The sequence below is a fragment of the Bradyrhizobium sp. SZCCHNR1002 genome, from assembly GCF_032381435.1.
GTDB classification, from domain to species: domain Bacteria; phylum Pseudomonadota; class Alphaproteobacteria; order Rhizobiales; family Xanthobacteraceae; genus Bradyrhizobium; species Bradyrhizobium aeschynomenes.
Genome location: NZ_JAUHIS010000001.1, coordinates 1776008 through 1857500, shown reverse-complemented (window position 1 = coordinate 1857500; position 81493 = coordinate 1776008). Strand labels below are relative to the sequence as shown.

The 81493-nt window shown below is 65.7% G+C and carries 69 protein-coding genes and 1 pseudogene (3 of these 70 running past the window's edge); 46 read left to right on the top strand and 24 right to left on the bottom strand.

Annotation, left to right across the window (positions count from 1 at the left end):
• Positions 1–16 carry the 3' end of a DOPA 4,5-dioxygenase family protein gene (locus tag QX108_RS08250; protein WP_315779860.1) on the top strand. 401 nt of this gene lie to the left of the window's left edge, so 16 of the gene's 417 nt are visible here — the last part of the coding sequence; the start codon falls outside the window, past its left edge; it ends in the stop codon at positions 14–16.
• On the opposite strand, the gene QX108_RS08245 is transcribed toward QX108_RS08250, so the two are convergent.
• On the bottom strand, positions 1–218 hold the 5' portion of the coding sequence (locus QX108_RS08245; protein ID WP_315779862.1) for a hypothetical protein. 13 nt of this gene lie to the left of the window's left edge; the window shows 218 of its 231 coding nt (coding positions 1–218); its start codon is at positions 216–218; the stop codon falls past the left edge of the window. The genes QX108_RS08250 and QX108_RS08245 overlap by 29 nt on opposite strands.
• Positions 219–324: 106 nt before the next feature.
• On the bottom strand, positions 325–1620 hold the full coding sequence (locus QX108_RS08240; protein WP_315779864.1) for a polysaccharide biosynthesis/export family protein: 1296 nt from the start codon (positions 1618–1620) through the stop codon (positions 325–327).
• A 419-nt stretch (positions 1621–2039) separates the two neighbouring features.
• On the opposite strand from QX108_RS08240, the gene QX108_RS08235 reads away from it, so the two are divergent.
• A complete protein-coding gene (locus QX108_RS08235) occupies positions 2040–2318 on the top strand; it encodes a hypothetical protein (protein ID WP_409998483.1) in 279 nt (92 codons plus the stop codon).
• A 526-nt stretch (positions 2319–2844) separates the two neighbouring features.
• Positions 2845–3162: a hypothetical protein gene (locus tag QX108_RS08230; RefSeq protein WP_315779866.1), complete on the top strand. Its 318-nt coding sequence runs from the start codon at positions 2845–2847 to the stop codon at positions 3160–3162.
• On the opposite strand, the pseudogene QX108_RS33490 reads toward QX108_RS08230, so the two are convergent.
• A pseudogene (locus QX108_RS33490) lies at positions 3108–3388 on the bottom strand (hypothetical protein); the annotation flags it as partial. The gene QX108_RS08230 and the pseudogene QX108_RS33490 overlap by 55 nt on opposite strands.
• 910 nt (positions 3389–4298) lie before the next feature.
• Here QX108_RS33490 and QX108_RS08225 point away from each other — a divergent pair.
• On the top strand, positions 4299–4682 hold the full coding sequence (locus tag QX108_RS08225) for an H-NS histone family protein (RefSeq protein ID WP_315779868.1): 384 nt from the start codon (positions 4299–4301) through the stop codon (positions 4680–4682).
• A gap of 219 nt (positions 4683–4901) precedes the next feature.
• Here QX108_RS08225 and QX108_RS08220 read toward each other — a convergent pair whose 3' ends face one another.
• Positions 4902–6377, bottom strand: coding sequence for an undecaprenyl-phosphate glucose phosphotransferase (locus QX108_RS08220; RefSeq protein ID WP_315779870.1), 1476 nt, complete (start codon positions 6375–6377; stop codon positions 4902–4904).
• 483 nt (positions 6378–6860) lie between these two features.
• Between QX108_RS08220 and QX108_RS08215 the strand changes: the two genes are divergently transcribed.
• Complete coding sequence (locus QX108_RS08215) at positions 6861–7658, top strand: sugar phosphate nucleotidyltransferase (RefSeq protein ID WP_315720897.1); 798 nt, start codon at positions 6861–6863, stop codon at positions 7656–7658.
• Positions 7655–8308 (top strand): PIG-L deacetylase family protein, encoded by a 654-nt coding sequence (locus tag QX108_RS08210; protein WP_315779872.1) that lies wholly within the window; start codon positions 7655–7657, stop codon positions 8306–8308. Before QX108_RS08215 ends, QX108_RS08210 begins: the two co-directional genes overlap by 4 nt.
• Before the next feature lie 176 nt (positions 8309–8484).
• On the opposite strand, the gene QX108_RS08205 is transcribed toward QX108_RS08210, so the two are convergent.
• The gene (locus QX108_RS08205; RefSeq protein WP_315779874.1) at positions 8485–9585 is read right to left on the bottom strand and encodes a hypothetical protein; all 1101 of its coding nucleotides are present in this window, start codon (positions 9583–9585) and stop codon (positions 8485–8487) included.
• Between the two features lie 330 nt (positions 9586–9915).
• On the opposite strand from QX108_RS08205, the gene QX108_RS08200 reads away from it, so the two are divergent.
• The 11 genes from QX108_RS08200 (at position 9916) to asnB (ending at position 23655) form a co-directional block, all read left to right on the top strand.
• Entirely contained in the window at positions 9916–10953 is a 1038-nt protein-coding gene (locus tag QX108_RS08200) for an SDR family oxidoreductase (RefSeq protein ID WP_315726258.1), read from the top strand.
• Between the two features lie 60 nt (positions 10954–11013).
• Entirely contained in the window at positions 11014–12276 is a 1263-nt protein-coding gene (locus tag QX108_RS08195) for a class I SAM-dependent methyltransferase (protein WP_315779876.1), read from the top strand.
• Between the two features lie 10 nt (positions 12277–12286).
• Entirely contained in the window at positions 12287–12829 is a 543-nt protein-coding gene (locus QX108_RS08190) for a dTDP-4-dehydrorhamnose 3,5-epimerase (RefSeq protein ID WP_315779877.1), read from the top strand.
• A gap of 105 nt (positions 12830–12934) precedes the next feature.
• Positions 12935–13903 (top strand): phytanoyl-CoA dioxygenase family protein, encoded by a 969-nt coding sequence (locus tag QX108_RS08185; protein ID WP_315779878.1) that lies wholly within the window; start codon positions 12935–12937, stop codon positions 13901–13903.
• A 23-nt stretch (positions 13904–13926) separates the two neighbouring features.
• The gene (locus QX108_RS08180) at positions 13927–15282 is read left to right on the top strand and encodes a DUF4910 domain-containing protein (protein ID WP_315779879.1); all 1356 of its coding nucleotides are present in this window, start codon (positions 13927–13929) and stop codon (positions 15280–15282) included.
• The gene (locus QX108_RS08175; RefSeq protein WP_315779880.1) at positions 15279–16436 is read left to right on the top strand and encodes a glycosyltransferase; all 1158 of its coding nucleotides are present in this window, start codon (positions 15279–15281) and stop codon (positions 16434–16436) included. The genes QX108_RS08180 and QX108_RS08175 overlap by 4 nt, the downstream gene beginning before the upstream one ends.
• Positions 16437–16619: 183 nt before the next feature.
• A complete protein-coding gene (locus tag QX108_RS08170; protein WP_315779881.1) occupies positions 16620–18119 on the top strand; it encodes a lipopolysaccharide biosynthesis protein in 1500 nt (499 codons plus the stop codon).
• A 95-nt stretch (positions 18120–18214) separates the two neighbouring features.
• On the top strand, positions 18215–19546 hold the full coding sequence (locus QX108_RS08165; protein WP_315779882.1) for a glycosyltransferase family 4 protein: 1332 nt from the start codon (positions 18215–18217) through the stop codon (positions 19544–19546).
• Positions 19543–20583: a Gfo/Idh/MocA family oxidoreductase gene (locus QX108_RS08160; RefSeq protein ID WP_315720888.1), complete on the top strand. Its 1041-nt coding sequence runs from the start codon at positions 19543–19545 to the stop codon at positions 20581–20583. Before QX108_RS08165 ends, QX108_RS08160 begins: the two co-directional genes overlap by 4 nt.
• Complete coding sequence (locus QX108_RS08155) at positions 20580–21611, top strand: NAD(P)-dependent oxidoreductase (RefSeq protein WP_315779884.1); 1032 nt, start codon at positions 20580–20582, stop codon at positions 21609–21611. Before QX108_RS08160 ends, QX108_RS08155 begins: the two co-directional genes overlap by 4 nt.
• 103 nt (positions 21612–21714) lie before the next feature.
• Positions 21715–23655 carry an asparagine synthase (glutamine-hydrolyzing) gene (gene asnB, locus QX108_RS08150; protein WP_315779886.1) on the top strand — a complete coding sequence of 647 codons (1941 nt, stop codon included), beginning with the start codon at positions 21715–21717 and terminating at the stop codon, positions 23653–23655.
• 39 nt (positions 23656–23694) lie between these two features.
• Here asnB and QX108_RS08145 read toward each other — a convergent pair whose 3' ends face one another.
• From QX108_RS08145 to QX108_RS08135, 3 genes are all read right to left on the bottom strand, one after another.
• Positions 23695–24447, bottom strand: coding sequence for an SDR family NAD(P)-dependent oxidoreductase (locus QX108_RS08145; protein WP_315779888.1), 753 nt, complete (start codon positions 24445–24447; stop codon positions 23695–23697).
• A gap of 279 nt (positions 24448–24726) precedes the next feature.
• A complete protein-coding gene (locus tag QX108_RS08140) occupies positions 24727–26004 on the bottom strand; it encodes an acyltransferase (protein WP_315779890.1) in 1278 nt (425 codons plus the stop codon).
• A gap of 76 nt (positions 26005–26080) precedes the next feature.
• On the bottom strand, positions 26081–27031 hold the full coding sequence (locus tag QX108_RS08135; RefSeq protein ID WP_315720883.1) for a glycosyltransferase: 951 nt from the start codon (positions 27029–27031) through the stop codon (positions 26081–26083).
• A gap of 215 nt (positions 27032–27246) precedes the next feature.
• On the opposite strand from QX108_RS08135, the gene QX108_RS08130 reads away from it, so the two are divergent.
• Positions 27247–29235, top strand: coding sequence for a right-handed parallel beta-helix repeat-containing protein (locus QX108_RS08130; protein WP_315779892.1), 1989 nt, complete (start codon positions 27247–27249; stop codon positions 29233–29235).
• Positions 29236–29274: 39 nt separating this feature from the next.
• Here QX108_RS08130 and QX108_RS08125 read toward each other — a convergent pair whose 3' ends face one another.
• Positions 29275–30669: an O-antigen ligase family protein gene (locus tag QX108_RS08125; protein WP_315779894.1), complete on the bottom strand. Its 1395-nt coding sequence runs from the start codon at positions 30667–30669 to the stop codon at positions 29275–29277.
• 395 nt (positions 30670–31064) lie between these two features.
• Between QX108_RS08125 and QX108_RS08120 the strand changes: the two genes are divergently transcribed.
• Together QX108_RS08120 and QX108_RS08115 are read left to right on the top strand one after the other, a co-directional pair.
• Complete coding sequence (locus tag QX108_RS08120; protein ID WP_315779896.1) at positions 31065–32177, top strand: WecB/TagA/CpsF family glycosyltransferase; 1113 nt, start codon at positions 31065–31067, stop codon at positions 32175–32177.
• Between the two features lie 158 nt (positions 32178–32335).
• Entirely contained in the window at positions 32336–32596 is a 261-nt protein-coding gene (locus QX108_RS08115; protein WP_315726256.1) for a hypothetical protein, read from the top strand.
• A 9-nt stretch (positions 32597–32605) separates the two neighbouring features.
• Here the strand turns inward: QX108_RS08115 and QX108_RS08110 are convergent, their stop codons facing one another.
• Both QX108_RS08110 and QX108_RS08105 read right to left on the bottom strand, forming a co-directional pair.
• On the bottom strand, positions 32606–34966 hold the full coding sequence (locus QX108_RS08110; protein WP_315779898.1) for a polysaccharide biosynthesis tyrosine autokinase: 2361 nt from the start codon (positions 34964–34966) through the stop codon (positions 32606–32608).
• A 248-nt stretch (positions 34967–35214) separates the two neighbouring features.
• Positions 35215–36162 carry a helix-turn-helix domain-containing protein gene (locus tag QX108_RS08105; RefSeq protein WP_315779900.1) on the bottom strand — a complete coding sequence of 316 codons (948 nt, stop codon included), beginning with the start codon at positions 36160–36162 and terminating at the stop codon, positions 35215–35217.
• A gap of 162 nt (positions 36163–36324) precedes the next feature.
• Here QX108_RS08105 and QX108_RS08100 point away from each other — a divergent pair, with 162 nt between their 5' ends.
• The 5 genes from QX108_RS08100 to QX108_RS08080 all read left to right on the top strand — a co-directional run bounded on the left by QX108_RS08100 (position 36325) and on the right by QX108_RS08080 (position 42357).
• Complete coding sequence (locus tag QX108_RS08100) at positions 36325–37542, top strand: amino acid ABC transporter substrate-binding protein (protein ID WP_315779902.1); 1218 nt, start codon at positions 36325–36327, stop codon at positions 37540–37542.
• Positions 37543–37620: 78 nt separating this feature from the next.
• Positions 37621–38496, top strand: a complete 876-nt coding sequence (locus tag QX108_RS08095; RefSeq protein ID WP_172113329.1) for a branched-chain amino acid ABC transporter permease — start codon at positions 37621–37623, stop codon at positions 38494–38496.
• On the top strand, positions 38493–40166 hold the full coding sequence (locus tag QX108_RS08090; RefSeq protein ID WP_315720876.1) for a branched-chain amino acid ABC transporter ATP-binding protein/permease: 1674 nt from the start codon (positions 38493–38495) through the stop codon (positions 40164–40166). The genes QX108_RS08095 and QX108_RS08090 overlap by 4 nt, the downstream gene beginning before the upstream one ends.
• Complete coding sequence (locus QX108_RS08085) at positions 40159–40896, top strand: ABC transporter ATP-binding protein (RefSeq protein ID WP_315779905.1); 738 nt, start codon at positions 40159–40161, stop codon at positions 40894–40896. Before QX108_RS08090 ends, QX108_RS08085 begins: the two co-directional genes overlap by 8 nt.
• A 9-nt stretch (positions 40897–40905) precedes the next feature.
• Complete coding sequence (locus QX108_RS08080) at positions 40906–42357, top strand: aldehyde dehydrogenase (protein ID WP_315779907.1); 1452 nt, start codon at positions 40906–40908, stop codon at positions 42355–42357.
• 719 nt (positions 42358–43076) lie between these two features.
• On the opposite strand, the gene QX108_RS08075 is transcribed toward QX108_RS08080, so the two are convergent.
• Entirely contained in the window at positions 43077–43709 is a 633-nt protein-coding gene (locus QX108_RS08075; RefSeq protein WP_315779910.1) for an RraA family protein, read from the bottom strand.
• A 117-nt stretch (positions 43710–43826) separates the two neighbouring features.
• Between QX108_RS08075 and QX108_RS08070 the strand changes: the two genes are divergently transcribed.
• Together QX108_RS08070 and QX108_RS08065 are read left to right on the top strand one after the other, a co-directional pair.
• Positions 43827–44726, top strand: a complete 900-nt coding sequence (locus tag QX108_RS08070) for a LysR family transcriptional regulator (RefSeq protein WP_315779912.1) — start codon at positions 43827–43829, stop codon at positions 44724–44726.
• Positions 44727–44854: 128 nt separating this feature from the next.
• The gene (locus QX108_RS08065; RefSeq protein WP_315779914.1) at positions 44855–45763 is read left to right on the top strand and encodes an amino acid ABC transporter substrate-binding protein; all 909 of its coding nucleotides are present in this window, start codon (positions 44855–44857) and stop codon (positions 45761–45763) included.
• 44 nt (positions 45764–45807) lie between these two features.
• On the opposite strand, the gene QX108_RS08060 is transcribed toward QX108_RS08065, so the two are convergent.
• Genes QX108_RS08060 through QX108_RS08050 form a run of 3 tightly spaced genes read right to left on the bottom strand, consistent with a single transcriptional unit; the run spans position 45808 to position 48986 of the window.
• Entirely contained in the window at positions 45808–46833 is a 1026-nt protein-coding gene (locus QX108_RS08060) for a class II aldolase/adducin family protein (RefSeq protein WP_315779915.1), read from the bottom strand.
• Between the two features lie 12 nt (positions 46834–46845).
• Positions 46846–47715 carry a TIGR01459 family HAD-type hydrolase gene (locus tag QX108_RS08055; protein ID WP_315779917.1) on the bottom strand — a complete coding sequence of 290 codons (870 nt, stop codon included), beginning with the start codon at positions 47713–47715 and terminating at the stop codon, positions 46846–46848.
• A complete protein-coding gene (locus tag QX108_RS08050; protein ID WP_315779919.1) occupies positions 47712–48986 on the bottom strand; it encodes an FGGY-family carbohydrate kinase in 1275 nt (424 codons plus the stop codon). The genes QX108_RS08055 and QX108_RS08050 overlap by 4 nt, the downstream gene beginning before the upstream one ends.
• A 180-nt stretch (positions 48987–49166) precedes the next feature.
• Between QX108_RS08050 and QX108_RS08045 the strand changes: the two genes are divergently transcribed.
• From QX108_RS08045 to QX108_RS08000, 10 genes are all read left to right on the top strand, one after another.
• Positions 49167–50156 carry a sugar-binding transcriptional regulator gene (locus QX108_RS08045; protein ID WP_315726254.1) on the top strand — a complete coding sequence of 330 codons (990 nt, stop codon included), beginning with the start codon at positions 49167–49169 and terminating at the stop codon, positions 50154–50156.
• A 36-nt stretch (positions 50157–50192) separates the two neighbouring features.
• On the top strand, positions 50193–51632 hold the full coding sequence (locus QX108_RS08040) for an extracellular solute-binding protein (protein WP_315779920.1): 1440 nt from the start codon (positions 50193–50195) through the stop codon (positions 51630–51632).
• A 103-nt stretch (positions 51633–51735) separates the two neighbouring features.
• Complete coding sequence (locus QX108_RS08035; protein ID WP_315726252.1) at positions 51736–52662, top strand: sugar ABC transporter permease; 927 nt, start codon at positions 51736–51738, stop codon at positions 52660–52662.
• Between the two features lie 12 nt (positions 52663–52674).
• A complete protein-coding gene (locus QX108_RS08030) occupies positions 52675–53532 on the top strand; it encodes a carbohydrate ABC transporter permease (RefSeq protein WP_315720867.1) in 858 nt (285 codons plus the stop codon).
• A 6-nt stretch (positions 53533–53538) separates the two neighbouring features.
• Positions 53539–54642: an ABC transporter ATP-binding protein gene (locus QX108_RS08025; protein WP_315779923.1), complete on the top strand. Its 1104-nt coding sequence runs from the start codon at positions 53539–53541 to the stop codon at positions 54640–54642.
• 15 nt (positions 54643–54657) lie between these two features.
• Positions 54658–55767 carry an ABC transporter ATP-binding protein gene (locus tag QX108_RS08020; RefSeq protein WP_315780561.1) on the top strand — a complete coding sequence of 370 codons (1110 nt, stop codon included), beginning with the start codon at positions 54658–54660 and terminating at the stop codon, positions 55765–55767.
• 2 nt (positions 55768–55769) lie between these two features.
• On the top strand, positions 55770–57350 hold the full coding sequence (locus QX108_RS08015; RefSeq protein ID WP_315779925.1) for an FGGY-family carbohydrate kinase: 1581 nt from the start codon (positions 55770–55772) through the stop codon (positions 57348–57350).
• On the top strand, positions 57343–58383 hold the full coding sequence (locus QX108_RS08010) for a 2-hydroxyacid dehydrogenase (RefSeq protein WP_315779927.1): 1041 nt from the start codon (positions 57343–57345) through the stop codon (positions 58381–58383). The genes QX108_RS08015 and QX108_RS08010 overlap by 8 nt, the downstream gene beginning before the upstream one ends.
• Positions 58384–58398: 15 nt before the next feature.
• Entirely contained in the window at positions 58399–59160 is a 762-nt protein-coding gene (locus QX108_RS08005) for a class II aldolase/adducin family protein (RefSeq protein ID WP_315779929.1), read from the top strand.
• Positions 59157–60665, top strand: a complete 1509-nt coding sequence (locus QX108_RS08000; protein WP_172113344.1) for a glycerol-3-phosphate dehydrogenase — start codon at positions 59157–59159, stop codon at positions 60663–60665. Before QX108_RS08005 ends, QX108_RS08000 begins: the two co-directional genes overlap by 4 nt.
• Positions 60666–60710: 45 nt before the next feature.
• Here the strand turns inward: QX108_RS08000 and QX108_RS07995 are convergent, their stop codons facing one another.
• Complete coding sequence (locus tag QX108_RS07995; protein WP_315779931.1) at positions 60711–61598, bottom strand: GNAT family N-acetyltransferase; 888 nt, start codon at positions 61596–61598, stop codon at positions 60711–60713.
• A gap of 198 nt (positions 61599–61796) precedes the next feature.
• On the opposite strand from QX108_RS07995, the gene QX108_RS07990 reads away from it, so the two are divergent.
• Positions 61797–62720, top strand: coding sequence for a glyoxylate/hydroxypyruvate reductase A (locus QX108_RS07990; RefSeq protein ID WP_315779933.1), 924 nt, complete (start codon positions 61797–61799; stop codon positions 62718–62720).
• A 21-nt stretch (positions 62721–62741) separates the two neighbouring features.
• On the opposite strand, the gene QX108_RS07985 is transcribed toward QX108_RS07990, so the two are convergent.
• On the bottom strand, positions 62742–64016 hold the full coding sequence (locus QX108_RS07985; RefSeq protein WP_315779935.1) for an FAD-binding oxidoreductase: 1275 nt from the start codon (positions 64014–64016) through the stop codon (positions 62742–62744).
• Positions 64017–64030: 14 nt separating this feature from the next.
• Positions 64031–64699, bottom strand: coding sequence for a haloacid dehalogenase type II (locus QX108_RS07980; protein ID WP_315779937.1), 669 nt, complete (start codon positions 64697–64699; stop codon positions 64031–64033).
• Between the two features lie 167 nt (positions 64700–64866).
• Between QX108_RS07980 and QX108_RS07975 the strand changes: the two genes are divergently transcribed.
• From QX108_RS07975 to QX108_RS07945, 7 genes are all read left to right on the top strand, one after another.
• A complete protein-coding gene (locus QX108_RS07975) occupies positions 64867–65709 on the top strand; it encodes a GNAT family N-acetyltransferase (protein ID WP_315779939.1) in 843 nt (280 codons plus the stop codon).
• Positions 65710–65722: 13 nt separating this feature from the next.
• On the top strand, positions 65723–67099 hold the full coding sequence (locus QX108_RS07970) for an aspartate aminotransferase family protein (RefSeq protein WP_315779940.1): 1377 nt from the start codon (positions 65723–65725) through the stop codon (positions 67097–67099).
• 158 nt (positions 67100–67257) lie between these two features.
• Positions 67258–67977 carry an HAD-IA family hydrolase gene (locus QX108_RS07965; RefSeq protein WP_315779942.1) on the top strand — a complete coding sequence of 240 codons (720 nt, stop codon included), beginning with the start codon at positions 67258–67260 and terminating at the stop codon, positions 67975–67977.
• Between the two features lie 51 nt (positions 67978–68028).
• Entirely contained in the window at positions 68029–69636 is a 1608-nt protein-coding gene (locus QX108_RS07960) for an ABC transporter substrate-binding protein (protein WP_315779944.1), read from the top strand.
• Between the two features lie 85 nt (positions 69637–69721).
• Positions 69722–70672, top strand: a complete 951-nt coding sequence (locus QX108_RS07955; protein ID WP_315779946.1) for an ABC transporter permease — start codon at positions 69722–69724, stop codon at positions 70670–70672.
• Positions 70669–71523 (top strand): ABC transporter permease, encoded by an 855-nt coding sequence (locus QX108_RS07950; protein WP_315720853.1) that lies wholly within the window; start codon positions 70669–70671, stop codon positions 71521–71523. Before QX108_RS07955 ends, QX108_RS07950 begins: the two co-directional genes overlap by 4 nt.
• On the top strand, positions 71524–73179 hold the full coding sequence (locus QX108_RS07945) for an ABC transporter ATP-binding protein (protein ID WP_315779949.1): 1656 nt from the start codon (positions 71524–71526) through the stop codon (positions 73177–73179).
• Between the two features lie 14 nt (positions 73180–73193).
• On the opposite strand, the gene QX108_RS07940 is transcribed toward QX108_RS07945, so the two are convergent.
• Complete coding sequence (locus tag QX108_RS07940; protein WP_172134578.1) at positions 73194–73670, bottom strand: Lrp/AsnC family transcriptional regulator; 477 nt, start codon at positions 73668–73670, stop codon at positions 73194–73196.
• A 238-nt stretch (positions 73671–73908) separates the two neighbouring features.
• Between QX108_RS07940 and QX108_RS07935 the strand changes: the two genes are divergently transcribed.
• Positions 73909–75234, top strand: a complete 1326-nt coding sequence (locus QX108_RS07935) for an FAD-binding oxidoreductase (RefSeq protein ID WP_315779951.1) — start codon at positions 73909–73911, stop codon at positions 75232–75234.
• Positions 75235–76062: 828 nt separating this feature from the next.
• Here the strand turns inward: QX108_RS07935 and QX108_RS07930 are convergent.
• From QX108_RS07930 to QX108_RS07910, 5 genes are all read right to left on the bottom strand, one after another.
• Positions 76063–76677 (bottom strand): hypothetical protein, encoded by a 615-nt coding sequence (locus QX108_RS07930; RefSeq protein WP_315779953.1) that lies wholly within the window; start codon positions 76675–76677, stop codon positions 76063–76065.
• Between the two features lie 487 nt (positions 76678–77164).
• Entirely contained in the window at positions 77165–78145 is a 981-nt protein-coding gene (locus QX108_RS07925; protein WP_315779955.1) for an ABC transporter permease, read from the bottom strand.
• The gene (locus QX108_RS07920) at positions 78142–79122 is read right to left on the bottom strand and encodes an ABC transporter permease (protein WP_172113359.1); all 981 of its coding nucleotides are present in this window, start codon (positions 79120–79122) and stop codon (positions 78142–78144) included. Before QX108_RS07920 ends, QX108_RS07925 begins: the two co-directional genes overlap by 4 nt.
• Positions 79119–80660: a sugar ABC transporter ATP-binding protein gene (locus tag QX108_RS07915; protein WP_315779957.1), complete on the bottom strand. Its 1542-nt coding sequence runs from the start codon at positions 80658–80660 to the stop codon at positions 79119–79121. The genes QX108_RS07920 and QX108_RS07915 overlap by 4 nt, the downstream gene beginning before the upstream one ends.
• Positions 80661–80736: 76 nt before the next feature.
• Positions 80737–81493: the 3' portion of a sugar ABC transporter substrate-binding protein gene (locus tag QX108_RS07910; RefSeq protein WP_315779959.1), read on the bottom strand. It continues 383 nt past the right edge of the window; only the last 757 of its 1140 coding nucleotides appear in the window; its start codon lies beyond the right edge, outside the window — the gene reads right to left on this strand; it ends in the stop codon at positions 80737–80739.

Here is an 81493-nt window from a genome sequence, read left to right as displayed (position 1 = left end):
GAGCCTGCCGGCCTGAACCAACGGCTGCCTCGATCTTCGATCGCTGCGTCGCTCGCGCCGTCACGTGCATGAATCGAACTGGACGGCGCTGGGGTGAGATCGACGACGCCGAGAATCAGCTCGGCATTCTCGACGTCGATATTGCCGCCGAGCAGGAGCCGGGCTCGGCTGCCCAGGGGCGCGACCGCCTTCACCGTGGAGCGGCGCCATTTCGGCATTTGACGCCGATACCCACGCAGATCGGGGGGCGGCCGGCAGAAATTCTGGCGCGGGCAGGCGCTTCGGCGCGCAAACGAGCTCCGCAGGAAAGCCAGCCTGCGGCCGTCACCACCTGGTCTTGACGGCGGTGTTGACGTTGGTCACGGCCGTGGCGGTCCCGGACGTGGCGGCTGCCGTATTGTTGATCAGCGCCAGCAGCTTGTAGTAGTCGACGACCTTGGCATTGGCGACATACATCACGTCCTTGCTGCGCATCTGGAAGCCCGACGCCAGCAGCATGCCGGAGGGATCGCGCAGGTTGAGGTGATAGATGGTCGGAATGCGGTCGTAGACGAACCGGCTGGTATCGATGCCGAGCTTCTGCAGCAGCGGGCGCTCTTCATAGCGATACAGGAAGACCTCGGCCGGGTCCGACTGCTGATCGTTCAAGCCGCCGGCCTTGCCGATCGCCTGAGCCAGCGTCAGCGTCTCGGTGTCGAACGTGATCTCGGAATTGAAGCCGAAGACGTTCTGATTGAGCGCGCCGAGCGCCGTGAAGGTCGGGGATTCCCGCGTGATGTAGACGACGTCGTTCGGACGGATGAAGATGTTCTCGCGCGGATCCTGCACCACGCGGCTGAGCAGCACGCGCACGCGCTTGCCGTCGCGCTGCAGGGTCACATAGCTTTCGATCGCCTCGTGCTTCGGTCCGCCGGCGCGCGCAATCACCGCCAGCAGCCGTTCGCCCACGCTGTTCAGCGGCAACACGCCGGGCGTGTTGACGTCGCCGAGAACGCTGACCACGCTCGAATGCTGCTGGTTCAGGCTGACGACGACCTGCGGCTCGAGCGCGCGTTTCTGCAGGCGGAAGACGATCTCCTGCTCGATCTGAGGAAGCGTCCGGCCGGCGGCCGCGATCTCGCCGGCATAGGGAACGCGGATGTTGCCCTGCTGATCCACCGCCTGCGCCGGCAGATCCACGAAGTTGCCCGGACGGGCTCCGGCCGCGGTCGGCGGCGTGAACAATCCGCCTGGGGCCGCTTCGAAGATGGACACGTTCAGGACGTCCCCGACACCGGCGACCTGCACCGGCTTCGGCCGCTTGTCGGGAAATACGCCCTGGAAGGTCACCAGATTGGGCTGGGACAGGAAGGCGATCGTCTCCGAGCTGACGTCGACAAGGGCATAGGGAAGGGCGGTATTGGACCGGACGCTGGACGTGGCGTTGTCGTTCACCGCGTCGCTGGTCGGGCCGGTCCCGGGCAGCAAAGAGCAGGCCGGCAGCAGCGCCAGCATCGCTGCCATCGCGAGACCACGCGAGGCACGACCAAGGCGGCGTAGACCCATCGGGCTCGCTGCACCCTTGCCGACGACAGACCCTGCACCGCCGGTCGATCCAGGCGGCTTGATCAAGATCTTCAAACGCATTCCCGGATACGACAAAAATACGTCCCCACGCCATTCCCTCCCCCACGGAGGGACAACGCCATCCCACTAGTTCCCAACCTACCCGGCGGTCCCCCCTGGCGAAAGCGGACCACTGTTCGTCCCAGCCCGCTTTTGCCGTGACGTGCTAATTAGGTCACAGTCAGACCTCACCAAATTACCTCTTGCCGGGCCGACATCGCAACGGCTGTGCATAGGTGCCGCCGCGCGTCATCAGACCCGACGAAACGCCTGAAAATCTAAGCAGAAAGCAGTTGAGCAACGGTTATCCGAGTCGCGGCGGCGTTTCCCGAAGCCGCCGGCCCGCGTGCTCGTGCCGCCCGGACGATCGGTTGTCGCCGGCCGCCATCCAAGTCTATGCTGCTCGGCAGGTCATTGGTTCGAAGGAGCATGCCTTGTCGAACGCCATCAGGATCGCTGCTGCCGCGGTCGTCATTCTCATGACCGGCACGTCCGCCCCGGCGCTGGCGGGCCGGCTTTATCCGCTGACGGAGTGCGGCCCGGATCTCAGCCGGCTATGCCGGCTGCATGGCGCCTTCGAGGCCACTCCGTTTCACTACAATCTCGCGATCTATCCGGGATGCCTCCGGCGCGTGGCGGTGATGACGCCTCGGGGGCTCCGGTATCGACATGCCGTGGTCTGCGGAGCGCCGGAACGGCCGATGATCTGGTGAAGCAGCCGCTTGCATTGGTGACTAAGCCGAATCCCGGGCGTCGGTATCGCTCCTCGCGCCCGGGCGTCGGATCTGGCGACGGGCGGGCCTTTCGAAACGGCGGGCTCGAGGCGCCACGTCCTGACCGATCGCTTGTGCGCTCAGTCCGGCGTATTAAATCGAGTGGTTGCGTTATTTGGTTTATGCAATCTAAAATTAAATAATTTCTTCCGCGCCCTCGAATACCGTTGCGACACAAAAAATTGTAATGAGAACAAACTAAAGCTTCAATTATCATCGACCAAGGGTGGTTAATAAGTCCTTTCGGGGACGCGGTAAAAAATTACTCCCAACCGCGGCTTGCGCCGGAAGTATTTAATTATCTTGCCGTTCAGATGGTAAATTAACTTGTCGCGAGTGGTTAATTTAATTCCGGTCATCGGAGCCGTACGTCGCCGCGACGGCAGTTCGCGGGCGTTCGAGAAAAAATCCCTCAAATCTCGCCAACGAGTGGGGTCCGTCCTTGTGTGACGAGTTGAGTACCGCGTTGATCGAAGACGAGTTGGATATTGGCGGCGGCGCTTCGAGTGCCGTGCAGAAATCATTGAAGACGATACGGGCCGCCAGATCACGCCTGCAAGTGCTGTCGTCGGAACCGTCGACGCCAGCAGTCTTGATCTCGCAGATCGAGCTCTGCGACCTTCTCCTCGACGAACTCCAGTCCATCAGCTGCAGCGTCGAGAAGCGCGCCGAGCCATCCAGTACGCCCAGTCGTCGTGCCGTGACGAACCGGTATCGGCGTGGCACGGCTCACCTGGTTGCGCCGCAGCGCACCGTGCCCGGCCGGACCAAACAACGGAAATAGGACGGCAGACCTCGGCGCTTGCACGGCGTCTGTCGATGGCAGGCGCTGCCGCCGCGTCTCCGCCGGTCGAGAAGCTGCCGCGCCAGCGTCCGGTCCTCGACCAGGGCCGCCAAGCCGAGGACGATCTTCACCGGCAGCGGCGTGCGCGCCTCGGTGTCGAGCGTGGCTCCCAGAGCTGCTCCGGGTTCATCTCGCCGAGGTCCTTGTAGCGCTGTTGGGGGACGCCGCCGATCTGTCACTTCCTTGAAGAACTTCCCGCGCCGGCATCAGATGTTTGCCTTCCCGAGCAGTGCCATCGGGGTCCAGGTGGCGACCGCGTGCGCTCGGCGCTGATGGCGCAGCGGTGAAGCCGCGTGTGTGGAGGCCTGCCGGCTCGGCTCCGATCGCGAGCAACCGGAACGCGAGGCAGAACCCGCGGCAGAGGCGGGATGACGCTGCCGGCGAGAGAACGCGTCGCCGCGCGGAGACCGAGTAGTCTTCCAAACCGAAGATGCGACTAACGACAGCCAAGTCGTTTCCTGCAGGAAGTCTCTTGCTGGCGTCGCATCGGGCGTCGGGCTCCGCGGGCTGTGATTCGCGGGCCTGTGCCCTGAACATCTCGCGGTCCCGCCGGCGCGACCGTCCGTGCCGATGAACGCATTTCGGCAGCTCTGCGGCATATTCCAGATGTTGTGCGTAATTAAACCTGCTTCTGGCATTTTGTGCAGATGCATAAATATCTCGATCCGGGTTATTGGCTGCTTCGCCAGAATAGGTTGTGTAGGTTGTTGCGCACTTCGCGCGTGCGTCCTCACCGGACCCGCTCGGCTGCCGAAACGTGTCCGTTTTCGTCATTCAAAATCGCGTCATTCTGGCGCGCTTTTGCCATACGACATCGAAATTCCTTGCAGATCGCGGCTATTCGGCGTTTTTTGACTCGGTCGAGCAGGTCGTTGGCCGGCGCAGGGTGATTGAAAGACACATTTCCCCGAAATGGGGTTGCGGGTTGATTATTTGTTGAGTTACAACCAAATGCGTCGGCAAGTGGATATATCTCAAATATTCAGTTTTTCCGACAGCGGGCCTCTTGCGGATCGAAATACCGAATTATATGACATTAATCCGGCAGGATAGAGATCACAGATAAAGGTCGCTGCATGTCCACCAAGAAGATCGATTTCGAGGCGATGTCTTTCGATGACCTCTGGTCTCTCCACGAGCAGATCAGTCAGATCCTCGCCGTGAGGATCACGTCAGAGAAGCGCGAGCTCGAACGTCGCCTGGCGGTTCTCAACCGCAGTCGCGGCGCCATCGAGGGGGCTGGCAGCGAGGGCGCGCAGCCCTACAACGGCAACGGCAAGGCGCGACGTAAATATCCCCGGGTCCTGCCGAAATATCGCAATCCGCAGACGTCGGAGACGTGGTCCGGCCGCGGCAAGCAGCCGCGTTGGCTGGTCGCGGCGATCAAGACCGGACATCGGATCGAGGAATTCGCGATCAACGGCACCGGTGTCCCGAAGGGGCGCCGTCAGCGGGCTTGAACGGCGTCAGGTGCCAGGCCGGTCTGCTAAAAAGCTGTGCTGCGTTGCGAAGTCGCTTCTCGGACGTGCGGCTGTTTTGAACTCGCGGGATCCGCGAACCCGATTGGCCGATTCGCTAGCGCGCCTTGCGCAGACAGGCGGTCGAGCGCCGCGGCATGGTCCTGGTTCCGGCGGGCGAATTCACCGGATTGGTCCGCAGCTTCATTCTCCGCATCTGGCCTAATAGGCGTTGTTGCCGCGAATCAGTTCGATCGGCGTCCGGAGCAGGATGGCGATGTCCAGCGACAGGCTCCAATTGTCGATGTACCACAGGTCGAACTCGACGCGCTGTTCGATGGAGGCACGCGTCGGCGTCGGCCCTCGGCAACCGTGCACCTGCGCCCACCCGGTCAATCCCGGCTTGACCCGGCGGCGAAACGCGTAGTTGCGGACAAGCTTGTCGAACTCGTTGTCGTGGGCCAAGGCGTGCGGACGCGGGCCGACCAGGGACATGCTGCCGTTCAAGACGTTCAGAAGCTGCGGCAGCTCATCGATGCTGGTTCGTCGGAGCCACGCCCCGAGGCGCGTGAACCTGCTGTCGCCGATTTGCGCCTGCACGATGGAGGGGCCGTCCTCGAGCACGGACATCGTGCGAAATTTGTAGATCTGGAAGGATCGGCCGTTGAATCCGCAGCGCTGTTGCCGGAACAGCACCGGTCCCGGCGAGTCGAGCTTGATGGCGAGCGCGACCAGCAGCAGCAGCGGCGAAAGCAGCGTCAGCGCAGCTGCCGACAGCGCCAGGTCCATGAGCCGTTTCGTCGCGTGCTCGAGCGGGCTCATCAGGCCGCGCTGCAGCTCGATGCAGACGGCGCTGCCAAGCTCGTGGCGGGGACGCTTGAAGATCTCGGAGGCGGTGCCTACCGGCACGAAGCTCACCGGAAATGGCAGCACGCGCAATTCGGCGCCCAGGGTGCGCAGTTCGGACCATGGAGCGGGACCAGCGCCGACCACGATCTCCTCGATGTCGGAGCCGCGCACGAAATCGATCACGCCCGCAACAATCCGCCGTCGCTCATCGGAATCGGATCCCGGGGCGGGAAGCAGGAAGTGTCGCTTGACGCGAAAGCCGGTGTCCGTGAGCGCCTGGGTCAGGCCGGCATTGTCCTTGCCCGCCTCGTCGGTGATGAGAACGATGTTGCGGCCTGAGAACCGTTTCTCGGCGAGGCCCTTCGCCAGCAGATATTCGGTGATCCGGCGGTTGAGGATCAGCGCCATCAGCCCGAGCGTCGCGAACACGATGCTGGTGCCGCGCGAAAACTCGCTGCCGATCTTCAGCGCAAACAGCGCGCCGGCCAGCACGAGAAAGGCGGTGATCCAGGTCAGGCAGGCCGCGCGGATCTGGTGTCGCAGGATCAGCAGCTCGGCCGGGCGGTACATGCCGCGGACCTTCATCAGCGACACGAACAGCGCCGACACCAGGATCGCCAGGCCAACCGATTTGCTGACGTCGTTGGCGCCGACGGCGTCCTGCAGATGATAGAGAAAGCCGGACAGCACACTGGATGCGGTAATCGTCGCGATGTCCGCCGCGATCGCGAAAGGCTCCACCGCGGCGTAGTGGACGGGCCATTTGCGCCCCTGGACTTGCCGCTCCGCCATGATGGCGGCCGGCATGCCGTTCCGATCGAGAGTCTCGGGCTGATCCACGTAATGCATGGGATATCGGTGTTCGAAACTCGGTTAAAATAGCGGCTCGGCCGGCACTATATAATCTGGCATTTAATTTAAACAAATAAAATCGACGGCCGTTTTTGCGGACGCTGTCGAATGGTCCCGAAATACCGGGACTGGCATGGGAATGAACAATGCCGACGCGCCGTCCAGCGCTCCGGAGCTCCTGTTTTTGCTATGGGATGCCGCGTAACGGGCGATCGGCCGATGCGTGTGGCGGATTAATGTCGGCGAAGCGGATATTTCAATGCTGGCCGCCAAAAATATCGTTTAAAATAAAATACAACAGGATTATTAATTGCGGGCGGGGCGCTGCTTTGCGACAGGTTGAATTCCGCTGCCGGACGGAATCGTCGCAAGGGCGCTCCCCGACCGGAGGAGGCGGCGAGCCGTCGCCGAGGCTGGCCGGCGAGGTTGAAAGATAATGTTGCTCATTTCCGAGATTACGAATCCGAAGGACGTCGAGCCATGAAGGTCGTGTTGTTCTGTGGAGGACTTGGCACCCGGATCAGGGAATATTCCGAGAGCATCCCGAAGCCGATGATTCCGATCGGCCACCAGCCGATCCTCTGGCACGTGATGCAGTACTACAGCCAGTACGGGCATCGCGACTTCGTTCTCTGCCTCGGTTACAAGGCCAATGTGGTGAAGGATTATTTCCTGAACTACAATCAGGCCGCCACGACCGACTGCACCATCTCGCAATTCGGCAAGAAGGTCGAACTGCTGGGCGAGCGCCCGGCGGATTGGCGCGTCTCGCTCGTCGACACCGGCATCTGGCGCAACATCGGCCAGCGCCTGCGGGCCGTCCGGCACATGGTGCAGGATGAAGAGATCTTCCTCGCCAATTACAGCGACGGTCTGACCGATGCACCGCTGCCGGACATGATCGATCGCTTCAAGCGAAGCGGCATGATCGGCTGCTTTATCGCGATTCATCCGCCGATCAGCTTTCACCTCGCCGAGTTCGATGCCGGCGGCAAGGTCGGCCGCATGGCGGCGAGCAATGATTCCGACATCTGGATCAACGGCGGATACTTCATCTTCCGCAAGGAGATCTTCGATTACATCGAGGAAGGCGACGAGCTTGTCGTCCAGCCGTTCAAGCGGCTGATCGATCGCGGCCTGCTGATGGCCTATCGCTACGAAGGGTTCTGGCGGGCCATGGACACGCTCAGGGACCGTCAGGTGCTCGAGGAGATGATCGAGCGCGGCGACACGCCCTGGCATTTCGGCGGAAACCTTCCGGCCGTGGTGAACGGATGAGAGCCCTCAAGCTCGCCGGTCGCGGCGACCGGCTTTCGGTCCTCTGTCTCGGCGCGCATTCCGATGACATCGAGATCGGCGCGGGGGGCACGCTTCTGACCTGGCTCGACCAGGGGGTTCGCCTCGACGTCCACTGGTGCGTGCTGAGCGGCAATGGCGAGCGCAGCACCGAGGCGAAGGCATCGGCCGACGACTTTCTCGCCGAGGCGGCGGGGCGCAGCCTCGAGATCATGAATTTCCGCGACGGCTTCTTTCCGGAGCAGGGCGAGGAGATCAAGGCCTGGTTCGAGGCGCTGAAGGGCCGGATCGAACCGGACGTCATTCTCGCCCACCGCCGCGACGATGCGCATCAGGACCATCGCCAGGTCAATCGGCTCGTCTGGAACACGTTTCGCGATCATCTCGTCCTCGAATACGAGATCCCGAAGTGGGACGGCGATCTCGGTCGGCCGAACGTCTACATGCCGGTGCCGGAGATCGTCATGAAGCGCAAGGTCGCGCTGCTGATGTCGCATTTCGGCAGCCAGCGCTCCAAGCAATGGTTCGATCCGGAGACGTTCATGGGCCTGGCGCGGCTGCGCGGCATGGAATGCCGCGCGCCCGAGCGCTACGCCGAGGCCTTCGTCGCGCGCAAGCTGTCGCTGGGGTGAGCCGCAGCCGCTGCGCTTGGCGCGGACGCAAAGTCCGCGCGACTCTCAAGCGTCGGAGCACGGCACTGCGGTGATCTTGCCGCGCTGTCTGGTGCGTACACAGAGGCGGCAGGGTCCTGCGGAGCCGGCGGAAACCTCGCGATCCCTTCGATCGCGGCCGACGATGTGTCTGGCCGTCAGCCCGTCGCCCGTCTGGGAACGTCGACGGTCTCAGCCACCGGCGGACGCTCGATCGCGGTGGCCGGCACCTTCTCCAGCCAGACCTCGCGCCACCATGCAAAGATGCCGCGCGGGCAGAACAGGCGGTTCTCGCTATAGCGCGACTGGCAGTAGACGCCGTCCAGGATGACCGCTGGCGTCTTCATGCGCCGGATGAAGCCGGTCCGCTCGTCGATGAATTTCTCGACCCGGGTCCGGACCCGGAAGACCTTGCCGCAATATGGCACCATCTCGGCATCGAAGCCCATGCCGCGGTTGTTGGTCTGCTTGTCGATGGTCGCGAGGATCTCCTTGTGCGGCCGGACGCGGACGAGGTCGCCCGGCTGCAGCCCGAGATCGGCAATCGGGGCGTCCTTGTCGGTCAAGAGGTCGCCACGCCGCCGCGGAAACGGCACGCCGCCCCATAGCGACTGGACGCGGTCATAGACCCAGCGGGCCGGACGGCCGAGCCGCGGGCGTCGTGCCATCGTCGCGCCGACATAGGCAAAGTAGAGCAGGCCGCGGAGCATCTTGCCGACCGAGACGTTGCCGGACGCGATGTCCTCGGCATATTGCCTCGCGTCCCACCATTTGAGCGGTTGGGTGTAGCTCGGCAGCTCGGTGGCCTGACAGGAATATCTGGGGCCTTTTCCCGCGATCTGGTCGGGCGACTTGGTCGCGTCCCACACCGCGCGCGCCGTGCATCCGCCGGAAGGCTGGCGCGCGGCGGCGTGATCGCGATCGGCCGCGGTGGCTTGCGCCGGGTCGACCGGAGACAGCCAGGCCTCCTTCCAGAAGATCAGGCACGCTGCCTGGCAGCCGCCATAGGCCTCGCCGTCGCAGCGCAGGTCGAGATGCACCGCATGGGGCAGGCGTCTTCCGAGCCATTCGCCGGTGTTGTATCCGGTCACCGTATCGCAGGTCTTGTGGGCGCGCTTGTGAACCTGGAGACGCTGGCCGCACCATTTGAACATCTGCGGCATGAACGGCAGCCCTTCGAGGCGCCCATTCGCGTCGAGCGTGGCCAGGATCTCTTCCTTGCTGCGCACCACAACCCAGTCGCCGGCGGATAGCGTCATGCTCTGTCTCTCAAATCTTCAATGAAAGCGCTCGAATAAAGCTGCCCAGATTTGCGGTTCCGGTTTGTCCGATTCAAGGCATTTATTTAATTTGGCTGGATTAAAATTAAATGGGTGGTGGCCGGATCGGCATGCCGGTGCGGGGGGCTTCCGGCCGCCGAATGTCGTGGAAAAGTGCAGTCCTGCCCGTGTTCATCGTCTCGCTTGCTCCTCCCTCGGCCTCTGGACGAGGCGGCGATGGATTTACTGGACGGAAGTGCATTATATATTATAATGCATTTTGGATCATTTTAAATCGTGCTTTGGTTGGTGGCGTAAGAGGTGACGATGTTGAAGGTGCTCATCACTGGAAACATGGGCTATGTCGGGCCGGAGGTGGCAAAGCATCTGCGCGCGCAGCGGCCGGATGCGGTGCTGCACGGCTTCGACAACGCCTATTTCGCGCACTGCCTGACCGGCGCTCCGGTTCTGCCCGAGCGATATCTCGACGAGCAGTTCCATGGCGACGTTCGCGAGATGTCGCTGGACCTGCGCGGCTACGATGCCGTGATCCAGCTGGCGGCGATCTCGAACGACCCGATGGGCAATCGCTTCCAGGACGTGACGCTCGACATCAACCAGACGACCACCGTGTCGCTGGCCAGGGCGGCCGCTGCGGCGGGGGTGAAGAACTTCGTGTTCGCGTCGAGCTGCAGTGTCTATGGCATCGCTGACGGCCCGCCGCGCAAGGAGGGCGATCCGCTCAACCCCATCACCGCCTATGCCAAGTCGAAGATCGGCTCGGAGCAGGAGCTGGCTGCGATCGATACCGGCATGACCATCACCTGCCTGCGCTTCGCGACGGCGTGCGGCATGTCGGATCGGCTGCGGCTCGATCTGGTTCTCAATGATTTCGTCGCCTGCGCGCTCACGCGCCGGCAGATCAGCGTGCTCTCCGACGGCACGCCGTGGCGTCCCCTGATCGACGTCGCCGACATGGCGCGGGCGATCGACTGGGCCATCGACAGGCCGGCGGCGACCGGCGGCCGCTTCCTCACCGTCAACGCCGGCTCGGACGATCGCAACTACCAGGTCAAGGATCTCGCCGACGCGGTGGCCGCGAGGGTCCCGGGGACCGCGGTGTCCATCAATACCTCCGCGCCGGTGGACAGCCGCTCCTACAAGGTCGATTTCGGCCTGTACCGGGCGCTCGCGCCCGATCACCAGCCGCGCGTCACGCTGGATCAGTCGATCACCAACCTGGTCAATGGCCTGAAGCGGATGAACTTCAAGGATGCCGAGTTCCGCTCATCCGACCTGATCCGTCTCAAGGTCCTGCAGGACCACATGGAGACCGCCAGGATCAACGACAGGCTGCAATGGACCTGACGCCGCACGGCCCGTGCAGCAGGCCACCGCGTCGCCAGACAGGACAGTGACGGAGAAACCATGGAACTGAGCCTTCCCACGGCCGTAGGTGTCGCGCCCAAGTGCCGGCATTGCGGCGATGACCTCACGCTCAAGCTGATCGACCTCGGCGCCTCACCGGTCGCCAACGACTACGTCGACCCCGCCAACTACATGAGGGCCGAGCCGTTCTATCCGCTGGAGACGTTCGTCTGCCGCGAGTGCCGTCTGGCGCAGACGCGGGATCTCTTGGCGGCCTCCGAGATTTTTCGCGCGGACTATGCGTATTTCTCCTCGCACTCGACGTCGTGGCTGGAGCACGCGCGCGGCTATGTCGAGGCGATGACGGAGCGCTTCGCGCTCGGCCCGTCCTCGCGTCATGTCGAGATCGCATCGAACGACGGCTATCTGCTGCAGTATTCGCTGCAGAAGGGGATCAGCTGCCTGGGCGTCGAGCCTTGCGAGAGCGTCGCGCTGGCCGCGCGCGCCAAGGGCATCGAGACCCGTGTCGAATTCTTCGGCCGCGCCTATGCGAAGGTTCTTGCGGACGAGGGCTGGTCAGCCGACCTGCTCACCGCGAACAACGTTCTGGCGCACGTTCCGGACATCAACGACTTCGTCGGCGGGGTCAAGATCCTGCTGGCTCCGCAGGGCGTCGCGACCTTCGAGGTCCAGCACCTGCTGACGCTGATGCAGCGGCATCAGTTCGACACGATCTATCACGAGCATTTCTCGTATCTGTCCCTGATCGCCGGCTTGCGCATCTTCGCCCGGGCCGGCCTGCGGGTGTTCGATGTCGAGCTGCCGGAGACTCACGGCGGCTCGATCAGGTTCTTCGTCTGCCATGAGGGCGCGGCGCATGCAGAGAGCCCGAACGTGGCCGACGTGCTGGCGCGCGAGCGGGCCTATGGCCTGCACGAGGACGCGATCTACACGGCCTGGAACGAGCAGGTCAAGGAGACCAAGCGGGCGCTGCTCGAACTGCTGACGTCGCTGAAGCGCGACGGCAAGAAGATCGTCGCCTACGGCGCACCGGCCAAGGGCGTCACGCTGCTCAATTATTGCGGGGTCCGGACCGACTTCCTCGACTTCACCGTCGATCGCGCGCCCTCGAAGCAGGGACGCTACATGCCGGGTGTCCGCATTCCGATCCTGCCGCCGGAGGCGATTTTCGAAGCAAGGCCCGACTACGTGCTGATCCTGCCGTGGAACATCAAGAACGAGATCAAGGCGCAGATGGCCGAGATCCGAAATTGGGGCGGCCGCTTCATCGTGCCGGTGCCCAAGGCCAGCATCGAGGAGTAGGGCGGCAGCGATGAGGTTTGTCCAGCTGGGGCGATCGGATGCGCGGCTGATCGAGCTCACGGTTCGTGCCGATGAGCGTGGCAGCTTCACCCGAACCTGGTGCGCGGACACGTTCGCCCGGGAGGGCATCGCCTTCCAGCCGGTGCAGGGCAACAGTTCGGTGACGCGTCTGCGCGGCACCGTGCGTGGCATGCATTTCCAGCGCGCGCCGAAGGCCGACGCCAAGATCGTCCGGTGCTCGGCAGGCCTGATCCATGACGTCATCGTCGATGTCAGGCCGGAGTCTCCGACGCGAGGCGAGGTCCATGCCTGCGAGCTCGGGCCGTCGACGTCACGGATGCTCTATATCCCGGCCGGCTTTGCTCATGGTTTCCAGGCGCTGACGGACGACGTGACGGTCGAGTACCTGATGGGCATCGACTATGTCGAGGGGCTGTCGGACGGCTTTCGACACGACGATCCAATGATCGGCATCCGATGGCCGCAGCCGGTCACGGTGTTGTCGGCGAAGGATGCCGCATGGCCCTTGCTGGCCGAGCGGGGGCTTTGGTGATGCGGCTTCGCGATTGCTGCGGTCGGTCGGCGCACGGACGAATGAACGAGCGGCAGAAGCCGCCAGGTCGCCCAAGGTATGACGACGAGCCAGGAGGGCTACGGAATGACGAATATTTTCGTTGATGCCACGATGCCGGACGACCAGCGGCGCCAGAGCTTGTATGACGGCGCGCTGTTCCTGTATTCGCCGACGCCGTCCGTCCAGGCGCTGGTGGCGTTCGCAAGGCAGCTGATCGAGGAGGCCTTTCGTCCCTACGATCCGCGCACCGCCCAGTTCGAGCTGCCCGTCGAGCGCTACGTCGACATTCTCGCCAAGCTCAAGCCGTTCTTCATTCATCACCCCCGGTCGAAAGAGCTGGTGGGAGGAATTCTGCGCGAGCTCGGCTGCGACCCCGAGTTGACCTATTTCGACGTGCCGCGGCTGCGCTCGGCCACGAGCAACGATTATTTGACGACGGGCATCGCGTTCGCATTCCATCCGCACCGCGACACCTGGTACTCCGCGCCACCGTGCCAGCTGAATTGGTGGCTGCCGGTCTATGACATCACGCCCGATAACGGCCTCGCCTTCCATCCGCGTTATTTCGACGAGGCCATCAAGAACGGCTCGAGAAACTATGACTATTACGAGTGGAACCGGACGTCGCGTGCGTCGGCCGCGCAACACATCAAGACCGATACGCGCGTGCAGCCGAAGCCCGAGCAGGACATTGCCCTCGATCCACAGCTCCGCTTCGTGGCGCCGAGCGGCGGTGTCACGATATTCTCGGCGGCGCACCTCCATTCCTCTGTGCCGAACACGTCCGGGCTCACCCGGTTCAGCATCGATTTCCGCACGGTCCACGTCGCCGATGTCGGTGGCAGGCGCGGGGCCGTCAATCTCGACTCGGAGTCGACGGGCACCAATCTGCGCGACTTCCTGCGCGTCTCGGATCTCGCGCGGCTGCCGGAAGAGATAGTCGCGCCCTATGATCAGGGCTCCGTACCGCAGGACCATCTGATCTACCAGCCGACCATCGTGCCGCGGGCGACCGGCGATCTCGCCGCCGATGCGGCGCAGGAATCGGTCTGACGGCTGAAGGGGACGCGTGCGCAATGCTGGACAGGCTGAAATCACCGACGGGAGCGCGAACGCCGGCGATCGATCTCCACGATCTGGTGACGGAGCTGTTTCCGATCAATCGCAGCCTCACCGGCGCGGGTGTCAGGCAGACGCTCGCGGTCGTCGCCCGGCATGTCGATCTTGCCATCCACGAGGTCCCGAGCGGCACGCCGATCCTCGACTGGCACGTCCCGGCGGAGTGGAACATCCGCCGCGCGACGATCTCCGACATGGCGGGGCGTCGTGTGGTCGACTTCGCCGATCACAATCTCCATGTGATGGGATACAGCCGGCCGGTGCAGGCGGTGATCAGCCGGGCCGAACTGGCGAAGCACATTCATACGCTGCCGGAGCAGCCGGACCTCATTCCATACCGGACCGGCTACTATGCCGATGATTGGGGCTTCTGCCTGCCGGATCGTCTCTGGCGCAAGATGACGGACGACAGCTACCGCATCGACATCGATAGCGATCTCACCCAGGGTGCGCTGACCTATGGTGAGCTGTTCGTCCCGGGGTCGACGAGCCGGGAAGTGCTGATCACCTGCCACATCTGTCACCCGAGTCTGGCGAACGACAATCTGTCGGGCATCGCGGTGATGACCGCGCTCGCCATGCGGCAGGCCCGTCAGACGCGTCGGCTCAGCTATCGGTTTTTGTTCCTGCCGGCGACGATCGGTGCGCTGGCCTGGCTCGATCGGAATCAAAGCCAATTGGATCGGGTGGAGCACGGCCTCGTCCTGACATGTCTCGGGGATCCGAGCGGATTCCACTACAAGCAGAGCCGCAAGAGCGCGCCGATCGACCGCGCCGTCGCGCATGTCTTGAAGCACTCCGGTCATTCCCACGAAATCATGCCGTTCAGTCCCTATGGCTATGACGAGCGGCAGTTCTGCTCGCCGGGCTTCGATCTGCCGGTGGGCTGCCTGATGCGCGGGGTGCACGGCACGTTTCCGGAATATCACACCTCGGCAGACAATCTGGAGTTCGTGAGGCCTGAATGCCTCGACCAGTCCTACGCGGTGATCGAGGAGGTGCTCGATCTGCTCGATCGTGATTGCGTCTATGAACGCGTCGACGGGCGAGGCGAGCCTCAGCTTGGACGGCGCGGCCTCTACCGCGCAATCGCCGGACAGCGCGAGGCTGGCGGCGCAACGCAAATGGATCTGTTGTGGGTCCTCAACCTGGCCGACGGAAAGCACAGCCTGCTCGACATGGCGATCCGCGCCAATGTGCCGTTCGCCCGGATCGAGGCGGCGGCGCGGCTCGCACTGGATGCCAGTCTGATCAGGCTGGCGGCTTCCCTCGAAAACGTCGGCGACGGCACGGGACGCAGTGAGGCACCATGAATTCGCAGCCCGACGATCCTCGCGTTCTGGTCTTTTCGCTCCGAAACATTTTCGGACGCGCCCTCAATCGCGGCCCTCATGTCGAGCTCGAAGACATCATCTGCGAGGTCGATTCCGCCGAGCTGCTCGCGCCCATGCTCGACCCGTCGAGCCGGCGGGCGAGCTTCGCCACGCGGCTGGCGTATCATGCGCCCGTGCTGCTCAATCCCGGCCTGCCGCGCGTGCCGCCGAAGCAGCAATACGACGTTCTGTTCGCCATCTGCGGCTTTCCGCAGGATCTCATCATGTTCGATGCGATCGAGGATCTCAGAGCGGCCTGCAAGACCTCGGTATGTCTGCTGGACGAGCTCTGGATCAAGGAGATTGCCAAGCATCGCCACTTCCTCAAGGTGCTCGCCAAGTTCGACATCGTCATGCCGTTCCAGATCAACACGGTGAAGCCGCTCAGCGAGGAGATCGGGCAGGCTTGCGTGCATCTGCCGCTCGCCATCGACACGATGCGGTTCTGTCCCTATCCCGACCCGCCGGAGCGGGTCATCGACGTCTACAGCATGGGACGTCGCTCGCCGGTGATTCATCAGACGCTGCGCGCGATGGCGCAGGGTGGCGACTTCTTCTATCTGCACGATACGATCGGCGGCAGCCAGGCCATCGATCTCGGCGAGCACCGGACGCAGGTCGCGAACCTCGCCAAGAGGAGCAGGTATTTTCTCGTCAACCCCGGCAAGTTCGACGAACCGGGCGAAACGGGACGCCAGGTCGAGTTCGGATACCGGTATTTCGAAGGCGCTGCCGCGGGCGCGATCATGCTTGGCGAGCGTCCCGACAATGAGCTGTTCCCCAGATTGTTCGATTGGCCGGATGCCATGGTCCACGTGCCTCACACCTCCGGTGACATCGATCGGGTCATCCGGGAGTTGGACCGGGATCTCGACCGGCAGGAGACGATGCGGCGGACCGGCATGGCGCAGACCCTGCTGCGGCACGATTGGGTCTATCGGTGGGAAACGATCCTCGATGCCGTAGGCCTCCAACCGCTGCCGGCACTTGCGGTGCGCAAGGATCGTCTCAAGGCGCTCGCCGAGATGGCTTCAGGCCAAGGCCCGGCAAGACAGGCCAAATTAAATCGCGCGCCGATATTGGCGAGGTCGTGATTTTAAATCCTTTTCTCCGCCACAAAGTGAGTTCATCGCTCGTCTGCCCCGCACATGATCGGACGCAGGGGTTTTTCGCGACGTCTTTCCATTTTGAACGATGGGTTTTCATGCCCCCGACGAACTTGACTGGCTCGCAGCGAGACGTTCGACGGTCGGCATCGACCCAGGCAGGCGATTGACATGTCGGAAGCCCTCTCCGCCTATTTCGAAGAGCACAGGGAATCGAAGGATCTCGGACGCCGCGCGTTGCGCGGCGGGATCATTTCCATCGTCATCCAATATGGCAATGCTGCGCTCCAGATCGTGGCGGCCATCGTGCTGGCCCGGCTGCTCGCGCCGGAAGATTTCGGGCTCGTCGCCATCGTCACCGTTCTGACGAGCTTCGCTCCGCTCCTGATCGATTTCGGATTGCTCGACGCGACCGCGCAGAGAAGCAGGGTGACGCCGGCCCAGGTCAGCGGTCTGTTCTGGGTCAGCACCGGCATCGGGGTGGCGGTCGCGGTGATCGTCGCCGCGTCCAGTCCGCTGATCGCCTGGATCTACGGTGATGCGCGGCTGCAGCCGATCTCGCTGTGCGTGGCAATCACCTTCGTGCTGTCGGGACTAACCAATCAGCACATGGCGCTGCTACGGCGCACGATGCAGTTCGGTCGCATCGGTCGGATCCAACTGTTCGGCACGCTGGCCGGGACCATCGTCGCCATCGCCGCCGCCATCGCGGGCTACGGCTATTGGGCCTTGGTGCTCCGGCCGGTGACGAGCTCGGTTTGCGTGGTGATCGCGGCCTGGTCGGCATGCGCTTGGCGCCCAGGGGCTCCGGTGTTCGACGATGAGGTCAAGTCGATGGTCCGGTTCGGGCTCCACGTGGTCGGCTTTACCGTCGCCTACACGCTGTCGCGGGCGGCAGACCGGATCGCGCTCGGCCTGATGTACCGCCCCGATCAGGTCGGGTACTACCAGAATGCCATGAACCTGTACGACAACTCGATCTATGCGGCGCTCAATCAGACGCATGCCGTCGGCAGCTCGGCGCTCAGCAAGCTGCAGTCGAATCCGGCTGCCCTTCGACAGAAATACGAGGCGGCGCTGTCGATGCTGGCTTTCTTCCTGATGCCGGCGGCGGCGATCCTTTCCGTCACGGCCGAGGATCTGACCGTCGTTCTGCTCGGCCAGAAGTGGCAGGCGGCCGGCGGGCTGCTCAGCATCATCGCCTTGCGCGGCATTTCGCACGTGGTCGAGGGCTCGCAGGGCTGGCTGCATCTGTCGCTCGGAAGGGCGGATCGCTGGCAGACATGGGGGATCATTTCGCTGGTGGTGCAGGTCGCGGCCGTGCTCGCGGGCCTGCCTTTCGGCCCGGTCGGCGTCGCCTGGGCAGTGGTCATCGGATATTCGCTGATCGCCTTGCCATCGGTCATCTATGCGGGCCAGCCGATCGGCATCGGTGCGGCGCTCGTGGCCCGGGCTGCGGGTCCGCAGACGGTCGGCGCCGTTGCCGCGGCTGCGGCCGGCTGGTGGCTGCAATCCGAGCTCCTCACGGCCACTCCCGCTCTGCTGCGCATGATGCTCTCCGGGTGCTTCTGCGGCTGCCTCTACCTCGCAATCGTCGTCGGCGTGTTCCGGCACGGCGAGCCGCTGAGGATAGCTGGTACGATCATCCAGGATTTCATCAGGAAGCGGTGAGCCGGGGCCGGGCCGAAGCCGGAGCGGCGAGATTATTTCTCGCCCTTTATTAAATCGTCTATATAATATCGTTGTAATTCAATATTTAAACGGCCATGGACCACCGCACCTCGAGCCCTGACGTCATCGACCCCATGCCTGCGCCGCCGACCGGCGATGCATGGAGGTTGCGTGGGCGCGGGCCCGATCGGCGCCGTCTCAGCATCCTCTGCGTCTCGCACATGCCGGCAAGCCCGCCGCGCTTCGGGGCGCAGGCGCGCATGCATGGGCTGATGACGCAGCTCGCGCGCCGCCACGATCTCACGGCGGTGATGCTGGTCGACGATGCCTTCGACATCGACGAGTGCCGCCAGGCGATGCAGGCCTATTGCCGCGACGTGGTTCTCGTCCGCAATCCCTACGGTCGCGACGGTCTTGCCAAGCGGCTTCTGCAACTGCGATCGATGGTGTCGGCCCGGAGCTTCGACCGGCTGCGGGTCGCGCTGCCCGACTTGCAGCGGGTGCTGGACCGGGTGTTGCGTGCGACCCGCTTCGACGTCGTCAATCTCGAATTTCCCTATCTGGGTCATTGCGACCTGCGGCAGGCTCCGGCCGGAGAGCCTCCTCCGCGGCTGATCGTGGACTCGCATGAGATTGCGTATGATCTGGCCCGGCAGTTTGCGGAAACGGGTGCGAGCCTCGGCCGCCGTCTCTATGCCGGAGCGAACTGGCGCAAGCTGCGGCGCGAGGAGCTCGCCGCCTATGGCGGCGCCGACGGCGTCTATCTCTGCAGCACCGACGACGAGAAGCGTCTCCACGAGGACCTTCCGCGCACCCGCACGGCGGTGATCCCCAACGCCGCCGACATCGCGTTCTATCAGCCGCGCGGCACCGATCCAGCGCCGGACGGACGCACGCTGGTCTATTTCGGGCTGCTGTCGACGGTGCCGAACATCGATGCCGTCATGCACTTCGTCCAGGACATCTGGCCTGGTGTCGCCGAGCGGCATCCCGACGCGCGCTGCAAGATCATCGGCGGCCGGCCGCCGGCATCGCTGCTGGCGCTGGCCGGACCGCGCGTCGAACTGACCGGCTTCGTGCCCGACCTTCGGCCGCATCTGGCGGCTGCGGCGGCCGTGGTCGTGCCATTGCGGCTCGGCGGCGGCACGCGGCTGAAGATCGTGGAAGCGATGGCCATGGGCAAGGCGATCGTCTCGACCAGTCTCGGCGCAGAGGGAATCGACGCGAAGCCCGGCCGCGACATTCTCATCGAAGATGATCCGCGCGGCTTCGCCAGGGCCGTCAGCCGATTGCTCGCGGAGCCGGATCTGGCGGCGCGCATCGGTGGCGCCGCGCGCGATCTCGCCGTGGAAAAATATGCCTGGAGCGCGGCGGCTCGGGCGCTGGAGAGCTTCTACTACGACATCCTGGAGACCACTCCGTCATGAAGGCCGCGCTCATCGGAGCCGGGCAGATCGCCCGCCAGCATCTGGCCTGCCTCAATACGCTGCCCGGCGTTCAACTGGCTGCCATCTGCGACCTCTCGCCGGCCACCGCGGAAGCCGCGGCCGAACGCTACGCCATTCCATCCTGGTTCACCGATTACCGCGCGATGCTCGAGACCGTTCGACCCGACGTCGTGCACGTGACGACGCCACCGACCTCGCATTTTCGCCTGGCGATGGATGCGCTCGAGGCGGGTGCGCATGTGATCGTTGAGAAGCCGGCGACCTCGACCTTCGAGGAGCTGCAGACGTTGATCCTGCGCGCCAAGCAGACCGGCCGCCATGTCGTCGAGGACTACAACTACGTCTTCAACCGGGCCCCGCAGGAGATCCTGCGCCGCATCGAGAGCGGCGAGTTCGGCGCGGTCACCCATGTCGACGTGCTAATCTGTCTCGACATCCTCGGCCCCGGCGGCTTTGCCGATCCCAACTCGCCGCATCCGGCGCTTAAGCTCGCCGGCGGCGCGATCGCCGATTTCCTGCCGCACCTCGCTTCGCTGTCCCATGCGTTCGTCGGGCCGCACCGCAGCGCGCAGACGGTCTGGAGCAAGCGCAAGCCGTCGCCGCTACCGTTCGACGAGTTCCGCAGCGTGGTGGAGGCTGAGCGTGGCACGGCCACGCTCAGCTTCAGCGCCAGCGCCCAGCCGGACGCGTTCTGGCTGCGCGTCTATGGCGAACGGATGCAGGCGACGGCCAATCTGTTCGAGACGCGGCTCACCTTCGATGGACCGCGCAACGTGCCGAAGCCGCTGCGGCCGTTCTTCAGCGGCCTGGAGGAGGGCAGCGACATCCGGCGTGCGGCGCTATCGACATTGCTGCGCAAGTTCAAGGGACCCGGCGCCTATGAAGGGCTGTGGGAGTGCCTGGCGCGTACCTATCAGGCACTCGCGGCCCGAGCCGTCCTGCCGATCACGGTCGAGGACGTTCTCGCAGTCAATCGGATGGTCGAGGCCATGAAGCCGACGGAGCAGGGAATATGAAGGCTCTCGTCACGGGCGCCAATGGTTTTCTCGGACGGCATGTCGTCGATGCGCTGCTCGCCCGCGGCGTCGAGGTCCGGGCCATGGTGCGTCCGGCGACCCGGGTCGAAGCTCTCGGCTGGCCGGCGTCGGTCGACGTCGTCAGGGCCGACCTGCGCACCTCGCGCGATCTCGTGGATGCTTTCGAGAACGTCGATGTGCTGATTCATCTGGCGGCCGTGGTCTCCGGCGGCGAGGACGCGCAATTCGCCGGCACCGTCGGCGGCACCGAGCGGCTGCTCGACGCGATGGCCGGCAGCAACTGCCGCCGGCTCGTCCTGTGCAGCAGCTTCTCGGTCTACGACTACACGGCCGCACGCGGTGTCCTCGACGAGAGCTCGCCGCTGCAGCAGACGCCCGATGTCTACACGCGTGGCGGCTACACGGTCGCGAAATGGTGGCAGGAGCGGGTGACGCGCCGCTCTGTCGAGCAGCATGGCTGGGATCTTACCGTGCTTCGCCCCGGCTTCATCTGGGGACGCGACCACGGCTATGTCGCGGCGCTGGGACAGCAGATCGGACGACATCACGTGGTGATCGGGCCGCTGACGCGCATCCCGATGACCCATGTCGAGAACTGCGCCGACGTTTTCGCGCTCGCCGCCGTGGATCAGCGTGCCCGGGGGCAGACGCTCAACATCGTCGATGGCCCCGGTGAGCACGTCTGGTCGTATCTGTCCGACTACATGCGCGGCACGGGCGAACGCGGCTGGCGGCTGCCCGTTCCGCACTGGCTCGCCAGCGCCGTGATACGGCTGGCGTTCGTCACCTTGTTCAGGCAAGCGACCAAAGTGCCGGCAATCCTGACGCCGAAGAAGTTCGATGCAATGCTCAAGCCGCTGCGTTTTGACAATCGCAGGCTGAGGGAGACGCTCGGCTGGACGCCGCCGCTGAGCTATCAGCAATGCCTGGCACGCACCTACGGCCCTGTGCGGGTGCCCACTGAAGCGCCGGCGTCGTGGTCGTCCGGAACGGCGGCTTCGATTTGAGGGCCGCGCGCGCGACCCCGGACTGGGATCGTCGAGCCCAGCAGGCTCGACGTCGTTGCCCATCTCTCGTCTTGACCTCGCGCATTGCAGACGGACTTCCCTGATGTGTGGCATTGCTGGGATCATTGGCCGGGTCGACGACGACAATCGCGCAGCGCTGCAGCGCATGAACGACGCCATGCTCCACCGGGGTCCCGATGCCGGAGGGACGTGGGTCTCCGAGCCGGATGAGCGAGGCTGGGGTGCGCTGCTCGGCCACCGTCGCCTTGCCATTCTCGATCTCTCGCCGGCCGGTGTGCAGCCCATGACAGATCCGGTCACCGGACATGTCATCGTCTTCAACGGTGAGATCTACAACTTCGCCGATCTGCGGCAGCGCCTGGCCGCGGAGGGGCAGACGTTCAACTCGACGGGCGATACCGCGGTGATGCTGCGCGCGCTCGGCCTGCACGGCCCTGAGGCCGTGGCCTGGCTGCGCGGCATGTTCGCGTTCGCCTGCTGGGATCCGAAGCAGCGCCGGCTGCTGCTGGCGCGCGATCCGCTCGGCATCAAGCCGCTCTACGTGGCCCGTGCGGCGAGTCCCGACGCCGGCTGGTCGCTGGCGTTCGCGTCGGAGCTGCGCGCGCTGCTGGCGTCGGGCCTTCTCGGCAAGCCGCAACTCGATCCGCAGGCCGTTGCCAGCGGCGTTTGGAACGGCTTCGTGGTCGGGCCGGGAACGGCGGTCAAGGGCGTCGAGTTGTTGGCTCCCGGTCATCTCACCGCTTTCGACGGGGCCGGCCACACGGTTCGCGACGAGGATTTCTGGACCATCCCCGGCCATGCGCCACAGCAAGGCATGGACGAAGAGCAGCTTGCCGCCATTCTCCAGGACACGCTGGGCCTGCATTTGGCCAGCGACGTGCCGCTCGCGGTGTTCCTCTCCGGCGGCGTCGATTCCTCCGTCATGGCCAATCTGGCTCAGCGTGCGGCCAAGAGCCCGATCCACACCTTCACGCTCGCCTTCGAAGAGCAGGAGCTGAACGAGGGGCCGATCGCGCGCCGCATTGCAGGGGCCATCGGCACCGAGCACCATGAGGTGGTGCTGACCGAGCAGCACTTCGTCGACAATCTCGATGCAGCGCTCGACAGCCTCGACCAGCCGACCTTCGATGGTCTGAACGCCTACTACATGTCGCACGCGATCCGCGGCGCCGGCTTCACCGTGGCCTTGTCGGGCACGGGCGGCGACGAGTTGTTCGGCGGCTACACGTCCTTCCGCGACTTGCCGGTTCTGCAGCAATGGTCGCGGCGCACGGCGTGGTTGCCCGACACTCTGAAGGTCGCCGCAGCGGCGCTGGCCTCGCGCATGCTGTCGTCGTCCGGCGGCGCCGTCGCGCCGCAGACGCGCTGGGCCAAGCTGCCGGACATGGTTCGGCGTAGCGACGATCTCCTGGCGCTTTATCAGATGGCCTATGCGCTGTTCCTTCCCGGCTTCCAGCGCGAGCTGCTCGCGTCCGACCTCGTCGCGACGTTGAACGACGGTCTGCCGGCGGCGATGAAGGCGAAGATCAGCGCGGAGACCCGCGCGCGTACGCCGCTATCGGCGATCAGCGTGATGGAGCAGCGCCTGTTTCTTGGCGAGCGCCTGCTGCGCGACAATGACGTGGCGAGCATGGCAGCCTCGTTGGAGCAGCGCGTACCGCTGGTCGATCAGGTGCTGTTCGAAAGCGTCGACCGGCTGCCCGAGCCGACGCGCTACGAGCCGCTGCGCAGCAAGGCGATGCTCCGGCGCATCGGCCTGCGGGGCCTCGACCTCTCGCTGTTCGATCGCCCCAAGAGCGGCTTCGTGCTGCCGCTGGATCGCTGGATCCGGCGCGGCTTGCAGGATGCGATGGACGAGACCTTGCGCGATCCGCAGGCGATCGCGGCAGTGGGTCTTGCGCCCGCGGCGGTGGAACGGCTCTGGCGCGCCTTTCTCGATGGCGCCCCGGGAATCTATTGGTCCCGCGTCTGGTCGATCTACGTGTTCGTCCGCTGGTGCCACCGCCACCGCGTCTTCCGCTGACGGAAGACGAGCGAGGCGCCGGCATCGACGCCGGACCGCTCAGGCCTCCGGCATGACGATTCCGCCGCACACCGGCACGCGCACCCCCGTGACGAAGCTTGCGAGGTCGGAGGCCAGAAAGGCGATCATGTTGGCGACGTCCTGGTCGTAGCCACGGCGTCCGAGCGGCACGGAGCGCTCATAGAGCGGCTGCACCTCGTCGCGGTCGCGGCGGTCCTTGTCGGAGATGACCCAGCCCGGCGCAACCTGATTGACCGTGATGCCGTGTTCTCCGAGTTCTTTCGCCAGCGAGCGCAGCATGCCGTCCATCGCGCATTTGGCTGCGGTGTAGGGCGCGCGGTTCGGCAGCGCCAGACTCGTCATTTCCGTGCCGAGCGAAATCAGGCGCCCCCATCTGCGCTCGATCATCGGGCCGGAAAACACCCGTGCGGTCGCCCAGGCCTGCAGGACGGAGGAGCGAAACACCCGATCGAACTGGTCGGCCGTCTGATCGACGACGGGGCGCTCATCGAACCAGGTCACCGCATTGTTCACGACGATGTCGACCGGGCCGAGTTGGCTCTCCGCGATCCCGCGCATTGCCTCGACATCCTCGAGCTTTGCAACGTCACCCGCGACCGTGCAGGCGCGCTGTGGGGCGAGTTCGTTCAACTCGTCGCGCAGTCGCTCGGCGGTATCGCGTGCCGTCAGGTAATGGATGGCGACCTTCGCGCCGCAGGCCGCCAAGGTTCGTGCGATCGGCCGGCCGATTTCTCCCGCCGCACCGGTGACGAGCGCGACCCTGCCCGACAAATCGATCTGCAGCGGCGACCTCAGGGGCTTCAGCGCCGGGTCGTCCGGCAGTGGGCCCAGCGTATTTCGTCGAATTCGTCGTGCAACAGCGCTCGCGATCCGCATACGCCGGCCTCCAACCATCATTCAATGTCAACGGAACGACATTAAATGCCCGGCGCACGAATTAAATTACACAATTTGCCGCATTATACCTGACGATGGCTCGGCAGATTGGCGGATGCCCGGCGCTGCTCGTGCCGCGTGCTGCGATGTCGTGTTCTGATTCCGCCGGAGTGATCAGGACGCGTGCGTCGTCGGGCTCTCGACGAGACGATCGCGAAGCTGCCAGCTTTTGCGGCTCGAGTCCTGGGCCTGCTCGGTGACCGGGGCGCCGGCTGGCGCAGGCCTGAACCTGTGCCTGAGCTGCCTGAAATACGGCTCGACGAAGCGTTCGATCGCAGCCGCATAGACCACCGCGATCAGGAGCGTCAGCGGAAAGAGCAGATAGGGCTTGGCTGCGATCGCTGGGACATTCTTGTCGATGGTTCGGATCACGACATTGTGGATCAGATAGATCGCATAGGAGTAGGTGCCGAGCGTCATCATATAGGAGCGGTTGAGTTCACGGAACAGCGGCGCGTCGGCGAAACGGACGGCGAGGTAAAATAGCGGCATCAAGGCCAGTCCCTGAATGCTGTAGCGGGCCGTCTCCCGAAAGGTCGGGTCGCGGTAGAGCAGGGAGAGCAGCAGCACGGCCGCGGCGCCCAGCAGCAGCGCCCAGTGCGCTGCCGACATCGCGCCGTGTTCCCTCCGTTGCCGCATCGGATTCGTCATGAGCGCCAGGATGCAGCCATAGGCGATCGAGTCGATGCGCGTATCCGACCCGTAATAGGTGCGGTCGGAGAAGAAGCCGGGCGCGTGCACCAGATGGATGCGCCAGGCGAGCACGCCGAGACAGACGAGCCCGAGCAGCACGCCGATGGTGCGGGGGCGCAGTGCAGACCCGAGCAGCACGATCATCAGCAAGGGATAGGCGATATAGAAATGCTCCTCGACCGCAAGTGACCAGAGAATGCCGGTGCCGTCCGGGACCGTATTGCCGGGATCGAAGAACAGGCCATAGTAGTTGGCGAAATAGAGGAGCTGCGCCGCCAGCCCCTTGGCGGTGATCCCGCCATCCAGCAGGCCGGTAAAGGTGAGCCCATAGGCGATCGCCAATGTGAGCAGCAAGGGCGGCATCAGCCGGAACACGCGCCGTGCGTAGAAGCTTGGGACGTTGATGGTCGAGGTGCGCTCGTGCTCCGACAGCATGAGCGTCGAGATCAGAAATCCGCTCAGGAAGAAGAAGATCGTGACTCCAAAGCCGCCTGGAATCACCGTCTGAAGCCCGGAATGGCCGAGAACGACGATCAGGACCGAGAGCGCGCGTATGCCGTCCAGGGAGGGAATGACCGGAGAAGGGCCGGCTTGCCCATTCGTTGCGGCGGCCGTCTCTGCAGATGAGACGCCGTCACCCGGATCTCCGAGCGGAGCGGACAAGGAGGCGGCGCGAAGACGACTGAACGCGAAATTCATGGCCATGATATCCGGACGAGCCCGAGAATGAATTGCTTCGCAAAAGGTCGCTTCATCGCCGCGGTCCGCGGGCCGATCATCTCGTGTCGGCGAGGGGGTGACTGGCTTGCCAGAGCCGGGCCCGCTCGGCATTGATCCGTGCTGTCGCGGCACGCTTGCCCAGCCGCAGACAGGCGCGCTGATAGGTACGGAGGAAGCGTCGAAACTCCGGATCGTCGTAGCGCGGCAGGCCCTTCAGCCAGCTCCGGAAATAGCCCCACAACATGGCGGTGCTGCCGATCAGTGCAGGATAGGCGGGCAGATGATAGACGGCGACCGCCAGGTGATAGAGCGGTGATGTGCCCATGAAATACTGGCCGAAACCCTTGCGCAGACGTCCCGTCCAGATGCCCTTGTGGCTTGCGCCCTGCGGACGCAGATGAATGAAGCGCAGCGGCTCGGTGTCGACGCTTTCGGCAATCCAGCCGAGCATGCGGCAGCGGTGGCAGTCGATGCCGTCCCACATCACCTGGCGCACGAAGCCGCCGATCTCCTGGAAGCAGGCCACGCGGTAGAACTTGGTCATGCCGACCGACATCTCGTCGCCGCAGACCTCCGGCTCGAGGGCGCCGGTTTGCGGGTGGACGAACCATGGCTTGCCCGATGTGGTTCCGACGCGCGGATCGGCCTCCATGCGCGCCATCAGCAGCTCGAAGTAGCGCGGGGGCAGGTCGAGGTCCATGTCGAGCTTGCACAGATAGTCGTAGTCCTCGAGCCGGACGGTCTCGAGGCCCGCATAGAACGCCTCGATCACGCCGGGGCCGACCTTGCGTCCGCCGCGGTCGGCGCGGCGCACGACGCGCAGATAGGGCAGGCGCCTCGCATACTCCTCGAGAATGGCGGGGGTCTGGTCGGTCGAGCCGTCGTCGACCACGATCCACAGCGTCGGCGGCACCGTCTGGGCCGCCACGCTGTCGAGCGTACGGCGCAGATACTCAGCCTCGTCCCGGCACGGCGAGATCAGCAAATAGCGGCGCGATGGCGTCACGGTCAAAATCCCTTGCAGAAGGCGGCTGGTCGAATGTGAGGCCCGTCGAGCCGCGTCGCTCACGACTTTCAATAATTTAAATCCTGATTTAATATTATGACATGCGGCGTGTCAAAATCATGGTGATTTTAAATCTTGGCGGGTGGCGGCGGACCCGGACGAGGCGGATGGAGGCGGCATGCGGCGAGGCCGCTGGGAAGGCCCAGGGGTGGGCCTTGCCGTTCGCGTCGAGCCGTCTTCCACGCGGCTGGATCTTCCGCGCGGCCGCGCTCGCGGTGCTCAGCCTTGGCGGCGTTGCCGAAGCCGCCGAGCCGCCTGGGTTGCCGCCAGCATCGGACCGCAGTCTGTTGCCGGCGGATCGCTGGGTCGCGTGGAATCCGGGCCTGATGTCGTCGGGAGGCATTCCGAACCGCACCACCATCTACCGGACGCTGTCTCCAAGCGGCGCAGATGACACCGGTGCGATCCAGGCGGCGCTCGGCGCTGCGCCGGCCGGGCAGGTGGTGATGCTTGGACCCGGCACATTCATCGTCAGCGAACCGTTGCTGATCAGCCGCCCGGTGACGTTGCGCGGCTCCGGTGCAGGCACGACTCGGCTGCTAAAGCCGAACGGGGCCCGCGCCAGGACGTCAGCGGTTATGGCCGGTACCCAGGGAATCCTCACACCTGTCGACCCCGGCTCGTACGGCTATGATCCGAAGCCGGTCATCATCGTCGGACCCTCGCGTTGGAACAACGGACCCGACAGCACGGCCTCGCAGAACCTGGCGGCTGACGGCGCGCAGGGCGCGACGACGATCACGGTGGCCGGCACAGCGAATTTCAAGGTCGGCGACGTCGTGCTGCTCGATGAGACGTCGGGCGCATCATGGCAGGCGACGCCGGCAGGCTTCCCGGGGACAGCGAAAGTCTGGCAGGGCGATCGCGTCGCCTGGAACATGCATCACCCGGTCCAACCGGGCGACGACAATGGCGGCTCCAATGCGGCAGGACCGTATGACCAGACGCCCGGCGTGCTCCCGAAGTCGATGTCGTGGTTCGCGCGGACCGACCGGGCGACCGCCGAGATCAAGCAGATCGCAGCCGTGTCGCCCACCACGGTCACGTTCACCTCACCCCTGACGATCAGCTACCGCGTCAGCCATCAGGCGCAGCTCACGCCCTACAGCACCGACCCGAACAGTGGGGGTCACGCTGCCAACAATCGCGACATCCACATCGCCAATGCGGGCGTCGAGCATTTGAGCATCTTGGGTGGTGCGGATGGCGCCCTGCGGTTCGAGGCCGCCGCCTATTCATGGGCCAAATCCATCGAAGTGACGCAGTGGCTCGGTGAAGGCGTCGCGATCAACAACTCGTTCCGGATCGAGCTGCGCGATTCCTATATTCACGCCGGGTCGTGGCCTCAACCGGGTGGTGCCGGATACGCCATCAGTCTCGCTCTGGGCTCGTCGGAGGTGCTGGTCGAGAACAACATTCTTGTCGATGTCTGCAAGAACATGGTGTTTCGCTCCGCAGGTGCAGGCACCGTCGTCGGCTACAACTACGCTGACGATTCGTTCGATTTCGACAATCCCGGTTGGGTCGAGGTCGGCATCAATGCGTCACACATGGCCGGCTCGCATCACGTGCTGTTCGAGGGCAACCTGTCTCACAACGCCGACAGCGACTACACGCATGGCAACGCCATCTATCTGACCTTCTTCCGCAACCATCTGACCGGGCAGCGTCAGCGTTTCGTCGACCGATCCGGAATTCGCACTGTTGGCCTCGCCTATGGATCGTGGTGGGACTCCTTCGTCGGCAACGTGCTCGGACGCCCGGGGCGCATGGGCGGCTGGGTCTATGACGATCCGTCGATGCGGGCAAACGTTGCCCGTTGGGGGCAGGGCGGGGCAGGCAACATCTGGATGCTCGGCTATGATCCGGAACGATGGACGATGGCTCCGGATCCGAAGACGTTGGCGACGGTGATCCGCGGCGGCAATTTCGATTATCTCACCAATCACGTGGTTTGGACCGATGGCCTGCCCGCGCAGCCGCTACCGGCCTCGCTCTATCTGCGGGCCAAGCCCGGCTTCTTCGGCGACCATCGCTGGCCCTGGGTCGATCCGGTTGCCGAGACCAAGCTTCACGTGCTTCCGGCAAAGGCCAGGCTCGATGCCGGGGCGCCCTTCGCCGCGGCGCCAGGAGCAACGCAATAGACCGTCCCGATGCTCGCTACGAGGGCGCGGCGGCGTCCGTCATGTGCGGATGCCGAGCCGAGGCCGCCACGCGAGTCGCGCACGGACGGAGCCAATCGATTGCCTGGACGCTGATTGACGGGAGGGCATGCTCAGCGGCAACCGGCGCCAGTATCGCGCGGCTTCGACCGTGACGAGCACGAACACGACCCAGGAGACGTCGAAGGCGCGGAGCCACAAGGTCTCCAGGAAATTGTAGAACATCACGAACAAGGCGACCGACAGCAGGATCCATGCTCGCTTGGCGTCATGTTTCATGACGCGTCCGATGACGTGCACAGTGGTCACGAGAAAGACGAGCAGGAACGTGAGGCCGACGTAGCCGAGCTCCAGCATCGCATCGTAGTAGCCATTGTGCGAGTTCGGCATGGCTTTCACCCAGCCAGGGGCCTCGGTGATGCTCGGCGCGTCCGCTCCGACCAGCCAGAAGCTCTGATAGCCCCATCCGAGCAACGGCCTCTGCGCGATCTGCGTTTCGGAGAAGGCCCAAATGGTCGTTCGGCCCGTGAAACTGGAATCGCCCGTCAACAGATAGGCGATCCGGCCGGTGTTGAAGCCGGCGAGCTGGCCGATCACGAAGTAGCTCAGAACGATGACTGCGAGCACCAGGACGGGCGCAAGCCGCAGCGCGCGCGCCGTCACGAGCGTCAGCATTGCCAGGACGGGAGCGAGGAGCGCAAGACCAAGCGCCGTCTTGGAGCTGGACAGGAAGATCAGGACGACCGCTCCGACGGCAACCAGGAGCCCGAGCACACGACGATGGCCGGGATAGAGCAGCTCATGGACCGACAGTAGAAAGGCGATGGCGGCAAACTCGCCCAGCAGGTTCTTCCCCGAGAAATAGCCCTGATAGCCGATGTCGACCAGAGCCGTGCCGTATTGCGCGTAGGTGGCGTAGCCGCCGGGGATCAGCAGCACGTTCAGGATCGCCCCGATCGCAAAGCAGGCGAACATGCCGCGCAGAAGGTCCGCTCTCGGATTCGACAACAGGGCCGGCAGCACCACGGCGGTCAGCACCATCGCTTCCTGAACGAAACGGACGAAGGCGAACTCCGGCTTGAAGGCCCAGGCGACGCTGGCGCCGGCCAGGCCAAAGTATACGCAGAGGCTGACGATGTTGGGCGGCGCGGCCAGACGGGTCCCGCGCGCCAGGCGCTGCGCGGCGACGATGATGGCGACCGCGGCCAAAGCGGGCCAGAAGATCCGGTTCTCCGTGCGGCTTTCCAGCAGGCCTTGAAGCCCGGGCGACGGCGGAAAGCTGAAATAGATCAGCGGCTGAATGAGCGACGAATAGGCGAAGGCCAGGACCGGGATCACCGCGCAGATGTCGAACGCGCCCGCAGAGGAGCGCGGCGCCGCGGCCGTTGAGGATGTCGTCACCTGAAATCTGGGCATCCGAGTTCTGCTTCCAAACTGTCCGAATGGACCATCCGGCGGGCCGCCCCGCGGCAGGTCCTGTGAACATTATCCCGATGCGGTTTTAAATAAAGACGTTTCGTCGAAGCCTCTACGCATTGCCGAGTGGCTGCCGGAAATATGCTCTTTCTTTCACAGATAAACCACATTAAATAAATCAAATGATTTAAAATTAAATGATCGATTTTGGGGGCTGTCCCGCTCTTCGGGGGCCGGCGCCGCCGTCGGGATCCATAAGGCGGCCATCCTCGTGCAGCGGACAGATTGAGGGAGTTCGGTCGATGCTCACCACGCAGGAGTTGCAGGAGGTCGGGCGATCCTCCTATCGCGTGGGCGGTCAGAGCACGGGCCGCGGACGGCCCGAAGTCGACGCGGTGACGCTCGATCCGGCGGTCCACGACGACTTGTCGCGCGACGTCTATTGCATCCTCGGAGTGCCGATCGACGCCATCGGCATGCGCGGTGTGCTCGGTCGCATTCGCGACGCGGCCCGCTGCAAGACCCGTTTGTTGATCTCCACTCCCAATCTCAATTTCCTGGTCGCGAGCCAGTGGGACCGGAGCTTCAGGCAGTCGCTGATCCTGAGCGACCTCTGCACAGTCGATGGCATGCCGGTGGTGTGGATCGCCCGGCTCATCGGCATTCCGATCAAGAGCCGCACCGCCGGTGCCGACATCTTCGATGCGCTGAAGTCGGACGCCGGGTCTGCAAACGCTCTCAAGCTGTTTCTGTTTGGCGGACCGCAGGGTGCCGCAGAACGTGCTGCGCGGACGCTGAACGGCGAGCCGGGCGGGCTTCGCTGTGTCGGCTGGTCGAACCCGGGCTACTGCTCTGCCGAGGAGATGAGCCGGGATCACATCATCGAGGAGATCAACGCCAGTGGTGCGGACTTCCTGGTTGCGTCCTTGAGCAGTCAGAAGGGGCAATCCTGGCTGCTGCGCAACCACGACCGGCTCGCGATTCCGATACGCGCCCATCTGGGCGCCGCGCTCAACTTCCAGGCCGGTACGGTCCGGCGGGCGCCGTCGGTCCTGCGCAGCCTGGGCCTGGAGTGGATGTGGCGCATCAAGGAGGAGCCTTATCTCTGGCGACGCTACTGGAACGACGGGACGGCGATGCTGGGGCTGCTGTTCACTCACGTGATGCCCTTCGTGCTCTGCACCTGGTGGATGCGGCGTACGCATGAGCGCGGGGAGGCGCTGACGATCACGCAGGACCATGGCGCGCGGGTGGTGACCTTGAGCCTCTCCGGGCCAGCAGATGCACGTCACGTCGACCGGGCCATTCCGGTATTTCGTGCCGCAGCTGCGGCCCGCAAGCGGGTGACGGTCGATTTCTCCAATGTCTGCGCCATCGATGCGCGCTTCCTTGGGCTGCTGCTGATGCTGAGGAAGCAGCTGGAGGCTCAGGGCTGCGTTGCATCCTTCGTCGGAGTCTCGCCGCTGATGGCGAGAATATTCCGCTTCGGCGGCCTGGATCTTTCCTGAGGCCGCTGCCGTTCTGAGCTCTCGCCGATGGCCGCGAACAGTTTTTCCGCGGTGCAGTGTTGCCGCCATGCGCTTGCCCGAATCCGCCCGAGCGGCTTAGCTCATCGCTAACCATTCGCCGCTAGCCTCTCGACACGGCCGAGGAGGCATGAAGATTGATGTGGGTGATCGCGCTTCATTTCGGGGCCGGGGCAGTTGCGGGAGCGATCTTCAACGTTCGCACGCTGATTGTGCTCGTCGCCCTCGTCGCCGTGGAGTGCATCGCGGTTGCGGCCGCGAGCGGCCTGTCGACTGCGCTTCTGTCGGCCGGCGGTCTGGTTGCCGTCCAGGTCGGCTATCTCGTCGGCATCTATCTCCGCAGCGTCCTCGAGCGTGCCGGCCTCGCCCATCCCTCCATCCGGCCCGAGCATCAGCGCTGATGCGCCCGTTCATTCGGCCATGACGCGCCCGTAGCGGGCGTAATATTCATGGTTGTAGTAGTCGCCGAAGTGGTTTGCATAGAGCTTCAGCGCCTTCATGTCGGTCTTGTTGAGCACGACCCCGAGCAGCGCGTCATAGACATTCGGCGCCGTGTTCAGTGCATGCTCGACCACCTCGGCCGGTGTCCGCCCCCATTCGACGACGAGGACGAAGCTGTCGAGCAGCCCCGAGACGGCGCGCGCATCGGCAACCGGCGCGAGCGGCGGAAGATCGACGATGACGTAGTCGTAGCTCTCACGCAGCCGCTCGAACAGCTTGCGCATCTGCTCGTTGGCCAGGATGTCACTGGTGTCGCGATGTGCCGCGCCCTTGCCGGGCAGGAACTGCAGCCGCGTCACTGGATCGGTCCAGACGGTGTCTTCGAGCCGCTGTGCGCCCGAGACGACGTCGGCGATGCCCATTCCGGCGTCGGGAGCGAGCATGCCGGAGAGGGACGGGTTTCTGAGATCGCAATCGACCACGATCACCCGCTTTCCCGAGCTGGCAATCGACTGCGCGAGCGAGGCAGCGATGATCGATTTGCCCTCGTTTGGCAGCGCGGAGGTGAGCCCGAACACCTTCCGCGACGTCCGGCTCGGATCCTGATCGATCGCGACCTTCAGCGAGCGGATCGATTCCGCGAACCGAGAGGAGGGCATGGCTGATGCGGCCCAGCACGTTCCCGCACCTCTTGCGACCAGGCGCTGGCTGCAATCCGCGTCCGCCCTGTCGACCGAGCCCGGCGCGGCCTCCTTGGTGATCCTGTTGACCTCGTCCTGCTTCAGCAGGGGCACGACCGAGAGACAGGGCAGACGCAGACGATCTTCGACCTGATGCGTGGTTCGGAAGCTGCGATCCCGCATTTCTCTCAGCAGCCCCAGGCCGCCGCCGAGCGCAAGGCCGCCGAACAGCCCGATCGCCAGCAGCATGATCGACTTCGGCTTGCTCTTCTTCTTCGGGGGCGTCGCGGCGGAGATGACGCGGGCCTTCGTGATCGGAAACGAGCCCTGCTGGACCGAGCCCATGTAGCGCTGCAGGAAGGTATCGTACAGGGCGCGGTATCCCTTGGCGCTGGTCTCGAGCTCGCGGATGCTGACCTCGGCGGCCCGGGTGTCCTGCGACCGGGCCACGGCCTGCGCCAGCTGCTTTTCGACCTCCTGCTGCTGCTGCTTGGCTTCCGCATAGTCGTGCCTGGCGACGTCGGCAAGGCGTCGCACCTCGTCGAAGATCGCCTGGCGGATGCTCTTCATCGCGGCGCGGATATTGACGACGGCCAGATGGTCCTTGCCGTATTTGGCGGCGTACTCGTATTCCCGCTTCGCATTGTCGAGATATTGCTGACGCAGGCTGTTGATGATCAGCGTGCTGTTTGAATTGCTGAGCGACAGCCCGTCGGGCGGATTGAGATTGCCGCTCAGCTCGGCCGGGGAGAAGTCAGAGACCGCAGCAAAGCTCTCGATCGGCGTGTCGGCATTGGTCGCGGCCAGCATCTCGTCGAACCGGTTGAGCCGGGTCATCAGCGAGGCCGTATGCGTCCGGGCGGCGACCAGGCGGTTGGTCAGTTCGGTGACCTGCTGCTGATCGATGAACTTGCCGTCGGCCGTGACGATGTTGTGCCGGCTCTTCAGATCGTTCACGGCGCGCTCGGCCGCGGTGGCGTCGTTGCCGAGGTCCTGCAGACGATCGTGCAGCCATGCCGTGACGGTGCGGTGCTCGTTGGCCTCCGCCTTCAGCTGCTGGTCGAAATATTCCTTGACGATCGCATTGGCGATCATTGCGGCCCGCTTCGGATCGCTGGCGCTGAAGTCGACTTCGACGACGGTGCTGGTGCCGATCCTGAAGGCGTTCATGCGACGCTGAAACTCGTCGAGCAGATCGTCCATGGATGGCGTCGTCGGCTCCGGCGTGGCGCTCACCAGCCGGCGGATGGCATCCACGGCGCCATGCAGGGGGCTCGCTTTGCCGCTGAAGTCGGGATCATCGGCCAGGTTCAGCTTGGTGATGACGGCCGTCGCGATCGACTTGGATTTCAGGATCTCGATCTGGGATTCCATGTCGAGCGGCGGATCGTCCTGCGCCGGCTGAGGCTGCAGGACGGGGGGCTTGGCGCCGCCCAGCATGATCTTCACGTCCGCCGAATAGGTCGGCGGCACGATCTTGAGAACGGCGAAGCTCGCAGCGAGCGAGACTGTGGCGGTGATCGCGATCACGAGGTAGTGCCGGCGCAGGAATCCCAGCGCCAGATCAAATGGTCCGGGGCCGGCCCGCTCCCAGCCATGGTCCTGTTGAGGATTGTAGGCAACTGCGCTTGCGTTGGGATTGTGCAGCATGTTTTTGAAGCTTCATCAGTTGCGCTGCGGACGTCGGAGCCGTCCGGATGCCTGCCAAGACAAGGATTTGATGTGTTGGGTCATTAAATTATCAGAGGGGGCGCTTGATTTAATTTATATTAAATATAATTTTGCCCAGCAAGTGGCCTTTTAAAATTAAATAATTTCTGTGGCAAAAGCATGTGGCGCCGCGGGATGCCGGCATGAGGTTGTCGGGGACGGACCTGATCTTGCTCGGGCCGGGCGCGTCACGGCCAATCCGCGAAATCGAGAACGGCGCGGGCTTGTCCGGCGGTTCGTTGCGACGAGACCCCCTTGCGCCACGCCCCCGGTGCCTGTCCGGTGTGCTTGACGAAGAAGCGGTTGAAATAGGCGCTGTCCTTGAAGCCCAGTGCGAACGCGATCTGCTTGATCGTCGCGGTGGTGGTCTCCAGGCGGGTCGCAGCCTCCTGGACGACGCGCTGCTGGATCAGCGCGCTCGGCGAGCGCTTCAGCGCGCCGGTGCACAGCGCATGCAGGCGGTCCGGCGTGACGCCGAGCAGGGCTGCGTAGTCGGCCACGCGCAATTGCTGATGAAAGCGTTCCTCGACCAGCCGGCGGAAGCGGCTCAGGATCTCGGCGCTCGAGCCTTGCGCCTCGCCGGCGCTCTCGTCGGCGAACAGCCTCCAGAAGCGCAGCACGCACAGGGTCAGCTCCGCCGACAGGATCGAGACGGCGCCGCGCCTGGCCGGATTTTCGAGCTCCGCGGCGATGGCCGCGATCGAGCGCGCCATCACTGCTGCAAGCTCGGCTGAGACGGCGAACGCCAGAACGGCTTCGGTGCCTGCGAGGTCGAGATAGGCCGGCTCGGCCGAGGACGGCAGATGGCGGTGCCAGAGGCCGGAGCGCAGCCGAAGCAGGTGACCGGCCGCGCCGGCCGCGATGTCGAGCTGCTCGGCGCATCCTGCCGGCAGCCAGACCAGCGAAGGACCGCTCCAGATCGGCATCTCCTCGGCTGTGAAGCGCACCGAGGCCTGTCCCGTCGACAGGCAGAGCAGGTGAATGAAGGGCCGGGCGGCGTCGGAGCGTAGCGACCACCGCCTCGGCTCGAAATGCGAGGAAATGGCCTCGGCGCCGACCGTGGCGGGGTTGCCGCGCGGCGGGCGCAGGGCCAGGGCCGCGTCATTGTGCGCGGCCACCGGGCCAGAAAAGTACACTCTTTTGCCGGAACCGTCCATTGCGCCACCCAAGCCCGCGGTGTTTCCCTCGTCAAGCCCCCAACGACCGCAAACAAAAACCGCGGACCGAGGCGGGGAGCAGAGGAACGTCAATGCTTCACCCGCGCAGCGCGCGCGTGAACACCGGAGGAGGACAAACGGATGACTTCGACGAACCGTCGTCAGTTGTTGCGCATCGCGGGGGCCGCGGCGATCGCGGCCGGCCTTGGCGCCACGGCCGCGCAGGCCGAAACCGACAAGATCCGCATCGGTTACGCCATTTCGAAGACCGGCCCCTATGCCGGCGGCGCCGGCATCACCACGCTGCCCAACTACCAGCTGTGGGTGAAGGACGTGAACGCGGCGGGCGGCATCAAGCTCGGTGACAAGAAGCTGCCGGTCGAGATCGTCGAATATGACGACCGCAGCTCCTCGGAGGAGGCGGTGAAGGCGATCGAGCGCCTCGCCAACCAGGACAAGGTCGATTTCATCCTGTCGCCCTGGGGCACCGGCCTCAACCTCGCGGTTGGTCCGACCCTCAACAAGCTTGGCTATCCGCATCTCGCGGTCACCTCGGTGACCGACAAGGCGCCGGAGCTTGCCAAGCGCTGGGCCAACGCCACCTTCTGGCTCGGCACCTCGGCGCAGATCTCCAACGGCCTCGCCGAGCTGCTCGGCAAGCTCAAGAGCGAGGGCAAGATCGGCGGCACCGTGGCGATGGTCAGCGTCGCCGACCAGTTCGGCATCGAGCTCGCCGCGGCCGGACGCGAGGCGTTCAAGAAGGCCGGGCTGACGATCGCCTATGACAAGACCTATCCGATGGGCTCGCAGGACCTGCAGCCGCTGCTGAAGGATGCGATCGCGGCCAATGCCGATGCCTTCATCGCCTTCAGCTATCCGCCGGATACGATCGGGCTGACCGAGCAGGCGCAGCTGCTGAAGTACAATCCGAAGGTGTTCTATGTCGGCGTCGGCACCGCGTTCCCGCTGTTCAAGGGCAAGTTCGCCGCCAACAGCGACGGCGTGATGGGGATCGGCGGCTGGAATGCCGATTCTCCGCCGCTGAAGGACTATCTTGCCCGCCACAAGGCGGCGACCGGGCAGGAGCCGGATCGCTGGGCGAGCTCGATCACCTATGCCAGCCTGCAGGTGCTGCAGCAGGCGATCGAGAAGGTCGGCAAGGTCGATCGCGCCGCGGTCGCCAAGGAGATCCGCGAGGGCTCCTTCGACACCATCATCGGCAAGGTCAAGCTGAAGGACGGCCTGCTGCAGGAGGTCTGGAGCGTCGGCCAGTGGCAGAACGGCGAGTTCTACGCGCTGTCGCCGGCCTCGCTGCCGGGCGCCCGCGCGGCGGTCGTGCCGAAGCCCGAGTGGAAATAGCCGAGACGAGACCGTGAGCTTGCGGGCGCGCGTGATGTCATGCGCGCCCGCGGGCCTCGCGCAAGAGGCACCCATCCCATGCTGCTGTTCGACATCCTGTTGCCCGGCCTCGTGCTGGGCGGCATGTATGCCCTGATCGCGCTCGGCCTGACGCTGCAATATGGCGTCGCGCGGATCATGAACCTGTCCTACGGCGAGTCGCTGGTCGCGGCCGCCTTCGGCACGCTGTCGCTGTATTCGGGCCTCAAGCTCAGCCCGCTGCTGGCGCTCGTGCTCGCGATCCCCGCGGCCGCACTGCTCAACTGGCTGCTCTATCGCCTGCTGCTGCAGCGCCTGATCCGCCGCAGCAAGGATCGGGGCGCGCAGGAGGTCGACAGCATCCTGGTGACGTTCGGCGTGCTGTTCGTGATCCAGGGCGTCATGCTGGTCGCGTTCGGTGGTCAATACTACAGCTATAGCTATCTCTCCATTCCGGTGACGGTGCTCGGCTCGACCCTGGCCGTGAATCGCCTGGTCGCGCTCGCTTTCGCCGCGCTGATCGGCACTGCGGTGTATCTCGCACTGACGCGGACGCGGCTCGGCACCGCCGTGCGTGCGGTCGCCGTCGATCCCAACGCCGCGCAGCTCGTCGGCATCGATGTCGGCCAGCTTGCCGGCCTTGCCTTCGCGTTCGGCGGCGGGCTCGTCGCCGCCGGCGGCGTGCTGGTCAGCATGTTCCTCACCTTCAACGCCTCGATGGGCGTGGTCTTCACGATGAAGGCGCTGGTCGTGGTCATCATGGGCGGCGTCGGCAACGTCATGGGCGCGCTGGTCGCTGGCCTGCTGCTCGGCGTGGTCGAGACCGCGGTGGCGCGGCTGGTCGATCCCGGGCTGACCCTGGCGGCGACCTTCGCGCTGTTCCTCGCTGTGCTGCTGATCCGGCCGACCGGACTGTTCGGAAAGGCGGCGTCGTGACCTCGCCCGGAAAAATTCTCGCCTGGTGTATCGGGCTCGCAGTTGCTGCGGCTGCGATCACGCTGCCGCTTTATGCCAACGGCTATTATCTCGCGCTCGGCATCAGCATTCTCTATTTCACGGTGCTGGCGACCGCCTGGGCGATGTTCTCCGGCCCGACCCGCTACGTGTCGCTGGCGACGGCGGCGTTCTTCGGCATCGGCGCCTACACGGCTGCCGTCACCGGTGAAACGCTGAGCTGGCCGCTGCAGCTGCTGACCGCCGCGGGCGTCGGCGCCGTTGTTGCGGCAATCACCGGGCTGTCGACGCTGCGGCTGTCCGGCATCTACTTCATCATCTTCTCGTTCGGCCTCGCCGAGCTGATCCGCCAGCTCGTGATCTGGTACGAGGTCAACATCCACAAATCGGTCGGCCGCTATCTGTTCAGCGACATCACCCAGGAGATGCTGTACTGGCAGCTCTGCGCGCTGACCGCGCTGGTGTTCCTGACCGGCTTCGTGCTGACGCGCTCGCGCTTTGGCCTTGCGCTGCGCGCGATCGGCGCCGACGAGACCGCCGCGCGCCATTCCGGCATCGACGCCACGGCGGTGAAGCTTGGCGTCTTCATCGTCAGCGCCGTGTTCATGTCGGTGACCGGCGCGATCATGGCGCCGCGCTGGACCTATATCGATCCCGCCATCGCCTTCAACCCGATGATCTCGTTCCAGGTCGTGATCATGGCGCTGCTCGGCGGCGCCGGCGCGCTGATCGGGCCGGTGCTCGGCGTGATCCCGCTGGTGCTGCTGTTCGAGGTGCTGACCGCGGCGCTGCCCAACCATTTCAGCATCGTGCTCGGCCTGATCTTCATCGGCATCGTCCTGGCGCTGCCGAAGGGGGTGGTCGGGCTGGTCGATCAGGTCTGGCGCCGCGAGCGCAGCAAGGTCGCCGCGGTCAAGCCGCTGTCGGGCGGCGGAACGCTGCTCGCGGCCGAGACTGTCGGCAAGTCTTTCGGTGGCCTGCGCGCCGTCGACAAGGTCAGCCTGGACGTCCGCGCCGGCGAGATCCTCGGCGTCATCGGGCCCAACGGCTCCGGCAAGACCACGCTGCTCAACATGCTCTCCGGAGCGCTGGTGCCGTCGGACGGCACCATCCGCTTCGACGGCGCCGTCATCAACGGCATGGCCGCCCACAGGATCGCGCGGCTCGGGCTCGCCCGCACCTTCCAGCTGGTGCGCGTGATGCCCGATCTCACGGTCGCCGAGAACGTCGCCACCGCGGCGTTGTTCCGCGGCAGCCGCAGCAGCGCGGCGCAAGAATCCATCCACGAGCTGCTGGTAATGGTGGGGCTCGGCGACATGGCCGACAGCCCGGCGGGCGATCTCACCTATATCGACCAGAAACGGCTGGAGCTGGCGCGCGCGCTGGCGCTGCATCCGCGGCTGGTGCTGCTCGACGAGTGGCTGGCCGGGCTCAATCCGACCGAGCTCGAGACCGGCATCGCCCTGATCGCCTCCTTGCGCGCTCGCGGCATCACCATCGTGATGGTCGAGCATGTCATGGATGCGATCCGTGCGCTCTGCGACCGCTGCGTCGTGATGAGCGCGGGCGTCGTGATCGCGCGCGGCACGCCGGACGAGGTGCTCGCCGATCCCACAGTGATAACAGCCTATCTCGGAGAGCCCGATGCTTGAGATCTCCGGCCTGTCGCACGCATATGGCAAGCACCAGGCGCTTGCCGACGTCACCCTGAACGTCGCGCCGCGCGAGATCATCGCGATCCTCGGCGCCAACGGTGCCGGCAAGTCGACCTTGCTGAAGGCGATCGCCGGCCTGATCCGGCCGCGGGCGGGCGCCGTGATCCGCTTCGACGGCTCAGACATCGCGCAGCTCCTGCCGCATCAGATCGTCGAGCGCGGCATCGCGCTGGTGCCGGAGGGGCGCGGGGTGTTCGGCGACCTCACCGTGGCGGAGAACCTGCAACTCGGCGCCTATCCGGCGCGCGCCCGCGACGGCGAGGACGCGCGGCTCGCGCATGTGCTGGCGCTGTTTCCGCGGCTGACCGAGCGCATGGGCCAGGCGGTGCGCACCATGAGCGGCGGCGAGCAGCAGATGGTGGCGATCGGCCGCGCGCTGATGTCGCGGCCGCAGCTGCTGATGCTCGACGAGCCCTCGCTCGGCCTGTCGCCGCTGCTCAGCCGCGAGGTGTTTCGCGCGCTCAAGACCATCCGCGGCGACGGCGTCGGCATCCTGATGGTCGAGCAGAACGCCCGCGCCAGCCTGGATATCGCCGACCGTGTCTATCTGATCGAGCAGGGACGCAATGCCGGCGATGGCGTGGCGTCCGAAATGAAGAGCAACGCCGACATCCAGCGCGCCTATCTCGGCCAGTCGCGCGAACCAGCTACATCCAAGTCCAAGTAGGAGAGCCCCATGAACGCAATCAATCTCCTGATTGGCGGCAAGGACCAGTCCGCCGCCAACCAGCGCACCTTCCAGCGCCTCAATCCGATCAGCGGCGAGATCGCGAGCATCGTTGCGGCCGCCTCGATCGACGACGCGCTGCGCGCCGCCGATGCCGCCGCGGCGGCGTTTCCCGCGTGGTCCCGGCTCAGCCCCGGCGAGCGCCGCAAGCGGCTCAGTGCGGCGGCAGACGCGCTGGCGCGCAACGCCGCCGAGTTCACCGCGCTGATGATGGCCGAGACCGGCGCCACGGCCGGCTGGGCTGGCTTCAACGTGCATCTCGCCGAGGGCATGCTGCGCGAGGCTGCGGCGATGACGACGCAGATTTCCGGCGAGGTCATTCCCACCGACGTGCCCGACAATCTCGCGCTCGCCTATCGCCAGCCGGCCGGCGTCGTGCTCGGCATCGCGCCGTGGAACGCGCCGGTCATTCTCGGCGTGCGCGCGGTGGCGATGCCGCTCGCCTGCGGCAACACCGTCGTGCTCAAGGCTTCGGAGATGAGCCCGGGCGTGCACCGGCTGATCGGCGCCTGTCTCCATGAGGCGGGACTGGGTGACGGTGTCGTCAACGTCGTCACCAATGCGCCCGAGGATGCGCAGGCCGTGGTCGAGGCGCTGATCGCGCATCCTGCGATCCGCCGCGTCAACTTCACCGGCTCGACCCGCGTCGGCCGTCTCATCGCGATGGCCTGCGCCAAGCATCTCAAGCGCGCGCTGCTCGAGCTCGGCGGCAAGGCGCCGCTGGTCATCCTCGACGATGCCGATCTCGACGCTGCGGTGAATGCAGCCGCGTTCGGCGCCTTCATGAACCAGGGCCAGATCTGCATGTCGACCGAGCGCATCGTGGTCGACGACAAGGTCGCCGACGAATTCGTCGCGAAGTTCGCTGCCAAGGCGAAGGGTCTGCCGTATGGCGATCCGCGCAAGGGCAATGTCGTGCTGGGCTCGCTGGTCAGCGCCGCCGCCTGCGACCGCGTCGGCACCCTGATCGAGGACGCCGTGGCCAAGGGCGCGGTGCTCGCCGCCGGCGGCCGCGGCACCGGCACGATCATGCCGGCGACCATCGTCGACCACGTGACGCCGGCGATGCGCATCTATTGCGAGGAGAGCTTTGGCCCCGTGGTCACCGTCGTGCGCGTCGGCGGCGTCGACGAGGCGGTGCGCGTTGCCAACGACACCGAGTACGGACTGTCGTCGGCGGTGTTCGGCCGCGACATCGCCCGCGCGATCGGCGTCGCCAAGCGCATCGAGTCCGGCATCTGCCACGTCAATGCGCCGACCGTGCATGACGAGCCGCAGATGCCGTTCGGCGGCGTCAAGGCCTCGGGCTATGGCCGGTTCGGCGGCAAGGCCGCGATCGACGAGTTCACCGAGCTGCGCTGGATCACGGTGCAGACCGGCGAGCGGCACTATCCGTTCTGAGCTCATCGTCACCTCGCTGGCGCGCGGCGAGGGCAAAGGCGGTGTCGCGGCGGACACGTTGCACGGGCGACGTGACGCTGCGGCCTCGCGGCGCATGGCGTCCGAGTTGTCAGGGCCGTTTCGCCCTCGTCGAAACAGAGGGCGCAGGGAATGCCGGTCGCTGGCCGCACCCATGGCCCGCCTGCGAAAAAAATGCAGGCGGCAGGAACCACAGGTTCAGCCGAGACATCCCGGCATTCCCCGCGCGATGGTTGGGCGGCTTATACGTCCTCTCCCCGGGGACCGGCTGTCTTGCCCCCATAACCGGCGGATCATCACCACCAGCGTGGCCTCAGCGTCGGGAGGCCAGGACCTTACGATTTCGCCGGCGCATCGGGCCCGTTCGTCCGCATGACCCATGGCCACGCTGCGAGCCGACACACCCACCGCATCCCACCCCGCGCGTCGTGACGATCGCGATGCGCCCCTCTTGGCGAGGCGGGACGAGGGCACCCAAACACGTTTTCGCTGAAAACGAAATCGATTTATTTTTCGTGGAACGACTGGACAGAGGTCATCTGACTGAGACGACGGGCGAAATCGGTTTTCCGGCGCACCGCTTTGGCTTGCCCGGCGGGGACAGGTGAGAGTCTGCGCGAGGGCATGAGTCGCCCGTCGGGCAGGTGTGCGGTCGATGGTCTTGCAGCGACGCCGTCCTGACGCGGCGCCGCCGCCCGCGGCTATTTTCCGTAGGCTCCCGTATAGCGGCCGGCACGGATGCTCGCCAGGATGTCCGCCTCGCGCTGCTCCTGCGCCCGCGTCATCTCCAACAGCAGCGCAGCGCGTTGCGGCGCGAAGGCAACGACGCCGTCGGCATCGCCCACCACGACGTCGCCGGGCGCCACCACCATGCCGCCGATCGAGACCGGCTGGTTGATAGTGCCCGGCCCGTTCTTGTAGGGGCCGCGATGGTTGGCGGCGCGCGCGAACACCGGAAACGGCGACGACATCAGCACGGCGGAATCGCGGATGGCGCCGTCGAGCACGATTCCGGCCGCGCCGCGTTGCTCGGCGATCGCGGCGATGATCTCGCCGACGAGGGCGCGCGTCTCGTCGCCGCCGCCATTGATCACGAGCACATCGCCGGGCTTGATCAGATCGAGCGCGCGATGGACGAACAGATTGTCTCCGGGCGCGGTGTCGACCGTGAGCGCGATCCCGGCCATCGGCGGTCCCTTGTAGAACGGCTTGAGGCCGATCGCGCCCGGCAAACGCTCGAGATTGTCGCTGATCACGGCGGTCGGGATCTGCCTGAAGGCTGCAATCAGGCCGGGATCGACTGTCGCAACCGGCGGCGGTTCGGTGTCACTCATTGTCGTTCTCCTCGATGCGTGCCGTCGGATGGCTGCGCAGGCTCGGGTGTAGGACTCGCGCCAAATTCAGAAAACAGATAAATGATGATGTCATATCATCGCTTTTGAGAATGTCTCATGATCACGCTGAAGCAGCTCGAGGCGCTGCATTGGATCGCGGAGCTCGGTACGTTCGAGCGCGCCGCGGCGAAGCTCAACACGACGCAGTCGGCGATCTCCAAGCGCGTCCAGGAGCTCGAAGCGTCCGCGCGCGTGCCACTGTTCGACCGCCGCCAGCGCGGTGCGCGGCTGACCGAGCGGGGCGAGGAGATCCTCGCTCTGGGCCGCCAGATGCTGACGCTGCAGGAGCAGATCATGGCGCTGAGGGACGGACGGCAGTCCCCGGCCCGCCGGCTGCGCCTCGGTGCCACGGAGCTGTCGGCGCTGACCTGGTTGCCGCGCCTCGTCTCGGCGATTCGGGAGCAGCATCCTGCCGTGGTGATCGAGCCCGAGGTGGAGACCACCCGCACGCTCTACGATCGCCTGATGGAAGGCAGCATCGACCTGATCGTGGTTCCCGAGGTGTTTTCCGACCCGGATGTGACCTCTGTCAGGCTCGCCGAGGTGCAGAACGTCTGGACCGCACGCCCTGGTCTGGTTCGGTCGCGCCGCCCGCTCGGATTCGAGGAGCTCGGGGAATATACTCTCCTGATGCAGGGCCGCCGCTCCGGGCAGGGGCTCTACATCAATCGGTGGCTGACGGCGAACGGCGTCGCCTTCAAGCGTGCGATTACCGTCGACAATCTCACCGCTCTCGTCGGTCTCGCCGTAGCCGGCCTCGGCATCAGCTATCTTCCGCAACGCTGCTTCCGGCCGCTCTTTGCCGAGGGAAAGTTGTCCGTCGTGCCGGTCAGGCCGGCGCTCCCCGCCGTGCCGTATTCGGCGATGTATCGCAACGACAGGCCGTCGGCGCTGACGGCCGTCGTGGCCGAGCTGGCGCGCAGGACCTGTGACTTCAGCCGCCAGCTCCAGGGCTAGAGGTCCGAGATAGACATCACTTTTTGGAATGGGCGGAGAAGCGTTTTTATCCCTTTTCATCGCGGTCGGCCGAAGCGAGGCTGCGGCCCGCTGCACCATGCAGGGAATGACGACGAGGAGAGGCTTCGATGCGCCGATGGGGATGCGTACTGGCACTGGTTCTGGCGGCACATGCCGCCGGCGCCGAGGAGTTGAGCGGCACGCTGCAGAAGATCAAGGAAACCGGCAAGATCACGGTCGCCTTCCAGGAAGCGGCGGTGCCCTTCAGCTATCTCGACGGCAACCAGAAGCCGGTGGGCTACGCGCTCGACATCTGTGCGCGGATCGCCGACGCCGTGAAGCGGGAGCTCAAGCTGCCCAACCTCGTGGTCGAGACCGTTCCGGTCACCTCGTCCACCCGCATTCCGCTGATGACCAACGGCACCATTGACCTTCTGTGCGCCTCCACCACCAACAACGCGGAGCGCCAGAAGCTCGTCACCTTCACCAACACGCATTTTCTCAGCGCAACGCGCTTTGCCGCCAAGGCGTCGAGCTCGCTGCGGCGGATCGACGATCTGAAGGGCAAAACGGCCGTTGCGATCGCCGGGTCGACCAACATCGCGCAACTGAACAAGGTCAATGTCGAGCGCAAGCTCGGCATCACGATCGTTCCGGCCAAGGACCAGGCCGAGGCGTTCCTGATGCTCGAGACCGACCGTGCGCAGGCCTATGTGCTCGACGACGTCCAGCTTGCGGTCGCGATCGCGCGCTCCAAGGAGCCGGCCGCCTATGTCATCAGCGAGGATGCGTTCTCCAAGGCCGAGCCGTTCGGCATCATGCTGCGCAAGGATGATGCCCCGTTCAAGGCTATCGCCGACCGCGTCACGGCCGAGCTGTATCAGAGCCCGGAGATCGAAAAGCTCTACAAGACCTGGTTCGAATCGCCGGTGCCGCCGACCGGGACCAATTTCAACTATCCGATGCCGGCTGCGTTGCGCGCTGCGTTCAAGAAGCCCAGCAGCAGTCCCGATCCGGATGCCTATGCAGCCGAATGAAGCCACGGATCGCGTCGGCTGATCCGAGCAGCTGATGCAGCCGACTACCCGCGGCTCGCCGTCAGCTGCTGCCGGTAGCGTTCGGCGTCCCAGTTGAGCAGCATCTGCTCATGCTGTGACGAGAGATAGCTGATCTCGGCCGACAGCGGCAGGCGGCTTGTCACCAGCGCGAGGCAGCTCAGCATGGCCTCCGCGCCGGGACTGGCATCGTTGCGGATGATGGCGCCGAGACCCGGCGCCAAGGCCGCAACGGGCGCGGCGAGGCCGGCTGCGCCCGCGCGCGCAAGCAGCGTGGCGAGACCGTCGGCGCCTTCGATCGTCGGCAGGCCCGGGCCGAGAAACACCACATGGTCCGGATACAGCGAGCCGCCGGTCGCGACCGCGCGGCTGAAGGGATCGGTGGCGATGCCATGACAGCCTGCGTCGGCCGGCAGCCGATACTCGGTGCCGGCGCAGAGCCGGCGCAAGGCGGCGTCGTCTGCCGCTTGTGTCGCGCGCACCGGCAATGCCAGCCGCGTCTCGACGTCACGCACCAGCGCCTCGGCGTCCTCGCAGGTCTCGGCGCCGACGACCAGGCCGTGATTGCCGAGGATGAGCACGTCGACGCTCTCGCTTGCGACGATCGCGCTGACCGCGCGCGCCAGCGGCAGCCCCGGATGGACATAGTCGACATGACGCCAGGCGAGTCCGTCGAGCCGCGCGGCAAATTCATCGCGCGCATCGCGACGCGCGGCCCAGGCGATGGTGTTGACGGCATGCACGTGCAGCACGACGCGGTGCGGCATCAGCGCATGCAGCGAGGTCTCGATCGACGCGCGCAAGGCACCGGGCGCGGCCAGCGGGATGCGTTCGTCGTCGCGGGCCAGCGCCTCGCGCGCCGCCGTCAGCAGCACCGGCACGAAGATGTCCTTGTCATTGGCGTCGGACAGCCACGTGCCGGAGGCCTTGACCCAGAGGACATCGTCATCCTTCACGGAGGAATTGCCGCCAGCGCCCTGCACGAGCAGCATGTTGCAGCCGACGCGCGCCGACATCCGGCGCAACGCATCAAGCTCGGCGGGTTCGCGCATGGCTCGTCTCCTTCACCAGCTCAACTGCTGCATCGCCCAGTTCGGCATGCGGCGCGCGGACGCCGCGAGCTTTCGCGTCGCCGCGGCGAGGTCAGGCGCGCCCGCCAGCGCGGTGCGATGCACGCCATCGGCCAGCAGCAGGGTCTGCAAGCCCATGGCACGCGCGCCGGCGACGTCGTGGTCGAGCGAGTCGCCGATCATCAGGACGCGCCGCGGATCGGGACGCCCGAGCTGCTCCAGCGCCGCCTCGAAAATCGGCGCATGCGGCTTGCCGACGAAGGTCACCGCGCCGCCGAGCCACTCATAGGCGCGCGCCAGCGTGCCGGGGGCGGGGACGAGGCCGCTCGCACCGAACATCATCAGGTCGGGATTGGCGCAGATCATCGGCACGCGGCGCGCCGCCGCTCGCGCGAACTGGTCCCGCCAGAGATCGGGCTCGGCCAGATCATCGTCGAGCCCGCCGAGCAGGATGAAATCGGCCTCGCGCATGTCGTCGACGGTCACGATGTCCAGGTCCTCGATCAGGGAGCGGTCGCCGCCGCGGCTGATCAGGAAGCAGGTGTCGCCGCAATCGGTGAAGGGCGCGCGCGTCCGGTCGCGCAATCCGGCCCAGGTGACTTCGCCCGAGGTCAGAATGCCGTCATAGGCCGCGGTGTTGACACCGAGCCGCGCCAGTCGCTCGGCATTCGAGCGCGCCCGTTTGCCGGAGTTGGACAGCACCAGGGTCGGCTTGTGCGCCCGCTTCAGCCTGGCGAGGCACTCCAGCGCCGCGGGAAACACGGTGCGCCCATCGTGCAGCGTGCCCCATTGATCGAGCAGCACGTGATCGAACCGGTCGGCAATCGCGGAAAGGCCGCTGATCTCACACGCCGCGGCGGTCATTGCGGCGGCCCCTGCAAGGCGAGCAGGGCGGTGCCGTAGCTGGCTTCCGTCTGCGCCGCGACGCTGACGGGCACGCCGATGACGCGCTCGCGCATCCGCATCCAGGCGTGGTTCCTGGCGCCGCCGCCGATGCTGATGACCCGCCGCAATGTCGGCGCGCCGAGTGCCTGCAGGCGCTGATAGGCCAGCGCCTCGACATCGGCGATGCCCTCGAGCAGCGCCTGGAAGAAGCGGTGATCCTCCGCCGGCCGCGGCGTAATCCGCGGCGCCAGCGCGGGATCGGCGATCGGGAAACGCTCACCGGGTTTCCGCAGCGGATAATAGCCGAGCCCGGTGGGCTCGTCGGGGCGCAGTAAGGGTGTCATGCGGTCCATGTCGTCGGCGGAGAAATGCGCGAGCAGCGCGGCGCCACCGGAGTTCGACGCGCCGCCGGCGAGCCATTTGTCGCCGAGCCGGTGCGAGTAGACGCCCTGATCGGCGGCAAAGATCGGCTGGGTCGCGATCAGCTTGACCACCAGCGTGGTGCCGAGCGAGGTGACGGCATCGCCCGGCGCGTCGGCACCGGTGGCGATGAAGGCGGCCACGCCATCGGTGGTGCCGGCGACGATGCGCGCGGAGGACCCGATGCCGAGCGCGCGCGCGATCGCGGGATCGATCTCGGCGAACGGCGTGCCGGGCACCAGGATGGTCGGCAGCACCTCGCGCGGCACGCCGAGCTGATCGAACCAATCGGGAAAGCGGCGCTGCACCGGATCATAGCCGAGCTTGAGCGCGTTGTTCTCGTCGCTGAGGCCGTGGCGGCCGGCGAGCCGGCCCGCGATCCAGTCGGCCTGGTGCGCGACGCGGACAGCGCCGCCGGTCGACGCCAGCAGATGCATCAGTTTCGCGAGCGGACTACTGGTGCCATGCGCACCGCTCTCCGGCGGTGCGACCGCGGCGATCCGCCTGGCTTCATCGACGGCGCGTGCATCGTTGTACATCAGCCCGAGGGAGCGGGGACGTCCGTCGCCGTCGATCAGCAGCAGCGTGCCCGACGTGCCGTCGACCGCGATGCGCGCGGCGGCGCGCAGATCGACGGCTTCGCCGAGCTTGCCGAGCGCTGATGTGGTCGCCCGCCACCACAGCTCGGGATCCTGATCGATGGCTGCGCCATCCTGACGCGGCGGCGCCAGCGGCACGGAAGCTGCGCCCTGGATCGCGCCACTGGCATCGATCGCGCAGGCGCGCACGCCGCTCGTTCCGACATCGATGCCGACAAACAACTCCCTCATGCGACCTCTTCTCGTTGTGACCAGGCGAGCACGCCTGCCCGCGCGATCCCTTCAGTCCCTGACGCGCTGCAGCACGTTTGGGGGATTGACGGCCGGATCGGTGTCTGCAATTTTTTGCAAGACGTGAAGAAATTTGCAAGCAGGCAATCGCGCGTGACGACAGCTTCCGACAGGGCGCCCATGGTGGACGGCGAGGCCTCCCTCGCAACGCGCGCGGCGTGGCTGTATTTCGCGGCCGGGCTGACACAGTCGGAGGTCGCCGACCGGCTCAACATCCAGAGCACCAAGGCGCACCGGCTGATCGCGCGCGCCAGCCGCGAGGGCATGATCCGCGTCTTCGTGGAAGGGCCGGTCGCCGAATGCGTCGCGCTGGAGAATGCACTCGCCGACCGCTACGGCCTCGATTTCTGCCGCGTCGCGCCGGACCTCGGCGAGGGCGATCTGCCGCTGAAGGCGCTGGCGCTGGAGGGCGCGAGCTTCCTGCGCCAGGTGCTGGAGCGTGGCGACGACAAGATCATCGGCGTCGGCCATGGCCGCACGCTCGCGGCCGTCGTCGCGCAATTGCCGCAGACGCCCGCGCGCGGCGTGCAGTTCGTTTCGCTGCTCGGTGGGCTCACGCGCAAATTCGCGGCCAATCCGTTCGACGTCATCCACCGTCTCGCCGAGCGCACCGGCGCCGAGGCCTATCTGCTGCCCGTTCCCGTGTTCGCCAACTCGGTGGCCGACCGCCGCGTCCTGATGCAGCAGTTCGGTATCGCCGACGTGTTCGCGCTGGCGCAGCAGGCCTCGCTGCTGTTCGTCGGCATCGGGCAGATCCACGCCGACGGCTTCCTGGTGTCGAGCGGCATGATCAAGCCGGACGAGGTCGTCGAGCTGAAGCGCGCCGGCGCCTGCGCCGATCTGCTCGGGCATTTCTTCAATGCCGACGGCGAACTGCTCGATCTGGATCTCTCCGCACGCGCGACCTCGATGGCGGCGAGCGAGCTGAAGAAACACCGCATCGTCGCCATCGGCGGCGGCGGGGCGAAGATCACGGCGCTGCGCGCGGTGCTGCGCAGCGGCTTCCTGAACGGCCTCATCATCGATGAGGTGACCGCTCAGGCACTATCTACCGACAAGCCGGAGAAGACATCCGGTCACTCCAAAAACAAAAGTCGGAAGGGCAGGTAACGCGATCAATCTCTACAAAAACAAAGGGAGGGTAACATGCACGATCGTGAGAAGAATCTCTTTGCGTCCTACGCCGGCAAACGCATCAGCCGGCGTGATCTGCTCGACGGCGCCGCCAAGCTCGGCATCGCCGGCGCCGCCGCCAATGCCGCCTTCGCCTCGGCAATGTCGAAGGCGATGGCCGCCGACTTCAACTGGAAGGCCCACAGCGGCAAGACCGTCAAGCTGCTGCTGAACAAGCATCCGTACGTCGATGCGATGATCGGCGACATCGAGGCGTTCAAGAGCCTGAGCGGCATGAACGTCACCTACGACATCTTCCCCGAGGACGTCTATTTCGACAAGGTGACCGCGGCGCTGTCGTCGAAGTCGGATCAGTACGACGCCTTCATGACCGGCGCCTACATGACTTGGACCTACGGTCCGGCGGGCTGGATCGAGGACCTCAACGCCTACATCAAGGATCCGGCCAAGACCAATCCGGCGTTTGCCTGGGATGACGTGCTGCCGGGCCTGCGCTCCTCGACCGCCTGGGACGGCGTCGCCGGCTCCGAGCTCGGCTCCGGCAAGGCCAAGCAGTGGTGCATCCCGTGGGGCTACGAGCTCAACAACGTCACCTATAACCGCAACATCTTCAGCAAGGTCGGCGTCAAGCCGCCGAGCAATCTCGACGAGATGCTGGAGGTCGCCGCCAAGATCACCAAGGATGCCGGCGGTCCCTACGGCGTCGGCGTGCGCGGCTCGCGCTCCTGGGCGACCATCCATCCGGGCTTCCTGTCGGCCTACGCGAATTTCGGCCAGAAGGATTTCGTGATGGAGGGCGGCAAGCTCAAGGCCGCGATGAACACCAAGGCCTCGAAGGACTTCCACGAGAAGTGGGTCAAGATGATCCAGGGCTCGGGTCCGAAGAACTGGTCGACCTACACCTGGTACCAGGTCGGCACCGATCTCGGCGCCGGCGCCTCCGGCATGATCTTCGACGCCGACATTCTCGGCTACTTCATGAACGGCGGTGAGAACAAGGAGCGCGGCAATCTCGGCTACGCCCCGTTCGCGGCCAATCCGGCCGCCAAGGCGCCGACGCCGAACGTCTGGATCTGGTCGCTGGCGATGTCGAGCTTCTCCAAGCAGAAGGACGCGGCCTGGACCTTCATGCAATGGGCGGCCTCCGTCGAGCACGATTTGTTCGGCGCGCGCAAGATGGACTTCGTCAATCCGGTCCGCACCTCCGTATGGAAGGACAGCGAGTTCCGCGACCGCATCGCCAAGTCATATCCGGGCTATCTCGAGCAGCACGATCTCTCGGCGCCCGGAGCGAAGATCTACTTCACGGCGCAGCCGCTGTTCTTCGATCTCACCACGGAGTGGGCGGCGTCGCTGCAGAAGATGGTGGCCAAGGAGATCAGCGTCGACGAGGGCCTCGACAAGCTTGCCGAGAGCATCAACCGTCAGCTGAAGCAGGCCGGCCTCGGCTGAGGCTGCGTCGGCACCTCCCTGACCGCCCACCGGTCCGGACGCTCCCCACAAGCGTCCGGACCGGCTCCATACCCGCGACGATGCGATCACACCTGTCATGAGCATGGCCCAACTTGTCGAGACCGAGGCGGCGCCGCGCCGCACCAAACGCTGGCGCGGGCGGCTGCTGCCGTATCTCCTGAGCTTGCCGGCGCTCTTGGTGTGCATCGCCATCCTGGTGCCGTTCATCACCGCCGCCATCTATTCGCTGCAGCGCTACCGGCTCAATCTGCCGTATCTGCGCGGCTTCATCGGCGTCGACAATTACATCGACTTCCTGTCCGATCCTGCGTTCTGGAACACGCTGCGCATCTCGCTCGTCTACACCGCGGTGACCGTCATCGCCGAGCTGCTGCTCGGCCTGGGCATCGCGCTGCTGCTGCGGCGGCCGACGCGCTTCCACAACGCCGTCTCGATCATGCTGCTGCTGCCGCTGATGACGGCGCCGGCGATCGCCGCCTTGATGTGGAAGCTGATGACCAATCCGAGCTTCGGCATCCTGTCCTATCTCGTGGGGCTGCTCGGCGCCCACGACTTCAAATGGGCGTCCGATCCGTCGACCGCGCTGTTCACGGTCGTGCTGGTCGACGTCTGGGTCTACACGCCCTTCATCATGATCCTGCTGCTGGCCGGCCTGCGCTCGCTGCCGCGGCAGCCGTTCGAGGCGGCGGCGCTCGACGGCGTGCCGGCGAGCTTCGTGTTCTTCCGCATCACCCTGCCGATGCTCGCGCCCTATATCATCACGGCGTCGCTGTTCCGGCTGCTCGACTCGATCCAGCAGTTCGACATCGTCTATGCGATGACACAGGGCGGTCCAGGGGACCGGCTGATGGTGTTCCAGGTCCAGGCCTATCTGGAGTTCTTTCAGTACACCAATGTCGGACGTTCGGCGGCGCTGCTGATGATCCTGTGGCTGATCACCAATATCCTGTCGAACATCTTCATCAAGAACTGGCTGCGGCTGCGCGCTCGCGCCCATGGTCACGCCTGAGGGAGGTCGCCGATGGATCACTCCAGTCTCGCCGGACGCATCTTCCGCGGCATTGCGCTGGCGATGGTGCTCGTGTTCTTCATGTTCCCGATCGCCTGGATCCTCCTGATGTCGTTCCAGACCAACGAGCAGATCCTGCGCATTCCGCCGCGCATCCTGTTCGAGCCGACGCTCGCCAATTACGAGGCGCTGATCTCGGGGCAGCTCAAGACTGCCGCCGGCAATCTGCAGATCTCGTTCATGCGCAATCTGATGAACAGCTTCGTGCTGTCGAGCGCGTCCGTCATCCTGGCGCTGCTGCTCGGCGTGCCCGCGGCGTACGCCTTCGCTCGCTTCAAGTTCCGGCTCGGCGAGACCATCGCGTTCACGCTCTTGTCGTTCCGCTTCGCGCCGCCGCTCCTGGTGCTGCTGCCGTTGTCGCTCTACTACCAGCAGCTCGGGCTCAACGACACCTATTTTGGCATCGTCTGGGTCTATCAGCTGATCGCCTTGCCGCTGATCCTGTGGATCGTGCGCGGCTATTTCGAGGACATCAGCCCTGATATCGAGCACGCCTACCGGTTGGCCGGGCATTCCTGGCGCGAGGCGTTCACGCGCATCGCCGTGCCGCTCGCGGGGCCCGGCATTGCTGCGGCAGGGCTGCTGTCGTTCATCTTCTGCTGGAACAATTTCGTCTTCGCGCTGATCCTGGCCTCCGCTGACAAGCAGCCGGTGACGGTCGGCGCGCTGGCCTTCGTCACGGCGTCGGGTATCCAATACGGCCAGATCGCCGCGGCGATCGTGCTGTCGGTGACGCCGACCCTGCTGCTCGCGCTCTACGCGCAGCGCTATCTGGTCGAAGGTCTCTCGCTCGGTGCAGTGAAGGGTTGAGCATCCATGGCGCGTCTCGAACTCAAATCCGTCGACAAGAGCTTCGGCGCCGTCAGCTGCGCCAAGGGCGTGTCGCTGACGGTCGAGCCCGGCGAGATCGTTGCGGTGTTCGGCCCGTCGGGCAGCGGTAAGACCGTGCTGCTGCGCATGATCGCGGGCATGTTCGAGCCTGATGCGGGGGATATCCTGGTCGGCGGCCGTTCGATCGTCGACGCGCCGCCGGAGCAGCGTGGCATCGGCATGGCGTTCCAGAACTTCGCGCTGTTTCCGCACATGAGCGCGCGCGACAATATCGCGAGCGGCCTGCGCGCGACCGGGGCGAGCGACATCGCGGCCAAGATTGCATCGATGAGCCGGTTGTTGAAGATCGATCATGTGCTCGGCCACAGGCCGCGCGAACTGTCCAACGGCCAGAAGCAGCGCACGGCGCTCGCCCGCGCGCTGATCGGCAATCCCGAGGTGCTGCTGCTCGACGATCCTCTGCGCAACGTCGACGCCAAGCTGCGCTACGAGATGCGGCTGGAGCTGCCGAGCCTGCTGCGCCGAGGCTCTGCCGCGGTGCTCTACGTCACGCAGGACTATCGCGAGGCGATGGCGATCGCCGACCGGATCGCGGTGCTGATCAATGGCCGGCTCGTGCAGGTGGCGCGCCCGGAGGAGATCTATGCCCGGCCGGCATCGGTCGCGGTGGCGCGGCTGTTCGGCGATCCCAGCATCAATCTCTTGGAGGTCGCGCCGGTCGCCGAGCAGGGTCGGCTGACGGCGACCGTGGCCGGAACCCAGATCCGGCTCGATGCCAACGGCCTGCCATCCGACGCACGAGCGCGCTGCTGGCTCGGGGTGCGGCCTGACGATGTCATGGTGGCGCGCCAAGGCGGCGAGGGCGCGATCCCCGCACGCATCGTGGCGGTCACGCCGATCCACGAGCGGGCAGTGGTGCTGCTGCGCTTCGCCGACGGCTCGGAATGGCTGGCCGCAATGGCTCCCGAGGCGTTGCAGGCCGGTGCCGACGATGACGTATTCGTGCGGTTCGCGCCGGAGGCGGCGCTGCTGTTCGACCATGCCAGCGGCGAGCGCATCGGCCAACCGCCGCGCCGGCAGGCCGCGTGAGGGTTTGACATGGGCATGCTCGAGATCAGCAACGTCGACAAGATCTATCACAGCCGCGGCAAGCCGCCGGTCCACGCCGTGCGCGCGCTCGACATGGACGTCAGGTCGGGCGAGATCGTCGCGCTGCTCGGCTCGTCCGGATGCGGCAAGACGTCCACGCTTCGCATGATCGCGGGCTTCGAGAGCGTGAGCGCGGGCTCCATCGCGCTGGCGCAGCGACCGATCCATGATCTGCCGCCGGCCAAGCGCAAGGTGGCGATGGCGTTCGAAGGCTATTCGCTGTATCCGCCGCTCACGGTGCGCGAGAACATTGCGTTCGCGCTGAAGGCCCAGCAGCTGTCGCGTGCCGAGATCGCGCAGCGCGTCGACAGCATCGCCCGTCTGGTCGAGATCGAGGACATTCTCGATCATCATCCCCGCGCGCTCTCTGGAGGCCAGCAGCAGCGGGTCTCGCTGGCGCGCGCGCTGGTGCGCGATGCCGACCTCTATCTGCTCGACGAGCCGATGGGGCAGCTCGAGCCGCAGCTCCGCGCCGTGCTGCGCGGCCGCATCAAGGGCCTTCTGGCCGAGCGCGGCATGACCGCGATCTTCGTCACCCACGACCAGACCGAGGCGAGCGCACTCGCCGACCGCATCGCCGTGATGGAGGATGGCGTGCTGCAGCAGTTCGCCGGGGAGCGCGAGTTGAAGGACCGCCCGGCCAATCTGTTCGTCGCGAGCTTCATCGGCGAGCCGCCGATGAACCTGCTCGACACGGCCGTGACGCAGGAGGACAGCGGCTTTCGGCTGGCGGTGGGCGCCGATCTTGCCTTCGATGTTCCCCGGCAGACGCTGGACGTTGCCGCCCAGCAGGCACTGGTGCAAAGCGACCGGATCAAGGTCGGCATCCGGCCGCAGCGGATCGCGATCGGCAGCGGCGAGGCGCGGCTGCGCGTGGTCTCCAACCAGTGGCTCGGCGATCAGTCGCACATCGCGGGCGAATGCGCCGGGCATCTGCTGGTCGCCGTGACGTCGGGCAAGGTCGCCGCGCGGCCCGGTGACATCGTGCCGTGCGCGCTGGAGTCGCGCCATCTCCACATCTTCGGCGCTGACGGCGTCTGCGTTCGCCACGCGGAGGCACGCTGAACATGGCGTCCTCGGCGACCCGCGACGTGATCATCGGCATCGACGCCGGGACGTCGGTGATCAAGGCAGTCGCATTCGCGCGGGACGGCCGCCAGCTGGGCGACTTCGCGATTCCCAACAGCTACACGACGTCGCCCGGTGGCCGCGTCGAGCAGGACATGAACCGGACCTGGAGCGACACGGTCGCGGCCCTGCGCGGGATTGCGGCCGCGTTGCCGGACATCTCCCGCCGGGTCGCAGCGATCGCCGTGACCGGGCAGGGCGACGGCACCTGGCTGATCGACGCCGACGGCCGTCCCGTCGCGCCCGCTCTGTTGTGGCTCGATTCCCGCGCGGCCGGCTTCGTCGAGTCCTTCCGCGGCAGTGAGCACAACACGGCGCATTATCGGCGCACCGGGTCGGGGCTCAATGCCTGCCAGCAGGGGCCGCAGCTGGCCTGGCTTCAGGCGCACGATGCCGAGACGCTGGTGCGCGCCAGCACCGTCTTCCATTGCAAGGACTGGCTCTATTTCAAGCTCACCGGCGCGCGCGCCACCGATCCGTCCGAGGCCGCGTTCTCCTGCGGCGATTTCCGCGGGCGCTGCTTCGACGATGAAGCGGCGCGACTGATCGGCATCTCGGAGTCGACGCGCCTGTTTCCCGACGTCGTCGATGGCGTGGTGACGACGCATGCGCTGACCGCGTCTGCGGCGGCGGAGACGGGCTTGCCCGAGGGCGTGCCGGTGTCGCTCGGCTATGTCGACGTCATCTGCAACGCGCTGGGCGGCGGACTCTACGATCCCTCGCCGGATGTCGGCTGCACCATCATCGGCTCGACCGGGATGCATATGCGGCTTGCAATATCGGCCGATGACGTCAAGCTGAATGCCGAGGCAACCGGCTACACCATGCCGTTCCCCGCGCCGGGTCACTACGCGCAGATGCAGTCGACGATGGCGGCGACCCTGAACATCGACTGGCTGCTCGATGTCGCGCGCGGCGTGCTCGCGATGGAAGGCATCGCGCGGTCGCGCAACGATCTGATCCGGCGCCTCGATGAGCGCGTGCTCGCGGCCAAGGCCGGCGAGCTGCTCTATCATCCGTTCATCTCCGACGCCGGCGAGCGCGGGCCGTTCGTGTCCCACGAGGCTTCGGCGCAGCTGATCGGCCTGCGCACCCGTCATGGCTACTGGGATCTGATGCGCGCCGTGATGGAAGGACTGGCCTTCGCGGCACGCGACTGCTACGCGGCGATGGGATCACTGCCGACGGAGATCCGGTTGACGGGAGGCGCCGCCCGCAGCCGTGCGCTCGGAACGATTCTGGGGGCCGTGCTCGGCAGCACCATCCGGGTCTGCCGTCGCGAGGAAGCCGGCGCCTCGGGCGCCGCGATGATCGCCGCCGTCGCGACGGGGCTCTATCCGGACATGATGGATTGCGCGGAGGAATGGGTGGGACCGTATCTCGATGAGCCGCAGCCGCCGGATGCGGTGCTCGCGGAACGCTATGCGCGGCTGTTTCCGGCCTATGTCGAAGCGCGTCTTGCCGCGCGACCGGTGTGGAGGCAACTCGCCGCCCAGCGTGCAGGAGCCAATCATGTCTAGCTCCATCGCCATCATCGGCGACCGCTTCATGCTGCCCTCGGTGTTCGCCGAGCGCATCACCGCCATCTGCGGCGATGCCATCGACATCCGCATGCTCGAGCAGCCCTGGCCGGACGAGCCGATGGAGCACGGCTATGCCGGCTCCAAGCTCGACGGCCTGAAGGAGTTCATGGGCGATCCGGATGAGCTCGCCGCATTCATCGGCGAAGCGCCTCTGCTGGTGACGCATCTCGCGCCGATCTCGCGCGCGATGCTGCAGCGGCTGCCGAGCCTCAGATTCATCGCGGTCTCGCGCGGCGGCCCGGTCAATGTCGACATGCAGGCGGCGCGCGATCACGGCGTGCTCGTGGTCAACACACCCGGACGCAACGCCAGCGCGGTGGCCGAGTTCACCATCGGCGCGATGCTCGCGGAGACCAGGCTCATTCGCAGCGGCCATGAATCGATGCGTGGCGGCGACTGGCGCGGTGATCTCTACCGCGCCGACCGGACGGGGCGCGAGCTCGGCGAGATGACGGTGGGCATCGTCGGCTATGGCGCGATCGGCACCCGCGTGGTGAAGCTCTTGAAGGCGTTCGGCTGCAGGATCCTGGTGACCGACCCCTACGTCCAGCTCAGCGCGCAGGACCGCAGCGACGGCGTCGAGCATGTCGCGCTTTCCGAGCTGCTGGCGCGGGCCGACGTCATCAGCCTGCACGCCCGGGTGACCGCGGAGACCACCGGCTTCATCGATCGCGAGGCGCTGGCGAAGATCAAGCCGGGCGCGATCCTGATCAATACGGCGCGCGGCCCGCTGGTCGATTACGACGCGCTCTATGACGCGCTCAGCTCGCAGCGGCTTGCCGGCGCGATGCTCGACACCTTCGCGGTCGAACCCGCGCCGCCGGACTGGCCGCTGCTGCAGCTCCCCAACGTCACGCTGACGCCGCATATCGCCGGCGCCTCGGTGCGCACCGTCACCTTTGCCGCCGACCAGGCGGCCGAAGAGGTTCGCCGCTATCTCGCCGGCGAGCCGCCGCTCAATCCCTGCTGACGAAAGGTCTTTCAAATGAATCGCGAGGAACGACAGCTACGCGAGAGCATCATCGCCAAGTGCCGGTGGATGAACGCGTCGGGTCTCAATCAGGGCACCTCGGGCAACATCTCCGCCCGCTACAAGGATCGCATGCTGATCACGCCGTCGGCCACGCCCTATGACTCGATGAAGCCCGAGATGATCGCATCGATGCCGCTCGACGGCGAGTACGGCTCCTGGGACGGCCCGCTGAAGCCGTCGACGGAATGGCGGTTTCATCTGGACATCATGCGGGGGCGCCCCGATGTCGGCGGCGTCGTGCACACCCATTCGACCTACGCCACGGTGCTCGCCATCGCGCGCAAGTCGATCCCGGCCTGCCACTACATGATGGCGGCGTTCGGCGGCACGGATATCCGCTGCGCCGGCTATGCGCGCTTCGGCACGGCCGAGCTCTCGGAGCTGGCGCTGGAAGCGTTGGAGGGACGCAACGGCTGCCTGCTCGCCAATCACGGCATGATCGCGGTCGGTGCCAACCTCGACAAGGCGATGTGGCTTGCGGTCGAGCTCGAGACCATTGCGAAGCAGTATTACCTGTCGCTCGCGCTCGGCCAGCCGCACATCCTCGGCGACGCCGAGATCGCCGAGACGGCGCAGGGCTTTTCCACCTATGGGCTGCAGGAGCCCAAGGTCAAAGCGGCGAAGTCCGCCAAGACCCCAGCGAAGCCGGCACCGAAGACGCGCGCCGCTGCTGTTGGTCGCAGACCTGAGAAGAAGCACAGCAGCGCGCGATGAACGGGACGGTCTCACGCAGCGGAACCGATCACGGTCTGTTGGACCTCGCCGTGATCGGCGGCGGCATCAATGGCGCTGGTATCGCCCGTGATGCCGCCGGCCGCGGCCTGAAGGTGCTGCTGTGCGAGAAGGACGATTTCGCGCAAGGCACCTCGTCACGCTCCGGCAAGCTGATCCATGGCGGCCTGCGCTATCTCGAATACTACGAGTTTCGGCTGGTGCGCGAGGCGCTGATCGAGCGCGAGGTGCTGCTGGCGTCGGCACCGCACATCATCTGGCCGATGCGCTTCGTGCTTCCGCACTCGCCGGAGCAGCGCCCGGCCTGGCTGGTGCGCACCGGGCTGTTTCTCTACGACCATCTCGGCGGCCGCAAGCAGCTGCCGGCGAGCCGCAACGTCGATCTCGCGCATGAGCCGGAGGGCGCGCCGCTGCGTCCTGAATTCCGGCGCGGGTTCGAATATTCGGACTGCTGGGTCGACGATTCCAGGCTCGTCATCCTCAATCTCGTCGATGCCGCGCGGAACGGCGCGACGATCCTTCCGCGCACCCGCGCGGTCAGCGCGCGACGCGAAGCTGATTGCTGGCGGCTGGAGATGCGCTCCGAGCGCGGCGAGGTGCAGATCGCCCGCGCGCGGGCCCTGGTCAATGCGGCCGGTCCCTGGGTGCAGGACGTGGTGCAGGGCGTCGCCGGCCTCAACTCTGCCCATCATGTGCGGCTCGTGAAGGGCAGCCATCTCGTCGTGCCGAAGTTCTGGAGCGGCTCGCAGGCCTATCTGTTGCAGAACACCGACCGCCGCGTGATCTTCGTCAACCCATATGAGACCGATCTCGCGCTGATCGGCACCACGGACATCGTGCATGATGGCCGTGCCGAGGACGTCGCGATCGAGGGCGGCGAGATCGACTATCTTCTGGCCGTGCTCGACCGCTACTTCCGCGCTGCCCCTGGCAAGGCCGACATCATTCACGCGTTTTCAGGCGTGCGGCCGCTGTACGACGACAACGCTGACAATCCGTCCGCGGTCACCCGAGACTACGTGTTCGAGGTGCATGGCGGCTCCGACCAGCCGCCGCTGCTGTCGATCTTCGGCGGCAAGATCACGACCTTCCGCCGGCTCGCGGAGCAGGCGCTCGAGCGCCTTGCGCCATGGTTTCCGCAGATGCGACCGGCATGGACGGCGGGCGCCTGCCTTCCCGGCGGCGACATCGGCGCATCGTTCGAGCAGTTCCTCGAAGATCTCGCCGCGCAGTATCAGGGATTGCCGCGGAAGGCCGTCGCGCATTACGCGCGGCTCTACGGCACGTGCGCGCGCGACCTGCTCGGTTCGGCGCGCTGTGCCGACGATCTCGGCCGCCATTTCGGCGGCACCTTCTACGAGCGCGAGCTGACCTATCTGCGCGAGCGGGAATGGGCAGTCACGGCAGCCGATATCCTGGATCGACGCACCAAGCACGGCCTGCACCTGAGCCGTGCCGAGCGCGAGGCGTTCGAGGCGGGGCTCTGATCCATCCGGCGAATCTGGAGCCGACAGCGACGGGCCTGCCGTCCCTCAGCCGAATGCCTGGCTCACGACCGCATAGCAGGTCGACCCGCCAGTCGGCGGTTCGGCTCCGTGGGGCCGCAACGACATCGTCGTCACCGTATCGTGGAGCGCGAGGCCGGCGCCGGCGATGAAGGCGCGGAATTCGTCGCCCTCGCTGTGCGTGTCGAGGCGCAGGAACTGGCGGCTATGGGCTGCGACATGCGGAGCGATGACGGCGATCGCGTCCGTGTCGCACGACGCCACGACGGGCCCGATCACGTGCCCACGTCCGAGTGGCCGGCACAGCGCAAACGCCGCGAGCCGGCCGGCTCGAAACAGGCCATAGCCCTGCGAACGCTGGAACAGAGCGGTGATCAGCTTCGCTCGCGCCACGCCATAGGCCTGGGCATCATTCTCGATCACCGATGGCAGCTCGGCCTCCGCCAGCAGCCGGACGCCCTCGGTCGCGACCGGGCTCGCGGCTGCGCCGTTCGCCTTGCCCTGACATTGGTACAAGGTGCGCTCGCGCTGGAAGCCAAGCGAGCTGTACAACCGATACGCCGCGTTGGTGGCATTGAGCCGAAGCGCGCGTCCGCCGCATTCCGCGATCACGCGCGCCATCAGCCAGCTGCCGGTGCCGAGCGCCTGGAGGCGAGGCGAGGTGATGACCATGCCGACGGCGGCAAACGTCTCGGTGTAGGGAAACCACATCGCCGAGCCGCAGACGCGGCCGATCTCGTCGAGCGCGACGAGGCCGCGTCCCTGACCGCGCATGAACTGCCAGTCCGCCGCGCGGTGAGGCCAGCGGACCGCGATCGACAACGCCAGCAGTTGCGCGACGTCGACCGTTTCGATATCGGCCAGGCGCATCTCGAAGACGTCGACGGCGCGAGATTCGACGCTGGGATCATCCATGTCCGTCTTCCCTGTCGGTCGCTTCCGCGCCGTTGATGCCGGCCTCAGGCGGCCGCATCGATGTTTTTCGGACAGATCCGCGCAACATTCCACTCAATCCTCGTCCGTATTCGGCATGGAATACATGCTCCGCGCCGCTAGCATGACGGATGTGGGCGAGGCCGGATCGGTCCGGCCGGCCCGCTCGGAATGACGGCCATGACCTTCCTGTTCAACTCGGATGCCCGGCGCGGCGCGATCTTTCGCGAGGTCCTTGCGCGCGAGCTGCCGGACCTCCCGTTCGAAATCGACCCGGCCAAAGCCGATCCTGACGACGTCCGCTACATGATCAGCTGGCTGGTGCCGCCGGATCTCGGCATCTATCGCAATCTCGAGATCCTGTTCTCGATCGGCGCCGGCATCGACCAGTTCAACGCCGCGGCGGTGCCCGAACAGGTCAAGATCGTCCGCATGGTGGAGGACGGCATCGTCAGGATGATGCAGGAATACGTCACGCTGGCCGTGCTGGCGTTGCATCGGAGCTGGCCGGTCTATCTCGATCAGCAGCGACAGCAGCAGTGGCGGGCCATGGCGCAGCCTCAGGCGCAGCAGCGGCGCATCGGCGTGCTCGGCCTGGGCATGCTCGGGCAGGCCGTGCTGCAACGGCTTGAACCGTTCGGATTTCCCTTGTCCGGATGGAGTCGCAGCCCGCGTACGGTCGACGGGGTGACCACCTATCACGGCGCCGACGGGCTCGGTCAAATGCTGGCGACGACCGACATCCTGATCTGTCTTCTGCCTTTGACGGACGAGACGCGCGGTCTGCTGAATGCCGGGCTGCTCGCGAAGCTGCCGCGCGGCGCCGCGCTGGTGCAGGCCGGGCGGGGCGCCCAGCTCGATCAGGCGGCGTTGCTCACCGCGCTCCACACCGGCCATTTGTCCGGCGCGGTGCTCGACGTGACCGATCCGGAGCCGCTGCCCGCAGATCATCCGCTGTGGCGGCATCCGCGTGTCCTGATCACCCCGCATGTCGCCAGCGTCACGCAGCCGGAATCGGCAGCGCTCGCGGTGGCCGAGAACATCAAGCGGCACCGCGCGGGTCTTGCGCCGGTCGGTCTCGTCGACCGCCGACGCGGCTACTGATGACCGGCGCACCGCCACGGCTCAGCGAATCCAGTCCAGCGTCTTGTAGTAGGCTCCGACGAGCGGCAGGAACCAAGGCTTGCCGAAATGGCCGGGCACGACCGGCCAGCCGGCGTCCTTCATCGGGTTCTTATCGGCGCGGCCGAGCATCGCGTCGGCCATGATCATGCCGAGATGGGTCGAGAGCTGCGCGCCATGGCCCGAATAGCCCATCGCGTACCATAGCCCGTCCTGGCGGCCTGCGCGCGGATACCGGTCGGCGGTCATGTCGACGAGGCCGCCCCAGCAATAGTCGATCGCGACGCCCGCGAGCTGCGGGAACATTCTCAGCATCGCCGCCTGCAGGATGGCGCCGCTCTTGGCGTCGGACTGCTGATCCGATGTCGCCGAGAAGCGCGCGCGGCCACCGAAGATCAGGCGATTGTCCGGCGACAGGCGGAAGTAGTTGCCGATGTTCATCGAGTTGACATAGGTGCGGTTGCCCGGCAGCACCGACGACGCCTCGGCCTCCGTCAGGGGCCGGGTGGCGATGATGAAGCTGCCGACGGCGATGATCCGCCGGCGGAAATAGCTGAAGGCCGACGGCGTGGTGGCGCCTGTGGCGAGCAGCACCTGCTCGGCGCGCACCGTTCCCTTGGCCGTGGTCAGGCGAAAACCCTTGGCCTCCTGCACCTGCTCGGTGACGGCGGCCTGCTCGACGATGACGGCGCCATGGCGGGTTGCAGCCGAGGCCAGGCCGGCTGCGAAGCGGCCCATATGCATCATCGCGCTCTTCTTGAACAGCATGCCGCCATGGAACGGCGAGCTGATCTCGGATGTCAGGTCTTCCGCCGTGAGTAGTGCCGTATCCGCATCGACCTCGCGGTTGATCGCTTCGAAGTTCCGCGCAATCCCATCGAGATGCCCCGGCTTCGAGGCGAGCTTGAGCTTGCCGCAGCGACGGAAATCGCAGGCGATGTTCTCCTCCGCGATCAGGCGCTCCAGCGTGTCGATCGAGTCGTCGAACGCCTTGTAGAGGGCGATCGCGCGCTCGGTCCCGAGCTCGGCTTTCGCGGCGAGATAACTGTGCGCCAGCCCGTTGTTGAGATGGCCGCCATTGCGCCCCGATGCGCCGGAGCCGACTTGATCAGCCTCGATCACGATCACCTTGGCGCCGGCCTTGGCGAGCTGCCGTGCGGCACCGAGTCCGGTGAAGCCGCCGCCGATGACGGCAACGTCGTAGTGCCCCTCCACGGGCCCGGTGTGACCGCCGGCAAAAGCGGTCGCGGTGTCGCGCCAGTAGGAGACATATTTCATCGCAGGCACTCTGCTTAGAGACCGAACACGCCGGGCAGTTCGGAGACGTCCCTGATCTCGGTGTAGCCGTAATAGGGATTGGCCGGCTCGTGGCCGCGATTGACCCAGACCTTGCTCTTGATGCCCAGATCGTGCGCCGTCATCAGGTCGTAGCGGAACGAGGACGAGCAGTGCGTGATGTCCTCCGGACCGCAGCCGAGCATGTCGAACATGTATTCGAAGGCGCGCATCCGCGGCTTGTAGGCCTGCGCCTGCTCGGCGGTGAACACGGCATGGAACGGTGCGCCGAGCCTGGCGACGTTGGACGGGATCTGCGCCGTCATGGCGTTGGAGAGAATGACGAGGGGGATGTCCCTGGCCACCTTGGCGAGGCCCGCCGGCACGTCCGGGTGCGGCCCCCAGGTCGGCACGCGCTGATACACCATCTCGCCGTCCGCGGGCTTGTAGGGAATCCCGATCCTGCGGCAGCTGCGCGCCAGCGCATTGCCGACCACCTCGGCATAGGGCTTCCACGCGCCGAGGATCTCGTCGAGGCGATAGGCCGAGAAGACGTTGACGAACTCGGTCATGGCCGGCTCGGACAGGATTGCGCCGTAGAGATCGCGCGCGGCCTTCGCCATCTCGAAATTGATCAGCGTGCCGTAGCAGTCGAAGGTCACATATTTCGGGCGAAAGCGGCTCATGGATCCTCATGCCGGTCATGATCTCGGCCCTGATGATAGGCGGGGGCGCCAGCATAAGATGCGGCTTTGCCCTGATTTTGCGGCGGAAGATGTCGTGGGCGTCGGCGCCTTCAGATGATCTGCCGGGTGTGCCTCGCCCAGACTCCATGCCGAACAGGAGTGCAGACATGATTTCCGCCGCTGCAACGCTCACCGCTTTCAGCCCGGAGCATCTCGAGGCTGCGACGCGGCTGTCGCAGCAGGCCGGCTGGCCGCATCGCCGGGAGGATTGGCAGGTCGCGCTCACCGTCAGCAAGGGGTGCGTTGCCGTTGCCGCGGATGGGCGCGTGATCGGCACCGTGCTGATGACGCCCTACGGTGGCGACGCCGGGACCGTCAACATGGTCATCGTCGATGAAGGCGAGCGTGGGCAGGGGCTCGGACGGCGCTTGATGCTGGAGGCGCTGACGCTTGCCGGTGACCGGCGGCTGCAACTCGTCGCCACCGCGGACGGCCTGCCGCTGTACGAGAAGCTCGGCTTCCGCCGGACCGGCGAGATCGTCCAGCATCAGGGACATCTCCGACTGCCGATCGCACGAACGGAGCGCGTCCGCGCGGCCGTGCACGACGATCTCGGCGCACTCACTGCACTCGATGCGGCGGCGTTCGGGGCGGATCGCAGGGATCTGGTTGTGCGTCTCGCCGGGATCGGCGAGGTCGCGGTGCTCGAACGAGACGGCCGCATCGCGGGCTTCGCCATGCTGCGCCGCTTCGGCCGTGGCTTCGTGATCGGTCCTGTGGTCGCGCCCGCGCTCGATGACGCGCAGGCGCTGATTGCGCATTTTCTCGCCGGGCGCGAGGGGGACTTCATCCGGCTCGACACGGGGACCGAGACCGGGCTCGCGCCGTGGCTGGCCGGCCTCGGCCTGGCTGATGTCGGCGGCGGCATCGTCATGCGCCGCCCGGCCATCGGCGCCGCGATCCCGCCGACAGCGATGTCATTTGCATTGGCCAGCCAGGCATTCGGCTGAACCGGAGATCATCATGCTCAGCAACTCGCTCATCGAGCTCGACCGCGCCCATCTGGTGCATCCGGTCGCGTCCTATCGTGGACACGAGGCATCCGGCGCGCGCGTGCTGGCCTCGGCCAAGGGGGCTGTCGTCACCGATGCCTCCGGTCATCAGCTCGTCGATGGCTTCGCGGGGCTGTGGTGCGTCAATGCCGGCTACGGTCATGAGAGCATCGTGGAGGCGGCCGCCAAGCAGATGCGCGAGCTGCCTTACGCCACCGGCTACTTCAGTCTCGCCTCCGAGCCGGCCATCCGGCTGGCAGCCGCGCTCGCCGAGCGCGCGCCGGGCGATCTCAACCACGTCTACTTCACGCTCGGCGGCTCTGATGCCGTCGATAGCACCGTGCGCTTCATTCACAACTATTGGCACGTGAAGGGCCAGCCGCAGCGCGACCAGTTCATCACGCTGCAGCAGGGCTATCACGGCTCGTCGACGGTCGGCGCCGGCCTGACGGCGCTGCCCGCCTTCCATGCCAATTTCGGCGTGCCGCTCAACTGGCAGCACAAGATCCCCTCCCACTACGCGTACCGCAATCCGGTGGGCAGCGATCCTGCGGCTGTCATCGCGGCATCGCTGGCCGCGCTCGAGACCAAGATCGCCGAAATCGGCGGGCCGGAGCGGGTGGCCGCATTCTACGCCGAGCCGATTCAGGGCTCCGGCGGCGTGCTGGTGCCGCCCGACGGCTGGACGAAGGCGATGCGCGAGCGCTGCCGGCACCACGGCATCCTGTTCGTCGCCGACGAGGTGATCACCGGCTTCGGCCGCACCGGGCCGCTGTTCGCCTGCACCGACGACGACATCGTCCCGGACTTCATGACCGTGGCCAAGGGGCTGACCTCCGGCTACGTGCCGATGGGTGCGGTGCTGATGTCCGATCATGTCTACGGCGTGATCGCTGACGGGGCAGGGGCGGCGGCCGTGGGACATGGCTATACCTATTCGGCGCATCCGGTGAGCGCGGCCGTCGGTCTTGCCGTACTCGATCTGTATGAGAACGGATTGTTGGAGAATGGCCGGCGCGCCGGCGCGCGGCTGATGGCGGGGCTGCGTGCGCTGCAGGATCATCCGCTGGTCGGCGAGGTTCGCGGCCGCGGCCTGCTGGCCGCCATCGAGCTCGTGGTCGACAAGGAGAAGAAGACGCCGCTGCCGGCCATAGCCGAGCCGTCGCGACGCATCTTCGATCGGGCCTGGGCCAACGGGCTCGTCATTCGCGCCTTCCCGACCGGCGTGCTCGGCTACGCGCCGCCGCTGTGCTGCAGCGACGCCGATATCGATGCCATCATCGAGCGGACCGCACGGACGCTCGACCAGACCCTGGCCGATCCGGACGTGCGGCAGGCCATGCCGTGAAAGCGGGCACGGGCAGATCGCCGCCTGTGCAGCAGCGCCGATATGTCGGCGCGTGCTCCACTTCGCAATTTTGTGCCGTCGGGTCCCTGCAATTCGGAAGTTTTCGCCGGAACCCGGCTCCACACTAGACCAGCAGATAGCAGTCGTCGCAGAGCAGGATGTGCAGGATGGATCTCGCCCAATTCAGGTATCTGACCTTCGACGTGGTCGGCACCTTGATCGATTTCGAAGGCGGGATCGTTGCCAGCCTGGGCGAGATTGCGGCTGAATTCGGGACGCAGATCGATGGCGAGCAGGCGCTCGGGCTGTACCGCGCTGCACGCTATGCCGCGGATGCCGATCGTTTTCCCGATGACCTCGTGCGTGTCTACGACGTCATTGCGCCGCAGCTGGGCTTGCCCAGGCAGGCGGCACTTGGCGAGCGCTTCCGCGAGTCCGCCAAGCATTGGCAGGCGTTTCCCGATAGCGCTGCTGCGATGGCGCGTCTGGCCAAGCGTTACAGGCTGATCGCGATGACCAATGCGCGGCGCTGGGCGCTGGATCATTTCGAGCGCGAGCTGGGGGCGCCGTTCTACGCGACGTTCACGGTCGACGACACCGGCACCGAGAAGCCGGACCCGGTCTTCTTTACGCAAGTGTTCGATTACATCGAACGCGACGGCGGTGCCAAGTCGCAGATTCTGCACGTCGCGCAGAGCCAGTATCACGACATCGGCATCTCCCGGCAGCTCGGCATCGCCAATTGCTGGATCGAGCGGCGCCACGACAAGCAGGGCTATGGCGGCACGATCGCGCCTGCCTCTTTCATCAAGCCAGATTTCCACTTCCACTCGATGGCCGAGCTGGCTGACGCGGTGGACCACGTGCCTGCGACATGACGCGCTGCTGACGACTGCATTCTGCCGGATCGCAAACAGGGGACGGATGACATGAGCAACGGGATCACCAACTGGACGGCGAGTGACGATGGGCTGATCGAGGCGGCGATCCGGCGTGGCGCGTCGCGCCGCGATCTCCTGAAGATGATGTTCGCGAACGGCGTCGCGCTCGCTGCCGGCAGCACCATCCTGGGCCACGCCGAGCGCGCCTTCGCGGCGACGCCGAAGAAGGGAGGCTCGATCAAGGCGGCGGGCTGGTCGACCTCGACGGCCGACACGCTCGATCCGGCCAAGGCCTCGTTCTCGACCGATTATGTCCGCTGCTGCTCGTTCTACAATCGGCTGACCACGCTCGACAAGAACGGCGCGGCGCAGATGGAGCTCGCCGACTCCGTGGAGTCGACGGACGCGCAGACCTGGACCGTGAAGCTCAAGAAGGGCGTCACCTTCCACGACGGCAAGCCGCTGACGGCCGACGACGTCGTGTTCTCGCTGAAGCGGCACCTCGACAAGGCCACCGGCTCCAAGGTGGCGAAGATCGCGGCGCAGATGACCGGCTTCAGGGCGGTCGACAAGACCACGGTCGAGATCACCCTGGCGAGCCCGAACGCCGATTTGCCGATGATCCTGGCGCTGCATCACTTCATGATCGTGGCCGACGGCACCACCGATTTCTCCAGGGGCAACGGCACCGGCGCCTTCGTTCGCGAGGCCTTCGAGCCCGGCGTGCGCTCCATCGGCGTGCGCAACAAGAACTATTTCAAGGACGGCCCGTATCTCGACCAGATCGAGTTCATCGCGATCACGGAAGAGAATGCACGCGTCAACGCGCTGCTGTCCGGCGACATTCAGCTCGCGGCCAGCATCAATCCGCGCTCGCTCCGGCTGATCGAGGGCAAGGAAGGGATTGCGCTGTCGAAGTCGACGACAGGCAACTACACCGACCTCAACATTCGCCTCGACATGGCGCCGGGCAACAAGAAGGACTTCATCGATGGCGTGAAGCACCTCGTGAACCGCGAGCAGATCGTCAAATCTGTGCTGCGCGGCTTCGGGGTCGTCGGCAACGACCAGCCGGTCTCTCCCGCCAACTTCTTTCATAATCCGGACCTCAAGCCGAAGCCGTTCGATCCGGACAAGGCGAAAGCGCTGTTCCAGAAGGCTGGCGTGCTCGGCACCTCGATCCCGGTCGTTGCCTCGGAGGCCGCGAACTCCGCGATCGAGATGGCGATGGTGATCCAGGCCTCCGCTGCGGCAATCGGCCTGACGCTCGACGTGCAGCGCGTCCCGTCCGACGGCTATTGGGACAATTATTGGCTGAAGGCGCCGGTCCATTTCGGCAACATCAATCCGCGGCCGACGCCGGACATCCTGTTCTCGCTGTTGTACGCCTCGGAGGCGCCGTGGAACGAGAGCCGCTACAAGTCTGAGAAGTTCGACAAGATGATGATGGAGGCTCGCGGCCTGCTCGACCAGGCCAAGCGCAAGCAGATGTATGCCGAGATGCAGGCCATGATCGCGGAGGAGGCGGGCACCATCATTCCGGCCTACATCTCCAACATCGACGCCACCTCGTCCAAGCTGAAGGGCTTGGAGCCGAGCCCGCTCGGCGGCATGATGGGCTATGCCTTCGCGGAGTATGTCTGGCTCGATTCGTGAATGCGGCCTCAGACACTGGACGTCGGTCACTCCGACCGGCGTCCGTGCGATGGCTATTGTCTGATCAGGCTCACGGACGCCCAGTGTGAAACATCGGATCGGCTCACTCGTCCTTGCCCGGCTGGCCATCGCGCTGGTCACTGCGATCATTGTTTCATTTGCCGTGTTCTTCGCCACCGCGATGCTGCCGGGCGACACCGCGACCATCCTGCTCGGCCAGGCCGCGACCCCGGAAGCGGTCGAGGGCCTGCGCAAGGCGATGCATCTCGACGATCCCGCGATCTTCCGCTTCCTGCGCTGGCTCGCCGGCGTGGTGCATGGGGATCTCGGCGTCTCCTATGCCAACAACATGCCGGTCGCGAAGCTGATCTCTGGGCGGCTCGTCAACACCCTCAAGCTGGCCGGCCTCACCGCCGTCATTTCGGTGCCGCTCGCGCTGACGCTCGGCATCACCGCGGCGATGCTGCGTGACACGCTGTATGATCGCTGCCTCACTATCGCTGTCATCGGCGTGGTCTCGGTTCCGGAGTTCATGATCGCGACGCTCGCCGTGCTGCTGTTTGCGGTCTATCTCAACTGGCTGCCGGCGGTGTCGTTCACCAGCGAGATCCGCACCGCCTATGATTTCGCGCGCGCCTATGCGATGCCGGTCGTGACGCTCACCGTGGTGATCTCGGCACAGATGATCCGGATGAGCCGGGCGGCGGTGATCGAGACCCTGAATACGCCCTATGTCGAGATGGCGCTGCTGAAGGGCGCCTCGCGCGGCCGGCTCGTGCTGCACCACGCCCTGCCCAATGCGCTCGGGCCGATCGTGAATGCGGTGGCACTGTCATTGTCCTATCTCCTGGGTGGAGTCATCATCGTCGAGACCATCTTCAACTATCCCGGCATCGCCAAGCTGATGGTCGACGCGGTCTCGACGCGCGATTTGCCGCTGATCCAGAGCTGCGCCATCATCTTCTGCTTCGGTTATCTCCTCCTGACCACCACGGCCGACATCATCGCCATCCTGTCCAATCCGAGGCTGCGATGACGAGCGCCGTGACATCCACCCCGCGCAGGCCGCGTTTCGGCTACCGCATCAATGCGGTCGGCGTCGCCGGGGCGCTGATCGTGGCATTCTGGATCGTGGTGGCGTTCGCGGCGCCTGCGATCATCCCGCACCCGATCGGCGACATCGTCGACACCGACTATTTCGGCCCCATGAGCCGGGAGCTGTGGCTCGGCTCCGATTATCTCGGGCGCGACATGACCTCGCGCATCCTGATGGGGGCCCGCTATACGCTCGGCATCTCCGTTGCGGCGGTGATCATCGCCGGTGTGTCGGGCGTGACGCTCGGGATGATCGCCGCGATCACCGGCGGCGCCGTCGATATGGTGCTGAGCCGCTTCCTCGATGCGCTGAACTCGATCCCGAGCAAGCTGTTCAGCCTCGTCGTCGTCGCCGCCGTGGGCTCGTCGATTCCCGTCCTGATCGTGACGATGGCGGTGATCTACATTCCCGGCGCCTACCGCTTCGCGCGTGCCCTTGCGGTCAACATCAACACCATGGATTTCGTCGTCGTGGCCCGCATCCGCGGCGAGAGCCTGTTCTATCTGATCCGCGCGGAGATCCTGCCCAACATCATCGGGCCCGTCATGGTCGATCTGGGCTTGCGTTTCGTCTTCATCGTGCTGCTGCTGTCGGGGCTGTCCTTCCTCGGCCTGGGGGTGAAGCCGCCCTATGCCGATTGGGGCGCACTGGTGCGCGAGAACATCGGCGGTCTTCCCTATGCCGCGCCGGCCGTGATCGTCCCGTCGCTCGCGATTGCGAGCCTGACCATCGCGGTCAATCTGCTGATCGACAATCTCCCGACCAAGATCCGCGACCGGGAGGCGTCCTAGATGGGGAGCCTCGTACAGATCCGCGATCTCGTCGTGGAGGCGACCACCGATTCCGGCCGCACCATCGAGATCATCAAGGGCGTCGGTCTCGACATTGCCGAGGGCGAGATCGTCGCGCTGATCGGCGAGAGCGGCTCCGGCAAGACCACGATTGCGATGACCCTGATGGGCTATGCGCGCGCCGGTTGCAAGATCGTCGGCGGCTCGGTCGTGGTCGACGGCGTCGACATGGTGACGCTTCCGGAGAAGGGCAGGGCCGCGGTACGCGGCGCCACGATCGCCTATGTGCCGCAGAGCGCTGCCGCGGCGTTCAATCCGGCGATCCGGATCATGGACCAGGTCATCGAGGTCGTGCGTATCCACGGCGTGATGCCGATCGAGGAGGCGCGCGCCAAGGCGGTCTCGCTGTTCCGCGCGCTGTCGCTGCCCAGCCCGGACAGCATCGGCGATCGTTATCCGCACCAGGTGTCCGGCGGCCAGTTGCAGCGGCTCGCCGCCGCCATGGCGCTGATCGCCAGCCCGAAGGTGCTGATCTTCGACGAGCCGACGACGGCGCTCGACGTCACCACTCAGGTCGAGGTGCTCCGCGCGTTCAAGTCGGTCATCTCGGCGAACCGCATCGCCGGCATCTACGTGTCGCATGATCTCGCGGTCGTCGCCCAGATCGCCGACCGCATCGTGGTGCTGAGAAACGGCGAGGTGCAGGAGACCGGCACGACCGCCGACATTCTCGCGCGCGCGCAACATCCCTACACGCAGCAACTGCTGGCCGCCGTGGCGCCACATCATGGATCTCGACCCGAAACATCCGCCACGACGGCCGAGGCGCTGCTCGAGGTCCACGAGGTGTCGGTCGGCTACGGTCCGCTGCGCTCGGATGGCAGGCCCGCGATCTTGGCGGTCGAGAATGTCAGCCTGCGGGTCGTGCGCGGACGCAATCTCGGCATCATCGGCGAATCCGGCTGCGGCAAGTCGACGCTCGCGCGGGCCATTGCCGGCATTCTGCCTCCGTTCGCCGGCGGGGTCGTGTTCGACGGGCGCGAGCTCGGGCGTAGCGCGCGAAGCCGCAGCCCGGACCAGTTGCGCCAGGTCCAGATCGTGTTCCAGCATGCCGACACCGCGCTCAATCCGGCGCAGACGGTCGAGGACATTCTGGGCCGTCCGTTGAGGTTCTATCACGGCATGGCGGGCAAGCAGCGCAGCGCGCGCATCGATCAGCTGCTCGACATGGTGAAGCTGCCGCGCGCCCTGCGGCTGCGCCGTCCGGCCGAGCTCTCCGGCGGACAGAAGCAGCGCGTCAACTTCGCGCGGGCGCTTGCCGCCGATCCCAAGCTGATCGTCTGCGACGAGATCACCTCGGCGCTCGACACCGTGGTGGCCGCGGCGGTCATCGATCTCCTGAAGGAGCTGCAGCGCGAGCTGGATCTCGCTTACGTCTTCATCAGCCACGATCTGTCGGTGGTCGAGGCAATCTGCGACGACATCGTCGTGATGTATCGCGGCCGCAAGATCGAGCAGATCACGCCTGAAGCCATGGCGAGGCCGGGCCATCCCTACACGCAGCTGCTGCTGTCGTCGGTGCCGAAGCTCGATCCGGCGTGGCTCGACAATCTGCGCCAGGATCCCGAGCAGGTCCGCGAATATTGCCAGCGCTGAGCGCGCAGTGCGCGCTACACCTGAAACAGGCTGGTGAGCGGCAAATAGGGCTTGACGATCGGCGACTTCAGAACGACGAAGCTGAAATATTTCTCGATGCCGATGTCCATGTCGGTCAGCCGCTCCATGATGGTCTGGTACTCGCCGATCCCGGCGGTGACGAACTTCATCATGTAGTCGTAGCCGCCGGAGACGAGATGGCACTCGATCACCTGGTCGATCTTCTCGACCGCGGCGAGGAAGCGGGCGAAGTCGATCTGGCGGTGGTTCTTCAGCGTGACCTCGGTGAACACGGTGAGCGTCTGGCCGAGCTTGGAGACGCAGATCTGCGCCGAATAGCCCTCGATATAGCCCTCGGCCTGTAGCTTCTTCACCCGCATCAGGCACGGGCTCGGCGACAGGTTGACCAGCTCGGCGAGCTCGACATTGGTGACCCGGCCGTTCTTCTGCAACTCGTGCAGGATCTTGATGTCGATGCGATCGAGCTTCATGCAGCGAAGGTCCGTGTGATGACGCGTCCTGGTCCATTACAGCAGAAAATTCTGTGCTTGGGCCATCGGAAGTTTCGTAAAGCAAGAATGAGGCCGCGTCGTCCGGATTATACGATGCAAAACAATACGCCGCTGGCGTGGGCGGCAGCAGAATCAAATGCCGTCCGGCTGTCGAATCCGGATTCTCCCGTGCCGGATACCGCTTTAATTTGATGCGGCTGAAAGCCGGAGAGACACCATGCCCGCACCCCTGGTGCACGTCGAAACGTCGCCAACGCTGCCCGAGCGTGCAGATGCTGTGGTCATCGGCGGCGGCATCGTCGGCGTGTTCGCGGCCTACTATCTGGCGCGGCGCGGGCTTGCGGTGGCGTTGATCGAGAAGGGACGGATCGGTGCCGAGCAGTCCAGCCGCAACTGGGGCTGGTGCCGGCAGCAGAACCGCGATGCCCGTGAGCTGCCGATGGCGACGCTGAGCCTCGATCTGTGGGAGCGCTTTGCCGGCGACAGCGGCGAGGCGACGGGCTTCTCGCGCTGCGGGCTGTTCTATCTCAGCAATGACGAGGCCGAGCTCGCCGGCTGGGCGCGCTGGGGCGAGTTTGCCAAGACGGCCGGCGTGACCACGCACATGCTGGACGGCCGTCAGGCCAGCGAGCGCGGCGCGGCCACCGGGCGACGCTGGAAGGGCGGCGTATTCTCGCCGACCGACGGCACCGCCAGCCCCGCCGATGCGGCGCCTGCGGTGGCGCGCGCGATCCTGAAGCAGGGCGGCACGGTGCATCAGATGTGCGCCGTGCGCGGTGTCGAGAGCCGCGGCGGCCGGCTCTCCGCCGTCGTCACCGAGCGAGGCACCGTTCGCACGTCGCTTGCTGTGCTCTCGGCTGGCGCCTGGACATCGTCGTTCTGCCATCAGCTCGGAGTCGCCCTCCCGATCGCCTCCATCCGCTCCTCGGCGCTCGCGCTGTCGCCATCCGCAGAGCAGCTGCCGCCGGCGCTGCACACCGCCGCGGTCTCGATCACGCGACGCGGCGACGGCGGGCATACGCTCGCCATCAGCGGCCGTGGCCGCGTCGATCCGACCCTGCAGCAGCTGCGCTTCGCGCCGCATTTCCTGCCGATGTTCGCCAAGCGCTGGCGCAACCTTCTCCCCGGCGGCCTCGAAGGCCTGCGCTCCGGCCATGAGACGCTCGGCCGCTGGCGGCTCGATGAGCCGACGCCGATGGAGCACATGCGCATCCTCGATCCCGCGCCGGATCAGGCGACCATCCGCCTCACGCATGCGCGCGCGCTGGAGCTGCTGCCGGCATTGAAGCAGAGCCTGGTCACGGCGACGTGGGCGGGCTACATCGACTCCACGCCGGACGGCGTGCCCGTCATCGGCGAACTCGCCGCGCTGCCCGGCCTGATCGTCGCCGCCGGCTTCAGCGGACACGGCTTTGGCATCGGCCCCGGCGCCGGCCATCTCATCGCCGATCTCGTCACCGCCGCCACGCCGATCGTCGATCCCAAGCCTTATGCACCCGAGCGCTTCGCGCGTCCCGGGGCAACGAAGGTCGCGGATTTCTGAGGGCCCATACGCGACGTCCATCGCTTCTCGAATTCGCCGACACGCTCGCATTGCCGAGATCTGTTTGGACATCGGTCAAAATGCCATCCGTCAGGCCATGATGGTCCGGCCTCGCGACGCCTGATGCGTCCGAGCTGTGCGATCGTTCCACCCTCTGCGAACAGAGGGCGCAGGGAATGCCGGGCGCTGGCCGCACCCATGGCCCGCCAGCGAAAGAAAATGCTGGCGGCAGGTACCACAGGTTCAGCCGAGACATCCCGGCATTCCCCGCGCGATGGTTTTAGCGGCTTATACGTCCTCTCCCCGGGGACCGGCTGTCTTGCCCCCGTCACCCGCGCAACGCCGAAGCGTTGCCGCGTGCTTGGCCTCAGCGTCGGGAGGCCAGGACCCTACGATTTCGCCGGCGCATCGGGCTCGTTCGTCCGCATGACAGGTCACGCTGCGATCCAATGCACCCACCGCATCCCGCACCCACGTTTCGTGACGACCGCGAAGCGCCCCTCTGCGGGACGGGATGCACCTAGACAACCATGACTTTCGAAAAAACGAAAGAGGAATATTTTTTGCGAGAGGACTGGACAGGGGTGATGGGCTTGAGGCGGTGAGAGAAATCAGATTTTTGGCGTAGGGGGGCCGGACGTCTTGTCGTCAGCCGCGCGCCTGGCCTGCGCTTGTCTCGATGCGTATGTCCGGTCAAGCCCAGCAAACGAACGTCTTTGGCGCCGACTGAAAGGTCCGAGTAGGGCGAATCGCGGACGTGACGAAGCAGCCCGATCAAGCCACGAATGATCCGAGCCGACTTTCATGCAGTGAGGTTGCGGGTCTCCCTCAATACCAATGCGCCTCTTCGCTCGAATGGTCCTCGATACAAAAACGCGGGCTACCCTGCCTTTCAGTGGAGGCGACGATGTGCTGCATATCGGCCCATGTCACCGCATCACCGCCAATGATCGCTGTGTCGGGCCGAAATGTGATCCAAGTCGTCCCGAGCGGCTGGCAGCAGGTCGTAGCTTTGAGAAGCGCAACCACTGTGCCCCTCGAGAACACGATGCGATATCGGCGATCGTCGTGCATGGTTGAGACGACCAGCCGCTCCGATAAGGCATTCAGAATCGCACCGAAGAAGAAGCGGCCGAGCGGCGGCGCACCAGCGGCAACATTCATAAAGAGGTAATAGAGAGCTGGATGCGAGACGCCTTCGTCGCTCAAGGGTTCGATAGGGAGCGGGACTCCGTCCCAGGCAACGGTGATTACGGACCCGCTCCATAATAGGACGCGGATTTCTTGGGGGGCGGGCGCGTCATTTGCGATGGCATCGACGAGCACTTCCAGTAAACGACAGGAAGGCGATCGGCCGGACGTCGCTCCGATGTACATCGTCGGCCTCCTCTGAATCGGTTCGAGTCCTTCAATGATTGTGAGGCCGTCCTGCGACTTGTACATGCATGCTTCCCCTACCGGATCGCCGTAAGTCAGACGAATTAACGGGCTATTCCCCTGTTCATATCACGCCTCGCTATGATGTCGCCTCTGGGCTGAATGCAGGCGCTGCAAACTTGTTCGCAAAGTCTGCCTTGGGTCATGATAGCGACCTGTCGTCGAGCCATTCGTACCGATCGCGGGAGACTTTCGCGTCGAAGTCGGGTGTCGCGACCAATAGGGCGATTCGAGGCTGACCCCCGTGTCCCGGGTGGCCCATTCAGCCTGGTCGGTCCGGCGATTTCGTTCGGCCATGAAACGCCCTTGTGCGAAGGCGTTAGCCGCAGGTCGCGGCGCAACGTTGCATATGACGGCCGCGGGCGAGATGGGCCAGTCGATGTAGTCGCCTGCCGTCGCTGCCGTGCGTGTCAAAAGCGATTTTCATTCAGATGACGCAAGGGCGGCAGGCGGCCGGACCCTGCGGCGCGTGAGCTGGGTCCTGGCGGCGGGGTCACACCTTCTGGCGGCCGTAGATCAGCAGCATCAGGATGATGACCGCGCCATAGATCAGCTGACGGCCGGCTTCGCTGATCTGCATCACCGAGAGGATGGACTGCAACAGCGTGATCAGGATGACGCCGGCGATCGTCCCGAGATAGCTGCCGCGGCCGCCGAGGATGTGGGTGCCGCCGAGCACGACGGCGGCGATCGACGGCAGCAGATAGGCGTCGCCCATCGACTGCGCCGCCTTGGAGGCGTAGCCCGCGAGCAGCACGCCGCCGAAGGCGGACAGGGCGCCCGACAGAGCGAAGGCCAGCATCGTGACGCGGCGCGTGTCGATGCCGGAGAGATAGGCGGCGCGCTCGCGATTGCCGATGGCGTAGATCGCACGGCCGAAGGTCGTGCGCGACAGCAGCCAGATCGCCGCGCCGCCGATGATCGCCCAGACCAGCACCGCGTTGGGAAGCCCGGGGACGACATTGCCGGTCGCCAGATAGCGCATCGCCTTGGAGGCGGAATCCTGCGGCGCGAAGCCGCCGGTGTAGGCGACCATCAGGCCCTGCGCGACCGCGTTGGTCGCGAGCGTGATGATCATCGAGGGAATGCGCAGGTAGGCGACCCCGATGCCGTTCAAGAGACCGATCGCGGCGCCACAGAGAATGCCGCAGGGGATTGCAAGAATGGCGCCGGTGGTCCCGTGCGCGGCCGCCGCACAGGCCATCATTGCGCCTGACGTCACCACCCACGGCACCGACAGGTCGATCTGGCCGAGCAGGATGACCAGCATCATGCCGGTCGCGATCACGCCCAGGAAGCTCGCGACCTTCAGCTGCTGCAGCAGATAGTCCGGCGACAGGAAGCTGCGCGAATACAGACTGCCCACCAGCAGCAACAGCAGGATGCAGCCGAACGAGGCCGCCACCGCCGGATCGATCCGGCGCAGCATGGCAACCCCGCGTTGGGCCGGTTGTGACGCCGTCGCCTCGCTCATCCGAACCACTCCAGCCGGTTGCGCACGCGAAGCAGGCCGAACGCCCCGATCGAGACCGCAAGCATCAGCACGATCCCCTGGAACAGCGGCTGCCACAGCGGATCGAAATCGAACACGAACAGGAGATCGCCGATGGTGCGGAATGCAAGTGCGCCGAAGATCGCGCCGATCGCGCTGCCGCGTCCGCCCATCAGCGAGACGCCGCCGAGCACCACGGCCGCGATCGAGAACAGCGTATAGGCGTTGCCGCTCGCATAGGCGGCCTCGCCCGTATAGGAGAAGAAGGTGAGGAACAGGCCGCCGATCGCCGACAGCAGGCCGGCCAGGCTGTAGGCGGCGAACTTGGCGGCGCGGATCGGCGCGCCGGACATGTAGGCGGCGACCTCCGAGGAGCCGGTCGCGAATGCGGCGCGGCCGATGACCGAGCGGCTGTAGGGCACCCAGATCAGCAGCGCCGCCGCGGCCAGCGCGACGAGGCTGGTCGGCAGGACGCCGAACAGGCGTCCCGTCAGCGCATCGGCCAGCGTCTCGTTGACTGAGCCGCCGGGATTGGGCCGCAGCATCAGCGCGACGCCGTAATACATCGCGCCTGTCGCGATCGTGGTGACGATCGGCTGCAGCCGGCCGAAGATCACGATCGCGCCGTTGATCATGCCGCAGAGGAGGCCCGTGCCGAGCACGCCGGCGACGCCGAGCGCCGTCTCGGTGGCGGTGCCGACCACGATCCAGGACGCGAGGCAGTTGGTGAGCGTCAGGATCATGCCAACGGACAGATCGATGCCGGCGGTGATCACCACGATCGCCTGGGCCATGGCGACGAAGGCCAGCAAGGTCGCCTTGTTGGACGCGGTTTGCACCATGTTGGCACTGAAGCCGGCTGGATGGTTGGTGGCATAGATCAGGAACATCGCGACGAAGATGCCGATCGCCAGCAAGGTGCCGCGCTGCTCGGCGAGCCAGTACCGCCACTCGGTCATTGCGCGCTCGCTTCCGCTCGTTCGCCGTCGTCGACGTTGAGCGCGCTGCTGACCAGCGCGCGCTCGGTGATCTCGGCGCCTGCGAGCTCGCGCCTGATGGCGCCATCATACATCACGAGAACGCGGTCGCAGCAGCCGATCAGCTCGTCATAGTCGGTCGAATAGAGCAGGATCGCGGCGCCTTCGTCGGCGAGGCGGCGCAGCAGCCGGTAGATCTCCTGCTTGGTGCCGACGTCGATGCCGCGCGTCGGATCGTTGAGCAGGATGATGCGCGGCTTGTTCATCAGCCATTTCGCGATCACGACCTTCTGCTGGTTGCCGCCCGACAGCGCACTGACGGGAAGATCGGGGGAGGCGGTCTTGATCTCGATGAGGCGGATCATCTCGTCGATCAGCGCGGATTGCTGCTGCCGGTCGATGATGCCGAACTGCGCGAAGCGGTCGAACGCGGCGGCCGACAGATTGTCGCGCACCGACATCGGTAGCATCAATCCCTCGGTCTTGCGATCCTCCGGGATCAGAGCGAGGCCGATGCGATCGGACTTGGCGGCGACGGGGCTGTCGATCACGACCTTGTCGCCATCGATGAGAATGTCGCCACTGACATCGCTGAGCACGCCGAACAGCGCCAGCAGCAGCTCGCGCTGGCCCTGGCCGTCGAGTCCGCCGAGCCCAATGATTTCGCGGGCATGCAGCGAGAATGAGATGTCCCTCAGCCGATCGCCCCAGCCGAGCTTCCTGCATTGCAGGGGCGGCGGCCGGCCGTCGGGCGCGCGGACCGGCTTGTCGGGAAAGGCATGCTTGTATTCACGGCCGATCATCAGCTCGATCACTTCGGCATCCGTCCTGGTGCCGGCAGCAAAGGTCGAGATCCTCCGGCCATTGCGGAACACGCTGCAGTCGTCGGCCAGCTCGGCGATCTCGTGCATGCGATGGGAGATGTAGAGCAGGGCCAGTCCCTCGCTGCGCAGGCGCTTCAGCACCTCGAACACCTTGGTGACGTCGGAGGCCGTCAGCGCCGACGTCGCCTCGTCGAGGATCAGGATCTTCGGCCGGCGCGACAGCGCCTTGGCGATCTCGACCATCTGCCGGCGCGACAGCGGCAGGTCCTTCACCAGTGCGCGCGGATGAATGTCGCCGGCGCCGGCTCGCTCCAGCGCTTCTTCGGCGATGCGGCGCTGGGCCTGCCGGTCGATCAGGCCGAGCCGCGTCGGCGGACGGGAGATCATGATGTTGTCGGCCACCGACAGATCAGGGATCAGCGACAGCTCCTGGAAGATGCACACCACGCCGGCATCGTTCGCGGCAGACGGATTGCTGAACGCGACCTCGCGTCCCCCAAGCATCATGCGGCCTTCATCCGGCGCGACGACGCCGACCATGAGCTTAATCAGCGTCGACTTGCCGGCGCCGTTCTCGCCGAGGATGGCGTGGATGCGGCCGGGGTGAACCTCGAGGTCCGCCCGGTCGAGAGCAATGACGCCGCCATAGCGCTTGGACAATCCTTCCGCGCGAAACAGCGGCTCGGCCGCGCTCATGCTCGCTTTCCTCGATCCTCGGCAATAAAGACGGGCTGGCCGCAAGCGGGCTCGCGACCAGCGATCACATCCGGGGCTATTGATTGTCCTTCGACTGGCCCATGATCTCCTGCGCCGTGAAGTTGATGCCGCAGGTCGGGAAGGAGTTGCCGACGAAGAAATTGTCGGACTGCGACGGGAAGTAGTCGACGTCCTTCTTGAAGTTCGGATCCTCGACGACGGCGAGCGGCAGCTTGACCGACTGCGGCACGACCTTGCCTTCCAGTGCGGCGAGCGCGACCTTGATGGCGACCGCGACCTGCGCAGGCCCGGTGCCGGCGGACGAGCATTTCAGGCCTTCCGACGCCTTGGCTGCGCAGAACTTGCGGAAGCCGTTCTCGGTCTCGCCGCCGAACGGCACCATCTTGTGCTTGGCGTCGAGCATCGCCTGCACGATGCCGGTATCGCCGCCCTGGCCGGAGATCGCGTCGAACGGGCCGTTGGTTGCGATCGCATCTGCCGTGGCCTTCTGCGCGACGCCGTCATCCCATTTGCCGACGACCTCGGTGATCTGCCACTTCTTGCCGGAGCTATTGAGTACGGAGTGCAAGCCGTTGTGCCGGTCGGTGTCGACCGACGTGCCGGCGACACCACGCACCTCGAGCACCTTGCCGCCATCGGGCACGTTCTTGACCAGCCATCGCGCCCAGAGCTCGCCGAGGCCCTTCTGATCGACATTGACGTTGATCGCGTCCTCCGTCGCCAGGATGTTGTCGAACGCGACCAGGATCACGCCGGCCTGCTTGGCGCGCTTGATCACCGGGCCGAAGGCGGTCGGGTTCTGCGCGTTGACG

Bases quoted from the DNA above. Each gene is read 5' to 3' on its own strand.
- QX108_RS08140 (WP_315779890.1), bottom strand. From the start codon at position 26,004: ATGAATTTCGCGTTCAGTCGTCTTCGCGCCGCCTCCTTGTCCGCTCCG.
- QX108_RS07995 (WP_315779931.1), bottom strand. From the start codon at position 61,598: ATGGATGATCCCAGCGTCGAATCTCGCGCCGTCGACGTCTTCGAGATG.
- QX108_RS08195 (WP_315779876.1), top strand. From the start codon at position 11,014: ATGGAACTGAGCCTTCCCACGGCCGTAGGTGTCGCGCCCAAGTGCCGG.
- QX108_RS08005 (WP_315779929.1), top strand. From the start codon at position 58,399: ATGAATCGCGAGGAACGACAGCTACGCGAGAGCATCATCGCCAAGTGC.
- QX108_RS08025 (WP_315779923.1), top strand. From the start codon at position 53,539: ATGGCGCGTCTCGAACTCAAATCCGTCGACAAGAGCTTCGGCGCCGTC.
- QX108_RS08060 (WP_315779915.1), bottom strand. From the start codon at position 46,833: ATGCGCGAACCCGCCGAGCTTGATGCGTTGCGCCGGATGTCGGCGCGC.
- QX108_RS07950 (WP_315720853.1), top strand. From the start codon at position 70,669: ATGACGAGCGCCGTGACATCCACCCCGCGCAGGCCGCGTTTCGGCTAC.
- QX108_RS08095 (WP_172113329.1), top strand. From the start codon at position 37,621: ATGCTGCTGTTCGACATCCTGTTGCCCGGCCTCGTGCTGGGCGGCATG.
- QX108_RS07915 (WP_315779957.1), bottom strand. From the start codon at position 80,660: ATGAGCGCGGCCGAGCCGCTGTTTCGCGCGGAAGGATTGTCCAAGCGC.
- QX108_RS08035 (WP_315726252.1), top strand. From the start codon at position 51,736: ATGGCCCAACTTGTCGAGACCGAGGCGGCGCCGCGCCGCACCAAACGC.
- QX108_RS08085 (WP_315779905.1), top strand. From the start codon at position 40,159: ATGCTTGAGATCTCCGGCCTGTCGCACGCATATGGCAAGCACCAGGCG.
- QX108_RS08030 (WP_315720867.1), top strand. From the start codon at position 52,675: ATGGATCACTCCAGTCTCGCCGGACGCATCTTCCGCGGCATTGCGCTG.
- QX108_RS08055 (WP_315779917.1), bottom strand. From the start codon at position 47,715: ATGACCGCCGCGGCGTGTGAGATCAGCGGCCTTTCCGCGATTGCCGAC.
- QX108_RS07920 (WP_172113359.1), bottom strand. From the start codon at position 79,122: ATGACCGAGTGGCGGTACTGGCTCGCCGAGCAGCGCGGCACCTTGCTG.
- QX108_RS07925 (WP_315779955.1), bottom strand. From the start codon at position 78,145: ATGAGCGAGGCGACGGCGTCACAACCGGCCCAACGCGGGGTTGCCATG.
- QX108_RS08010 (WP_315779927.1), top strand. From the start codon at position 57,343: ATGTCTAGCTCCATCGCCATCATCGGCGACCGCTTCATGCTGCCCTCG.
- QX108_RS08000 (WP_172113344.1), top strand. From the start codon at position 59,157: ATGAACGGGACGGTCTCACGCAGCGGAACCGATCACGGTCTGTTGGAC.
- QX108_RS08020 (WP_315780561.1), top strand. From the start codon at position 54,658: ATGCTCGAGATCAGCAACGTCGACAAGATCTATCACAGCCGCGGCAAG.
- QX108_RS08075 (WP_315779910.1), bottom strand. From the start codon at position 43,709: ATGAGTGACACCGAACCGCCGCCGGTTGCGACAGTCGATCCCGGCCTG.
- QX108_RS07980 (WP_315779937.1), bottom strand. From the start codon at position 64,699: ATGAGCCGCTTTCGCCCGAAATATGTGACCTTCGACTGCTACGGCACG.
- QX108_RS07960 (WP_315779944.1), top strand. From the start codon at position 68,029: ATGAGCAACGGGATCACCAACTGGACGGCGAGTGACGATGGGCTGATC.
- QX108_RS08225 (WP_315779868.1), top strand. From the start codon at position 4,299: ATGTCCACCAAGAAGATCGATTTCGAGGCGATGTCTTTCGATGACCTC.
- QX108_RS08180 (WP_315779879.1), top strand. From the start codon at position 13,927: ATGCTGGACAGGCTGAAATCACCGACGGGAGCGCGAACGCCGGCGATC.
- QX108_RS07940 (WP_172134578.1), bottom strand. From the start codon at position 73,670: ATGAAGCTCGATCGCATCGACATCAAGATCCTGCACGAGTTGCAGAAG.
- QX108_RS08190 (WP_315779877.1), top strand. From the start codon at position 12,287: ATGAGGTTTGTCCAGCTGGGGCGATCGGATGCGCGGCTGATCGAGCTC.
- QX108_RS08100 (WP_315779902.1), top strand. From the start codon at position 36,325: ATGACTTCGACGAACCGTCGTCAGTTGTTGCGCATCGCGGGGGCCGCG.
- QX108_RS08210 (WP_315779872.1), top strand. From the start codon at position 7,655: ATGAGAGCCCTCAAGCTCGCCGGTCGCGGCGACCGGCTTTCGGTCCTC.
- QX108_RS08175 (WP_315779880.1), top strand. From the start codon at position 15,279: ATGAATTCGCAGCCCGACGATCCTCGCGTTCTGGTCTTTTCGCTCCGA.
- QX108_RS08165 (WP_315779882.1), top strand. From the start codon at position 18,215: ATGGACCACCGCACCTCGAGCCCTGACGTCATCGACCCCATGCCTGCG.
- QX108_RS08045 (WP_315726254.1), top strand. From the start codon at position 49,167: ATGGTGGACGGCGAGGCCTCCCTCGCAACGCGCGCGGCGTGGCTGTAT.
- QX108_RS07965 (WP_315779942.1), top strand. From the start codon at position 67,258: ATGTGCAGGATGGATCTCGCCCAATTCAGGTATCTGACCTTCGACGTG.
- QX108_RS08185 (WP_315779878.1), top strand. From the start codon at position 12,935: ATGACGAATATTTTCGTTGATGCCACGATGCCGGACGACCAGCGGCGC.
- QX108_RS07970 (WP_315779940.1), top strand. From the start codon at position 65,723: ATGCTCAGCAACTCGCTCATCGAGCTCGACCGCGCCCATCTGGTGCAT.
- QX108_RS08040 (WP_315779920.1), top strand. From the start codon at position 50,193: ATGCACGATCGTGAGAAGAATCTCTTTGCGTCCTACGCCGGCAAACGC.
- QX108_RS07930 (WP_315779953.1), bottom strand. From the start codon at position 76,677: ATGTACAAGTCGCAGGACGGCCTCACAATCATTGAAGGACTCGAACCG.
- QX108_RS08115 (WP_315726256.1), top strand. From the start codon at position 32,336: ATGTGGGTGATCGCGCTTCATTTCGGGGCCGGGGCAGTTGCGGGAGCG.
- QX108_RS08220 (WP_315779870.1), bottom strand. From the start codon at position 6,377: ATGCATTACGTGGATCAGCCCGAGACTCTCGATCGGAACGGCATGCCG.
- QX108_RS08065 (WP_315779914.1), top strand. From the start codon at position 44,855: ATGCGCCGATGGGGATGCGTACTGGCACTGGTTCTGGCGGCACATGCC.
- asnB (WP_315779886.1), top strand. From the start codon at position 21,715: ATGTGTGGCATTGCTGGGATCATTGGCCGGGTCGACGACGACAATCGC.
- QX108_RS08110 (WP_315779898.1), bottom strand. From the start codon at position 34,966: ATGCTGCACAATCCCAACGCAAGCGCAGTTGCCTACAATCCTCAACAG.
- QX108_RS07985 (WP_315779935.1), bottom strand. From the start codon at position 64,016: ATGAAATATGTCTCCTACTGGCGCGACACCGCGACCGCTTTTGCCGGC.
- QX108_RS07990 (WP_315779933.1), top strand. From the start codon at position 61,797: ATGACCTTCCTGTTCAACTCGGATGCCCGGCGCGGCGCGATCTTTCGC.
- QX108_RS08205 (WP_315779874.1), bottom strand. From the start codon at position 9,585: ATGACGCTATCCGCCGGCGACTGGGTTGTGGTGCGCAGCAAGGAAGAG.
- QX108_RS08215 (WP_315720897.1), top strand. From the start codon at position 6,861: ATGAAGGTCGTGTTGTTCTGTGGAGGACTTGGCACCCGGATCAGGGAA.
- QX108_RS08170 (WP_315779881.1), top strand. From the start codon at position 16,620: ATGTCGGAAGCCCTCTCCGCCTATTTCGAAGAGCACAGGGAATCGAAG.
- QX108_RS08125 (WP_315779894.1), bottom strand. From the start codon at position 30,669: ATGCCCAGATTTCAGGTGACGACATCCTCAACGGCCGCGGCGCCGCGC.
- QX108_RS07975 (WP_315779939.1), top strand. From the start codon at position 64,867: ATGATTTCCGCCGCTGCAACGCTCACCGCTTTCAGCCCGGAGCATCTC.
- QX108_RS07945 (WP_315779949.1), top strand. From the start codon at position 71,524: ATGGGGAGCCTCGTACAGATCCGCGATCTCGTCGTGGAGGCGACCACC.
- QX108_RS08015 (WP_315779925.1), top strand. From the start codon at position 55,770: ATGGCGTCCTCGGCGACCCGCGACGTGATCATCGGCATCGACGCCGGG.
- QX108_RS08155 (WP_315779884.1), top strand. From the start codon at position 20,580: ATGAAGGCTCTCGTCACGGGCGCCAATGGTTTTCTCGGACGGCATGTC.
- QX108_RS08160 (WP_315720888.1), top strand. From the start codon at position 19,543: ATGAAGGCCGCGCTCATCGGAGCCGGGCAGATCGCCCGCCAGCATCTG.
- QX108_RS08080 (WP_315779907.1), top strand. From the start codon at position 40,906: ATGAACGCAATCAATCTCCTGATTGGCGGCAAGGACCAGTCCGCCGCC.
- QX108_RS08050 (WP_315779919.1), bottom strand. From the start codon at position 48,986: ATGAGGGAGTTGTTTGTCGGCATCGATGTCGGAACGAGCGGCGTGCGC.
- QX108_RS07935 (WP_315779951.1), top strand. From the start codon at position 73,909: ATGCCCGCACCCCTGGTGCACGTCGAAACGTCGCCAACGCTGCCCGAG.
- QX108_RS08070 (WP_315779912.1), top strand. From the start codon at position 43,827: ATGATCACGCTGAAGCAGCTCGAGGCGCTGCATTGGATCGCGGAGCTC.